We start from the raw sequence: 103,585 nt of genomic DNA on the forward strand, positions 1-103,585 counted from the left end.
TGCCGAGCGCCTTCGAGATGATTTCACCTTCCTCGTTGCCGACCGGCACGCCGGGCCAGTCCTTCAGGAACGCGCAATCGTCGTACAGCGGGCAGGTGTCCATATGCGACACGACGAGCGGCTGCTCGAGCATCGACAGCGCGGCGACATGCGCCGGATGCGTATGGATGATGCAGTTCACGTCCGGGCGCTCGCGATAGATCCACGTGTGGAACCGGTTGGCCGGGTTCGGAATGCCTTCGCCGTCGACGACGTCGAGATCCTCGTTGACGCGCAGCAGGTTCGCGGCCGAGATCTCGTCGAAACCCAGCCCGAGCCGCTGCGTGTAGTACGTGCCGGCGTCGCCCGCGCGACACGTGATCTGCCCGGCCAGGCCGGAATCGTGGCCGGCGTCGAACAGGATCCGGCACGTGAGCGCGAGCTTCTGTCGCGCGGACCAGCCGCTGTCGCCCACCTCGTTTTCAAGACGCCGCTCCGCCAGCGCGACCAGCGCCTCCTTCGTCAAACTCAGCGTTTCCGCCATGTTCACCTCCTGAATGGGTCGGATGTGTCGCGTCGCCCGAAGCCGCTTCCCCGGGATTCGTGACACATGATCCATTATATGACACATAGTGTCATGCGTTACAATCGGTTTTTTGAAGGACATCTGGCGCCCCATGACGATTCGCCTGAAGCTGCTCAGAAAACAGAAGGGCTGGACGCTCGATGTGCTGGCCGACGAGACCGGCCTCACCAAGAGCTACCTGTCGAAAGTCGAGCGTGGCCTGAGCGTGCCGTCGATCGCGGTCGCGCTCAAGCTGTCGAAAGCGCTGAATGTCGACGTCGAGCAACTGTTCTCGGAAAGCCGCAATCGCGAGCTGATCACGGTCACGCGCGCCGGCGAGCGCACGGCGATGGGCGCGGCGGCCGACAGCCACGCGCACCGCTTCGAAAGCATCGCGGCCGGCGTCGCGCCGAAAAAGATGCTGCCGTTCGTCGTGCATCCGCCGCACGAATTCGTCGCATCGACGTTCCGCGAGCACGAAGGCGAGGAATTCCTGTTCGTGCACAAGGGGCGCGTCGAAATCGAATTTCCGAACGAGACGGTGCAACTCAAGACCGGCGACTCAGTCTATTTCAACGCACTCATCCCGCACCGCACGCGCAGCCTCGGCGCCGCGCAGGCGGAGATCCTGGTCATCGTCAGTCACGACGACTAGACTCGTCACTTCTTCGCGCAAGGATCCCCCGATGGTCACAAAGGCCACCGCACCGTTCCAGCAGATCAAGACGCTCGTTCGCCAGAACGTCGATTCGGGCGACTGGCGCCCGGGGGACCGCATTCCGTCCGAACTCGATCTCGCCGCGCAATTCGGCGTCGCGCGCATGACGGTCAACCGCGCGCTGCGCGAGCTGACCGAGGAAGGCGTGCTGAAGCGCATCGCGGGCGTCGGCACCTTCGTCGCCGAAGTGAAGCCGCAGTCGAACCTGCTGATGATCGCGCACATCCGCGACGAGATCCGCGCGCGCGGGCACGAATACCGCTGCCGCGTGCTCAGCCGGTCGCGCGAGCCCGCGTCGTTCGAGGTCGCGGCCGCATTCGGGCTGGCGGTCAACACGCCGGTCTTTCACGTGGTGTGCGTGCACGAGGAAAACGGCCGCCCGATCCAGCTCGAGGATCGCTACGTGAACCCGGCCGCCGCGCCCGAATTCATCGATCAGGATTTCCAGACCGAGCCGCCGTCCGAATACCTGTTCAACAACGTGTCGCACTACGAACTGGAAATCGAGCACGTCGTCGACGCGTCGCTGCCGACCGGCGAACAGGCGCGGCTGCTCGACATGCGCGCCGACGAGCCGTGCCTCACGCTCACGCGCCGCACCTGGACGAACGGGCTGCCCGTCACGTTCGTGCACTTCCTGCATCCGGGCAACCGCTACCGGCTCGGCTCGCGCTTCAAGCCGGGCGCCGGGCGGCACCCGACCTGAACCTTCTTCGACACCTGAATACGACCACCCGCGGCGGCCGCTTCATCGCGAAACGGCCACCGCGCGGGTGATGTCGCGTGATGTCGTCGCTGTCCGCCGCTCAGATCGCACCGACCTGCCCTGCGCCGCGCGACCACACGACCGGAAACAGCGCATGCTCGAGCGGCGCGCCGTCCGGCAGTTGGTCCGCCAGCCCCGGGAAATCGGGCGACGTCTTCCAGCGGCGCGGCGCGTGACGGATATCGTCGCCGACGAAGCGGATCGAGAACGCGCGCCGCCGGTTCTGCGTCCCGCCCGACGCATGCAGCGTCAGCATCCGGAAGCACACCATGTCGCCCGGCTCGAGCGCCCAGTGGCGAATCGGGAACGCGGAACGGTCGGCTTCGATGTCGGGCAGGTCGGCGAGGCTGCCTTCCGGGAACCACTTCGCCTCCTTGTCCATGAACGTGCGCGGCATCAGCCACGGCCCCTGGTGCGAACCCGCGACGAATTCCAGCGTCGACTCGAGCGGCACCGGATCGACCGGAATCCACATGCTGACGTTGTCGTCGCCTTCGATGTTGTAGTACGGCTGGTCCTGGTGCCACGGCGTGCGCTGCCGCGTGCCGGGCTCCTTCACGAGCAGGTGGTCGTGATGCAGCCGCACGGTCTGCGTGCCCATCAGCGCCGCGGCCACCGACGGCGCGGGCGAACGCACGATGAAGTCGCGATACGCGTCGTTGTGCTGCCAGTTGCAGAAGTCCTCGAAGAACCAGCCCGGATCGTCGGGCCGGCTCGCGACCTTCGCGCGCGCGCTCGGCTGCGCGAGGTTCGCGTCGATGCCGGCACGCAGCGCGGCCACTTCGTCGGGCGAGAAGATGCCCTTGATGCATACCGCGCCTTCGTCGCGGAAGGCGGCGATCAGTTCGGGCGTCACGGCTTTCGCGACGCGGTCCTGGATACTCGTCATGGCTTGCCTGTCGATTGAATGAATCACGGGGTCGTGGGTGGGGTTCACGGGTTCACGGCGCGGCGGTCAACTGCTGCTTCGCGCCGTAGATGTCGAAGTCGAAGTATTTCGCGGCGATCTTCTGGTACGTGCCGTTCGCGCGGATCGCGACGATCGCGTCGTTCAGCCGCTTCTTCATGTCGGCGTCGCCCTTGCGCACGCCCATCGCGACGCCGTAGCCGGTGATGCGCACGTCGGTCACGTCGGGGCCTGCGAACGCGTAGCCCTTGCCGCGCGGCGTCTTCAGGAACGAATAGCCGGCCTGCGTCTTGTCCTGGAAAGTCGCGTCGAGACGGCCGTTCACCAGATCCTGATACACCTGGTCCTGGTTCTGGTACGACACGATCGTCACGCCCTTGGTCGCCCATTCGGCCTTCGCGTACGCCTCCTGAGTCGTGCCCTGGTCGATCCCGATGCGCTTGCCGGCGAGCGACGCCGCGGTCGGCAGCAGCTTCGAGCCGGCCGGCGCGACGAGCGCGCCCGGCGACGCATACAGCTTGTTCGAGAAGTCGATCTGCTTGAGCCGCTCGTCGGTGGCCGTCATCGCGGACATGATCACGTCGAACTTGCGCGCGCGCAGCGCCGGGATCATCCCGTCGAAGCCCTGCTCGACCCACACGCATTTCGCGCGCAGCTGTTCGCAAATCGCATTGCGCAGGTCGATGTCGAAGCCGGCGAGCGAACCGTCGGGCTGCTTCGCCTCGAACGGCGGATAGGTGGGATCGATGCCCCAGCGGATCGTCGCCGTGTCCTGCGCGAATGCGACGAGCGGCGCGAACGCCAGCGCGGAAACGACGAGCTTTGCAGTGCGGTTCATGGTGTGTCCTTGTGGTCTCGACGTGGCGGGAAAGCGCCGGGCGTCCGTTGGGGAGCGTCGTGCCGGCAGGCCCGGCGCGATACGCGAAAGACTGGGACTTCGATGAAACTGCGATGCAGTCTAGACTGCTCAATTTTCGAGCGCAAGCGGGGGAGGCGGGGGTGGAGCGGATTGGAAGGAGTTGGGCGGAGAGATCGCGCAGAAAGAGCGAAGTAACGCAAAAAACACGACAACCTAAGATACTTTTTCTGACGTTCAGGCGTTTACCCGGTAATGCACACAGTCGGCGGAGAGTCTGTTCGAGTGGATATCCACAAGCCGGGATGGTCTGGATATCACGGCGGATCAGACCGCCAATCGTCGTTGGTTGGCGGAAACGGGCTTCCCGACCTATACCACCTCGATGCTACCGCCCTCCCGCCGCCACGAGGCCGCGCCGCGCCGCCCCTCGAGCGCGCCGCTGTCGGCTGCCGCGACGGCCGACGTGAGCGTCGTCAACGCAAACGCGCCGACGATCGCCATCCGTTTGAAAAACATCCGGTGTCCTCCCTGCATATCCGCCCGCGCAGCCGTGCCGGGTCCGGCGAAACCGCGATTGCCCGCGGGCCCGGGCCATGTTAAAAATCGTCGCACGCATTTGGAAATGAAATGTTCGAATCCATAAAAGTGCAGAAATGAATCGACCTTTGTTCGACCTCGACCTGTTGCGCGCGCTCGTGATGGTCGCCGACTGCGGCAGCTTCACGACCGCGTCCGCGCGCCTGCATTCGACGCAGTCGACGGTCAGCCAGAAGGTGCGGCGGCTGGAGGAGATCGCCGGGCATCGCCTGCTCGACCGCGGCACGCGCGACGTGCGGCCGACCGACGCCGGCGTGACGGTGCTCAGCTACGCGCGGCGCATGATCGCGCTGAACGACGAGATGCTGGAGGCGCTGTCGGGCGCGACCGTCGCGCTGACGATCCGGCTCGGCGTGCCCGACGATTTCGCGGCGGGCCGCACGACCCACGCGCTCGCGGCATTCAAGCGCGATCATCCGCAGGTGAAGCTCGAAGTGATGTGCGGGTTGAGCCGCGACATCTGCGCGGCCTACGATCGCGGCGAACTCGATCTCGTGCTGATCAAGCAGCGGCGCGACAGCCGCGAGGCGGTGGCGCGCTGGCCGGAGAAGCTGCGCTGGATCGACAGCGCGCAGCATCCGACGATCGAGCTCGATCCGGTGCCGATCGTCGTGTTTCCGCCGCGCGGGCTCTATCGCGACGACATGATCAAGGCGATCGAGGAGCGCGGCCGGCGCTGGCGGATCAGCTTCACGACGTCGAGCCTGAGCGGCATCCAGGCGGCCGTCGCGGACGGGCTCGGCATCAGCGTGCTGCCCGCGCGCGTGGTGACCGACGACCACGTGGTGCTGACCGAGGCGCACGGCGGCTTCGCGCCGATCGAGAACATGGACATCGCGATCCTGCACCGGCCGACGGCCGATCCGATGGTCAGCGAACTGACGAAGGCGCTCGCGGCGATGCTGGAACACGAGCAGGAATGAGCGCGGCGATGCGGTTCGGCTTCGACCGGACGGCGGCGCAACCCGGGAAAACCGACTTCCGTCAGAACATCGTGTTCCCGTTCGCCGCCTGCTCGGGCACCGGCTGGTTCACGTCCCAGTGCTCGACGATCTTGCCGTGCTCGAGCCGGAAGATGTCCATGATCGCGCTGCCGCGCGTGCCGGGTTCGCGCACCGCATGCACGTGCAGGATCACGTAGTCGCCGTCGACGAACGCACGCTTGATCTCGCTGTGCGACTGCGGATATTTGTCGCGCAGGAACGCGACGAACTTGCGGAAGCCGTCACGGCCGTCGGCCGCGTTCGGGTTGTGCTGCACGTATTGGTCGCCGACATACGCGAGCGCGGCATCCGCATCCTTCTCGTTCAGGCCTTTCTCGTAGAACGCGAGCACCGTGCGGCGATTCGCTTCCTGCCGCGCGATGTCCGGGCCCGCCGCCAACGCATGCGCGGCCGTCACCGCGAACGTCGCCGCGGCGATCCATCTTGCGGCCCGTGCCGCCATCGTGCGTGTGCGTCGCATCGTCGTCTCCCGGGAGATCAGGCTTCAAGAAAGCCCGATCATACCCGGCGCGATGCGGCGCTCAGACCAGCACCCCGTCGCGCGCGACGATCGTCCCCGACGACACGACGAGCCGCCGCGTCGGCCGCGCGACGACGGCCTCGGCGAACGTCAGCGCATCGACGAGCACGACGTCCGCGCGCTTGCCCGCTTCCAGGCCGTAGTCGGCGAAGCCGCAACCGCGTGCCGCGCCGTGCGTCACGCAGTCGAGCGCGACTTCGAGCGCGTCGTCGCGGCGGAAATCGTTGCGCATGCCGATCAGCATCGCGCGTTCGAGCATGTCGGGCGAACCGTACGGCGTCCACGTATCGCGCACGCCGTCGTTGCCGCCGATCACGGTCACGCCGGCCGCGCGGCACGCGGCAACCGGCGGCACCGGCACGGCTGCCGGCGCGGTCGTGACGATCGCGACGCCGAGTTCGGCCATCCGCGCGAGCAGCGCGTCGCGCTCGCGCTCGGCGATGTCGCCGAGGCAGAAGCCGTGGCTGATCGTGACCTTGCCGTGCATGCCGAGCGCGGCCGTGCGCTGCAAGACGAGATCGAGCGAGTACGCGCCCATCGATCCGCGCTCGTGCAGATGCAGGTCGAGCCCGCGGCCATGACGCTCTGCGATCCCGAACAGCACATCCACCGCCTCGACCGGATCGCCTTCGATCGCGCACGGGTCGAGCCCGCCGAGCAGGTCGGCGCCCGCGCCCAGCGCGTCGGACAGCAGCGCGGCGGTGCCGGGCCGCTTGAGCACGCCCGATTGCGGAAACGCGACGATCTGGATGTCGACCTGGCCGCGCAGCGTCTCGCGCGTCGCGAGCACGCCGTGCAGATGCCGCAACCCGGCCTCGGTGTCGACGTCGACGTGCGTGCGGATGCGCGTCGTGCCGGCCGCGAGGAATGCGCGCGACAGCGCGAGCGACGCGGCGCCCGCATCGTGGCCGCTCGTCGCGCGGTAGTGGCGCTCGTTCTCGATGCGGTCGACGAGGCGCGGCCCCACCGCGTTGCGATACCACGGCATCCCCCAGTGGGTCTTGTCGAGATGCGTGTGGCCTTCGACGAGGCCGGGCAGCGCGAGCGCGCCCGCGCCGTCCTCGATCGCGCAGCCGGCGGGCGCGTCGAGCGACGGGCCGACGCGCGCGATGCGCTCGCCTTCGATCAGGATGTCGAGCGCCTGGTCGGCGTGCGTGCGGACGTTGCGGATCAGCAGGTTCGTCATGTCGGTTCCGGTATGGTCGGTCAGTCGGTCAGTCGGTCAGTGCAAGGCCGTCGCGATGCGCGCACCGCGACGGCGGTCAGGTCGTTATCGCGTGAAACGCAGTGCCGGTGCGAACGGCGCGCCGGTATCGCTTTCGCCGCGGCGGAACACCCAGCGTTCGGCCGGCACGCCGGCGACGGCCGCCGCCGCATTCGGCGCGCGCACCGCGACGAAGCTCGCGTCGCAGCCGGCCGCGATGCCGTAGTTGGCCTTGCCGAGCGCGCGCGCGCCGGCGTGCGTCGCCATGTCGAGCGCGATGCCGAGCGCTTCGTCGGTATAGAAGCCCGAGCGATAGCCGACCATCATCGCGCGCTGCAGCATGTCGCCGTTGCCGTACGGCCACCACGCATCGCGAATGTTGTCGTTGCCGGCGAACACGTGCACGCCCGCATCGCGCAGCGGCCGCACCGGCGGGAACGCGCAGTCGCCCGGCGCGTTGGTCAGGATCGACACGCCGGCGTCCGCGAGTGCGGCGGCCGCACGCTCGACGTCGCCCTGATCGACCTGGCCGAGCGCATACGCATGGCTCACGTTCACGCGGCCGCCGAGGCCCGCCGCGCGCGTGCGCGCCGCGATCCGCAGCAGTTGCGCGATGCCGGTCTCGCCCGGTTCGTGCAGGTGGATGTCGATCTTCGCGCCGCGCTTCTCGGCGATGCCGAACACGATGTCGAGCTGGCCGTCCGCGTCGCCGTCGAGCGTCGTCGGGTCGATCCCGCCGACCACGTCCGCGCCTTCGCGCACGGCCGCGTCGAGGATCGCGGCGGTGCCCGGGCACGTCACCACGCCGGCCTGCGGGAACGCGACCAGTTCGATGTCGACGATCCCGCGCCATTGTTCGCGCGCGGCCATCACGGCCTGCAGGTTCGACAGGCCCGTCGTCGCGTCGACGTCGACGTGGCTGCGCATCGCGATCGTGCCGAACGCGGCGGCCTGCGCGATCAGCGCATTCGCGCGCTCGACGATCGGCGGCGCGGCCGCGAGCTGGCGCTTCTCGACCGCGAGCCGCTCGCGCAGCGAGCCGACCGATTCGTGCGGCACCCAGCGGTCGCCGACGAAGCTCTTGTCGAGATGGATATGGCCGTCGACGAAGCCGGGCAGCACGACCCGCCCGCCGAGGTCGATCGTTTCCGCGCCGGGCGCGGCGGTGCAATCGGCACCGATCGCGACGAAGCGGCCGTCATGGACGACGAGGTTGATGGGCTGGCCGCCGGCATCGACGGCGTTGGTGAAGAAGCGATCGGTCATGACTCGGAATGGGTGTGGGGCGGTCGCTGCGCGACGCCGACGCGGACAGGAGGAGGCGCCGCGGCCGGCCAAGCGGGACCGTTGGCAGGGAATGGGGCCACGATATCGGACGAGGCGGCCAGTGACCAATTAAATGTCGCGATGCCGCGCATTCGATTTCGCGATGCGCGGGCGGGCCGCCCGCCGGGCCTGGCGGGGCGGCGGGGCACGATCACCGCGTGGGTGTCCGCATTGCCGATAACGGCGCTTCGGCACGGTCGCCGTCGGGGGTGCCGCGCCGCCGCGCCCGACCGCGATTTGCGCGGCAACAGACTTTACACGTTGTTACCCGGCCGCACCGGACGCGCATCGGCCCTTTCCTTATACTCACGCCGAGTTCGCCACCCGTCCCGGAATTCGTCGGCGAACACGTTGCCGATGCAGGAAACATCATGATGCGCATGCCTTCCACGAAGACCGTTCTGTTCGCCACGCTCGTCGCCGTGGCGGCGCTTCCGCTCACCGCCTGTGTCGCGCCGGGCTACTACGGCGCGCAACCGGGCTATCCGCAGCAGCAATACGCGACACCCGGCTACGCGCAGCCCGCGTATTCGCAACCCGGCTACGTGCAGCAGCAGCAGCCGGCGTATCCGAGCCAGGCGCCGCAGTACGACCAATACGGCAACCCGCAGCCGTACGGCGGCCAGTACGGCAACGGCTACGGCACGCAATACGGCACCGTCGCGAACATCCAGCCGGTCAGCGGCTCGATCGGCACGTCGGGTGTCGCCGGCACCGTCGTCGGTGCGCTGGTCGGCGGCCTGGTGGGCAACCAGTTCGGCCGCGGCCACGGCCGCGATGCGGCCACCGTGATCGGCGCGCTGGGCGGCGCCGTCGCCGGCAACCAGATCGGCCAGCAGATGGGCGCGGCCCAACCGCCGAGCAGCTACCGGATCGACGTGCAGGTCAGCGACGGCTCGACGCGTTCGTTCGACGTGCAGTCGCCGGGCGACCTGCGCCCGGGCGATCGCGTGCAGATCAACGGCAATCAGTTGTCGCGGTATTGATTTGATGTCTCCGGCCTGCGCTTGCCTGCCGGCCAAGCGCAGCGCCCCAATTGCCCGAATCGCGCGGGTTACGTCGCGCCCGACTCGTCTCACCGCGCTTTCCTCCCCACGGCGCCCCGTCGTCGCACCACGCGCACGATCCGGCCGGTTCGCCGGTGCCGCGCGGCCTCCCGTCGCCCGCTCGTTCCTCCATCGCTCACCGCGCCCGATACGCGCGCCGCATCGCATCCGCGCGCGCAACGCCAGGCGCCAAATCGTCAGACAAAATCTTGGGTGAACGGGCGAATTCACGGGCCAGTCAGTCTCCGCCCCACCGCGCGAACGCCCGCCCTTTCGTTGCCGCACGGGCCACACGCTTGACGAAGAAGCCATAGCCAGCTCGATGCGGCGCGTTGGCCGCGACAATCGCGCCGCTCAATTTAGGACTTGTCTGATACCTTTCGCGGGCTTGCTCGCGCATACTCGGCTCTACGGCTTACGCGCACTCCCGATTTCCCACCGAGTCGCGTCGAGATCGAGAAATTCCGCTTGCTTGCCGGAACACTGACGCCCCTCGCGCCCAGCCACCGTCGAGACCGACCGTACCGCGTGCAGTCACGGATACTGCCCGTCGAGTTTCACGTCGCGCATCACACCTGATCTTCGCAAGGCCGATGGCCTTGGCGCCTGCGGTTCGAGCATGGCCGCGGTCTCGTCCCTGCTCGGCCCGGCCGGGAATCGGACCTCGTCCGGCCATGCGACGCACACATCTGTGGGCCGCGTCAGACAGCAAGCAGGATTGATTTGCTGCGATGCCCGCCCTACCCCCAACCACGCCGATGTCTCGGGCGCAGTTCGCCATGAGACTGACTGTCGATTCGGCCGCCCCCGATGGAAATGATATGGATACCTTATTTAACTGCCTGATGCGATCCCGTAGGATGAAAATCATGGCCGTTTCGTTGCTTCCGGCGCTGCTGGTCGCATGCGGCGGGGGCGGGGGCGGTGACGACGGCGGAAACACCGGCAATGCCATCGGCGCGACCGACGATCCCGCCATTCACGAACCGTCCGTCCCCGGCGACAAGCCGGACGAACACGCCGACGACGATACGTGGCATCGACAGTGTTACGCCGACGACACATCGATGGTGGCAGCGGAGGGGCCTGCGTTGACCCTGTCCACGAACCAGCTGGTCGTCAGGATGCGGTCGCCGTCGTCGGCCAGCGCCGCCGCCTTCGGGCGCGGCTCGCACCCGGTCGACGTGGCCGCGCTGACGCGTGTCGTCGATCGCATCAATGCACGCGACGACGGGAACACCGCGCGCGGCCTGCCGGCGCGGATTGCCGTCAAGCGACTGATGTCCGGTGGCAGTGCGGTCCTGACCGTCACCGGCACGAACACCTCCACCGACGCGCTCGTCGCCGAACTGATGCGCGAGCCGGAAGTCGAGTACGCCGAGCCCGACGTCCGGGTACATGCCCGTGCCGAGCCGCGCGATCCTCATTTCCGCGACGCGTGGCATCTGCAGGACGGCGACGTGTCGATTCGCATGCCCGGCGCGTGGGACCTCACGCAGGGCACCCGGGAGATCGTCACGGCGGTGCTCGACACCGGCATGACGCCGCATCCCGATCTGGCCGCGAACCTGCTGCCGGGCTACAGCTTCGTCAGCGACGCGCGCTCGGCCAACGGCGTGCCGCGCGGGCCTGGCGCCGATGACCCGGGTGACTGGATCTCGGCCGACGAAGCAGCCCCCGGAGAGCCGTTTTACGGACTGCCCGCTCACGACAGCAGCTGGCACGGCACCCGCGTCGCGGGCATCGTCGGCGCCACGGCCAACAACGGGATCGGCATCGCCGGCGTCAACTGGTACGGCGGGATCCTGCCCGTTCGCGTGCTCGGCAAGGGCGGCGGATCCACGAGCGACATCGTCGACGGCATGCGCTGGTCTGCGGGCCTGCCCGTCGCGGGCGCGCCAATGAATCCGCACCCCGCACGGGTCGTGAATCTCAGCCTCGGTTCGATCGGTCAGTGCAGCCGTGCCTTTCAGGATGCGGTCGACGACTTGAACGCCAAGGGCGTGACCGTCGTCGCGGCCGCCGGCAACGACGGCAGCAATACGATCGACATGCCGGCCAACTGCCGCGGCGTGATTTCGGTCGGATCGAGCGACCGTACCGGGCGACGTACGTTCGACAGCAATACGCATCCGCGCGTGACGCTGAGTGCGCCGGGGGACGGAATTCTTTCGCTGTCCAACGACGGCACGCGCGCGCCGGGCGCCGCCACTTACGGGGCGACGAGCGGCACGAGTCTCGCGGCGCCGCAGGTGTCCGGGGTCGTGTCACTCATGCTGGCGGCCAACCCGAATCTGTCGCCGCGCGATATCGCGGACATTCTGAAGCGGACTGCCCGTTTTCCGGCGATCGCCAGGACCACGCGTTCGTGTCGTGTGATTCCGGCCGGACGCGGGATACTCGATGCACGGGCCGCGATCGACGCGGCGGTCGGCGCGCGAACCGGCAGCGGTTCGTAAGCCGCTCGGTCCCGCTGTGACAAGGGCCGACACACAAGGGTCGACACGTCGAACTACGCATGCGGGAGGTTCACGAACGACCTGCCCGGCAAGCGGATGGTGCCGCTGCGCGGGCGCAAGCATGCACGCAAATCCCGATCCTGCGGATGAAGCGACGCATTCGATATTCGACTGACAAACCCTTGTGATTCAGGACATACGGCTCGAGCCATTCCAAAATGGAATTGGCGCCGCGTTAATTTCGTTTGTGCGGCGAATGGATCTGATGCACCTTGTCGACCATCAAATTTCGGAGGCTACCGTGCTCAAGATCGAGAAATTTCCTCAGGTCGACGGCGAACTGGGCTGGCTGGAAACCGCCCCGGCGTTCACCGCGCCGCTGGGCCAGCGGGTCAAGGGAACGCAATCGTTCGACGTCGTGGTGATCGGCGCCGGGTTTGCCGGCCTGTCGTTCGCGCTGCGCTTCGCCGAGCTGCAGCCGTCGGCGCGCATCGCCGTCGTCGATGCGCTGCGGGTCGGTGAAGGCACGTCGGGCCGCAACGCCGGCTTCCTGATCGATCTGCCCCACAACCTCGACGGGGGCAAGACCGACGTGGACTACGCGCGCGCCCTGTACAAGCTGAACGTCTTCGCCATCGAGCGCCTGCGCCAGTTCAAGGACCGCTTCGACATCCCGTTCTGGGACGATGCCGGCAAATACATGTCCGCCCACGAGGAAGACAACGAGGCCGGCCTCGCGAGCTTTGCCGCGATGCTCGGCGAGGCAGGCTTCGAATTCGAGATGCTGACCGGCCGCGACCTCGAGAATCGGCTCGGGACGCCCTACTATCGGTCGGCCGTCTATACCCCGGGAAACGTGCTGGTCAACCCGGCCGCACTCGTGCGCGGGCTCACGAAGGCGTTGCCGAACAACGTCACGCTGTTCGAGAACAGCCCGGTGACGGCGATCGAATACGGCGCCCTGCATCGCTTGCGCTTCCTGGGCGGCAGCCTCTCCGCACCGATTGTTGTGCAGGCAACCAACTCGTTCTCGGAAGAGTTCGGGAAACTGTCGCGCCGCCTGGCGCCCGTGTTCACCTATGCGAGCCTGACACCCCGGCTCACGGACGAACAGATCGGGCAGCACTTCAACGGCGTCAGGTCGTGGGGCACCACGTCCGCGCATCCGGCCGGCAGCACCGTGCGCTTCACGGTGGACAAGCGCATCTTCGTTCGCAACACGCTCGACTTCCTGCCCGATCTCCGCAGCACGCGCGAAGGGCTCGACACCGCATGGAAGCAGCACCGCCGCTCGTTCGAAGCCCGCTTCCCGTTCCTGACGGACATGCCGTTCGAATTCACGTGGGGCGGCATGATCGCGATGACGCTGAATCACGAACCCGTGTTCGCCGATGCCGGCGACGGTGTCTACGTGATGGGCGGGTGCAACGGCGTCGGTGTCGTCAAGGGCACCTATCTCGGCTACTACATGGCGGACCGCATCAACACGCTGAAGAGCGACAACCTCGCGTTCATCGAACGGCATTCGAGCCCGTCGTGGGTGCCGCCCGACCCGCTGCGCAGCGTCGGCGCGCGGATGCGTCTCGCCCGCGAAGCGGCCGCCGCGGGCGGAGACGTCTAGCCGGCCGCACAGCCGGCAGAAGGTGTACGCTCGTGCGACCCCATCCCTTCCTGTGCGAAGCCGCTTGTCGATGAAGCCCCAGAACCTCCGCCTGTTGAATACGCTGCCGACGCTCGAGGCCTTGATCTGTTTCGAGGCCGTCGCGCGTTGCGGCAGCTTCACGCGTGCGTCGCGCGAGCTGCTGCTGTCGCAAAGCGCGGTGAGCAAGCAGATCCGCTCGCTCGAGGAGGTGCTGCGCTGCGGGCTCCTCGACCGGCATGCGCGCGGGGTCCACCTGACCCGCGCGGGCGCGGCCTTTCTCGAGGAAATCGAGCCGTTGCTCTACACGCTGCAGCGAGCGGTGTTGCGCGCGCGGGATGACCAGAACAGCCAGGCCGTGACGATTGCCTGCACGCAGGCGGTCGCGCACTTCTGGCTGTTTCCGCGCATCGTGCGATTCAATCAGCAGTATCCGGCGATCGCCGTCAACATCGTCTCCGCGAACACCATCAACGAACGCAGTTGCGGCGACAGCGACTTCGGCATCCTCTACGGCGACGGCGACTGGCCGACGCTCGACAGCACGCCGCTGTTTCCGGAGATCATCTATCCGATCGCCAGTGCCGCCCTCGACGTGCCGACGCCCGCGCAACCCGAGGATCTGGCCGCACTGCCGCTGATCCAGCTCGATTCGACGCAATGGGACTGCCTGGACTGGCAGGACTGGTTCGCGCATTTCGACGTGCCGTATCGGATCCCGCGCAACGCCACGACGTTCAACCAGGTCACGCTGTCGTTCAACGCGGCACTGGAGGGGCTCGGCGTCACGTTGGGCTGGGATTTCATGGCCCGTCGATTCGTCGAGTCCGGCATGCTGAAGCGCGTCGGCGAATTCGCCTACGACACGGGGCGCCGGGATTTCCTGGTGCACGCGAAGTACCGCCCGCTTTCCGCGCATGCGCGCACGTTCCGCGACTGGTTGCTGGCGGCCGTCTGATCGCATGGTCGTGGCCGCGCGAAACCCGGCAGCGGACGATGCCGAATCCGATTAGCATGGTCGATGCCCTGCCGCGCACCGCGCCGCAGATTCCGACCTCCCGGCACACCAACGACAACACCGACCGATGATCACGATCCGCCTGCTCGACGCCGCCGACGCGGCGCAATTCCAGTCCGTCCGCCTGCGCGCGGTCGACACGTCGCCGACCTCGTTCCTGCCGACCCGCGACGAAGAAGCCGGCGTCACGGTCGACGAATTCGCGACGCGCATCACCTCCACCGCCGAGCGCGCCGTGTTCGGCGCATTCGACGACGCATCGCTCGTCGGCATCACCGGCGTGCGCCGCGATGCGCGCGCCAAGGTCGCGCACAAGGCGACGATCTGGGGCGTGTTCGTCGACCCCGCATATCGTGGCCGCGGCATTGCGCAATCGCTGCTCGACAGCGCGAGCGCGCACGCGGCGCAGGCGTGGGCATGCAGGCAACTGATGCTGAGCGTCAACGAGATCAACGGCACCGCGGAACGGCTGTACGCGTCGCAAGGGTTCGTCCGGTTCGGCACGGAACCGCGTTCGCTGTTGGTCGACGGCCGCTTCTACGACGAACACCACATGGTCAAGACGCTCGCATGACGCGTCGCGATCGCGTGGGGCGGCCGCACACGATCGCCCCTCCACGCCGTTACATCACCGCTTGTCGGTGATCGTCGTGTTGATCGGCTGCCCGGTGATCGTCACGTTCGTCAGCGTCATCGCGCTCACGTTGAACGCATGGATCGCCCCGGCGGCGTGACCGACGCGACCGGCGCACCGAACTCGCAGTTGCCGATCGTCACGCCGGAGATCGGCTGCACGGCGCCGCCGGCGAGCGCGCCGGTCCAGCCGATGAAGTCGCGGCGCGATACCCGCTTCGGCGAAGGCGAGCGGACGGACGAGGACGAGCGGCGGCAGTTTGCGGCCATGGGTACTCCTTCAGTGGCGGGGTATCGACGTGCCGAACGGCGGGCCTCCACTCATACGTCGTCGCACCACATCGCGAAGTCTAGAGCCGATCGCAGCCAAGGACACGTCTGCCGTCTACCCAACCTTCACCTAAATATCGCCCAGTATGTGTGCACACACTCACTTCATGATCGCCGCCTAAAGACATAAGTTATCGTATCTTTATGCGCAGAAACTTCGTGTCTGACGGATACACGGTCGAGTCCGAATCGACCGCGCACAAGGAATATGACAAGCTCGCGGAGGCCTCACCCGTCCATTCAAACCCGTCACAGGAGTTTCAATTGCAGACCCGCCACGGAGTCGACCTCATCCGCGCCCGCGCGCTGTTCGATCGCGAGCGCCGTGCATTCACCGAAGCCATGCCGATCTCCCGCGCGTTGTCCGCGGAAGCGTCCGAGCATTTGCTGTTCGGCGTGCCGTTGCACTGGATGCAGGACTGGTCGACGCCGTTCTCGCTGGTCGTGAAGGAAGCGCGCGGCGCGACGTTCACCGACGTCGACGGTCATCGCTACGCCGACTTCTGCCTCGGCGACACGGGCGCGATGTTCGGCCACGCGCCCGAGCCGGTTGCACGCGCGCTCGCCGAGCAGGCGACGCGCGGCTACACGACGATGCTGCCGAGCGAGGACGCCGCGTGGGTGTCGCGCGAACTCGCGCGCCGCTTCCGGCTGCCGGTCTGGCAGTTCGCGCTGAGCGCGAGCGACGCGAACCGCTTCGTGCTGCGCTGGGCGCGCGCGGCCACCGGCCGCAACACGATCGTCGTGTTCAACGGCTGCTATCACGGCACGGTCGACGACGTGTTCGTCGATCTCGTCGACGGCCGCCCGGTGCAGCGCGACAGCCTGCTCGGACAGTCCTACGACCTGCTCGCGAACACACGCGTGGTCGAGTTCAACGATCTGGCCGCGCTCGAAGCGGCGCTGAAGGACGGCGACGTCGCGTGCGTGCTCGCCGAACCGGCGATGACGAACATCGGGATGGTGCTGCCCGAGCCGGGCTTCTGGGCGGCCGCGCGCGAACTGACGCGCCGCTACGGCACGCTGCTCGTGATCGACGAAACGCATACGATCAGCAGCGGCCCCGGCGGCTACGCGGCCGCGCACGGTCTCGAACCGGACGCGCTGGTGGTCGGCAAGCCGATCGCGGGCGGCGTGCCGTGCGCGGTGTACGGGTTCAGCGCCGAATTCGCGGAACGCGCGAAAGAGGCGAAGCTGACCGCGCCGCCCGGCCATTCCGGGATCGGCACGACGCTGACCGCGAACATGCTCGCGATGCATGCAATGCGCGCGACGCTTGCCGAAGTCGCGACCGATGCCGCGTATGCGCACATGTTCGAGCTGGCTGCGCGGCTCGCGACCGGGCTCGAACGGGCGATCGCGAAACACGGGCTGCCATGGTGCGTGACGCGCATCGGCGCGCGTACCGAGTTCCAGTTCACGCCCGTGCCGCCGCGCAACGGCACGCTCGCCGGCGAACAGCTCGACAGCGAGCTCGAGCACATCGTGCATCTGTACCTGCTGAACCGCGGCGTGCTGATCACGCCGTTCCACAACATGATGCTCGTGTGTCCGCAGACGACGGCCGACGACGTCGACACGCTCGTCGCGCAGTTCGACGCGTGCCTGGGCGAACTGGTGTAACGGGATGCGGCGGCCGCCCGGCTCGCCCGCAGGGGCGGGCCGGACGCACGCTCATCGCGACTTCGGCAGAGCGGTCGGATCGGCCCGCGTACCCGGCACACGTCAGGCGCGAGCATCATCACGGGCACCGGATTGCACTTCGGCGCTACCGTGACGACGCCCGCTACGCGGCCGTCAACGCGCGCCGCGCCACTTCCGCGAAATAACGCGCGCCGACCGGCAAGATCTCGTCGTTGAAATCGTAGGTCGCGTTGTGCAGCGGCACGCCGCCGCGCCCGGCCGCTTCGCCGTTGCCGATGAACACGAAGTTGCCCGGCACCGCCTGCAGGAACGCGCCGAAGTCTTCCGAGATCATCATCGGCTGCACGTCGGCGTTCACCGCGTCGGCGCCCGCGACGTGCGCCGCGGCCTGCACGGCCGTATCGACCCATTCCGGAGCATTCACCGTCGGCGCGAACTCGTGCGTGTACTCGAACGTGCAGGTCGCGCCGTGCGTGCGGCAGATCCCTTCGCTGATCTCGCGCATCCGCGTTTCCAGCAGCGCCTGCACGTCGCGCGAATAGCTGCGCGTGTCACCCTTGATCGTCACCGTCGACGGCAGCACGTTGCGCAGCCCGTCGGTGATGAACTCCGTGCACGAAATCACGGCCTGCAGGCCCGGATCGAGATTGCGCGACACGATCGTCTGCAGCGCGAGCACGATCTGCGAACCGATCACGATCGGATCGATGCCCATGTGCGGGCGCGCCGCATGCGTGCCGCGCCCGTCGATCCGGATCACGAAGTTGTCCTCGCTCGCCATGATGCCGCCCGCGCGCGTCGAGAACGTGCCGGCGCGCATGCCCGGCATGTTGTGCGCGCCGAAGATCGCGTCGACCGGAAAGCGCTCGAACAGGCCATCGGCCATCATCGCCTTCGCGCCGCGGCCATGCTCCTCGGCCGGCTGGAAAATGAAGCGCACGGTGCCGTCGAAGTCCTTGCGCTCGGCCAGCAGTTGCGCGGCGCCGAGCACCATCGACATGTGGCCGTCGTGCCCGCACGCATGCATCTTGCCCGGCGTGCGCGACGCATGTTCGCGGTCCGGCGCGCGCTCGGCGATGTTCAGCGCGTCCATGTCCGCGCGGATGCCGATCGCGCGCGTGCCGGTGCCGACCGTCAGGTTCGCGACGAGCCCGGTGCCGCCGATCCCGCGATGCACGTCGAGCCCGAGCGTCGTCAGGATCCGCGCGACGTAGTCCGACGTGTTCACTTCCTCGAAACCCGTTTCCGGGTACTGGTGCAGATGCCGGCGCCAGGTCTTCAGTTGCCCCTGCAGCGTGCTTTCTGCCGTTGCGTCCAATGCGTCCATCGTGCCTGCCTCGTCGGTCGTGAAGTCGTTCGGTTCGCTCAGGCCATCGCGGCCGCGCGGTTCAGCCAGTCGCGCTGACGCGCGAGCACCGCGTCGGCCGTCTCGCCGACGCACCGCCGGTAGACGGACGGCGCGGTCGCGCCTTCCGTGTTGATCGCCAGCACGCGCGCGTTCGCATCGAGTCCGGCCTGCCGCGCCAGCGCCGGGTCGCGCATCAGCACGGTCAGCCCCGCGATGCCCGCCGCGCCCGATTCGCCGGACACGAACGGCACGTCGCGTTCGCTGCCGGCCGCAAGGCCGCGCATCGCCCGCACCGCGTCGTCGTCGTCGATCAGCATGAAGTGGTCGACGCTCGGCTCGAGGAAATCCCATGCGAGCGGCGACGCCTCGCCGCACGCAAGCCCGGCCATCACCGAATCGACGCTGCCGGTCGCCTTCGTCGCGCGCCCGGCGAGCGCGCTCTGGTACAGGCAATCGGCCTGGCGCGGCTCGACGACGATGAAATGCGGCCGCCGTGCGCCCGCCTGCTCCCACAGATAGCTCGCGACACCGGCCGCAAGGCCGCCGACGCCGCCCTGCAGGAACACGTGCGTGAACCGCCGGCCGGCCGACACGCCGCACCGCTTCATGAACATGGCCGCGGCCGACGAGGACGGCGAGTGGCTGTCGCAGGGGCCGCCATCGACGTCATCATCCGCCGCCTGCTGCGCGAGCGCCTCGGCCGCGATCACGCCGTAGCCCTGCATCACGTCGCGCGGAATCGCCTCGTAGCCGTCGTACGACGTATCCGACACGACGTGCCAGCCGTTCGCGTCCGCGAGTTGCGCCGCGTGCACGACCGATTCGTCGTAGTTGCCGGCGATCCGCACGATCCGCGCGCCGTGCGCGGCGATCGCCTGCTCTCGCTCGGCGTCGACATGCGCATGCAGCACGATCACGCAGCGGCAGCCGATCGCGCGCGCGGCGGCGGCCAGCGCGCGGCCGTGGTTGCCGTCGGTCGCGCTGATCACCGTCAGCTCGGCCAGCGCCGCCGCGTAACGGCCCATGACGAGCCCCCGCGGATCGAGATCCTCGTTGCGCCGCAGCCGCTTCACGAGCCGCAGCAGCGCGATCGGCGCGCCGAGCGCCTTGAAGCTGCCGAGCGGCGAGCGGCATGCCTCGTCCTTCACGCTGACACTCGCGACGCCGAGCCGCGCGGCCAGGTCGGGCAGCGCGCGCAACGGCGTGCGCGCGGCGCCGACGAGCGGCCAGTGCGACAGCCACGCGCCGCTCTCGTCGGCCGCGGCGATGTTCATGACGCGGCGCAGCGGGTCGGGATAGTCGGTGCGCGACGCGCGGGGGTTGGCGATCAGCATGACGGGAAAGGCTCCGGAAAAGGGCCGCGCGGGCGGCCCGTCGGTGGATGCGGTGCGGGCGCATACGGGTTGCGCCCGCCGTCGGTCCGAAAAATAATATTGCGCATGCCGGTCAATAAAATCGCCAAATCGGCGTTCCGGACGCAAAAATTTCTCATTCTTTCGAGGCTGCTGCACCATCATGCCCACCCCACTCGATGCGTTCGATCGCAAGCTGCTGATGGAAGTCCAGCGCGACGCGAACACGCCGCAGAACGAACTCGGCGCCCGCGTGAACCTGTCGACCGCCGCCGTGAACCGCCGCCTGCGGCGTCTCGCGGAAGACGGCGTGATCGAGCGCTATACCGCCGTCGTCGCGCCGGAGAAGGTCGATCATCCGCTGACGATCGTCGTGAACGTCGAGGTCGAGAGCGAGCAGATCGACCAGCTCGACGCGATGAAGCGGACCTTCGAGCGCTGCCCGCAGATCCAGCAGTGCTACTACGTGACCGGGGAATGGGATTTCGTGCTGATCCTGGCCGTGCGCAACATGGATCAGTACAACGCGCTCACGCGCGCGCTGTTCTTCGCGAACAACAACGTGAAGCGGTTCAAGACGCTGGTGAGCATGAGCCGCGTGAAGGTCGGGCTCGAGGTGCCGGTGGATCCCGGCGAATGACGTCAGCGCCGGTCGGCGGCCAGCGACCCGAAAAACGTCGCGACCTTGGCCTTGCTCGTCGTCTGCAAGCGCGCCATGAGCCCGTGATCGACATGCCGCAGCCCGTAAGTCTGGCCGATGTCGTGCTGCAACCGGCACCACAGATGGCTCGCGATCTCCGCATCGACCATCGCGCGGTGGGCACGGCCGGTCTGCGGCAAGCGCAGCATGTCGGCCAGGCTCGACAGACGGTGGCTTTGCGCGTGCGGGTAGATGCGCCGCGCCACGAGCATCGTGCAGGCGAACGCATGCTCGGCCGCCATGCCGAGCATCCCGAGCTCGGCCTGCCAGAACCGCTTGTCGAAGCCAGCGTTGTGCGCGACGACGGGGTGGCTGCCGACGAACGCGGCGGCTTCCTTCATGACCTTCGACACCGGCGGCGCCGATGCAATCATCTCGTTCGTGATGCCGGTGAGCGCGACGACGTCGGACGGAATGCGGCGGCCCGCGTTCATCAGGCTCTGGTAGCGGTCGACGATCTCGCCGTCGCGGAGCAGGATCACGGCGATCTCGGTCGCCCTGTCCCCCATGTTCGGAGAAAGCCCGGTTGTTTCGAAGTCGAGTACCGCAACGGTTTGCATGGTCGAATCAGAGGAAAGATACCTGGCGAGGCACGTCGGTCAGGACGCGTCGCACCGACAGAAAGGCGCCATAGTATCCCCGGTTGCCGCGTCTGACGGCAAACTTCATCGTCGTGCGCGGCTCGCCGCCGTTTCCGTCCGGACCGGCAAGCTCCTCACCTCCCCTGCAGAATCACGGTGAATGGACCGATGCCCCCTCGCATCGGTCCATTCGTCCCCCGCTACGTCAGCGACAACTGAAGCTCGCCGCCGAATTCACGTCGCCCGAGCCGTTGTAGCGCGCGACCTGCGGATACGGGCACAGCGGCCGCGTGCGTCCCGCCCCCCACGACGGCGGCACGTCCGCATTCGGCAGCGCGCTCGTCGTGTCGCGCGCGGTGGCCACGACCGCCGTCGGCGCCTGCCCCTGCTCGACCCACGCGACGAGCGGCGTCAGCATGTCGAACTGGTCGGCCGCCGGCCCGCCCGAGCAGTGGTTCATCCCCGGCACCGGATAGAAGCGCGCGAAGCCCGACGCGTCGCCGCCGTTCGCCTGCGCGAGCCGCCCGTACCAGTCGCGCGTGTCGTTGAACGAGAACACCGGGTCGCCGGTGCCGTGATAGACGAACAGCTTGGCACCGCGCGACTTCAGCGCGGACAGGTCGGTCTCGTCGGGCGGCGTCATGAACGACCACGACGATTGCGTATACACGCCGTTCGTCGCGAAGATCGCCGGCGCGTCGTTGTCCATGTCGAAGCCGAGCGCGAAGCCGGCGAGGTTCGCGAGCGTCGCGGCGGTCTTCGGCGGCGTCATGAACGTGAACGCCATCGCGGCCGGGTCGAGCGTGACCGAATTCGACTGCTTCCACGCGGCCCAGCCGCTGCCGGCCATGCCCGGATCGTACGGAAAGCTCGCATAGAGCGCCGTGCCCGCGCTGTTGCGCGCGCCCGCGAACACGTTCTCGAGCGCACTCTTCTGCGCCGTCGTCAGGCACGCGCCGGTGCGTGTGCCGTTCGCGCAGGTCGGGATGTCCGTCTCGACGCTGAAATGCGCCTGGCACGCGGCGACGTCCTGCACCATCCCGTCGGCCGAGCCGTCGAGCGCATCGCACTTGTCGAGAATCGTCGCGCCGACGAACCGGCGCTCCGCGTCGGTGAAGCCGCTGCGGAGGTCCGGCAGCCCGTTCGTCCCGGTCGCCGACGCGATCTTCGCGAACTGCTGCGCGCCGTACATCTCGCCGATCGCCGCCTTCGGCAGGTGGAAGCCCGGGTCGCCCGCGATGATCCCGTCGTAATCGCCCGCGTTGCGCACGGCCGTGACCATCGCGTGCCGGCCGCCGTTCGAGCAGCCGCCGAAATAGCTGCGGTCGGGCGCCTTCCCGTATGCGAGCCGGATCACCTGCTTCGCCATCGGCGTGAGCGCGTCGACGGCGCCGTAGCCGTAGTCGAGCCGCGCCTGCGGATCGAGGCCGAACAGCGGGTTCTGCGCGGCGCCGTGCCCGGAATCCGAGCTGATCACCGCGAAGCCCAGGTTCAGCGCGTCGGTCAGCGGCCCGCCGCCGCCGATCTCGCCGGTCGCGGTCACGATGTTGCCGTCGAGCCCGCCGTTCGCCTGGTAGAAGAAGCGGCCGTTCCACGCCTTCGGCAAGCGCATCTCGAAGCCGATCGCGTAGGTCTTGCCATCCACCGCGCTCACGCGCTCGTTCATCTTCCCTGCGATCACGCAGTGCTCGGCGATCGGCTTGCCGGCCACCGTCAGCGCGCCGGCGGCCGCGGTCGTCACCGACGTGAACGACGTGTTCGCATACGACAGCTTCGCGGCGAGCGCGTCGCAGGTCTGCGCCATCGCGGCCGGTGTCGCGGCGCTCAGGTGCGTCGGCGTGGCGCTGATCGAATCGTCGCCACCGCCGCAACCGGCGAGCATGGCCGCGGACAACGGCGCAATACAGAGGAATGCAGATTTCATGTTCAAGATGTCTCCCGTTCGTCAGGCTGCCGGATCAGAACATGTGCCGGACGCCGACCATCGCGCCGAGCTGCCCCATCCCTGCGCCGGGCGTCGTGCCGGCCCCGCCGCCGCTGACCGCGTAGCGCGCGTGCGCGCTGTTCCACAGATACGACGATTGCGCGTAGACGGCCGTGCGCTTGGTCAGCAGATAGGTCGCGCGCAGCGTGGCCATCGTCGCGCGCGTGTCGTGCGCGCTGTTGACGATCCGGTAGCCTTCGCCGTCGACGACGAAATCGGGCTTTACCGCATACGACGCGCCGACGAAGAACAGGTCCGAATGCGCGCCGGCCGCGGCTGGCGAACCGGTCGACACGCGCCGCCCGATCCAGCCCGCGCCGATCCGCGCGCCGGCCGCCTGCGCATACGCGCTCACGTGCGTGCGCGCGTCCTTGCCGCCGCTGCTCGTGAAGGCGACCGGCGCGATGCCGTCGAAGAAGTTCGCGGCCGCGCCGGTGCCGCCGCGCTGCTCCTCGTACGACGCCGCCGCACCGAAATACGCGCTGTCGTACTTGAGCATCACCGACCAGTTGCGGCACTGGACGGCATCGCCCGGCACCTGCCCCGCGCACGTGCCCTGCCCCGGCGAGTTGCCGGTGCCCGCGCCGTCGCGGCCGAACGAATACGCGGCGCCGAGCGTCACGCCGCGATACGTGCCGACGTAGGTCACCGCGTTGTCGGCGCGACCGTTCGGCACGTACGCGTCGAGCGAGCCGAGCCCGTAGATGTCGGGGCCGATGATGTCGGCGCCCTGCAGCGCGAGATAGGTCATCGTGTACTGGCGCCCGAACGCGAGCGTGCCGAAGCCGCTCTTCAGCCCGACGAACGCCTGCCGCCCGAACAGCCGGCCGCCCTGGCCGAGATCGCCGCCGCGCACGTTGAAGCCGCTTTCGAGCGTGAACACCGCCTGGTAGCCGCCGCCGAGATCCTCGGTGCCGCGCAGTCCCCAGCGCGACGGCAGTTCGCCCGTCACGCCCGGCATGCGCACGACGTGGTCGCCGGCCGCGTTCGCGTGCGACACGAACTCGACGCCCGTATCGATGATCCCGTATAACGTCACGCTCGACTGCGCGTGCGCGCCGGTCGCGGCGAGCGCGCATGCGCCGGCCGCCAGCAAAGCTTTGGTGTACTTCATGTCGATCGTCTCCAGACCTGCGTCGAAATCGCGCTCTACCGGCGCTCGTGGTTGAAAGAGGAAAAAGTCAGTCGTGCGCCTGCGGGCGCCGAATCAGCACCAGCGCGGCGACGGCGGCGACGAGCGTGACCGGGATGCTCGCGCCGATCACGACCGACGCGCTGCGGCCCATCGCGAGCAATTCGGCGGCGGCGAGCGGCCCGACCACCGAGCCGAGCCGGCCGACGGCGACGGCGGAGCCGACGCCGGTACCGCGCATCGCGGTCGGGTAGTAGATCGCCGCCAGCGCATACAGCACCGACTGGCCGCCGACCACGAACATCCCCGCCGCGAACGCCGCGGCCGACAGCCACACGAGTCCGGGCGCAACCGCCAGCGCCGCGAGCGACAGCACGATCCCCGCATACATGCCGCCGACCACACGCGACGGGCGCAAGCGGTCCATCGACATCCCGATGCCGAGCACGCCGAGGCCGCTGCCGATGTTGAAGAAGATCTGCACGATCCCGGCCTGGCTGCGTGCGAGCCCCTTCGCGGCCATCAGCGACGGCAGCCAGTTCAGCAGGAAATACAGCACGATCAGCGTGCAGAAGTAGCTGAGCCACAGCGCGAGCGTCGTGCCGGTGCGCGAGCCGCCGAACAGCGTCTGCGCGACACCCGGGCGCGCCGCGCCCGACGCGCTGACGTCGAGGAACGCACGCGATTCCGGCAGCAGCGCGAGCAGCACCGGCGCGAGCAGCAGCGGCCCGACGCCGCCGACGTAGAAGATGTGCCGCCATTCGGCGTCGCCGGCCAGCAGCACGCCGAGCAGCGACGCGATCACGCCGCCGAACGGGATCCCGCAGTACATCACGGCCACCGCGCTGCTGCGCGAGCGTGCGTCGACCGCTTCGGACGACAACGCAATGAGGTTCGGCATCGCACCGCCAAGGCCGAGGCCGGTCAGTGCGCGAACGGCGACCAGCATCGCGAAGCTCGATACCTGCGCGGTCGCGATCGACAGCAGCCCGAACAGGCAGACCGACGCGATCAGCACGTGCTTGCGGCCGATCCGGTCGGCCAGCCAGCCGCCGAGCATCGCGCCCGGCAGCAGGCCGAACGTGCCCGCGCTGAACGCGAGCCCCATCTGCGACACGCTCAACCCGAATTCGCGCGCCATGCGCGGCGCGGCGACGCCGACCGACTGCAGGTCGAGCCCCTCGAGCAATGCGATCGCGAAACACAGCGCGAGCGTGGTCGCAACCGCGGGTTTTTCGGCAACGTAAGTGTTCATCCTGTCTCCAGTCCCATGTCTTGTAGTCGGCGGCCCTGCAACGGCCGCCGCGCGCCGCCGCCGGCCAGCGGCGGCGCGCGAGGTGTCGTCTGAACGGCCGTTATTATCAGGAAGCCTGATTCAATGGCCGCAAGAATGCCTGCCGGTCACGTGGCCGGCCGGTCGTTACGCCTGCTGCTACCTGCCTGCTTCCGGTTACGCGTAAATCACGTCGGGATCGCGCCGCGCCGGGTCGTAGAGCGCGTCGATCGTCGCCGCGCGATGCTTCTGCACGGCAGCCTGGTTCAGCGAACCCTTGTCGGTCACTTCGCCGAGATCGAGCGACGGCGGCGTGTCCATCAACCGGATGCGCGCGACGAACGTCGAGCCGCCGCTCGCATGCCGGTTCAGCGCGACGAGCCACGCCGAGAACGCCGCGCGCACGGCCGGCACGCGCAGCACGTCGGGCACGGACGCGTCGGCAGCGAGCCCTGCCAGCGCACGGCACGCGTCGACGCGCGGAAACACCAGCAAACCGATGTCGTCGCGATTGATCCCGGTGACGACCACGTCCTGCACGTATGGCGCGCCGCTCGACACCGCGTTCGCGCGCAGCGGCCCGACGCTGACGAAGGTACCGCTGCTCAGCTTGAAATCCTCGGTGAGCCGGCCGTCGAACAGCAGCCCGAGTTCCGGCCGCGCCGGATCGGCAAAGACGCCCGCGTCCCCGCTGCGGTAATAGCCTTCGTCGTCGAACACGTCGCGCGAATCGACGTCCGCGTGCCAGTAGCCGCGCATCACGTTCGGCCCCTTGAAGCGCAGTTCGAGCTTGCCGCCGCACGGCACGAGCTTCGCGTCGCAGCCGGGGGCGGGCAGACCGATGTAGCCGGCACACATCAGCGGCCCCGTCGTGAACAGGCACGACGGCGACGCCTCCGTCATCCCGAGGCCGGCCATGATCCGGATGCGCTCGCCGCAATGCGCGTCGGTCACGCGGTCGAGCCGGTCCCACGCGGCCTGCGACAGCCCCGCGCCGCCGAAGAAATACAGCTTCACGCGCGAGAAGAACGTGGCGCGCAGTTCGGCATCGCGTTCGAGCGCGGCGGTCAGCTCTTCCCAGCCCTTCGGCACGTTGAAGTAGATCGTCGGCGCGATCTCGCGCAGGTTGCGCACGGTTTCGTCGAAGCGGCCCGGCACCGGGCGGCCGTCGTCGATGTACAGCGTGCCGCCGTTGTACAGCGCGATGCCGAGGTTGTGACTGCCGCCGAACGTGTGATTCCACGGCAGCCAGTCGACCAGCACCGGCGGCTCGCGCGTCAGCTCGGGCATCGTCTGGCGCAGCATCTGCTGGTTGCTGCACAGCATCCGGTGCGTGGTCGGCACGGCCTTCGGCAGCTTCGTCGAGCCGGAGGTGAACAGGATCTTCGCGAGATGGTCGGGGCCGACCGCCGCATGGATGTCGTCGATCGTGCGCGGGACGGTGGCGAGGAGGCGCGACAGCGGCACCGTGCGGCCCTTTGCGTCCGCGTTCGAGCCTGCGTCCGCATCGGCATCGTTCGCGACGATCAGCGCCGCATCGGCCGGCAGCGTCGCGTCGAGCGCGCGCGCGAACGGCGCGCGTTCCGCGACGAACACCGCGCCCGGCCGCAGCACGCCGAGCGTGTGACGCAGCTTGCCGTAGTCGGTCGACACCAGCGAATACGCGGGCGAGATCGGCGAGTACGGCACGCCGGCCAGCATCGCCGCGAACATCAGCTGCAGATGCTCGAGATCGTTGCCGGACAGCACCGCGAGCGGACGCTCGACCGACAGTCCGAGATCGACGAGGCCCTGGCCGAGCGCGCGGGCGCGTTCGAGCATCTGCGCGTAGGTGAGCTCGATCCAGCGGCCGTCCGCGCCGCGCCGCGCGGCCAGCACGCGGTCGGGATGCGCGTGCGCGCCGCGCACGAGGCAATCGGTCAGGCGCGTCGGGTAATCGCCGAGCGGTTCGCGTGAGCGCAGATACCACGCGCCGTTCTCCGCGCGACGGATCTCGGCCGCACCGACCGCGACGGCCGCCGCGCGATAGCGTACGGCGCCCGTGTCGTGTGCGTTTTCGCCCGGAGGTTTCGCTACATTCATCCGTGTCTCCGAATAGTCTCGCCGTTTCCCTCAAGGGGGGGGCCTTCGGGGGATATTGCTTGGAAGAAAGGCATACCGTTGACAGACAGCTTCTTCCTCGGGTTAGGATCACCGGTATGGTTCTTGTCTACCGCTACCGGGTGAAGTCGCTCAACGGACTGCTCAACAAGCAGAGCCGTGCGGTGAACTACGTCTGGAACTTCTGCAATGACACGCAGAAGCACGCGCTCAAGTGGAGCAAGAAGTGGCCGACAGGCTTCGATCTGAACGTGCTGACGACAGGGAGCAGCAAGGCGCTTGGCATCCACTCCGGCACGGTCAACGCTACGTGCGAGCAATACGCGAAGTCGCGTAGTCAGCACCGGCGACATTACTTGCGCTATCGGGGCAAAAAGTCTCTTGGCTGGGTGCCGCTGAAGGGCCGGGACCTGAAGCGCGAAGGCGACGCGTTTCGTTTCTCCGGCAACACGTTTCGCGTGTTCAACAGCCGCCCGCTTCCCGAAGGCAAGATCAAGGACGGAACCAACTTTGCACAGGATGCGCGTGGCAACTGGTTTCTCAACATCGTGATCGAAATGCACGATGTTCAGGCTCGCCCGATTCGTTCCGGCGTCGGCATCGATCTCGGCCTGAACGACTTCGCTACACTTTCGACCGGCGAGAAGCTGCTCAATGACCAGTTCGGTCGACGAGCGGCGGAAAGGCTGGCGAAAGCGCAGCGGGCGCGAAAGCACAAGCGGCATATCGCGAAGCTGCACGCCAAGGTCGCGAATGCCCGTGCCGATTTCCAGCATAAGCTCGCGCTCGATCTGGTGCGGCGTTTCGATTACATCGCGGTCGGCAACGTATCTGCCGTCAAACTTGCCAGAACCAGGATGGCGAAGAGCGTCTACGACGCATCCTGGTCGTCCTTCCGGAGCAGGCTTCGTTACAAAGCGATCGCGCACGGAGCCACGTTCGAGGAAGTCGACGAAAGCGGTTCTACCCAGTCCTGTTCGTCTTGCGGGTCGAAAGACAGCACGACGCGGCCGAAAGGTATCGCGGGGCTGAGAATAAGAGAGTGGGCTTGCAGTGACTGCGGTGTCGTGCATGATCGTGATATCAACGCTGCGCTGAACATTCTCCGATGCGGACGTGCATCGCCAGGTGTGGGAATCCTCTGCCGTTAGGCAGCGGAGGACGTCAAATCGGGTAGTGACGCGGTGTGGTCTGCACGGTGATCCAGCGCAACTCGGTGAATTCCGCGATCGACGCACGGCTGCCGAAGCGGCCGTAGCCGCTCGCCTTCGTGCCGCCGAACGGCATCTGCGCCTCGTCGTGCACGGTCGGTCCGTTGATGTGGCAGATCCCCGATTCGATCCGGCGCGCGACCGCCATCGCGCGCGCGATATCGCGACTGAACACGCTCGCCGACAGCCCGAACTCGCTGTCGTTCGCAAGCGCAACCGCTTCGTCGTCGCTGTCAGCGCGCAGAATCGCCACCACCGGCGCGAACGATTCCTCGCGATAGAGCCGCATGTCGCACGTGACGCCGTCGACGATCGCGGGCTGCATCGTCGCGCCCTCGATCCGGCAGCCGAGCGGCAGGCGTGCGCCGTGCGCGCGCGCATCCTCCACGAGCGACGCGGCACGCGCGGCGGCCGCCGCATCGACCATCGTGCCGAGCGCGTGGCCGGCCAGCGGATCGCCGGCGACCAGCGCGCGCGCCTTTGCGGTCAGCCGTTCGACGAGCGCATCGGCGATTGGCCGCGCGGCGATCACGCGCTCGGTCGACATGCAGATCTGCCCCTGGTTGAAGAACGCGCCGAACGCGATCGCGTCGACGGCCGCATCGAGATCGGCATCGTCGAGCACGAGCACCGGCGCCTTGCCGCCCAACTCGAGCAGCACGGGTTTCAGGTGTGCGGCCGCGTGGCGCGCGATGATGCGCCCGACGTGCGTCGACCCGGTGAAGTTGATCCGCTTCACGTGCGGATGCGCGATCATCCGCTCGACGAGTTCGGGGGCGTCGGCGGCCGCGTGCGTGATCACGTTGACAACGCCGGCGCCAAGCCCCGCATCATCCAGCACGCCGCCGATCAGCGCGTGCACGCCCGGGCAGGCTTCGGATGCCTTCAGCACGACCGTGTTGCCGCACGCGAGCGGCATCGCGAGCGCACGCGTGCCGAGGATCACCGGCGCGTTCCACGGCGCGATGCCGAGCACCACGCCGCACGGCACGCGCATCGCGAGCGCGAGATTGCCGGGCACGTCGGACGGGATCACGTCGCCGTCGATCTGCGTCGTCATCGACGCGGCCTCGCGCAGCATGTTCGCCGCGAGCGTCACGTTGAAGCCGAGCCAGCCGGGCGTCGCGCCGGTTTCCGCGACGCCGGCCGCGATGAACTCGTCGATGCGCGCGTCCATCAGGTCCGCCGCCTTCAGCAGCCGGCGGCGCCGCTCGGTCGGCGCGAGCGCCGCCCACGCGGGGAACGCGCGGTGCGCGGCGTCGATCGCCGCGTCGGCGTCGGCCACGCCGGCGGCCGGCGCGCGCGACGCGAGCGCGCCGGTCGCGGGGTTGAATCGGTCGAAGGTTCTGCCGTCGCGGGCGGCGCACCACTCGCCGGCGATCAGCATCCGTCTGTCGGTCATGTCGTCTCCTGCCTTGCCTGTCTCTTGCGGTTGCGTGGGCGGTTCGTCGGCGCTCGTATCAGCGCTTGTATGCCTGCAGGCCCGGCTTGATCGTCTTGTCGTCGAGGAACTGCTTCAACCCCTGCTCGCGGCCGCGCTCCGGATCGCGCAACTGCGCCTGGTCGAGCTTCGCATACAGGTAATCCTCGCACTGCTCCCACGTGAGCTCACGCGAACGCTTGAAGCCGTGCTTCGCCGCGCGCAGCACGACCGGGTTCTTGTCCATCAGCCGCGCGGCGAGCGCGATCGTCGCATCGCGCAGGCCGGCCAGCGGCACGCTGCTGTTCACGAGGCCCATCTCCGCCGCGTCCACGCCGGTGAACGTGTCGCCGGTCATGATGTAGTGCAGCGCACGACGATGCCCGACCGTGTCGGCCATCGCCTTGCTGACGAGGTTGCCCGGCGGGATGCCCCAGTTGATCTCCGACAGCCCGAACACCGCTTCGTCCGCGGCGATCGCGAGGTCGCACGCGACGAGCGGCGAGAACCCGCCGCCGAAGCACCAGCCGTTCACCATCGCGATCGTCGGCTTGTTGTACATCCGCAGGCGGCGCCACTGCCATTCCGATGCGTCGCGGCGCACCTTTTCCTGCAGCGCGTCGGAGCCGCCGTCGATCTCGCGGAAATATTCCTTCAGATCCATGCCGGCCGTCCACGCGGCGCCCGCGCCGGTCAGCACCAGCACGCTCGCCTCGTCGTCGAATTCGACCGCGTCGAGGACCTCCAGCATCTCCCGGTTCAGCGTCGGGCTCATCGCATTGCGCTTCTCGGGGCGGTTCAGCGTGACCCACGCGATGCCGGCCTCCACGTTCACTTTCACGGTCTGCCAGCGATTGTCGTACTTGCTCATGTCGGTTCCTGTCGTTCGTTCCGGTGCGATTCGGTGCGCAGCATTCCTGCTGCGGACGGCTTCATTTAATATCAGGCTACCTGATATTGCAAGCGCGACGGGTGCCGGTGTAAACCCGGAGCGGAAAGCGGGGAAACCACGGAAGAATCGGGGAACGGTCGGGCGACCGTCGAGGGCGCTTGCGAAGCGAACGCGGGCGGAACGGCCCGGACCCGCGTCGCGGGAAGATCGTGGAACGAGGTCAGCCGCGCAGGTTGCGCGAGAACAGTTCGAGCGCGCGCTGCACGTGCGCGACGTCGTCGGCGGAGATGTCGCCGAGCATGCGTGCCTCGAGCGGGCGCAGCACGGCTTCGCATTCGCGCAGCATCGCTGCGCCTTCGTCGGTCAGCGTCAGCAGGATGATGCGGCCGTGCGACGGGTCGGCTTCGCGCGTGACGAAACCACGCGCGGCCATCACGCTCATCACCTCGTTCGCCGATTGCGGCGTGATCCACGAACGCTCGGCCAGTTGCGCGTTGGACGACGCGCCGCGCGCCTCGAGCACCGACAGCGCGGTGTATTGCGCGAGCGTGATGCCGAGCGGCGCGAGCGCGTCGGTCATGTGACGGCGCAGCAGCCGGTCGAGACCGCCGATCACGTAGGTCAGGCGCTGTTGCACGCGCGCCTTCGGCTTGTCGCCCGTCGCACGGGCGGCGTTCTTCGCGGCGTTTTTCGCGGCGTTCTTCGGATTCGCGGGCTTGGTCGGTGCGGAACTCATGGTGCGGGCGGGATGGAATTGCGGGCCATCTTACCAGCAGGGCGGGGGGTGAACAGGATGGGAGGGGATCGAGCGGTTGAGGGGCTGAGTGCCTGCACGGCCTGCGCGCTCGCACACTTGCGTGCTTGCGGCCGAATGCGAACCGCAGCGCGACGCCCGCCGCGTCGGCGGCGAGCGATCGATGTCGTCCGGTCCGCGATCAGTCGCGCGATACGCCCGCACCAGCGAATCGCGCGGTCGGCAACCCCGCATACCGCGTCTGCACGACAAACACACCGCCGGCGCCGGCATCGCTCGCCAGCGCATCATCGCTCAACCCGACACGCGCGCTCGTCACGTACAGCCGGCCTTCGCCATCGAGCGCGACGCAGCTCGGCTGCGCGGTCGGCACCTCGACGCGATCCGTCTCGCCCCCGTCCGGCCCATAACGCACCACGCGCCGGCCGCCCCACTGCGCGTTCCACAGCCCGCCGTCGCGATCCATCGTCGAGCCGTCCGGGTCGCCGTCCGCATCGGTCAGCCGCGCGAATGCGCGCACGTTGGCCACGTCGCCGCCGGCGCGGTAGTCGCAGACGAGAATCTCGCGCACCATCGAATCGCAGAAGGTCATCTTCGCGCCGTCCGGCGAGAACGCGATACTGTTCGCGATCGCGGCCGCCGGCAGCGCAAGCCGTTCGAGCGTGAGGTCCGGATTGAGCCGGTAGAACCCGCCGACCGCGCGCGGCGGGTCACCGCCTTCGTCCTTCATCCCGAACACGAACGCGCCGAACGGATCGCAGCGGCCGTCGTTCAGCCGCGTCGGCAGATCGGGTTCGACGTCGACGATCCGCGTGAACCTGCCGCTGCGCAGATCGAAGAACGCGAGATGCGTCGCGAGCCCGACCAGCAGCACGTCGGGATCGTGCGTGAGCGCGAAGCACGCGAGCCGTTCCGGCATCGGCCACTGCGCGAGGTCCGAGCCGTCCGCGCGGCAGCGCCACAGCCGCGCGCCTTCGATGTCCGTCCAGTACAGCGCGTGCGCCGCGTCGCACCACGTCGCGCCTTCGCCGAGCATGTTGCGGCTGTCCACGAGCAGCGCCGCCGCGCCCGGATGAATCTGTTGCATGCCGTCTCCCGATATTCGTCGCATTCGCAGGCGGCCGCGCGTCCGTCAGGGTCAGATCTTCATCGCGCGCCGCTGGTTGCGACGATACTGGTCGAACAGCACCGCGAGCAACAGAATTCCGCCGCGTATCAGATATTGGTAAAAGGTCGGCACGTTCAGCAGGCTCATCGCGTCCTGCACGGAACCCATGATCAGCACGCCGACCAGCACGCCGGAGATCGTCGCGACGCCGCCCGTCAGCGACACGCCGCCGAGCACGCACGCGGAAATCACGCCGAGCTCGAGGCCGACCGACGTCTTCGGGTCGCCGAGGCTCATCCGCGACGCGAGCATCACGCCGGCGAAGCCGGTCACGAGGCCCTGCAGCACGAACACCGTGATCTTGATGCGCATCACGGGCAGCCCCGCGAGCAGCGCGGCCTCGCCGTTGCCGCCGACCGCCAGCACGTTCTTGCCGAACACAGTCTTGCGCAGCAGGAAGCCGAACACGACGAAGCCGACGATGTTGCTCCAGATCGGATACGAGATGCCGAGGAACGAGCCGCCGCCGAGATCGAAGAAGCGCTCCTCGGAGATCATCACCGCGTCGCCGTTCGACGTGATGAACGCGAGCCCGCGCACGACTTCCATCATCGCGAGCGTGACGATCAGCGAGTTGATCCGCCAGCGCGCGATCAGCACGCCGTTCACGAGCCCGACCGCACCGCCCGCGAGCACGCCGGCCGCGATGCCGAGCACGACGCTGTGCGTCGCGGTGATCAGCGTCGACGCGACGACGCCCGAGAACGCGACGATCGACGCGACCGACAGGTCGACTTCGCCGAGCGCGAGCACGAACATCATCGTCACCGCGATCGAGCCGATCAGCGTGACGGACAGCAGCAGGCCCTGGATGTTGCGCGGCGTGAGGAAGTCCGGCACGGTCAGCGACAGCGTCGCGAACAGCACGAGAAATACCATCACGATGCCGGAGCGGTTGATCAGTTGCCACACGCCGCCGCGCGCTCGCGCGGGCGCGGCCGTGGCATCCGGGGACGGGGAAGTGCGTTGGGGTTGCATTGCCTGGCTCATAACGTTTGCTTTCCGGTTGACTGCGGGCCGCTAGCGCGGCAGCGCGAGCTTGATCAGCGCGTCGGGCGTCGCCTGCGCCTTCGTCACCTCGCCCGCGATCCGTCCTTCCTTCATCACGATGATGCGGTCCGACACGCCGATCACCTCGGCCAGATCGCTCGATACGATGATCACCGTGCGGCCCGCTTCCGCGAGTTCGTAGAACAGGTTGTAGATTTCCGCGCGCGCGCCGACGTCGATGCCGCGGGTCGGCTCGTCCATCAGGAACACGTCGATGCGCTCGGCCAGCCAGCGCGCGAGCACGACCTTCTGCTGGTTGCCGCCCGACAGCGCGCCGATCGGCGTGTCGCCGTCGCGGGTCTTGATCGCGAGCCGCTCGATGTAGCGTTGCGCGAGTTCGCGTTCGCGCCGCGCGTCGAGCAGCATGCGCGCCGGGCTGAAATGACGGCGCGCGCTGATGTTCAGGTTGTCGGCCACCGACGCGATCGCGACGATGCCTTCCTGCTTGCGGTCTTCCGGGCACAGCGCGATGCCCGCGCGCACCGCCTGGCGCGGGCTCGCGAACGCCACGCGCTTGCCGCCCAGCTCCACGTGCCCGCCGCTCGGGCGCGCCGCGCCGTACAGCAGCTTCATCAGCTCCGAGCGGCCCGCGCCGACCAGCCCGAAGAAGCCGACGATCTCGCCGCGCCGCGCGGCGAACGACACCGGTTCGGACAGGCCGGGCCCGATGAGCCCCTTCGCCTCGATCAGCACGTCGCCGGCCGCGCGCGGCCGGTAGCCGTACACGTCCTCGATCGAGCGACCGACCATGCAGCCGATCAGCCGGTCGCGGTCGAGCTCGGCGACCGAATCGAACGTCTCGATCCGGCGGCCGTCGCGGAACACCGTCACGCGATCGCACAGCGCGTCGACTTCCTCCATCCGGTGCGTGACGTAGATGATCGCGCGGCCCTCGGCGCGCAGCGCACGGATGATGCGGAACAGCTGCGTCGTCTCGCGCGCGGACAGCGAACTCGTCGGCTCGTCGAACGCGATCACGCGCGCGTCGCGCATCAGCGCCTTGCCGATCTCGATCATCTGGCGCTGGCCGATCGACAGGTACTTCACCGGGATGTCCGGATCGATGTGCTCGCCGAGCCGCTCCAGCGCATCGAGCGCGCGCACGGCAAGCGCGCGCTCGTCGACCACGCCGAGCCGGCTCGGCAACTGCCCGAGCATCAGGTTCTCCGCGACCGTCAGCTCGGGTACCAGGTGCAGCTCCTGGTAGATGATCGCGATGCCGGCCTCGAGCGCGGCGCGCGTCGACGCGAAGCGCTGCACCGTGCCGTTCAGCGTCAGCGTGCCGGCCTGCGGCTGATTCACGCCGGACAGCACCTTCAGCAGCGTCGACTTGCCCGCGCCGTTCTCGCCCATCAGCCCGTGTACTTCGCCCGCGCGCACCGACAGCGACACGGCGTCGAGCGCGCGCACGCCCGGGAACGTCACCGTGATGCCGTCGAGCGCGAGCAGCGCGTCGCCGGGCGGCGGCGCAGTGGCGCCGCGCGTGGCCGCGTCGTTGCCGGACACCGCCGTGATCGTCTGCATCGTCTGCATCGTCATCGCGTCGTCGCCCCGCACGCTCAGATGCCCAGCTCGGCGCGCACGGCCTGCCAGTTCGCGCGCGTCATCAGCTTGCCGCTCGTCTGCGTGTCGGCCGGCGGCGTCTTGCCGTTGCGGATCCAGTCGACGAGGTTCTGCGTGCTGTCCTTGCCGTGGTTCGTCGAGCTGACCGCAATCGTCCCGTAGAAGCCGGTCGGCTCCTTCTTCTGGAATTCGGCGAACGCCTCGCCCGCGCCGTTGATGCCGACGCCGATCACGTCCGCGGCCGGGATGTGCAGCTGTTCGGTCGCGCGTACCGCGCCCAGCACGGTTTCCTCGTTCAGCGCGTAGACCACCCACTTCTTGATGTTCGGATGACGCGCGAGCACGGGCGCGGCCGCGCTGAAGCCGCCTTCGTCATCGGTCGTCTTCTGCGGCGCGTCGAAGATGTTGTCCTGGCGGAAGCCGTTCGCGAGCAGCGCCTGCGTCGCGCCGTCGGTGCGCAGCTTCGCGGTCGGCAGCTCGTAGTTGGTGACGCGCAGCGCGCCGACTTCCTCCGGCTTCCAGCCGCGCCGCTTCATCTCGTCGGAAATCGCCTGGCCGACCTGGTTGCCGATCTTGGTCGCCGACATCCCGAGGTGCGGCACGTTCGTGAGCGGCTTGCCGGTCGAGTCGACGAGCTGGTCGTCGACCGTCACGAACTTCATGTTGTAGCGCTTCGCGCGCGACGCGATCGCCGGCCCGAGGCGCACGTCGGGTGCGCAGATCACGAATCCCTGCGCGCCTTGCGAGCCGAGGTTGTCGATCGCGGCGAGCACCTTCTCGCCGTCCGGCGTGCCGATCTTCACGACCGAGAAGTTCTCCTTCTGGCCGAGCGCGGACGCCGCGTTCTGTTCGTTGATGAACCATGCCTGCTCGGGCATCTTCACCAGGAAGCCGATCTTCAGCGGCGCGTCGGCGTGCGCGGCGCCCTGCATCCCGAGCGGCGCGATGCAGAGCGCGGCCAGCAGCGCGCGCAGGGTGTGTCGGCGAATCGTGTGAGTCGTGCGGTTCATGCGGTGTCTCCTTGTATTGGCTTGGGTCTTCAACATCCGTCGGGCCCGGTCGCGCGCGCGGTGGCGCGCGCCGGCACGGCGTCAGCGGCCGAACGCGTCGGTCCCGACGCGCCGCCCGAACAGGAATGCGTCGGCGACGAGCCGCAACGGCCGCACGTCGACGTCGCTTTCGCCACGCGCGATCAGCGCGCGGAAGTGCGCATACAGCGCCGGATACTCGCGCTGCGGCCCGATCTCGACCGGCGCGCCGCCGATCGACAACTGCGCGCCGCCGCGGCTGATCGCGAGCACGCCGTCCGACGTGTCGACCGCGATCTCCCATTGCTCGACGGGGCCGTGCCGCCAGTCGAATTCCGCCCGCACCGGCACGCCGTCCGTATCGGCGCAATCGAGTTCGGCCGCGATCGGCATTTGCGCGTCGCTCGGCACGTAGAGCGTCGCCTCGCGCAGCACGAGCTCGCGCGGCAGGATCCGCGTGACGATCGACAGGGCGTTGATGCCGGGATCGAACACGCCGAGGCCGCCCGGCTCCCAGATCCACTGCTGCCCCGGATGCCAGCGCCGCACGTCTTCCTTCCAGCGCACCTGCACCGCGCGGATCGTGCGTGTCGCGAGCCACGCGCGCGCCGGTTCCACCGCGCTCGCGCAGCGCGAATGCCAGGTCGCGAACAGCGTGAGGCCGCGTTCGCGCGCGAGCGCGTCCAGCGCGGCCACCTCGCCGAGCGTCGCGCCCGGCGGCTTCTCGAGCATCACGTGCTTGCCGGCTTCGAGCGCGGCGCGGGCCTGCGCGTAGCGCACCTGCGGCGGCGCGCACAGCGACACCGCGTCGAGCTCGGGCTCGGCGGCCAGCAGCGCGCCCAGGTCCGGGTAGTTGCGCACGCCGCTGACTTCCGCATGACGGCTCGCGCACGCGGTCAGCACGAAGCCCGGTTCGGCGGCGATCGCCGGCAAATGCTGGTCGCGCGCGATCTTGCCGATCCCGATCACGCCCAGCGAAATCTCCTTGCTCATCTGCGTTCCTCCTTCGCCACGCGCTCAGCGCGCCCAGCGCAGCACGAGCGGATCGAGCCGGCGCGCGATCGCGATCAGCTCCGCGCGCGTGTCCGGATGCAGTTCCGGCATCGGATGCCGCGGCCGCTCGCACGCGATCACGCCGCCTTCGCGCATCAGCGCCTTCGCGGTGAGGATCCCGGACTGGCGGTTCTCGTGATTGATCAGCGGCAGCCAGGTCTGATAGCGCGCGAACGCGTCGTCGTGCCGCCCTGCGCGGAACGCTTCGAGGATCGGCCGGATGCCGTCCGGAAAGCCGCCGCCCGTCATCGCGCCGGTCGCGCCGGCATGCAGGTCGGCGAGCAGCGTGATCGCCTCCTCGCCGTCCCACGGCCCTTCGATCGCGTCGCCGCCAAGCCGGATCAGCTCGCGCAGCTTGTTCGCCGCACCCGGCGTCTCGATCTTGAAGTACGCGACCTGCTCGATCTCGCGCGCCATTCGCGCGAGGAACGGCGCGGACAGCACGGTGCCGCTCGCGGGCGCATCCTGGATCATGATCGGGATGTCGATCGCATCCGACACGCGCGCATAGAAATCGAAGATCCGTGCTTCGGGCACGCGGAACGTCGCGCCGTGATACGGCGGCATCGCCATCACCATCGCCGCGCCGAGCTGCTGCGCACGCAGGCTGCGCGCCGCGCATACCTGCGTGCCGTAGTGCGACGTCGTGACGATCACCGGCACGCGGCCGGCGACGTGTTCGAGGATCGTGCGCGTGAGCACGTCGCGTTCGTCGTCGGTGATCGCGAACTGCTCGGAGAAGTTCGCGAGGATGCACAGCCCGTTCGAGCCCGCGTCGATCATGAAGTCGACCGCGCGCTTCTGGCTCGCGAGGTCGAGCTCGCCGGTCTCGGAAAACGTCGTCGGGACGACGGGGAAGATGCCGCGATAACGCGGCGTGCTGCTCGATGTCATGGTCGGGTCCTGCATCGGCCTCGAGGCGAGGCCCTCAAGCGTTCACGGTTTCACATCACCACTTCGCGTGGCGCGGGCCGTTGCCCGCGCCACGCCTGCCTGCCGCTCAATGCGAATGGCTCGGCACGTCCGCGCCGCGCGTGCCGACCAGGAAGTCGAGATCGCACCCCTCGTCCGCCTGCAGCACGTGATCGATATACAGCCGCGCATAGCCGCCCTTGCCGAGCTGCCCGGCCACGCCCGGCGCCGCGGTCGGATCGACGTCCGACAGGCGGCGCTGCAGTTCGTCATCCGGAATGTCCAGATGCAGCGTGCCGGCCTCGCAGTCGAGCTCGATCCAGTCGCCGTTGCGCACGGCGGCCAGCGGCCCGCCCGCGGCCGCTTCCGGCGCGACGTGCAGCACGACCGTGCCGTACGCGGTGCCGCTCATCCGCGCGTCCGAGATTCGCACCATGTCCTTCACGCCCTGGCGCAGCAGCTTCGGCGGCAACCCCATGTTGCCGACCTCGGCCATCCCCGGATAACCGCGCGGCCCGCAGTTCTTCAGCACCAGCACCGAGCTGGCATCGACGTCGAGCGCTTCGTCGCCGATCGTCGCCTTGTAGTGATCGAGGTTCTCGAACACCACCGCGCGGCCGCGATGCTTCAGCAGCTCGGGGCTCGCCGCCGACGGCTTCAGCACCGCGCCGCGCGGCGCCAGATTGCCGCGCAGGATGCAGATCCCGCCGTCCGCGATCAGCGGCCGGTCGAGCGGGCGGATCACCTCGTCGTCGTAGTTCGGCGCTTCGCGCACGTTGTCCCACAGCGACTTGCCGTTCACCGTCAGCGCGTCCGGGTGCGGCAGCAGCCCGCCTTCGCCGAGCCGGCGCAGCACGGCCGGCAGGCCGCCCGCGTAATAGAACTCCTCCATCAGGAAGCGCCCGGACGGCATCAGGTCGACGATCGTCGGCGTGTCGCGGCCGACGCGCATCCAGTCCTCGAGTTCGAGCGGTACGCCGATGCGGCCCGCGATCGCCTTCAGGTGGATCACCGCATTGGTCGAGCCGCCGATCGCCGCGTTCGCGCGGATCGCGTTCTCGAACGCGGCGCGCGTCAGGATCTTCGACAGCACGAGCCCGTCGAGCGCCATCTCGACGATGCGGATGCCGGACATGTGCGCGAGCACGTAGCGGCGCGAATCGACCGCCGGAATCGCCGCGTTGTGCGGCAGCGCGACGCCGAGCGCCTCGGCCATGCACGCCATCGTCGACGCGGTGCCCATCGTGTTGCAGGTGCCTGCCGAGCGCGACATGCCGGCTTCGGCCGACAGGAAGTGATGCAGGTCGATCTCGCCGGCCTTCAGCGCTTCGTGCAGTTGCCAGACGGCCGTGCCCGAGCCGATGTTCCTGCCTTCGAGCTTGCCGTTCAGCATCGGCCCGCCCGACACGACGATCGCCGGCACGTCGCAGCTCGCCGCGCCCATCAGCAGCGCGGGGGTCGTCTTGTCGCAGCCGGCGAGCAGCACGACCGCGTCGATCGGGTTGCCGCGGATCGCTTCCTCGACGTCCATCGACGCGAGGTTGCGCGTGAGCATCGCCGACGGCCGCAGGTTCGATTCGCCGTTCGAGAACACCGGGAACTCGACCGGGAACCCGCCGGCTTCGGAGATCCCGCGCTTCACGTGCTCGGCGAGCTTGCGGAAGTGCGCGTTGCACGGCGTGAGTTCGGACCACGTGTTGCAGATGCCGATGATCGGCCGGCCGTCGAACTCGTGATCGGGGATGCCCTGGTTCTTCATCCAGCTCCGGTACATGAAGCCGTTCTTGTCGTTCGTGCCGAACCATTGGGTGGAGCGCAGCCTGGGTTTCGTTGCCGACATCGTCAGTCCTGTGGTGACGGGATACCGGCGCAGTCTAGGCAGAATTTTGATAACTCGCTAATGACGTTTTAGGCGATTACGATATCGATTCCGATATCGATATAAACCCGTACGATGCCCGAAGCCAGCCCGTGGGGAAACCGCAGCCGCCTGAAGACCCGCCAGCTCCTGCTGGTCGTCGCGCTTGCCGACGAAGGCAGCATTCACCGCGCGGCGGCCGCGCTGAACATGACGCAGCCGGCCGCGTCGAAGCTGCTGCGCGAGCTCGAGGAATCGATCGGCGCGGTGCTGTTCGAGCGGCTGCCGCGCGGCATGCGGCCGACGCTGTACGGCGACGCGCTGATCCGCCACGCGCGCGCGGCGCTCGGCAGCCTCGACCAGGCACGCGAGGAGCTGGCCGCGCTGAAGGCCGGCCAGCTCGGGCATGTGGCGGTGGGCGCGATCACGTCGCCGGGGCTGCGGCTCGTGCCGCCGGCCGTCGCCGCGGTGAAGGGCACGCATGCGAACGTGCGGGTGTCCGTCGAGATCGACACGAGCAACGCGCTGCTCGAGCACCTCGCGCAGGACAAGCTCGATATCGTGCTCGGCCGGCTGTCCGCCGAACACGACAAGCTGCACCTGCGCTACGAGCCGCTGACCGGCGAGCCGGTCGCCGCGGTCGTGCGGCCCGGCCATCCGCTGCTCGCACAGGCGCCGCTGTCGCTCGCCGACGTGCAGCGCGCCGCGTGGGTCATGCCGCCGGCCGGCAGCGTGCTGCGTCATCGCTTCGAACTCGTGTTCCAGCGCGCGAGCCTCGCGCCGCCCGCGAACGTGGTCGAGACGGCCGCGCTGCTGTTCATCACGCAGTTGATCGAGCAGAGCGACATGATCGCGGTGCTCGCGGAGGACGTCGCGCTGTACTACGCGCGCCACGGGATCGTGTCGGTGCTGCCGCTGGAGATGGATTGCCGGATGGACGATTTCGGGATCATCACGCGCACCGACCGGCTGCCTTCGCCGGCTGTCGAGGTGATGGCGGATGCGATTCGTGCGGCGGCAAGGGAGGTTTACGGGGTCGTGCTGTGAGGCGGGGGGCGGCGTCCGTGCGGACGACCGCGATCGTGGGTTGGCCCGGGGCGCCGCCCGCCGTGCGGTTCCGGGCGCCCGCGGCATGCATCACGCGTCGGCGAACTCGATCACCGGCTCGCACCGGATCGGGAAATTCACCGAGTTCGCCACATAGCACTTCGCATGCGCGTCATGATGCAGCCGCTCGGCCAGCTCGCGATCGTCGCCCGCGCGGATCGTCACGCGCGGATGCAGCACGATTTCGGTGAAGCGCCCCGGCTCGGGGCTGTCGAGCATCGTTCCTTCGGCGTCGTCGACATACGCGAGCACGCGGATACCCGCATCGGAACACAGATGCAGATACCAGAGCTTGTGGCACGCCGATGCCGACGCCAGCAGCAGGTCCTCCGGATTCCAGCGCGCCGCGTCGCCGCGAAACGCCGCGTCCGACGAGCCCGGAATGTCCGGCTTCGAACCGGCGCGGATCACGTGATCGCGGCCGTATTCGCGATACCCCGACGTGCCGGTTCCGCGGTTGCCGGTCCACTCCACTGCCACGCGGTACTTGTGTTCGCCATGCGCCATCTCGCTCTCCTTCGATATCGGAACGTGAGGCCGTCATTGTGGCATCGGAATGCCATTTGGTATACCATTATTCCAAAATGAGGAGCCCAACGGCATGGAAGCCAGACTCGATTCCACGGCGGACGCAATAGCCACATCGCTGCGGGAAATGATCATCAACGGCGAGTTGCAGGCAGGCGAGCGGCTCGTCGAGCGCGACCTCGCCGAGCGCTTCGGCATCAGCCGGATTCCGATGCGCGAGGCGATCCAGCGTCTGGAACGCGAAGGGCTGCTGGATATCTTCCGCAATCGCGGCGCGGTCGTGCGGATGCTGAGCGCATCCGACGTGCGGGAAATCTACGACATGCGCGCGCTGCTCGAAGGCGACGCGATCTACCGCAGCGTGAAGCGGCTCGACGACGAAACCCTCGCGCGCGCCGAACTCGTGCACCGGCTGCTCGGCGAATCGAGCGTGTCGCGCCGGCAAGGCGAACTGAATCGCGAATTCCATGCGCTGCTGTATTCGTGCTGCGGCAACGCGCGGCAGTTGAAGGCGATCGCGGAACTGCGCAGCCAGGTCGAGCGGTACGAGCGGCTGCAGGCGACGTTGCTCGCCGATACGCCGTCGTTCCAGGTCGAGCACGAAGAGATCCTCCAGGCGTGCCGCGAACGCAATGCGCGCGGTGCCCGCGCGATGACCGTCGCGCATCTCGATTCGGCGCGACGCATCGTCTTGCGGCTCGTCGAAGGCGGGTGAACGCAGGTGAAGGCGGGGGTGGCCGGCCGACGGTCGGACACGGTCTTGTGCGTGCCCGGCCGCCTTCACGCGGCTCGCGACGCGATCGCCCCCCTGTCGACCGGGTATTCGTACTTCCCATGCATCGTCTGGCGGCCGCGGCACGCAGAGGCTTGTCCGATAAGGGCTGATCGTTTCCTGACGTCGCGCGCCAGCCAGGACCTGCACGGTTCGAACAGTGATTGCCGCGTCACACCCGGCAATCGAAAAATCACCCCGCAGGCCCTCCGGACATAGCCCGGCGCCCCCGTTCTCCCCGCTGACCTTTGCCCCGAACGCAACAAGGTCAACTTACGATTGCAAATAAATCTCATTTGCATTAGATTTCGCCGCGCAAATGTACTGTTTGGAACACGGATGCCGGCGCAAGACGGCCCGCGGTGCCCGAACGCGGACCAATCTCTGAAGGACGGGGTATGAGCAGGAAAAACTGGGCGGCCGCACCGATGGCCATCGTCGTCGGCACGGCCGGGCTGAGCGCGGCCGAGGCTCAGGAACTGTCGCTGCCCGCGATCGAAATCTCGGGGCAGCGCACGACGGCGCCGTTTCGCGCGCCCGAATCGACGAGCGCGACGCGCACCGAGACCGACGTGATGGAGATTCCGTTCGCGGTCAGCAGCGTCGATGCGAAACTGATTCGGACCGTGGCCGCCACACGCGGCGAAGACCTGTACGACTGGGTAGCAGGCGTCTCCCGGCAGAACAACTTCGGCGGGCTGTGGGACAACTACGCGGTGCGCGGCTTTGCCGGCGACGGCAACACGTCCGGCACCGATTACCTCGTCAACGGCTTCTCGTGGAATCGCGGAATCAGCGTGCCGCGCGACACCGCCACGCTCGAACGCATGGAAGTCCTCAAGGGGCCCGCCTCCGCGCTGTACGGCCGCGGCGATCCCGGCGGGCTCATCAGCTATACGACAAAACAGCCGCAGTTCGCGCGTGCGAACACGATCGGCGTGTCGGCCGGCAGCTACGGCGCGTTGCGCGAAACGCTCGATTCGACTGGCCCCGTCACGAAGTCGCTCGCATACCGCTTCGTCGCGATGAACGAGGACAACGGCAGCTTCCGCGACACGGTGTCGAGCAAGCGCTACCTGTTCGCGCCGTCGTTCACGTGGGATATCGGCGCAGACACGACGCTCCACTACGAATTCGAGGCCGCACGCCAGCGCGCGCCGCTCGATCGCGGCGTGGTCGCGGTCAACGGGCAGCTCGGCGCGGTGCCGGCGTCGAGGTTCATGGGCGAGCCGCGCGACGGCGACTACGACGTGCGCAACACGGGCCACCAGTTCACGCTCGAGCATCGCTTCAATGCCGACTGGTCGGTCAACGCCGGCTTCGCGCAGCGCGACACCGACCTGTCCGGCCGCTCGTCCGAAGCGTTCGCGCTGCAACCGGACGGGCGCACGCTATGGCGCCGCTACCGGCAGGTCGCGTTTCACTCGAACGAGGTGCAAGGGCGCGTCGAGGTGGCCGGCAAGGCCCGCACCGCCGGCATCGGCCATACGTTCGTGATGGGCGTCGATGCGTATCGCTTCAACTACGACCAGTTCGTCGCGCGCTCGACGCCGACGGCCGCCGCGCCGTATGCGATCGACATCTTCGATCCGGTCTACGGTCAGCCGGCGCCCGTGCCGCGCACCGCGACGAACCTGCTCGAACGCGACGACGGCCAGGGCCTTTACGCGCAGGACACGCTGGCGTTCGGGCCGCACTGGAAAGTGCTCGCCGGGCTGCGCTGGGACCGCTTCCATCAGTCGGTCGAGAATCGCCTGAAGGGCGTGACGACGAGCCAGTTGCAAACCGCAATGAGCCCGCGGCTCGGCATCGTGTACGAAGCCAGCCCCGCGCTGTCGCTGTATGCGAACACCGCGTATTCGTTCCGGCCGAACAACGGCGCCGACGCGAACGGCCGCGCGTTCGATCCGGAGAAGGCGCACGGCTACGAAGCCGGCGTGAAATGGGCCGACACGCGCTGGCTCGCGACCGTCGCCGCGTTCTACGTGAACAAGCGCAACGTGCTGACCGCCGATCCGGCGAATGCCGGATTCTCGCGGGCGGCCGGCGAAGTGCGCAGCCGCGGCGTCGAATTCGAATGGAACGGCGAACTCGGCCACGGCTTGCGCGGCATCGTCAACCTCGCATACGTCGATGCACAGGTCACGCACGACAGCGTGCTGACGGCGGGCGCACGGCTCGTCGACATTCCGCGGCTGAGCGGCAGCGCGCTGCTGATGTACGAAACCGCGCTGCCGCTCGTCGACAAGGCCGGCGCGGGCGCGGGCGTGATCTACGTCGGCCGCCGCGCGGGCAACACCGCGAACACGCAGGACGGTTTCGACCTGCCGGCTTACGCGACCGTGCAGCTCAACGGCTACGTGCAGATCAACAAGCAGTTGCGCGCGTCGGTCGTGCTGAACAACCTGTTCAACCGCACGTACTACGTCAGCTCGTACAACAGTCTGTGGGTCACGCCGGGCGCGCCGCGCAGCATGTTCGCGTCGCTCGCCTACTCGTTCTAGCACACCCTCCGCGCGGCGCGCGCAAGCAGCGACGCCGGCAACGCACCGGGCATTTCATTCGTCACCCGAAAAGTGAAGGGGATGTGTGGGTCGACCGTCGCTACGCCATCGTGCGCTGCCCCGGCGCCGCGCCGGTCGTCCCGCGCACCACCAGCCGCGGCACCGGCGCCGTGCGCACCCGCGACGCATCGTCGACCTGACCGCCCGCCTCGCGCAACGCGTTGAGCAGTTCGACCGCGAGCCCGGCCGCCTCGGCAGTCGGGATCGCGACGGTGGTCAACGTCGGACGCGTATCGCTCGCCAGATGAATGTCGGTAATGCCGACGATCGACAGGTCGTCGGGCACGCGCCGGCCGCGATCGGCTGCCGCGTGCAGCGCGCCGATCGCCGGCAGGTCGTTGGTTGCAACCAGCGCGGTCAGCCCGGGATACGCGTCGAGCAGCCGGCCCGCCGCACGCACGCCGCCTTCGATCGAATCGGGCTCGGCCGCGACGATCGACGCGTCGAGCCCCGCTTCGCGCATCACGTCGACGAAGCCGTCGTAGCGCGGCGCCTGCACGCCGGTCGTCGACCCGCCGACGATCACGCCAATCGACTTGTGCCCGAGTTCGACCAGATGCCGCGTCGCGATCCGCCCCGCCTCGCGGAAATCCACCGCGACGCACGGCAACCCTGCGGGCGGCGCATCGGGCCGCTCCCACAGACACAGCACGACCGGCACGCCGCGCCGCGCGACATCGACCAGATCCGGCAGGTGCAGATTCGCGTTGGTCACGAGAATCCCCTCGGATATCGTGCCGGCGATCTGGTCGAGATACGCGCGCCCCTGCAACGGATCTTCGTTCGTATTGCAGACGATCAGGAATTGCCCGTTGCGCCGTACCGCGCGTTCGACCGCGAGCGCGAACTCCGGATAGAACGGGTTCGCGATGCTCGACACCATCAGCGCGACCGTCGGCGCGCGCCCTTCCGCCAGCGCCCGCGCGGCCAGATGCGGCCGGTAGCCGAGCGCCTGCACGGCGTCGAGCACCCGCGCGCGGGTGGCTTCGCCGACCCGGCCGCGATTGCGCAGCACGTTCGAGACCGTCGCGGCCGTCACGCCGGCGCGGCGGGCCACTTCATCGAGTGTCGCCATGTTTTACCCACTATATGAGATGCCGATCCAGTATTTGCTTCGCTCACCGAAGCGGCGCACTATCGCCGCACACCCTGCCGCCCGAACGACGGGCGCGACTCGGCCGCGATCCCGATCGGCTCTTTTTTTGATCGCGATGATTAAGCGCTTAAGCATCGACGAAAGCGCATTAGAACATGGAGCGGAGACAATGGCGAGCATCTCGATGCGGCGCGTGCAGAAAGCCTATGGCGAGCACGCGCCGGTCATTCGCGACGTCGATCTGGAGATCGGCGCGCACGAGTTCTGCGTGTTCCTCGGTCCGTCCGGCTGCGGCAAGTCGACCCTGCTGCGGATGATCGCGGGCCTCGAGGACCTGAGCGACGGCGAGCTGTCGATCGACGGCCGCCGCGTCGACGACGTGCCGGCCGCCGAACGCGGCGTCGCGATGGTGTTCCAGAGCTACGCGCTGTTTCCGCACATGACGGTCTACGAGAACATGGCGTTCGGCCTGAAGCTCGCGCGCGTGCCGAAGGCCGAGATCGACCGGAAGGTGCGCGACGCCGCGCGGATCCTGCAGCTCGACACGCTGCTCGAGCGCAAGCCGAAGGCGCTGTCCGGCGGCCAGCGGCAGCGTGTCGCGATCGGCCGCGCGATCGTGCGCGAGCCCGGCGTGTTCCTGTTCGACGAACCGCTGTCGAACCTCGACGCGGCCTTGCGCGGCCAGACCCGCATCGAGATCGCGAAACTGCACCGGCAGTTCGAACGCGCGAGCGTCGTCTACGTGACGCACGACCAGACCGAGGCGATGACGCTCGCCGACAAGATCGTGCTGCTGCACGCCGGTGCCGACACCGCGCGGCACGGCAGCATCGCGCAGGTCGGCGCGCCGCTCGACCTCTATCACCATCCGGCCAGCCGCTTCGTCGCCGGCTTCATCGGCTCGCCGCGGATGAACTTCCTGCCGGCCGTCGTCACCGCCTGCGACGCGCAGCGCACGACCGTCACCGTCGTGCCGTCCGGCGAAACCTTCACGGTGCCGCGCGACGGTTCCGCGCTCGCGGTCGGCGCGGCCGTCACGCTCGGCATCCGCCCCGAACACCTGACGCTCGGCGCCGCGCACGACGCGACGACGCTCGCGCGCGACGTCGCGCTCGTCGAACGCCTCGGCGAGCAGACCTACGTGCACCTCGACCAGCCCGACGGCACGCCGCTGATCGCGAAGGTGCCCGGCGACGCGGCCGTGCGCAGCGGCGAGCGCGTGCATGCGCATGCGCCGGCTGCGGCCTGCCACCTCTTCACCGAAGACGGCCGCGCGGTGCCCGCGCGCGCCGACGTTCACGTCCACCACTACGCATAAGGATCGGCATGCGCCTCGGAGTCTGCTACTACCCGGAACACTGGCCGGAATCGATGTGGGCGGACGACGCCCGCCGGATGAAGGCACTCGGCATCGCGCAGGTGCGGATCGCCGAATTCGCCTGGAGCCGCATCGAGCCGACGCCGGGCGAATACGACTGGGGCTGGCTCGACCGCGCGGTCGACGTGCTCGGCACGGCCGGCCTCGAGATCGTGATGTGCACGCCGACCGCGACGCCGCCGAAATGGCTCGTCGACCGTCACCCCGACATCCTCGCGATCGGCGCGGACGGCCGGCCGCGCAAGTTCGGTTCGCGCCGCCACTACGACTTCTCGTCGCCGACCTACCTGGAAGCGTCGCGCCGCATCTGCACGGCGGTCGCCGAACGCTACGGCCGCCATCCGGCCGTGCGCTACTGGCAGACCGACAACGAGCTCGGCTGCCACCAGACGGTCGTCAGCTACTCGCCCGCCGCGCTCGTGCGTTTTCGCGAATGGCTGAAGGCGCGCTACGGCACGATCGACGCGCTGAACCGCGCGTGGGGCACCGTGTTCTGGAGCATGGAATACCGGCATTTCGACGAAGTCGACGCGCCGGTCGGCACCGTGACCGAAGCGCATCCGTCGCACCGCCTCGACTACCGGCGCTTCGCGTCGGACGAAGTCGCGCGCTATCACCGGATGCAGGTCGACGTGATCCGCGCGCATTCGCCGGGCCGCCCCGTCGCGCACAACTTCATGCAGCTCTTCACCGAGTTCGATCACTATGAAGTGGCGCGCGACCTCGACATCGCGACGTGGGACAGCTATCCGCTCGGCGCGCTCGAGGAGCAATGGTTCGGCTCGGACGTGAAGGCGCGCTGGCTGCGCACCGGCCATCCGGATTTCGCGTCGTTCAATCACGACCTCTATCGCGGGATGTCGAAGCTGCCGTTCTGGGTCATGGAGCAGCAGCCGGGGCCGGTGAACTGGGCGCAATGGAACCCCGCGCCGCTGCCGGGCATGGTGCGCCTGTGGAGCTGGGAAGCGTTCGCGCACGGCGCCGGCTGCGTGTCGTATTTCCGCTGGCGCCAGGCACCGTTCGCGCAGGAGCAGATGCACGCGGGCCTGCACACGCCGGACGATCGGCTCGACGATGGCGGTCGCGAGGCGCAGCGCGTCGCGCAGGAGATCGCCGCCGTGCTCGACGCAGGTGCCGATGCCGATGCGAACGGCGCGGTGCGCGCGCCCGTCGCGCTCGTGTTCGACTATGAAGCGAAGTGGCTGTTCGAAGTGCAGCCGCAAGGCGCCGATTTCCACTACCCGCGCTTCGCGTTCGAGTACTACTCGGCGCTGCGCTCGCTCGGCCTCGACGTCGACATCGTTTCCGCGCACGCGCCGCTCGACGGCTACCGGCTCGTCGTCGTGCCGCCGTTGCCGGTCGTGCCCGACGACTTCGCGGCACGGCTCGCCGCATCCGGCGCGCATGCGGTGTTCGGCCCGCGCACCGGTTCGAAGACCGTGGACCTGCAGATTCCGCCGACGCTGCCGCCCGGCCCGCTCGCGTCGATCCTGCCGGTGCGCGTGTGGCGCGTCGAATCGCTGCGGCCGAACGTGACCGAGCGGATCGCCGGCACGCTACGCGACGGCGCGTCGCTCACCGGCGACGCGCGTCACTGGCGCGACCTCGTCGAGCTGCACGACGACGCACGCAGCGTCGTGCGTGCGCGCTTCGCCGACGGTCATCCGGCCTGCGTGTCGCACGGCGCGCTGCACTACTGGGCCGCGCTGTTCGACGATGCGACCACCGCGCGCCTGTTCGCCGACATCGCGGCCGAAGCCGGCCTGACACCGTCGCCGCTCGGCGACGGCGTGCGCGTGAGCCGGCGCGGCGGCCTGACCTACGTATTCAACTACGGCGGCACGCCGCACACGATCGATGCGGTGCCGCCGTCCGCGTTCGTGATCGGCACCGCGCAGGTCGAGCCGCAAGGCGTCGCCGTGTATCGAAGCCGTTCGTAGCAACCGCCCCCGGCGCCGCGATGCGCCGGTCACGCACAACGACACACAGGAATGGAGACACCCATGACACATCGCCCCCTTCGCGTCGCCGCCCGGCTTGCGACCGCCGCCGCCATCGCGTTCGCTTCGTTCGGCGCCGCGGCGCCGGCCGACGCGGGCACGCTGACCATCAACATCGCGTTCAAGGGCGCGAGCCAGCGGGCGGTCTGGCAGTCGACGCTCGACGCGTTCCACAAGGCCCATCCCGACATCGACGTGAAGCCCACCTTCGTCGACGAGGAAGCGTACAAGGTGCAGCTTCCCGCGTGGCTCACGACCGTCGCGCCCGACGTGGTGAACTGGCACGCCGGCGAGCGGATGGCCTACTACGCGAAACGCGGGCTGTTCGAGGACCTGAGCGGCGACTGGACGAAGAACGGCTGGGACGCGATGTACGCGTCGACGCGCAGCGCATCGTCCTATAACGGCAAGCAGTATGCGGCGCCGACCGTCTATTACTCGTGGGGGCTGTTCTACCGCAAGGACCTGTTCAGCAAGGTCGGCATCGCCGACGAGCCGAAGACCTGGGACCAGTTTCTCGATGCATGCAAGAAGCTGAAGGCGGCCGGCATCACGCCGATCGCGATCGGCGGCCGCGACGCGTGGACGCTCGCCGGCTGGTTCGACTATCTCGACCTGCGCCTGAACGGCAATGCGTTCCACCAGCAGCTGATGGCCGGCGACGTGCCGTACACCGACCCGCGCGTGAAGAAGGTCTATACGACGTGGAAATCGCTGATCGACTCGGGCTACTTCATCGACAACGCGCTGTCCTACGATCTCGACGGTGCGCAGCCGTTCCTGTTCCAGGGCAAGGCCGCGATGATGCTGATGGGCACCTTCATCGCCGCGGGCTTTCCGCCGAACGTGAAGCAGGAAATGGGCTATTACCGCTTCCCGATCATCGATCCGAAGGTGCCGACCGCCGAGGACGGCCCGGTCGAATCGCTGCACATTCCGACCAAGGCCAAGAACAAGGCCGACGCGCACACGTTCCTCGCGTTCGTCGAAACGCCCGAGATGGGCGCGAAGCTCGCGGAAGGGCTCGGTTCGCTGTCGGCCAACAGCAAGTCGCCGGAGCCGGCCGATCCGATCTCGCGGATCGGCTTCCGGATCCTCGCCGACACCAAGGGCGGCGTCGCGCAGTTCTACGACCGCGACATGACGAAGGAAATGGCCGACGAGGGGATGAAGGGGATGCAGCAGTTCCTCGCGAATCCCGCGCAGCTCGATACCGTGCTCGCGCAACTCGAGCAGACCCGCAAGCGGATCTACAAGAAGTAACCGCGTGACCCCTGCGGCGGCCCTGTGCCGCCGCGTCCGCCCAGGAGGCTTGCCGTGTCCAGTCCGATCACGTCCAGACCCGTCGAAACGCCTGACGCCCCGGCCGCCGCACCGCCGGGGCGCGGGTCGCCCGCCGCGCCGTCCGCACGCCGCCCGTCGCCGGCCGTGCGGCGGCAACAGCGCGCCGCGTGGCTCTTTCTCGCGCCAGCGTGCGCCATGGTTGCCGTCTATGTGATCTGGCCGATCCTGTCGACGCTGTGGTTGAGCCTCTGCAACTGGGACGGGATGACCGAGCGCACGTTCGTCGGTCTCGCGAACTACGCCGAGCTGCTGCACGCGCCGACCTTCTACACCGCGCTGCGCAACAACGTGATCTGGCTCGCGCTGTTCATGCTCGCGCCGCCGCTCGGCCTCGCGCTCGCGCTGTACCTGAATCAGGCGGTCGCCGGCATCCGGCTCGTGAAGTCGCTGTTCTTCGCGCCGTTCGTGTTGTCGGGTGTGGTCGTCGGTTTGATCTTCTCGTGGTTCTACGATCCGACCTTCGGGCTGCTCGCGCTGATCGCCGGACACGGGATCCCGGTGCTCGGCGATGCGCGCTACGCGACCTTCGGCATCGTGTTCGCCGCGCTGTGGCCGCAGACCGCGTACTGCATGATCCTGTACCTCACCGGCCTCACGTCGGTGAACCCGGAGCAGATCGAGGCGGCGCGGATGGAAGGCGCGCGCGGCTTCGCGCTGCTGTGGCACGTCGTGCTGCCGCAGTTGCGGCCGACCACGTTCATGGCGATCGTCGTCACGGTGATCGGCGCGCTGCGCAGCTTCGACCTGATTTCGGTGATGACCGGCGGCGGCCCGTTCGAGAGCTCGACCGTGCTCGCGTATTACATGTACGACCAGGCGATCAAGTATTACCGGCTCGGCTATTCCGCGTCGATCGCGGTCGTGCTGTTCGCGATCATGCTCGTCTACATCGTGTTCCAGTTGCGCCGCATGCTGCGCAACGAGCAGTGACCTGACCTTCCGGGGATCCATTCACATCATGTTTCCGACACCCGTTGCCCACTGGAAGCCGGTATCGCGCCGGCTGTACAAGCTGTCGCTGCCCGTCGCGCTCGTGATCTGGCTGCTGCCGATGATCGCGGTGTTCGTCACGTCGGTGCGCTCGACCGAGGAGCTGGTCGAAGGTCACTACTGGGGCTGGCCGCGACACTTCTCGATGATCGAGAACTATCGCGATGCGCTGACCACGTCGCCGATGCTGCATTACTTCTGGAACAGCGTGCAGATCACGGTGCCTTCCGTTATTGGGTCGATCGCGTTGGCGGCGATGGCCGGGTTCGCGCTGGCGACTTATCGGTTTCGCGGGAATGCCGCGTTGTTCGGGACGTTCGTCGCGGGGAACTTCGTGCCGGTGCAGGTGTTGATGATTCCCGTTCGCGACTTGTCGCTCAGGCTTGGCGTGTTCAATACGGTCGAAGCGCTGATTCTGTTTCACGTCGCGTTTCAGACGGGGTTCTGTACGCTGTTTCTGCGGAATTTCATCAAGCAGCTGCCGTTCGAGTTGATCGAGGCGGCGCGGATCGAGGGCGCGGGGGAGTGGACGGTGTTCTGGCGGATCGTGTTGCCGTTGATTCGGCCGGCGTTGGCTGCGCTGGCGATTCTCGTGTTTACGTTCGTGTGGAATGACTACTTCTGGGCACTGTGTCTTACGCAAGGGGATGAGGCTGCGCCGATTACGGCGGGTGTGGCGGCGCTGAAGGGGCAATGGACCACGTCCTGGAACCTCGTTTCGGCCGGGTCGATTCTTGCGGCACTGCCGTCGGTCGCGATGTTCTTCGCGATGCAGAAGCATTTCGTGGCGGGGCTGACGTTCGGGGCGACGAAAGGTTGAACGCGCCCTGACCGCCGATCGCGGATTCGGATCTCCCCCTCTTCTTCGAGAGGTTGCCCGCTTCGGCGGGCTTTTTTGTTCGGTGAGTTTGATGCGGTATCGCTTACATCCCAAAGCGAAGATTGCCGGCAGCGCACCGGTTCACTCGTACGAGTGGGGTTAGTTCACCTTGGACGCCTGCCCCTAATACGTAGTTGTTCTGTATTTAAAAAATGGCTGACTTTCGCACAATACAGGAATCGTATGAAGCACTGTAGTAAGCTGGTGCGAAATTGGACGTCGAGCGTGCGGAGGAAAATGTAACAGTCGTTTAAAACGACGTCGCTCACATGAGTGCAAAGAGCGGTTCTCCGCTGGCCCCACAAGCCAAGGGATTCGATTGAAAACGATCATAAAACGAATTTGCGAACTTCAGCCAATGTATTCTTCATCGAATACACTGGAAATGCAGGAGCGCGGCAATCTTATTCGCTCCGATCTGACGCAAGAGCTACGTAACCAACTTCCCGATCTGAGTCGAGCGTTCGATCCGCTGTTCGATGATTTGGCCGTGGATGGTTCCGACGGCATCGGCAGAAAAACTGAAGCGCCATGGGTTCGCCTCTACTCAAAAGCAATGTCTCCGACCCCGCGCGAGGGTTTCTATGTCGTCATCCACTTTTCCGCTGATGGGTCGGCTTGTTTTTTCACTGTGGGTTGCGGCAGTACGGTTTGGAACGGCGGCGATCTTCGACCAATATCTGATGTCGAGCTGAAAGCAAAGACGTCGTGGGCACGCGCCGTTATTGAACAGCGTTGGGAAACGCTGGCGCCATTTGCGGACGCTATCGCTCTTGGAGCACGAGCGCCTCTTCCCAGGACATTTGAAAAAGCAACGGCAGTGGCCCGACGCATACCTGTTGCAAGCATCGATTCCTACGATTTGAACGGACTGCTCTTTGCTGCCGCCGAAAGGCTCTCCGCGATTTATCTTGCGCAACTCGATCAACGAGACGTAGCGCCCGGTGACCAAGACGCTCGTGATCTAGCGACAATCGTAAAACCGCTACGCCAGCGAACGCGTGCCCAAGGTATTGGACTCACGGCATCCGAACGAAAGGCCGTCGAACTGCGTGCAATGCTTTTAGCAACCCAATTTCTTCAATCCGAGGGCTTCGTTTGCGATGACACATCCGCCGTTGAACCGTTTGACATTCTGGCTCGGCGAGACGGCCAAGCATTGAAGATTGAAGTCAAGGGGACGACCAGCGAACTATGCGACTCGATTCTGATGACCCGAAACGAAGTCGAACTCCATAGGCGAGAAAAAGGTACAACGGGACTTCTGATCGTTTCTCGAATTCGGCTCAACCGAAGTGGCGCTGCGCCGAGCGCCTCCGGCGGAGTAGTGGAGGCCCTGATGCAATGGGACATTGACCAATGGACGCTTGAATCCATCGCCTTTCAAGTACGCCGCCCCGTGTAACTTACTGACTGATCGCTCGTGGCCGCACGCATCCATGCGATACACATTCCTAAAAGAGCGCTCCCCGTCCGCTCTCCCTAAGCGCTCCCCGCCCCCTTCTCCCTCAACCGCACATCCACCGCCCCGATATTCTTCTCATGCGCGACCAGCATCAACGACAGCGCGTGATGCATATCCGGGTCCGTGAGCGTGGGCAGCAGTGCCTGCAACTTGCGCACGACCCACCGCTGTCCGCGGTTCAGAAACGCCATCCGCTCCGCCAGATCGTCGATCGCCATTGCCTTCTCGTAGAACGCGCCGGTCGCGTGCGTCGGTACCGCATCGAGCGACCGGATCGCGTCGACGAGCACGCTGCACCAGTGCGCCTCTTCCTGGCGAATATGGGCGATCAGCCGATGCAGTTCGGGATCGTCGCTCACCTCGACTGCTATTTCGGAAGCGACACGCGCGCCTGCACGCTCGGCCTCCAGCAGCTCGTCGAGCATCGCCAACAACACGGCGCGGTCTTCATGCGGAGTCAGGTCGGCGCGGGCGTCAGGCCCGTCGCCATGCGTCGGAATCGACATGCAGCATCCTCCTGTCAGGATCGATGGCGTAATACGTGCAACGGTACACGGTGCGTGTTGCACGAACGCGCAAATTAGAGCGTGCCCCGCACCAAATACATCACATTATGATGCAACAGCCATTCAAACCGCATCGTCAACGCACTTCGCTTGATTGATGTCATGGCACGAACGCACCGGCGCCTGCTCAAGTCCACCCTTCGAGCCGCAACGTCGACCGCACGAGCCGCTGCTCCTCCTGCTCGATCTCGCGCAGATACTCGACACACTGCCGGATATGCTCGCTCGCGGCTTTGCGCGCCTGGTCGGGCAGCCGCCCGGTCACCGCGTTGTAGAGCCGCGCGTGCTGGCGGTCGATCTGCTTCTTCAGCGGCTCGCGGTGATAGAGGTTGTTCACCGACGCGAACACGGAACTGAGCAGCAGATCGGTCAGCGACTGCAGTGTGTTGACAAGCACCGGATTGTGCGACGCCTCGCAGATCGCGAGATGAAACGCGTGATCGAGCTTCGCGCGCGCGGCCGGATCGAGATCCTGCGCATCGGCCGCCGTCATTTCCTCGTAGCGGCGCTTGATCAGGATGAAATCGGCGGGCGTGCCGCGCAGCGCGGCGAGCCGCGCGGCTTCGGTCTCGAGCATCCCGCGCACTTCGAACAGGTCGTACAGCGTGCGCGGCTGCGAGCCGAGCAGATGCATCATCGGCGAGACTTCGCGCTGCGGGGTCAGGCTCGCGACGAACGAGCCCTTGCCGTGCGTCGTGTCGATGATCCCGCGCGCACGCAGCAGCTTCATCCCTTCACGCACGGCCGTGCGCGACACGCCGAGCTTCTCGGTGAGCCGCCGCTCGGACGGCAGCGCCTGCCCGGCCTTCAGCACGCCGTCGACGATCAGTTGCTCGATCCGCTCGGCGACGACATCGGCGACATTGCGCGCCGGCCCTTGTCGATCCTGCATTTCCATACTGGTATGACCACTTTGGACGAATATCGCCGATTTTCGCACAAACCCTTGTGCTGATTGGTTTTTACGCCACATCCAACCCCACCTCAAAGGCACGTCGAGAAAAACTGGTATGACCACATCGGCGACGTCTGGACACACACCCGGCCACCGGCCAAGAATGCCGTCCATCCGGCGCTCCGCGCATCCCGCGGGCGCCTGCATGGTGGAAATGGTGGAGACGGAGACACACGATGAGTTTCACCTACGACGAACGGATCGACGGCCCGCTGGCGACCGTCGACCGCGACACGCTCGTCGCCGCGCTCGACGCGGCGGCGCCCGGCCTCGACGTGCTGCACGAGCGCGAGGCGCTGAAGCCGTTCGAATGCGACGGCCTCGCCGCGTACCGCACGGTGCCGCTCGCGGTCGTGCTGCCCGACACGGTCGAGCAGGTGCGCGCGGTGCTGCGCGTCGCGGCCGCGCACGGCGTGCCGGTCGTCGCGCGCGGCGCGGGCACCGGGCTGTCGGGCGGCGCGATGCCGCTCGAAAAGGGCATCCTGCTCGTGATGTCGAAGTTCAACCGGATTCTCGACATCGACGCCGATGCCGGCATCGCGCGCGTGCAGCCCGGCGTGCGCAACCTCGCGATCTCGCAGGCCGCGGCACCCTGCGGCCTCTACTACGCGCCCGATCCGTCGTCGCAGATCGCATGCTCGATCGGCGGCAACGTCGCCGAAAACGCGGGCGGCGTGCACTGCCTCAAATACGGGCTGACGGTGCACAACATCCTGAAGGTCGAGATCCTGACGATCGACGGCGACACGCTGACGCTCGGCGCCGATGCACTCGATGCGCCCGGCCTCGACCTGCTCGCGCTGTTCACCGGCTCCGAGGGGATGCTCGGCATCGTCACCGAAGTAACCGTGAAACTGCTGCCCAAACCGCCGAGCGTGACGGTGCTGATGGCGAGCTTCGACGACGTGGCCGAAGCCGGTGCGGCGGTCGCACGGATCATCGGCGCGGGCGTGATCCCCGGCGGGCTCGAGATGATGGACAACCTCGCGATCCGCGCGGCCGAGGACTTCATCCACGCCGGCTACCCGGTCGACGCGCAGGCGATCCTGCTGTGCGAACTCGACGGCGCGGCGACCGATGTCGAGGAAGACGCCGAACGCGTCGCCGCGCTGCTTCGCGACGCCGGCGCGTCGGAGATCCGCGTCGCGCGCGACGAAGCGGAGCGGCAGCGCTTCTGGGCCGGCCGCAAGAACGCGTTCCCGGCGGTCGGCCGCATGTCGCCCGACTACTACTGCATGGACGGCACGATCCCGCGCCGCGCGCTGCCGCGCGTGCTCGAAGGGATCGCCGCGCTGTCGGCCGAATACGCACTGCCGGTCGCGAACGTGTTCCATGCGGGCGACGGCAACATGCATCCGCTGATCCTGTTCGACGCGAACCGTCCCGGTGAGCTCGACCGCGCGGAAGCGCTCGGCGGCAAGATCCTCGAGCTGTGCGTCGCGGTGGGCGGGAGCATCACCGGCGAACACGGCGTCGGACGCGAGAAGATCAACCAGATGTGCGTGCAGTTCAACGCCGACGAAATCACGTTCTTCCACGCGGTGAAGGCCGCATTCGATCCGCGGCGCCTGCTCAATCCCGGCAAGAACATCCCGACGCTGCACCGCTGCGCCGAGTTCGGCGCGATGCACGTCCATCACGGCAAGCTGCCGTTTCCCGAACTGGAGCGTTTCTGATGCGACGCGAACGCGAAATCGAATCGATCGACGACAGCGCGGCGCTCGTCGCGCAGGTCGACGCCGCGATCCACGATCGCCAGCCGCTGCACATCCGCGGCGCGGGCACGAAGGCGTTCGTCGGCCGCGCGGTGGAAGGCCGCACGCTCGACGTGCGCACGCACCGCGGCATCGTCGCGTACGACCCGACCGAGCTCGTCATCACCGCGCGCGCGGGCACGCCGCTCGCCGAACTGGAAGCGATGCTCGACGCGGCCGGCCAGATGCTGCCGTGCGAGCCGCCCACGTTCGGCGGCACGGCGACGGTCGGCGGCATGTTCGCGGCGGCGCTGTCCGGGCCGCGCCGCCCGTGGGCCGGCGCGGTGCGCGACTTCGTGCTCGGCTGCCGCGTGATCACCGGCCACGCGAAACACCTGCGCTTCGGCGGCGAGGTAATGAAGAACGTCGCGGGCTACGACGTGTCGCGGCTGCTCGCGGGCAGCTTCGGCTGCCTCGGCGTCGTGACCGAGGTGTCGCTGAAGGTGCTGCCGAAGCCGCGCGCGACCGGCGATCTCGCGTTGCCGCTCACTGCGGAAGACGCCGTGCAGCGCGTCGCCGGATGGCGTCGCGCGGGGCTGCCGCTCGCGGGCGCCTGCCACGCGGACGGCGTGCTGCGCGTGCGGCTCGAAGGCGGCGAGGGCTCGGTGAAGGCCGCGCGCGCCATGATCGGCGGCGAGCGGATGGACGATCGCGACGACGGGTTCTGGGCGCGGCTGCGCGACCTGTCGCTGCCGTTCTTCGACGATCCGCGCCCGCTGTGGCGCGTATCGGTGCCGGCCGCCGCGCCGCTCGATGCGCTGGCCGGCGCGCAACGCGTCGACTGGGGCGGCGCGCAGCGCTGGCTGAAAACCGACGCCGCACCGGCCGACGTGCAGCGCTTCGCCGCGCAGTGGGGCGGCCACGCGACCTGCTTCACGCCCGGCACCACGCCCGAGCCGTTCCAGCCGCTGCCGCCCGCGCTGCTGCGCGTGCATCGGCAACTGAAGGCGCAGCTCGATCCGCATGCAATTTTCAATCCCGGCCGCCTGTACGCGGACGTCTGACGCCAACCTTCGAACCGCCGATGCAAACCAATCTCAGCGAAGCCAGCCAGGCCCTCGACCGGGCCGACGAAGCGGAAGCGATCCTGCGCGCATGCGTGCACTGCGGCTTCTGCAATGCGACCTGCCCGACCTACCAGGTGCTCGGCAACGAGCTCGACGGGCCGCGCGGGCGCATCTACCTGATCAAGCAGATGCTCGAAGGCGAGCCGTGCGGCGAGCGCACGCAGCAGCATCTCGACCGCTGCCTGAGCTGCCGCAACTGCGAGACGACCTGCCCGTCCGGCGTGCGTTATCACACGCTGCTCGACATCGGCCGCGCGGAAGCCGAGAAGCGCGCGCGGCGTCCGGCGCGCGAGCGCCTGTTGCGCGCGGGCCTGCGTCACGTCGTGCCGCGTCCGGCGACCTTCGCCGCGCTGCTGAAGGCCGGCCGCGCGCTGCGCCCGTTGCTGCCCGGCACGTTGCAGGACAAGATCCCGGCCGCCGTGCCCGCCGCCACGCCGCGCCCGCCCGTGCGCCATGCCCGGCGCGTGCTGATGCTGGAAGGCTGCGTGCAGCCTTCGCTGTCGCCGAACACCAACGCGGCCGCCGCACGGGTGCTCGACCGGCTCGGCATCGGCGTGACGCCCGCGCGCGAAGCCGGCTGCTGCGGCGCGACCGAATATCACCTGAACGCGCAGGATGCCGGGCTCGCGCGCGCACGCCGCAACATCGATGCGTGGTGGCCGGCGATCGAGGCGGGCGCGGAAGCGATCGTGCTGACGGCGAGCGGCTGCGGCGCGTTCGTGAAGGAATACGGCGACCTGCTGCGCGCCGACCCCGTCTATGCGGACAAGGCGCGGCGCGTGAGCGCGCTCGCGCGCGACCTCGCCGAAGTGATCGCGGCCGAGCCGCTCGACGCGCTGGCCGCATCGACGCCACGCCGCGTCGCGGTCCACTGCCCATGCACGCTGCAGCACGCGCAGCGGCTCGGCGGCGCGGTGGAAAGCATCCTGACGCGGCTCGGCTTCGATCTGACGAATGTCGCGGACGGCCACCTGTGCTGCGGCTCGGCCGGCACCTATTCGCTGACGCAGCCCGAACTCGCCACCCAATTGCGCGACCACAAGCTCGACGCGCTCGAAGCCGCACGGCCGGACCTGATTGTCACGGCCAACATCGGCTGCCAGACTCACCTGAACGGCGCGGGCCGTACGTCCGTGCGCCACTGGATCGAGCTCGTCGACAACCGACTCGTCAACTGACCGCTGATTCCGGAGGAACCCCATGAAAGCGAAACCCGAACTCGAACTCGCCGACGTCGAACGCATGCTCGCCGCCGCCCGCGCGGAAGCCGAGCGTCACGGCTGGGCCGTGTCGATCGCCATCGTCGACGACGGCGGCCACCTGCTCGCGTTCGCGCGCCTCGACGGCGCGTCGGCGGCCAGCGCCTACATCGCGCAGGACAAGGCGCGCGCGGCGGCGCTCGGCCGTCGCGAGACGAAGGCGTATGAGGATATGATCAACGGTGGCCGCACGGCGTTTCTGAGCGTGCCGCTGACGGGGTTGCTCGAAGGCGGCGTGCCGGTCACGGTGGACGGCCGCATTGCGGGCGCGATCGGTGTGTCTGGCGTAAAGTCCGAACAGGATGCGCAGATCGCCCGCGCCGGCACACAAAGCGTCGCGGCCTGATCCGCGCGCGTTTTTCATTCCCCGGGAGGAATCACGATGATCGACCAAGCAGGACTGCAAGTCGCGCCAGCGCTGAGCCAGTTCATTGAAAACGAAGCACTGCCGGGCACCGGTATCGACAAGGCCGCGTTCTGGAACGGTTTCTCGGCCCTGGTGCACGACCTCGCGCCGCGCAACCGCGAACTGCTCGCGGAACGCGACCGCCTGCAGCAGGAACTCGACACGTGGCATCGCGCGCACCCCGGCCCGGTGCGCGACCATGCCGCGTATCGCGCGTTCCTCGAACAAATCGGCTACCTCGTGCCGGTCCCGTCGAACGTCGCGGCAGCCACCGCGAACGTCGACAGCGAGATCGCGACGCAGGCCGGCCCGCAGCTCGTCGTGCCGCTGTCGAACGCGCGCTATGCGCTGAACGCCGCGAACGCACGCTGGGGCAGCCTGTACGACGCGCTGTACGGCACCGATGCGCTGCCCGAGGACGGCGGCGCCGAACGCACCACGGCCTACAACCCGACGCGCGGCCAGCGCGTGATCGACTACGCGCGCGACGTGCTCGACAACGCGGCGCCGCTCGCGAGCGGCTCGCACCGCGACGCGCTGCGCTACCGCGTGCAGGACGGCCAGCTCGCCGTCGAAACCGGCAAGGGCGTCGTGCACCTCGCGCAGCCGGCGCAGTTCGTCGGCTACCAGGGCGCGGCGGATGCCCCGTCCGCGATCCTGCTGAAGCACAACGGCCTGCACCTCGAGATCCAGATCGACGCGTCGACCCCCATCGGCCGCGCCGATCTCGCGAACGTGAAGGACGTCGTGCTCGAAGCCGCGGTCAGCACGATCATCGACTGCGAGGATTCGGTCGCGGCGGTCGACGCCGACGACAAGGTCCAGCTCTACCGCAACTGGCTCGGCCTGATGCAGGGCACGCTGGTCGAGGAAGTCGCGAAGGGCGGCAAGACCTTCACGCGCCGCCTGAATGCCGATCGCGACTACACGACGCCGGCCGGCGGCACGCTGTCGCTGCATGGCCGCTCGCTGCTGTTCGTGCGCAACGTCGGCCACCTGATGACCAATGGCGCGGTGCTCGACCGTGACGGCAACGAGATTCCGGAAGGCATCCTCGACGGCGTCGTCACGACGCTGTGCTCGCTGCACGACCTGAAGGCGAAGCGCAACTCGCGCACCGGCTCGATCTACATCGTGAAGCCGAAGATGCACGGCCCGGTCGAAGTCGCGTTCGCCGACACGCTGTTCGCGCGCATCGAGGACCTGTACGGCCTGCCGCGCAACACGCTGAAGATGGGCATCATGGACGAGGAGCGCCGCACCAGCGTGAACCTCGCGGCCTGTATCGCGGCGGCCGCCGCGCGCGTCGCGTTCATCAACACCGGCTTCCTCGACCGCACCGGCGACGAGATGCACACCGCGATGGAAGCGGGCCCGATGATCCGCAAGGGCGACATGAAGTCGTCGGCGTGGATCCAGTCGTACGAGCGCAACAACGTGCTCGCGGGCCTGTCGGCCGGCCTGCGCGGCCGCGCCCAGATCGGCAAGGGCATGTGGGCGATGCCGGACCTGATGCACGCGATGCTCGAGCAGAAGATCGCGCATCCGCGCGCCGGCGCGAACACCGCGTGGGTGCCGTCGCCGACCGCCGCGACGCTGCACGCGCTGCACTACCACCTCGTCGACGTGCAGGCCGTCCAGCAGGAACTCGAGAAGACGCCGTACGCGAGCGAGCGCGACGCGCTGCTCGAAGGTCTGCTGACCGTGCCGGTCGTCGAGCGCGCCGGGTGGAGCGAGGCCGAGATCCTGAGCGAGGTCGAGAACAACGCGCAGGGCATTCTCGGCTACGTCGTGCGCTGGGTCGAACAGGGCGTCGGCTGCTCGAAGGTGCCGGACATCCACGACGTCGGCCTGATGGAAGACCGCGCGACGCTGCGCATCTCGAGCCAGCACATCGCGAACTGGCTGCGCCACGGCGTGATCACCGAGGCGTTCGTGCTCGACGTGTTCAAGCGGATGGCGCGCGTCGTCGACCAGCAGAACGCCGGCGACCCGAACTATCGCCCGATGGCGCCCGGCTACGACCAGTCGACCGCGTTCAAGGCCGCGTGCGCGCTGGCGCTGCAGGGCACGTCGCAGCCGAGCGGTTATACCGAGCCGCTGCTGCATCGGTTCCGGCTCGCGTACAAGGCGCAACAGCACGGCGCGTAGCGTTCGCATGCGGGCTTTCCCGCATGCGGTTTCATGAAACGGGCGGCCATCACGGCCGCCCGTTTTCATCTGCGAATTCATGCGGACGCTGAAAACGGATAATCGATCCGTATCGCATGACTTCAGGTTCCGGGTGCGCCTGCCGTCAAAGCATGTAAATCGGCGACGGTGAAATGCGCGCCGCTCCCGCTCCTGGCACAGCGCCTTGCGCTGCAACGTTCTGCCCGCGACTGGCAAGGTCGGCTACGACGACAATTTGATCCGGATCAACGGTCCGCAACATTTTCCGCGTATACGAATGCGCGCGTTATACTCGGACCAATCCGCGCCGCCCGATTCGTCGGATCATCGAATCGCGGCAAATCTTGCCGGTGAATGGGTGATATTGCGGTTTATCCGGCCGCAAGCAGCGATAATCGGCACCCGTTTTCCCGGTCGGGCGGACGGCATGCGCACAGGGGACGCAAACCGGATAGCTGCCGGCAAATCATACGAACAATCGCATCGGCCCGCCGCCCGGCGGCGATGCCCATCGATCCACGGACCATGGCAGAAACCGACTACGCAATGCCCAGCGAATCCGGCCTGACGGGCCGCGTCGCCGCTCAATTGCGCCGGTTCCTGCTGCCGCACCTGATCTTCTATTCAGGGCTGCTGATCGCACTGCTCCTTTTGCTGCTGTGCGGCATCGTGCTGTACGAAGGCCGTATCGACGCACGCGATCGCGCGCGCACCACCCAGCAGAACATCGCGCTGATGGCATCGTGGGACATCGAGCGCAACATCGAGATCTATGCGCTGTCGCTGCAGGCGGTCGTCGATGGCGTGAACGAGCCCGACGTCGTCCGGCTGCCCATGGCGCTGCGCCGCCAGGTGCTGTTCGATCGCGCGACGACGGCCAAGTACCTTGGCGGCATCTACGTGCTCGATGCGAACGGCGACATCGCGGTCGACGGCATGAGCGACGTGCCGCGCCAGGCGAATTTCAGCAACGAATCGTACTTCACCGTGCATCGCGACCATCCGGACGTCGGCCTGTACGTCAGCGACCCGTACCATTCGCGGCTGCGCGGCGGCTCCCCGAGCATCGCGCTCAGCCGACGGATCACGCGACCCGACGGGTCGTTCGGCGGCGTCGCCGTGATGTCGATCCGGCTCGAATATTTCCAGAACCTGTTCTCGCGCCTCGCGCTCGGCGATCGCGGCTCCGTCGCGCTGATCAAGACCAACGGCCGGATGGTCGCGCGCCAACCGTACGATCCGAAGATCGTCGGCCGCGACATCAGCCGCGCCAGCACGTTCCGGCAGTTCATGACCGCGAACGAGGGCAGCTTCGCCGACACCGCGTCGATCGACGGCGTGCGGCGCCTGTACGTGTTCCGGCACCTCGAGAATCTCCCGCTGATCATCATGGTCGCGCGCTCGGAAGCCGACACCTACGCCGCGTGGTACGACCGCGCGATCCCGATCGGCTCGGCGATGGCCTTGCTCGCGCTCGGCTTCGTCGGCCTGTCGCTGCTGCTCGACGTGCAACTGCGCAAGCGTCACCGCGCGGAAACCGAACTGCAGGCGCTCGCGCGCACCGACGGCCTCACCGGCCTCGACAACCGCCGGATGCTCGACGTCACGCTCGCGCGCGAATGGCGCCGCGCGGCGCGCTCGCAGCACACGCTGTCGCTGCTGTTCGTCGATGTCGATCACTTCAAGCGCTACAACGACACGCAAGGCCACCAGGCCGGCGACGACGCGCTCGCCGCGGTCGGCCGCTGCATCGCCGGGTGCCTGCGGCGTCCGGCCGACTATGCGGCCCGCTACGGCGGCGAGGAGTTCGTCGTCGTGCTGCCGGACGTCGACACGCACGGCGCCGTGACGATCGCCGAAGCGATCCGCACCGGCATCCTCGATCTCGGCATCCGGCACGACACGGCCTCGTCCGACCGCCTGACCGCGAGCATCGGCGTGACGACCTGCTATCCGGATCGCGACGACAGCATCCAGGCCGCGCTGAAGCTCGCCGACGACGCGTTGTACCGCGCGAAGGAACGCGGGCGCAACCAGGTCTTCGTGCAGACGGCCCCGTCGGTCGATCGCACGCCGCGGCGCGCGTGACCTGCGCGACGGCCGTCCGGCCGCCGCATCGCCGCACCGCCGCCCGCGGGCGAAATCGCCGACAATGTCGGCTCGCCGCGCCGCCGCGCGACACACGCGCCCGCCGGCCCGCGCCCGCTTCACACCACCATGAGACTCAAGGCAAAGATCTTCCTTCTGGCCATCGTGCCGTTCCTGCTCGCGATCGCCGGCATCGGCTTCGGCGTGCGCCAGCAGGCGACGTCGCTCGCGCGCACGCAGCACGCGACGATCCAGGCCGCCTACCTGTCGAGCAAGGAAGTCGAGCTGAAGCATTACGTCGAACTCGCGACGAGCGCGATCATGCCGCTGTACGACGCGAGCGGCCGCAATGCGCGCGACGACGGGATGCTGCGCACGCAGGCGCTCGCGATGCTGCAGAAGATGGATTTCGGCCCCGACGGCTATTTCTTCGTGTACGACCTGCACGGCAATGCGCTGATGCACCCGCGCGAGCCCGAGCGCGTCGGCCACAACTACTGGTCGATGCGCGACCCGCAGGGTGCGCTGACGATCCAGCAGCTGATCGGCGCCGCGTCGCACGGCGGCGGCTACGTGCGCTACACGTGGCAGCGGCCGTCGACCGGCAAGCCCGCGCCGAAGCTCGGCTACGTCGTCGCGCTCGAACGCTGGGGCTGGATGGTCGGCACCGGCATCTATCTCGACGACGTCGACACCGCGCTGCAGCGCATCGACGCGCGCGCGTCCGCGAACATCGAGCGCACGATGAGCTGGCTCACCGCGATCGCGCTGACCGGCGCGGCGGCGATCGCCGTCTGCGCGCTGGTGCTGAACGTCAGCGAGTCGCGCAGCGCCGACGCGAAGCTCAAGCAGCTCGCGCAGCGTGTCGTCGAATCGCAGGAGCAGGAGCGCGAGCGGCTGTCGCGCGAGCTGCATGACGGGATCAGCCAGATGATGGTGTCCGCGAAGCTGATGCTCGAATCCGCGCTCGCGCGTTTCGAGCGCGGCGCCGCGCGCATGCCCGAAGCCGAGCAGGCGCTGGCGTCGGGCGTCGGGCGGCTCGGCGACACGCTGCGCGAAGTGCGCCGCATCTCGCACGCGCTGCGCCCGGCGATGCTCGACGATCTCGGCCTCGCGGCCGCGCTCGAGCAGCTCGTGCGCGAGCTCGGCGCGGAAAGCGGCATCGACATCGGCTATACGCAGGTCGCGCACAGCGGCGCGCGGCCGCTGCCCGCAGCGGTCAATACGGCGCTGTTCCGGATCGCGCAGGAGGCGCTCAGCAACATCGTGCATCATGCACAGGCGTCGCGCGCGGCCGTCACGCTCGACGTCGGCGCGCATGCCGTCACGCTGACCATCGCCGACAACGGCTGCGGCTTCGATGCCGAGCGTTCGCAGACCGATGCGCGCCGCGGCATCGGGCTGCGCAACATGCGCGAGCGCCTCGACGCGCTCGGCGGCACGCTGACGATCACGTCGCAGGTCGGCCACACCGTCGTGGCCGCGCGCGTGCCGCTGCGCGCCGCCTGACGGCGTGCCCCCCATAACCGGAGACCTTTGCCCATGAGTGCCCCCGACACCGCCCGGCCCGCCGCCCGACTGCTGCTCGTCGACGATCACCCGCTGGTGCGCGACGGCCTGCGGATGCGGCTCGAGGCAGCCGACCTGTCCGTGGTCGGCGAAGCCGGCAACGCGGACGAGGCGCTCGCGCTCGCCGCGTCGCTCGAGCCCGATCTCGCGCTGATGGACGTCGGCATGAACGGGATGAACGGCATCACGCTCGCCGGCGTGTTCCACGAGCGCTTCCCGGGGATTCGCGTGCTGATGCTGTCGATGCACGACAACATCGAATACGTGACGCAGGCCGTGCGCGCCGGCGCGAGCGGCTATCTGCTGAAGGATTCGCCCGCGAGCGAGATCATGCGCGCGATCGGCGCGGTGCTCACCGGGCAGACGTTCTTCAGCGAAGGGCTCGCCGCGCGGATGATCCAGGCGAGCGCGGCCGCGTCGCCGCTCGACCGGTTGACGCCGCGCGAGCGCGACATCCTCGACGCGCTGGCCGAGGGGCTGTCGAGCAAGCAGATCGCGCAGCAGACGGGGCTGTCGGTACGCACGGTGGAAACGCATCGGCTCAATCTGAAGCGCAAGCTCGAGATCGAAGGGCAGGCGGAGCTGATCAAGTTCGCGGTCGAGCATCGGCGGCGGTAGGGCCTCCGACACCGGTGCTGCGTCAATCCGGACATGACGCCGCCGCCGCGAGCGCGAAACAAAAAGGGCGCCCGAGGGCGCCCGTCACGCATGCCGAACAACGGACCGCGCAGCGGCGATCAGTTCGTCCGCGAGTTGTGCTTCTGCAGATATGCGATCAGGCCGTCGATGCCGCCCGACGCGAGCTGGCCCTTGAACTGGCCCTGGTAGACCTGGATCAGCCACGCGCCCGACATGTCGATGTCGTAGATCTTCCAGTCGTTGCCGACCTTGCCGAGCCGGTAGCCGACCGACTGGCTGTCGCCCGGCGTCGTGACCGTCGACTGCACCAGCGCATCGGCACCCGACGCGCCGCCGGCCTTGAACGAGAACTTCGCGTCCTGGCCGCCGAGCTGCGCGAGCGACGCGGCATAGGTGCGGGTCATCAGCAGCTTGAACTGCTTGTACAGCTCCTGCTGCTGTTGCGGCGTCGCCTGCTTCCAGGCATCGCCGACCGCGATGCGGGTCGTGCGCTCGAAGTTTGTCGCGGGCAGGAAGCGCTGCTCGACGACTTGCGTGACTTTCGTCATGTCGCCGCCGCGCGCACCCGGATCGGCCTTCATCGCGTTGACGGTACCTTCGACCGCATTGCGGACGATGTCGACCGGCGCGCTCTGCGCGAAAGCGGAAACCGACACGGCGGCCGCCGCGACGAAAGCAAACAGATGACGTTTCATACGGATATTCGCACTCGGTGAAAAAAACGGCCGGCGGATGGCATCGAGCGCATCGGCCGGTGGGTCGAAGTATAACGGTCCGGAAGCTGGCCTGCCGCGCGGTGACCGACTGTTACCTTTGAGCCCCTTTTGTCACAGAGGCCGCCGCAACCCGATTTCGGACGATTATGTAAATATCCCCATACAAATTCCCGAACCCTTCGCGCCGATTCGTGCGCTGTGGCGAAAATATCCTTCCCGCCCCTTTACGCGCCAACGTCACGACCGACGCCACGTTGCGCCGGTATACTCGTTGCCTTGTCCTTGCCAGCCCCTTCCCACCGCCACATGGTGACTTCTCTCATCGTCCGACTCGTCGCATGGTCGGTGCGCCGCCCCGTCTGGGTCGTCGTGCTGTCGCTCGTCATCGCCGTCTTCAGCGGCGTCTACGTCGCGCAGCATTTCAAGATCAACACGGACATCAGCAAGCTCGTCGACGCGGAACCGCAGTGGGCCGCGCTCGGCCAGGCCGTCGACAAGGCCTTCCCGCAACGCAACGGCACGATCCTCGCGGTGGTCGAGGCGCCGGCCCCCGAATTCGCGACGGCCGCCGCGCACGCGCTCACCGAAGCCCTGCAGAAGCAGGCCGACGCCGGCCGCATCGGCCAGGTCGCCGAACCCGGCGGCGGCCCGTTCTTCGAGCACAACGGGCTGCTGTTCCTGTCGCCGCAGGAAGTGTCGGATACGACGTCGCAGCTCGCGAGCGCGCGCCCGCTCGTCAATGAACTCGCGAAGAACCCGAGCCTGACCGGGCTCGCGACCACGCTGTCCACCACGCTCGGCCAGCCGCTCCTGACCGGCCAGGTGAAACTGCCCGCGATGGCGAAGCTGCTCGCGCGCAGCGCCGCGACGGTCGACGACGTACTGGCCGGCAAGCCGGCCGCGTTCTCGTGGCGCGGGCTGGTCGACAGCGATGCCGCGCGCCAACCGGCACGCGCGTTCGTCACGGTGCAGCCGGTCGTCGACTACGGCGCGCTGAAGGCCGGTGCCGAAACGACCCAGGTGATCCGCGACACCGCGAAAGCGCTCGGCCTCGAGCAACGCTACGGCGCGGTCGTGCGCCTGACCGGCGAACAGCCGCTCGCCGACGACGAATTCGCATCGGTGGAAGACGGCGCGGCGCTCAACGGCGCGCTCACGCTGCTCGCCGTGCTCGTCATCCTGTGGCTCGCGCTGCGCTCGAAGCGGATGATCGGCTCGGTGCTCGTCACGCTGTTCGTCGGCCTCGTCGTGACGGCCGCGCTCGGCCTTGCGATGGTCGGTTCGCTGAACATGATCTCGGTCGCGTTCATGGTGCTGTTCGTCGGCCTCGGCGTCGACTTCTCGATCCAGTACGGCGTGAAATACCGCGAGGAACGCTTCCGCGATCCGCGCATCGATCACGCGCTGATCGGCGCCGCGCACTCGATGGGCATGCCGCTCGCGCTCGCCACCGCGGCGGTCGCGGCGAGCTTCTTCTCGTTCATCCCCACGGCCTATCGCGGCGTGTCCGAGCTCGGCCTGATCGCGGGCGTCGGAATGTTCGTCGCGCTGCTGACCACGCTCACGCTGTTGCCCGCATTGCTGCGCCTGTTCGCGCCGCCGGGCGAATCGAAGACGCCGGGCTTTCCGTGGCTCGCACCGGTTGACGACTTCCTCGATCGCCATCGCAAGCCGATCCTGATCGGCACGCTCGCGGTCGTGATCGGCGCGCTGCCGCTGCTTGCGTTCCTGCACTTCGACTTCAACCCGCTGCACCTGAAGGATCCGAACAGCGAATCGATGGCCACGCTGCTCGCGCTGAAGGATTCGCCCGAAGCGGCCGTCAACGACGTCACGCTGCTCGCGCCGTCGCTCGCCGAGGCCGACGCGGCCGCGAAGCGCCTCGACGCGCTGCCGGAAGTCGGCCGCACGACGACGCTCACGACCTTCGTCCCGGCCGACCAGCCGGCCAAGCGCGCGGCGATCGCCGCGGCCGCGAGCGACCTGCTGCCCGCGTTGACGCAGCCGGCCGCGCCGGCCGCGACCGATGCGCAGCGCGTCGCCGCGCTCAAGCGCGTGTCGGACCTGCTCGGCTACGCGGCGGAAGATCACCCGGGCCCGGGTGCCGCCGCCGCGCAGCACCTGTCGGCATCGCTCGCGAAGCTCGCCGCCGCCGACAGCGCGACGCGCGACCGCGCCGAACGCGCGTTCTCCGACACGCTGCGCATCGCGCTCAACCAGCTCGCGACGCTGCTGCAGCCGCAGGACGTCACGCGCGCATCGCTGCCGCCGCAGCTCGTGCGCGACTGGATCGCGCCGGACGGCCACGCGCTCGTGCAGATTTCGCCGAAGGTGCCGAAGGGCGTCGACCCGAACGACGACACGATGCTGCGCCGCTTCGCGAAGACGGTGAAGGCGGCGGAACCCGGCGCGACCGGCGGCCCGATCTCGATCCTGCATTCGGCCGACACGATCATCGACGCGTTCCTGCACGCGGCGCTGTGGTCGATCCTCTCGATCACGATCCTGCTGTGGATCACGCTGCGCCGCTTCGGCGACGTGCTGCGCACGCTGGTGCCGCTGCTCGTGTCGGGCCTCGTGACGCTCGAGATGTGCGTCGTGCTCGGCATGTCGCTGAACTTCGCGAACATCATCGCGCTGCCGCTGATGCTCGGCGTCGGCGTCGCGTTCAAGGTGTACTTCGTGATGGCGTGGCGCGCGGGCCAGACGGGCCTGCTGCATTCGAGCCTCACGCACGCGGTGCTGTTCAGCGCCGCGACGACCGCAACCGCCTTCGGCAGCCTGTGGCTGTCGCATCATCCGGGCACGTCGAGCATGGGCAAGCTGCTCGCGCTGGCGTTGACCTGCACCCTGATCGGCGCCGTGGTGTTTCAGCCCGTCCTGATGGGCAAACCGCGCGTCAAACGCGCCAAGAACCAAATGCAAGGAAACAATGAATAAGGTGCGAATCATTGCGGCGACCGTCGCTGCCAGCGCAGTGCTGAGCGGCTGCGCGACGGGCCCGAACCGCAACCCCAACGACCCGCTCGAGCCGATGAACCGGGCGATGTACAAGTTCAACGACACGGTCGACACGAACATCGCCGTGCCGATCGCGAAGGGTTACCAGAAGATCACGCCCACACCGGTGCGTACCGCGATCAGCAACTTCTTCTCGAACCTCGGCGATCTCGGCAACATGGCGAACAACCTGTTGCAGCTGCGCATCACCGATGCGACGCAGGATCTGATGCGCGTGGCGATGAACTCGGTGTTCGGCGTCGGCGGCCTGATCGACATCGCGACGCCGGCCGGCCTGCCGAAGCACCACCAGGATTTCGGGCTGACGATGGCGCGCTGGGGCATGCCGTCCGGCCCGTACCTCGTGCTGCCGGTGTTCGGGCCGAGCACGATCCGCGACGGCGTCGGCCGCGCGGTGGACGTCCGCTTCAACCTGCTCAACTACATCGAGCCGGCCGCGCGCAATCCGATGTACATCGCGCAGTTCATCAGCGCGCGTTCGGACCTGCTCGGCGCGACCGACCTGCTGAAGCAGGCGGCGCTCGATCCGTACTCGTTCGTCCGCGATGCGTATCTGCAACAGCGCAAGTCGCTGACGTATCACGGCGAGTCGGCATCGGCCACGGCGCCGAACTACGCGGAGCCGGGTGAAGCCGGTGCGGTGCCGGCGGCTACGCCGACCATGCCGGGCGGCCTGCCGAACTACGAGGATCCGGGCGAGTCGGGCGGCGCGTCGGGCACGGCGCCGAACAACGCGCCGGCCGCGCCGGGGTTGCCGCAGTACGACGATCCGGGTGCGGCTAATGCGATGCCGGCGAGTGCGCCTGCTGCGGCACCGGTCGCTGCGTCGGCTGCCGCACCGGATGCTGCGTCGGCCGGGACGACGACAGCGCCGGCCGCCAACGGCGCGCCAATCGCGCCGGCGATGCCGACCGTGCCGGCGAGCAGTCCGGCCGCGCAGTAACGCGACACCGGGCCCGCTGGAAACGCCAGGAGCGCTGCATCATGCAGCGCTCTTTTTTTGCGCGTACGCGAAACGAAAAAAGGAAAGGGGAGAGGAGAAGCGAAACGCGGCGAACGCCGCTCAGACGATCCGCATCGCGCCCGCACGCTCGAATGCGTGCCGCGCCTGGATCAGCGTCGTGCGCGCCGCGCGTGCGTCGCCCGCGACCTGCAGCAGCGGGCCGAGCTGCGACGGCTGCTTCAGCAGTTCACGCAGGATCGGCAGGATGGCGGTGCTGCCGTCATCGCGCAGGCCGGCCGTCGCCGCGCGCGGCAGCGTGCGCCACGCCGGGTCGACGATCGCGCGGCACACCGCGAACGGCACGCCGCGCGATGCCGCGAAGGCCGCGGCGATATGCGATTCCATGTCGACGGCGAGCGCGCCCTTCGCGCGATGCAGCGACGTCTTTTCCTGTTCGCTGACCACCGGCGCGCCGACCGCCGCCATCGTGCCGCGCGTGACGCGCGCCCACACCGGCGTGTCGTGCAGCGCGGCGACGAGGCGTGCGCTCCAGGCCGGATCGGTCTGCACGCGGCCGAACGGTCCGTCGATCGCGTCCGCGATCACGAGCGCGCCGGGCGCGAGATCGGACGCAAGGCCGCCCGCCGTGCCGAAGCTCACGATGCCCGCGCAACCGCGCGCGGTCGCCTCGGCCAGCGCGCGCTCGAGGCGGTCGGCCCGCGCGGCGAACACGGTCTCGACGCCCTGACCGCGCGCGATGCGTGCCTCGAACGCCATCCCCGTGACGGCGATGACGGGCAACGTGTCGTGGTGCTGCGTCGGCGCCACGCGTTACATCCCGACCGTCACGCGCGTCGCGTTGGCGCGCTTCAGGTTGCGATAGCGCGCGAGCGCCCACAGCGGGAAGAACTTGCGATAGCCGTGATAGCGCAGGTAGAACACGCGCGGGAAGCCGGTCGCCGTGAAGCGCGTCTCGTCCCACAGGCCTTCTGCGTTCTGCTGCGCGATCAGGTAGTCGACGCCGCGTGCAACGGCCGGGTTGTTCACCTCGCCGGCCGCCATCAGGCCGAGCAGCGCCCAGGCCGTCTGCGACGCCGTGCTCGGCGCCTGCTCGAAGCCGCGGTAGTTGAGCTTGTAGCTGTCGCCGTCCTCGCCCCAGCCGCCGTCCTTGTTCTGGATCGACAGCAGCCACTGCGCGCCGCGCTTCACGCGCGGATCGTCCGGCGTCAAGCCGGCCGCGTTCAGCGAGGACAGGGCCGTCCACGTGCCGTACACGTAGTTCATCCCCCAGCGGCCATACCAGCTGCCGTCCGGTTCCTGTTCCTTCAGCATGTAGTCGAGCGCGCGACGGGCCGGCTCGCTGTTCAACGCACTCTCGCCGAGCTGCGACAGCATCGACAGGCAGCGGCCCGACACGTCGGACGTCGGCGGATCGAGCAGCGCGCCGTGATCCGAGAACGGGATGTTGTTCAGGTAGTACTGCGTGTTTTCCGGTTCGAACGCGCCCCAGCCGCCGTCGCTGCTCTGCATGCCGACGACCCATTCGCGCGCGCGCGCCATCGATTCGCGATACGTGTCCGTCTGCTTGAGCTTCTGCGCACGATCCATCGCCATCACGACCACGGCCGTGTCGTCGACGTCCGGATAGTGCGCGTTCGCGTACTGGAACGCCCAGCCGCCCGGCCGCACGTTCGGGCGGCGCGATATCCAGTCGCCGCGCACGTCGAGGATCTGCAGCGGGCGCAGCCAGTCGAGGCCGCGCAGCACGGCTTCCTCGGCACGCGCGTCACCGGTTTCGAGCAGCGCGTGCGCGGCGAGCGACGTGTCCCACACCGGCGACAGGCACGGCTGGCAATACGCTTCGTCTTCCTGCACGACGAGCAGTTTCTCGAGCGCCTTGCGCGCGATCGCGCGATTCGGATGATCTTCCGCATAGCCGAGCACGTCGTACATCATCACCGCGTTGGCCATCGCCGGATAGATCGCGCCGAGGCCGTCCTCGCCGTTCAGGCGCTCGTCGACGAACGACACGGCCTGGCGGATCGCGCGTTCGCGCGTGTAGTTCGGGAACAGGCCGTCGACCGCGCGCAGCGCATCGTCGACGACGCGGAAGAACGCGAACCAGCCGGGGCTCTGGTGGCCCTGGCGCGGCAGCAGGCCGGCGTTGACGGGCGGGTCGATGAACAGCTCGTCGATGCGCACGCCGCGCGGGTTCTTCGCGATCGGGCGCTTCGCGTTCAGCACCAGCAACGGCACGATCACGGTCCGCGCCCAGTACGACACCTTCGACAGGTGGAACGGGAACCACTGCGGCAGCAGCATGATCTCGACCGGCATCATCGGCACCGCGCGCCACGGAATCGCACCGTACAGCGCGAGCTGGATGCGCGTGAACACGTTCGACATCTCGGCGCCGCCCATCGCGTGGATCGCACGGCGCGCGCGCTGCATGTGCTCGGCGTTCTCGTCGTCGCCGATCACCTTCAGCGCGAAATACGCCTTCACGCTCGCGCTGATGTTCGGCGCGCCGTCGGTGAACAGCGGCCAGCCGCCGTCGGCCTGCTGGATACGGCGCAGATAGCGGCCGATCTTCTGTTCGAGCTCGAGGTTCGGCGTCTCGCCGAGATAGTGGACCAGCAGCACGTATTCGGCGGGAATCGTCGAATCGGCCTCGAGTTCGTAGACCCAGTGTCCGTCCGCGTTCTGCGCGGCCAGCAGCGCGTCGGTCGCGCTGGCGACGGCCGCGTCGAGCCCGGCCGGCGCGGTGCCGGCGGACAGGGTAGCCATATCGGTGAGATCGTTCATCGGTCCCTCTCTTATTGTGTCTGGAGCACGTCCGCGGCCAGCTGGCCGGAACGGATCGCGCCCTCGATCGTGGCGGGCAAGCCGGTGGCAATCCAGTCGCCCGCCAGTACAAGATTGGTCCAGCGCGTACGCACGGCCGGACGTTTCATTTCCTGCGACGGCACCGCCGCAAACCCCGCACGCGGCTCGACGACGAACTGCCACGCGGGGATGGTTTCCGGGTTCGCGCCGGTCACGCGCGCGACGTCTTCCCAGATGCGCCGCGCGAGCGCATCGCGCGGCATGTCGAGCCAGCGGCCCGCGTCGCGGATCGTCGCCGCGAGCGGACCGCCGCCGGTGCGCACCGCGTCGACCACGCCGTTGACGACGGTTGTCTGCAGCGGGCTGCCGGCCGGTGTATCGACCGCGAAATACGCGGTCACGACCGCACTGAACGTGTCGGGCGCGGTGAGATCCGGGACGAGCGGCTGCGCGACCTCGGGCGGCACGGCCAGCACGACCGCGTCGCCCGACGCGAGATCGACGCGCTCGCCGCCGATCGCGACCGCATCGACCGCATTGCCGTGCGCGCCGAATTCGAACGCATCGAGCCGCGAATTCAGCCGGATCTGCGCGCCGCCGTGCTGCAGCATCCGCAGCGCCGGTTCGACGAATGCACTGCCGAGCCCGTGGCGCGCGACGAGCGGGCGCCATCCGGGGCCGCCCGCGGCAAACGTGCCGCACAGCGCCGCACGTGCGAGCTCGGCGCTCGCGTGGCGCGGCTCGACGTTCAGCACCCCGATGAAATAGGGCCGCAGCCAACGATCCCACAGCACGCCGTCGCAGCGCATCGTCTGTGCGAGTGAGCGGCCGGTGCGCGCGAACGCGAGCGCGGCCAGCGCGAGGTAGTCGAGCGGCGTGGTGCCCGGCGCGCGCGACGCGGCGTCGAACAACCACGACGGCCAGCGCCCGTTGCCGAAACGCAGCGTCCAGCGCTGCTGCGACGCGACGTCGACCACCGGGCATTCAGGCAGCGCGGGGCCCGTGAGCCGATCGGCCGCGCCGATCGCGCGCAGGTAGCGCTGCGTCGCGGGCTGCCCCGCGAAAACCTGATGCAGCCCGCTGTCGAGCGTCGTGTTCAGCACGCCGTCGAACCACGAGCGGCAGCGGCCGCCCGCATGCGCATGCGCGTCGTGCAGCACGATGCGCCGCCCGCGGCGTTGCAGCTCGACGGCGGCCGACAGGCCCGCGAGTCCTGCACCGATCACGTGGACGGTTCTGGGCATCGGCTCAGAACAGCGCGTAGCGCGCGGCGATCATCAGCATGCGCGCCTTCGGCTTGCGCAGCGGCGCGCGCGGGGCGGCAAAGCCGCGCGCGATCGCGGCTTCCAGAATGCAGCGATACGCGCCCGACATGATGCGCGGCGCCTTCACCTGCGCGCGCGTGCAGGCGTCCATCACGGCGTCCGCCGCGCGGAAGTGCTCGAGCGCGCGTTCGACCAGCGTCGCGCACACGCACGGCAGCGCCGGGTCGCGCACGATCGTCGCCGGATCGGTGATCGCGATGCCTTCGCGCGCGAGCAGCTCGCGCGGCAGGTAGCAGCGGTTGATCGCCGCGTCGTCGTCGATGTCGCGCAGGATGTTCGTCAGCTGCAGCGCGCGGCCGAGGTGGTGCGACAGCGTGATGCCTTCCGCTTCCGGGATCCCGAAAATCCTCACCGACAGACGGCCGGCCGCGCTCGCCACGCGATCGCAGAACAGGTCGAGCGTGGGCTCGTCCGGCGCGCAGATGTCCTCGGCGGCGTCCATCGCCATCCCGTCGATCATCGCGTGGAAATCCTCGCGCTTCAGGTCGAACGCGCGGATCTCGCGCTCGAGCGCGGCCAGATGGCGCGGCGGCTGGCCGGCGAAGCACGCGTCGATGTCCGCGCGCCAGCGATCGAGGCCCGCGTTGCGCTCGGCGCGCGGCAGGTCGCTGTCGGCGATGTCGTCGACCGCGCGGCAGAACGCGTAGACCTGGAACATCGCGTCGCGCTGCACCGCCGGCAGGATGCGCATTGCCAAATAGAAAGAACTGCCCGATGTGACGGCAGCGGCGTCGGTTTCTTGTTCGTCCACGACGAGATTGGAAACGGCCAAGACGAGCTCCACGGAGACACCCACGCGGGGCGATTGAAGAAGCCATGCCCGGCTGGGTTGGTCAGGGCGTCAAATGCGTGCGAGATATGCGAACGATCGACGCAGACAGGCACAAATTACCGGCCGGAAGCCGGAATTGGGCGAAAGTATAGCAATCTTTGAAGTTCGATGGCGGACACGCGCCGCGCCCGGCGGGCCGCCCGAGGGCTGGCGGGCCGGCGCGGCCGGCCGCGGCGGGGAACGGCGTCGCGCCGCCCGTCAGCCGTAGACGATGTCGCGCTGCAGATCGAGCGCGATGAGCCCCATTTCGCGGGTCAGCTGCAGCATCGAGCGGCGTTCGAGCCGCGAGCCCATGAAGCTCGTCACGCGCCCGTCGGGCTCCGCCGTGAACTGGAACGACGGGCCGCCGGTGCCGAACCACGCGCCCGGCACGTCGGGCGACTCCTGCCAGTCGATCTGCTCGAACACGCGCGCGATCCCCGCGCGCACCACGTCGCTCGGGCCGATCGGCGGCGCGATCTCGCCCAGGTCGTCGAGCGAATAGGGGCCAGGCTTGTCCGGCCGCCGGTAGAAGAGGTAGTCGACGTTCATGGGGCGCAATCTGGAGCAAAGCGTCAAATTAGCGCGCTTCGGCGCAAATTCAAATCAGATCAGGACGAAATGTGGCCTGTACGAGACAAAAGGGTCGCATCGCGACAGCCGGTGCGAGCCCGCGCACGGTCGGGCCGCGGGTTCATGCTTGGACGCGCGCGGCTTCGTCTAAGATGAACACCTTTCTCGAAAAAACACGGACACCATGGAGACGAACGTAACCGCCGCCGCGCCATCCGACCATCCCGTTTTCGTGCTGGTGCACGGCGCGTGGCACGGTGCGTGGTGCTACGCGCATGTCGCGGCCGCGCTGGCCGCGCGCGGCTATCTGTCGATCGCGCGCGACCTGCCCGCGCACGGCATCAACGCCCGCTTTCCCGCGTCCTATCTCGAACGGCCGCTCGACCAGGACGCGTTCGGCGCCGAACCGTCGCCGGTCGCGAATACCACGCTCGACGATTACGCGACGCAGGTGATGCAGGCCGTCGACGATGCGTATGCGCTCGGCCGCGGCAAGGTCGTGCTCGTCGGGCACAGCATGGGCGGCCTCGCGATCACGGCCGCGGCGGAACGCGCGCCTGAGAAGATCGCGAAGATCGTCTATCTCGCGGCGTTCATGCCTGCGTCGGGCGTGCCGGGCCTCGACTACGTGCGCGCGCCCGAGAACACCGGCGAAATGCTGGGCCCGCTGATGCTCGCGAGCCCGCGCGTCGCGGGCGCGCTGCGGATCGATCCGCGCAGCGGCGACGCCGCGTATCGCGAACTCGCGAAGCGCGCACTGTACGACGACGTGCCGCAGGCCGATTTCGAAGCGGTGGCGAACCTGATGACCTGCGACGTGCCGGCCGCGCCGTTCGCGACCGCGATCCCGACGACCGCCGCGCGCTGGGGCGCGCTCGACCGTCACTACATCAAGTGCCTGGCGGATCGCGTGATCCTGCCTGCGCTGCAGCAGCGCTTCATCGACGAAGCCGACGCGTTCGTGCCCGGCAACCCGACGCACGTGCACCAGCTCGACAGCAGCCATTCGCCGTTCGTGTCGCAGCCGGCCGTGCTGGCGGGCGTGCTGGCGGATATCGCGAAAAGCTGAACGGCGCGCATCGTCCGCGCGGAGCGGCGACGCAACGGCGCGGCGGTCATGCGTACGCGATCGACCGATCGCGGCCGAGCCGCTTCGCGCGATAGAGCGCGGTGTCGGCCTCGTTGACGAGCGCGTCGCACGCCGGCGCGCCGGCCGTCGCGCACGCGCCGCCGACGCTCGCCGTCACCGGCACGCTGACGCCTTCCGCGTCGACCGGCGTGCCGCCGATCGCGTCGCGCACCTTGTCCGCCACCCGCATCGCCTCGTCGAGATTCGTGCACGGCAGCAGCAGCGCGAATTCCTCGCCGCCGAAGCGGCCGAAGGTATCCTGCGCGCGCACGATCGACGCGACGCGGCGCGCCGTCTCGCGCAATACCGCATCGCCGGCCGCATGCCCGAACCGGTCGTTGATCGTCTTGAAGTGGTCGAGGTCGAACAGCAACACCGACAGGTCGCCGCCGTAACGCTGCCAGCGCGCGAATTCGTCGCCGAGCCGCGCCTCGAAGAAGCGCCGGTTCGCGATGCCGGTGAGGCCGTCGCGATTCGCGTGCTCGCGCAGCTTCGCGACCGCCTCCTCGCGCTCGCGCTGCATCACGCTCACGTGCGTGACGTCCGAGATCGTCACGCACACCGCCTCGACTTCGCGGCCGCGCGTGAGCGGCATGAACGTGCAGTCCTGCTGCATGTAGTCGACGCCGCCCGTGATCGGCCGGTCGTGCTCGAAGCGAAACAGGTAGGGCCGCTGCTCCCATGAGCTGAACGCGAAGCTGCCGAGCTGGAACACGCTCTCGAGCTTGCGTTCGAGCCACGCGCGCGGCAACGCCGGAAAGCAGTCGAACAGGTTGCGGCCGATCACGTCGGCAGCCGGGATGCCGCTGTGGTCCTGCATGAAGCGGTTCCACATCAGCACGGTCATCGTGCGGTCGAGCACGAACAGGCCGAAGCCCACCCGTTCGATCACGAGCTCGCTCAGCGACGCGGCGGTGGCGGCGGGGGTAGCGTTCATAGCGCGGACAGCAACGCGTCGAGCGCGTCGCCCATCAGCCGGATCGAGTCCTCGGCCATCAGCATCACGAAATGTGCGCGGAACGCGTGATCCTCGAGGCCGAAGTTCACTTCGAGCAGCAGCGCGACGCTCCAGGCGAGCGCGGTCGGCTGGAACACGTCGTCGAACGACACGTTCGCGCCGAGCAGCCCCGGCGGGAAGAACACCGGCTTGCGGCCGAGCTCGTCGAGGATCGACGCGACGCACGCGCTCATCAGCACGTTCGCGACATCGAACACGAGTTCGTCCTGCGTGGCCATGCCGGCATACACGCCGTCGCCGAACGTGCGGTCCATCAGCGACATGAGCCGCGCGACGCCCGCACTGCGGCACAGCACGATCGCCTCGCCCTTGATGTCGGAACGGAAGCCCTGGCGCACGGCCGTCACGTTCTCGTGGATGCCCGTCATCTCGCGCAGCGCGTCGCCCGCATCGGCGGCCTTCACGACGCGCACACGCGGTACCGACAGCTCGATGAAGTGCCCGAGCAGCAACGCGAGCCGTGCGGCGGCACGGCCCATCGCGAGGTTGGCGATCTCCTGCAACGCGTCGCGTTGCTCCGCCGTGAACACCGATTCAGGCATACAACCCATACTCCTTGAGAATGGGCAGCAACGCCTCCGACGTCACGGGCTTGGCAACGAATGCGATCGCGCCCAGCTCGCGCACGCGGGCTTGCGCCTGCGGCTGGATATCGGCGGATACCACGATCACGAACGTGTTCAGATCTTCGTGGCGCAGTGTCTCCAGCACCTGATAGCCGTTCATGTCGGGCATCGTCAGGTCCAGAAACATCACGGAAGCTTTGCCGTCACGATAGAGCGCCAGGGCCTCACGACCATTCGCCGCATACGCGACATCGACGTCCCAGTCCACCGGCAGCGCCTTTGTCAGAAGTTTGCGAGCGAGCAAGGAGTCGTCGGCGATCACGATCGGCAAAGGCATGGCGGCGAAGCGGTATACGGAATGGTCTCTCTCGCGTTAACGACCGCGCGGCGCGCTTCTTGAGGCGCCATGCAATCGCGCGCGGGCAACCACCGTGCGGCCGCGCGCGGGCGCCGCGGCGCGAGGCACGCGACACACCGCGCCGCAAACGCCGGCGGGCGCATATATCTGTCATAGGGAAAGCAAGGCGCGATTCTCTGAGTAAACCGAAGGCGGTGCAACTCGCCATTTTCACCATTTCGAACAGAATTGATCCGATCGCCCGGCATTCCGAAAACAGCTTCGACCATTTTCGAGATAAGCACGCAAAATTTTTCTTTGTGTACGTTTGCGCTGCCGGATTCATAGCGTTTTCAAACTTTCATTTTCCCCTGTCGGAATCATCAGGTTGCACATCCGTGCCGCGGTACGGCGGGCGAGCGCAACTCGTTTATGATGGAACACCTCCGCTTCACCCGCCTTCTTCAATGACGTCCGAACGTCCCGCCGACTCCCGCACGCCCGCCTCCACGCCCGCCGACGACTGGCAGGACGACGGCAGCTACGCGTCCGGCGCACCCGAGCACGATTTCGCGGTCCGGCGCGTGACGCTGATCGTGCTGCTGATCGCGGCGATCGTGCTGCCGTGCATCTACGTGTCGGTCATGGCGTACAACGACCTGAAGGCACGCGAAGCCGCGGCGAGCGACGTGACGATGCGCACCGTGCGCGTCGCCGAGGAGCATGCGCTGAAGGTGTTCGACCTGAGCGAGACGCTCGATGCGCGCATCGTCGACCTCGTGCAGGACATGGACGACGCCACCGTGCGCCGCCGCGAGTCCGACATCCACGAAGCGCTGAACACGATCGGCGGCGGCTATCCGCAGGTGGCCGCGGTGTCGATCTTCGGCGCGAGCGGGATGCTGCTCGCGAACAGCCTCTACTTTCCGGCGCCCTATGCGTCGATCGCGTACCGCGACGACTTCGCCGGCATCCGCGACGGCAAGGTCATCGAACACATCTCGCGGCTGATGATGGGGCCGCTCAAGCTCGAGAACATCCCCGTGTTCAACACCGGCGTCGCGCGACGCCATAGCGACGGTTCGTTCGCCGGCATGGTGTCGATCGCGCTGAAGTCGTCGTATTTCAATGCGTTCTACCGCGACCTGCTCGGCGGCGCGGCCACGCCGATGACGATGGCGCTCGCGCGCTCCGACGGCGCGGTGATCGCGTCGTATCCGCCGCCGCCGTCGCTCACGCATACCGATCGCACGGCCACGTTCGGCAACACCCGCAACGATCCGCGCGCGGGCGTCGTGCGGGTGCGCCACGACGGCACCGGCGGCGAGATCGTCGCGTACCGCCAGGTCGGCAGCTATCCCGTGTACGTGACCTGCGCGTATCGCACCGCCGCGATCTGGCATGAATGGTACGAACACCTGAGCGTGCTGTTCATCTCGATGTTCGCGCCGTCGATCGCGCTGTGGTCGGTGATCTGGCTGTCGCTGAAGCGGCTGAAGGCGGAAGAGGAGGCTTGGGACCGCTGGCAGGCCGAAGCGTCGATGCGGCGCTCGATCGAATCGGCGTACCGGCAGTCGCGCAAGATGCAGGCGCTCGGCAACCTGGTCGGCAGCGTCGCGCACGACTTCAACAACCTGCTGATGATCATCTCGAGCAACGTGCAGATCGCGCGGCGACGCGGCGTCCAGCATCTCGACAAGGAACTCGGCGCGATCGAACGCGCGCTGAAGAACGGCCAGTCGCTCACGCGCCAGCTGCTCGGCGTCGCGCGCAAGCAGCCGCTGCACAACGAGACGATCGACGTCGGCCAATGGGTCGGCACGTGCCGCGAACTGCTGAAGACGTCGCTCGGGTCGAAATCGTTGCTGGTCGTCGCGATCGAACCCGGCGTATGGCCGATCCGGGTCGATGTCGCGGAGCTCGAGCTCGCGGTGATCAATCTCGCCGTCAATGCGCGCGATGCGATGACGGTCGGCGGCCGCTTCACGGTCGGTGCGCGCAACGTGACGCTGCGCCGCGAGGACGGCTTTCCGCTGACCGGCGACTTCGTGCAGATCTCGCTCGACGATACGGGTTCGGGCATGGCGCCCGACGTGCTCGCGCGCGCGTTCGAGCCGCTGTTCACGACGAAGGCGCAGGGGATGGGAACGGGGCTCGGGCTGCCGCAGGTGTTCGCGTTCTGCGAGCGCTCGGGCGGCCTCGCGACGATCGACAGCGCGGTCGGCGCCGGGACGTCGGTGCGCCTCTACCTGCCGCGCGCACGCGCCGAGGACATCGTCGCACGACCGCAGGCCGCCGCGCACGACGCAGGCGTGCTTGCGGGCCTGCACGTGCTGCTGGTCGAGGACAACAGCGAGGTCGCGGCCGGCACCGAGGCGCTCATCACGCTGCTCGGGCACCGTGTCACCTATGCGCCCAGCGCCGACGACGCGTTGCGCCTGATCGAGGGTGCGGCCGCGAACGACGCATTCGACCTGGTGATCTCGGATATCCACATGCCGGGCCGCCTGAACGGCATCGATCTCGCCGAAGCGATCGACCAGCGGCCGGGGAAGCTGCCCGTGATCCTGGTCACGGGTTACGCGGAGGAGCTCGACCGCACGCGTACCGTCAACGTGCGCGTGCTGTCGAAGCCGTTCGACATCGCGCTGCTCGACGAGATCCTGCTCGGCATCCGCGAAGCGCGCGATGCGCGGCACGCCGGCGCCTGACCCGCGGCATGCGGGCCGGTGCCGGCGGCGGGAAGGGGACGGCGATCAGGCCGCCTTCAGCACGCGCACCCAGTCGACGTAGCGGTCGACGAAGCCCTGCAGGAACTTGCGGGTGTCCTCGCTGACGATCTGGCCCTGGTCGTCGATGCGCGCCGGGTCATGCTTGATGAACATTTCCGGCTGGCCGAGCGTCTTCACATCGAGATACGCGAGCACGTTGCGCAGGTGCTGCTGCGCGAGCGCGGTTCCGGTCGCCCCCGGCGACGTGCCGAGCACCGCGCCCGGCTTGCCGGACCATGCGTTGTGCCCCCACGGGCGCGAGCCCCAGTCGAGCGCGTTCTTCAGCACGCCCGGGATCGAGCGGTTGTACTCGGGCGTGACGAACAGCAGCGCGTCGGCCGCTTCGATCGACTGCTTGAAGCGCTTCGCGACTTCCGGAAAATCCGCGTCGTAGTCCTGGCTGTACAGCGGCAGCTCGCCGATCTCGACGAATTCGAACGAGAAATCGGCGGGGGCAAGCGAGATCACGGCGTGCGCGAGCGCGCGGTTCCAGGAACCGCGACGCAGGCTGCCGACGACGACTGCAACACGATAGGACATGGCTTTCTCCTTCCGGTGAGTGAGGAATCGATTCGATTGATTCTGGACAGGCGACAAAGGTCTGTTTATAGGCAGGCCAGCCCGCGAGCCGTCCCACGGGGCCGACCGGCCGACTTTCCACAAGGTTTTCCACAGAAATTGTGGATAACTTGGCCGTTATGGTCTGAGGTTACACACCGCCCGCGTCGTGATTTCGCGCCGCGGGGTTCCGGCAAGCATAGCGCAGCGCCCCGGCCGGCTTCGTGAATTCGTGACCGAACATGCGTTGCAGCGCGGCGACGTGACCAGTAAGCTGCTCGCACACCGCGATGCGCCCGCCCGATGGCGCGCACGTGATCGCTCCCGCTTTGCAAGGCTTCCGACCCGCCATGCCGTCCGCGTACGACGACCCTGCCTATCTCGCGCAACTGCGGCGCGACCTGCTGCGCTTCGCGCGACTCCAGCTCCGCGATGCCGATGCGGCCGAGGACGCCGTGCAGGAAGCGCTGACCGCCGCGTGGTCGCATGCGGGCGAGTTCGCGGGACGGTCTGCCCACAGGACCTGGGTGTTCGGCATCCTGCGCAACAAGCTGATCGACATCCTGCGCGCGCGGCAGCGGACGGTGAGCCTGTCCGCACTCGACGCGGAGCTCGACGGCGAATCCGCGCTCGATCGCGAGTTGTTCAAGGAAAACGGACACTGGGCCGCGCACACGAAACCGCGACCGTGGCCGCGCCCCGAGACGCTGTTGCAGCAACGGCAGTTCTGGACGCTGTTCCAGGCCTGCCTCGACCACCTGCCGGTACACATCGGGCGCGTGTTCATGATGCGCGAATTCCTCGACGTCGAGATTGCCGACATCTGCAGCGAACTGACGTTGACGACGAATCATTGCAGCGTGCTGCTGTATCGGGCGCGCACGCGCCTGCGCACCTGCCTCAGCGAAAAAGGACTGACGACCGAAGATGCTGCCGGGGAAATGTAGGGACGTGACGCGACTGCTGTCGGATGCGCTCGACCGGTCCTTGACGCTTCATGAGCGCATGCAGGTGCATGTGCATCTGCCGACTTGCAGCGGATGCCGGGCGTATCGCGGGCAGATCGCGCTGCTGCGGACGGCGGCGCATGCGGCGGCGGCGGGGCGGGGGGCGGGGGATGACGCGGGCGGCGATCGGGATCAGTCGTCGGGTGACGGGCAGGGGTGAGTTGAGTTGCTGGTGTCGTTGGGCGGTTACGCGTTGCGGCTGGTGATGTCGTTGTTGACGTCGAACGGGTGACGCTGGAGGTGGCTCGCGGGCATCGAGTACGGGCTGCTCGCTGGGTGGCGTCGGAGGTCGTCGTTGGCGGTGTGCGAATTCGGTTGGTCGATCCGGCGCGGCTTGGGATTGCCGCTACGAGTGGCTTCATTTGATGACTGCTGGCAGTGCAGCTACGGGGGGCGGTTGTGGTACTCGAATTCAGCCGGTCGATCCGGCGCGGCTTGTGATTGCCGCTGCGAGTGGCTCATTTGATGACTGCTGGCAGCGCAGCTACGGGGGGCAGTCGCAGTACTCGAGCTCAACCGGTCGATCCGGCGCGGCTTGTGATTGCCGCTACGAGTGGCTTCATTTGATGACTGCTGGCAGTGCAGCTACTGTGGACAGTCGCGGTACTCGAATTCAACCGGTCGGTCCGGCGCCTTGATTGTCGGTGCGAGCGTCCGACGGTTATCGCGGCCGTAGTAGTCGGTTGCGGCTCGCGACTTCAGCCGCTCATTCCCGGCGCGCTCGCGCCGGGATGATGCGATAAGAAAAATACGCCTAACAACAATTATTCGAACAGTGCACGCACCGACTCGGGCGGGCGGCCGATGGCTGCCTTGCCTCGATACACGACGATCGGACGCTGCAGCAAAATCGGATGAGCCGCGATCGCTTCGTAGGCCTCCGCGTCGGTCAGGTTCGCACGGGCCAGATCCAGCGTCTTGTACGGCTCCTCGCCGTCACGAAGCATGTCGCGCACCGGGCGCCCAAGTTGACGATGCAGCGCTTCCAGTTCCTCAACCGTCGGCGGCGTCTTCAAATACTCGACGACCTTCACCGGCGTGCCGGTGGTGTTCAGCGTCTCGACCAGCGCGAGCGTCTCGCGGGACTTCGAGCAGCGGGGGTTGTGGTAGATCGTGATCATCATTCGGGCCTGGATGGGAAAGGCACGTATTGTAGCCAGTCTGGTTGCGGGCGTTTCAGCGGGGCGCCGGCGCGCGGGCGGAAGGGGAGTTGGAGTCTCGGTGTGGCGTGAGGGGAGGGTCGGTCTTGCCGACGAGCGCGCAGGTCGCTCGATGCGTTTATGCGCATAAAGTGCGTTGCATGGGCGATTGCCGAGGCAGTCTACGTTGGCGAATAAGCGCGGGTGAATAACGGCGCATCGCGACGGCGCACGTCAGGCGACGACGCGGGGGCCACCGTATGGTTTATCCGCCTCTGGGTTTATGCGCATAAAGCCGTCGTTTCCCGGGGTGGGCGGGTCCATGGATATCGCGGCCAGCCCGGGCAATTCGAAGCCTCGAATGATCAGCGGGGCGATACGTGATGGCGTCCGCAGCATCGTCGCGGGGTTCTCGTTACGCACGCTTGCCGACGCGCGACCGCTAATCGCTGCCGAGCCTCTCCATGGTTTATGCGCATAAACGCAGGGAGAACGGCCGTTGCTTCGCCACTGAACACGGAGCGTATCGCGTCGGCCCGAGCCCCGCGAGGCTCGTCATCGGGTCTCGTCATCGGGTCTCGTCATCGGGTCTCGGCTCGAGCGAGGACTTCAACTCGTGGACGCGCTCCGGCGCCGCGGAAGTTTATGCGCACAAACTCACCCTCCAACAAGACGGCGCCCGCCCTCAACAAGTGGAAGGGCAGGTCCTGACAGATCGCAACGACTGGTATCTCGAACACGATCCTGAATCGTCCACCACCACGAAGATCCAGCGCTCATCATCCACCGCAGCAATCTCGTCGCCACCCGACGTCCCCCATTCGTTTATGCGCATACCGAATGGCTAACGCGTAGTTGGCGAACGACAATTTCATTGAAATATAAATATCGTCCTGTAGAATTCCAACGACCAAAAACAGGAGTGAAAATTGGCCGCGGAAATCATTGCAGTCACTCAACAAAAAGGTGGCGTCGGCAAAAGCACGATTGCCATGCACCTCGGCGCGGCCTTCCATGAGAAAGGGAAGCGCGTCCTCGTCATCGACGCAGACGGTCAAAACACACTGGTCCACTGGTCGAGCGCATCCGGCGACAGCGACGCCGGCATTCCTTTCCCGGTCGTCAACCTCGCCGAAGCCGGCGGCCAGATCCATCGCGAGATCAAGAAGTTCATCAACGACTACGACATCATCGTCGTCGACTGCCCGCCGTCGATCACCGAGAAGGTCTCCGGCGTCGTGCTACTGGCCGCGTCGATCGCCGTGATCCCGACTTCGTCGTCGCCGGCCGATTACTGGTCGAGCGTCGGGCTGGTCAAGCTGATCCAGCAGGCGCAGGTGATGAATGAAGACCTCCGCGCCGTCTTCCTGCTGAACAAGACCGAAGAGAAGCGCATGCTGACCCGCGAGCTCAAGCGCGCGCTCGAGGAACTCGGCTTCCCGTTGCTGAAGACGCAAATCCCGACGCGGGAAGCGTACAAGCAGGCGATGGCGCTCGGTCAGACCGTGCTGCAGATGAACGATCGCGGAGCCAAGCTGGCCGCCGCGGAAATCCGCGCATGTGCCGACGAAATCGTCGCCATGCTGCCCTGACTTTATGCGCATAAAGGAGTCACATGAAACCCTCCCAATTTGCAAAAGGATTCCAAGCGCGCCCGGATATCACGACGAGCGAGAAGCGCACGGCGCTTGATCGGCTGAATGCCATCGACGGCATCGTCAAATCCGAGACTGCCACGCCGGCCCCGACGAAGTCGGCCAAGAAAGACATCACGCCGCCGCCGGCTCCGGACGTCCTGCTCGATCCGTCGACCGACGAGTCGCCGCAATATCGCGCGTGGCGCCTCGAGAACCGCTATGCGCCCGGCCAGGTGATCGAGCTGTCGCTGAAGGCGATCAAGCATAGCCCGTTCAACCCGCGGCACTTCTATCTGAAGTCGTCGATTGCCGAACTCGCGGTCAACCTCGCGAAGCAGGGGCAGCAGCAGGCGATCCACGTGATTCCGGACTACGACAATCCGGGTTCGTATTTCGTCAGCGACGGCGGCCGCCGTGTGCGCGCGCTGAAGGAAGCGAACAAGGAGTCGGTGAAGGCGATCGTGATCGACGTGCCGATCGGGATTCAGAGCTACAAGCTCGGCTACGACCTGAACGTGCAGCGCGATTCGCAGACGGTGTTCGACAACGCGGTCGTGTGGCGCCGCTTCCTCGACGACAAGCACTTCCAGAGTCAGAAGGAACTGTCCGAGCATCTCGGCCTTGACGAGTCCACAGTCGCGGTTGCGCTGTCGATCGGCAAGCTGCCGGAAAGCGTGATGCAGGAGATGGTCGCGCGCACCGATCGCTTCGGTTCGAACATGGCGTATCAGGTCGGCCGCTATCACAATGCGCGCGGCACCGAGGCGACGCTTCGGCTGATCAACAAGATCGTGTCCGACGATCTCAGCACGCGCCAGGTGTCGGACATCGTCAAGGGCCGCGTCGCGGCGCAGGAAACGCCGAAGCCGGCGGGCCGCCAGCGCTATGCGCAGCGTCTCGAGATCAAGCTCGGCGGCAAGTCGGTCGGCGACCTGAAATCGTACGGCGAAGACCGCATCGAACTGCGCCTGCGCGGCCTCCCGAAGGACAAGCGCGACGCGATCCTCGAGCAGCTCGAGCGGATGCTGTTGTCGGAGTGATGGAAACGGCCGGCCGGCAGGGCCTGGCGAGACGCCGGGCCCGCCGGATGGGCCGGCGGCCGGCGGCGGCCCGTCACAGGGGCCTGAACGGGCCTCAGGCGGCCCGCGATTGATTCAGGGTGAACGACAGCAGGTCGCCGTCGGTCGGCTCGCCCCAGGTCTTCTGGGCCAGCCAGTCGAAAAACGCCGTCTCTGCCAGTTTCGAATCGAGACCGCGCTTGCGCCAGTCGTCACGCAGGTGTGAGCCCATCGTCGGCAACACTTCCGACTCGAACGACTCGCGCGCCACTTCGCGCTCCGCGTCGCCCTGCTCCTCGTAGAGCACCTTCGCTTCCTTGCGGCGGAACGCCGCGAATTCGCTCAACAGACGCGCCTTCAGATCGTCCGGCTGCGCCGCGACCACCTTCGCGGCAGGCGTGCCGGAAGGCAGCGCGTCGACGGACTCGACCGGCGGCGCATAGCCCTTCTTCAGCGCATCCTTGAACAACGCGGGCGCACTGCGCACCGGCGGCAGCGTCGTGCTGCGCATCCGCTGTTCGGTCATCTGCAGCGCGGCGCGAATCCGGTTTTCCTCGCTGTCCGCGTAGAGCGTCTGCGCTTCCTTGAGCGGAATCCCGAGCTTCACCATCCGGTCGACCAGCGTGCTGTCGAACACGTTCGGATGCTCGTCGAGCGCGAGCATCGGCTGCTTGCGCTCGGTCACGCGGAACTGGATCTCCGCGACCCGCCGCCCTTCACGATGCTCGATCAGTTCGACGAAGATGTTGGTGACCGCATTGACCTCGGCGATCGCCGGACGCAGATAGTCGCGCTTGAAGTACTTGTACTCGCGCTTCGCCTCGTCCCCGGCTTCCGTATCGGGCGTGCCCGACAGGATCGGCCGCCACCATTCCCACGGCTCGCGCATCGTCAGGTGGCTCGGGTTCGTCAGGTAGCGCACGCAGATTTCGTAGAGCGCGAGGCCGGCGCTGCTGCGCAGCTGGCTCTGGAACTGCAGGCTCAGACGCGCGTACTGGACCGGGTCGAGCAGTTTCTTCTTGATCTTCGGTGCGAACGAGAATTCGACCCACACGCGGCGGGTGGCCGGATCCTCGAGAATTTCGGCATCGGCGATCAGCGTCGAGATCCCCCACTTGCGGCCCGGCTTCTGGCTGGACGTCCCCGTGCTCCATTCGACCTGGACCGACACCATGCGACGCAGGTGTTCCTTCACCAGAGCGGTGTCGTTCGAATCGAAGGCGGAGTTGGCGACGATATCCGACAGCAGCGCGCGATACGTATCGCCCGAGTCGTCGGCCTGCTGCGCGACGGCGAGCAGGACGTTGAACAGCTTGCGGGTCAGGAGCGTGATCTTGCCGCTCTTCGGCTGAATTGCGATCGCCTCGACGGCCTTACGCAACTCGGCTGAACTGGCACTCACCACATCCACATCGGTTTTCTTGGCGCGCTTCGTGGCCATGCGTCGGGTCGGAGGAGAAGTTTCACGGAAGGATAGCGCCTGTGGTGATGTGCGTCCAGAACGACATGCTCACCATAGCCGGTGAAGTGCGCGTGCAAAACGGCACTCACCCCAACCCTCTCCCGAAAACCCTCACCGGTCCGGATTTACAGCGTTTCGGACTCGTCCAGACGTGTCGCGGGATGCGCGGATTCACAGATTTTTGCCTGTGCTCGACACGTGCGAAACTTGCTCCCGTATCGGCTCACCTTTCGATTTGTCGTAATTTTACGACTGGGCATTCGGGTTCTCGTCACAGGGTCGCCACTGGATGTCGCGACCTCGCGCGAACCGGCCCGTACCAGCCTGTATGCATGTACAGGCGCGGCTGACCGGGATCCGGAAACCCGCGCCGAAAAGGTGCCCGGTGAGTCGATCGAAGCCGTTTCACAGGCCCGGGCGCGCATTGTACAGCGCACCGAAACCGTTCGGTCCCGAAAATTCTCACCTCAACGGCTCGGAATTCTGTGACCCGGATCCGGACGAATCCCCGGCACACGCGGGATCGGCCGCCCGGACCTCCCGAAAAACCTCACCTTATTGAAAAAAGCGGCGTTCCAACGGACGCGGACGCAACTCCCGAAAAGTCTCACCGTAACCGCCGCGGTATCAAAAATGTCAATGACATCCGATACTTATGTGCAGCAGGCGTTCTGCTGTGTCGGGCGGCAATCCCCCGAAAAGCCTCACCTTTGCCGCATGGGAGCGTATGCGACAGCTGTGTGTCGACTCCTGAAAAATCTCACCTGTGCCAAAAAGTGGCACAGCAAAAATCAGATTTCTGCCAGTCCAGGCGGGCTTTTCAGCGAATTCACCCCGTCTTTGGTCCCGAAAAACCTCACCTTTAACCAATTTTCGAGCAAATAACGCTCCCGAAAAGCCTCACCTCTGAAGTGGACGGCAGCCTGTGATTGACGCCCCGAAAAAGCTCACCTCAACGGGATCCGGGCAGGAAAACCCGGATTTCGCTCCCGAAAAGCCTCACCTTTCGGGCTTCACAGGTGCCACAGGGTGCTTTTGCTGTGCAAAATAGCGGTCGTTTCCCGGAAATCCTCACAGCAAATCCCTGTGGAGTCCCGTGAAACCTCACCTTTCACGAAAACTGCCCAAAAGATGGGCAGAATGGGGGCGCGAAGAAGGTCCCGCAAATTCTCACCTATGTCTGCACAGGCAGAAAACTGTGCGTGCAGGCACGGCGCGGGTTCCGTGGCTGTGTGGCCCCGAAAAACCTCACCTTTGGGAAATCTCGTGTTTCACTGTGATCCCGAATCCGCTCACGACCTTTCCTGCATCGGCTCACGCAGCTCCCTGAACCCCATCACTTCAGCTCCCGCAGAAGATCACCTTGGTTCCCGTAAAACTTCACCTTGTCGGCCGGAAAGCCTTGCCACATAAGGCTGTGCCGTGGCGTTAACGTTTTTAACTAAGGGTTCAAGGGTGTTTACTTCTAATACTCTCAAGACATCGGTCGTCGAGTTTTCCACAGACACCCCAACCCCTGAACACCGACAGGCTACGATGACGCCCGTCATGTGAAACAAATGCACATTTTCGGGGCCTCCTCAAAAATGCTTTCGGCACAAGGACTTGGCTCGCTTTCTTCGCTTTGTTTCACGAAATCGAGACGCTGGTTCATCCAGATCGGCTCACAGCTCCGATTTCTGTGCACAGCGACGCAAATTCACCACGGTCGACGAAAAAAGTATCAAAAGATACGTATTTCGTTATGATCGCAACATATCAATGTCTGTGAGTCCTGCCATGACGCTGGATGAAATGCGTGAAGTCATCCGAGAAGAACTGGAATCGCTGCGCGCAAGCGGCGCACGTCGCCAGGAGTTGTCGCTGCATGCCTGCAAGCGCCTGTTCTTCGATCTCGGCATCCGGCCGTCGGCCGCCAACGTCCGCGATCTGACCCAGACCGGCAGTGCCAGCGACATTCCGAAGGACATCGATCATTTCTGGGAACGGATCCGTTCCGCATCGAAAATCCGGCTCGACGGTGCGGCGATTCCAAAAGCGGTCGAGGAAAAGGCCGGCGCATTGCTCGGCGCGCTGTATGAAGAGGCGTTGAAAGCGGCCAGGGAAAGTCTCGACATCGACCGCGAACAGGTTCGCGCCGGCGTGACCGATGCAGAACAGCGGCTGCGCGACGCCACGGTTCGCCAGGAAACCCTCGAAGGCGCGCTGACGCGCAGTGAAACCCGCAACGAGCAGTTGCAGGCGCGCGTGACCGAACTCGAGGTGCTGCTGGCCTCTCAATCGACGCACGGTTCGGCAAACGAGGCGACGCTGCTCACCACAGTCGCCCGGCTTGAAAAGGAACTGGCCGCCATGGCCGGCCGCGTCGACGCCGAACAGACGCAGAACGCCGGGCTGCGCGATCGCATCGATACGCTGCAAGCCGAATTGCAGCAGCGCACCGAACACTATGCGCAGCAGATCAAGGATGCGGTGGCCGAAGCCGAGCGTCGCGTCAAACCGATGCTGGTCGAGCTGGACTCGCTGCGCAGCATGGCGTCGACCTACCAGAGCGGTCTGCGCGATGTGCAGCGCAAGGAATTCGATTTCCTTCAGCAACTGAGTTCGGCCAAGTCCCGCGCGGACCGGCTCGAGGAACAGCTGCGTACCCAGAGCGACGAGTTGGATCGTGCGACGCGCGACGTGAATACGCTGCGCGCGAGCCGCGGGATGAATCCGGAGATTTCCGCGCTGATCCGGCGCCTGGCCGATGCGGGTCAGCTGGATGCGGACGCGTTTTCCGCGATCGGAACGTCGCTCGATCACGACATTCCTGTGCCGACCCAGTGTCCGCATTGCGACGGCGAACCGGAGCTGTCGCATGGCGATGCCGGGTTCGAAGTATCGTGCCCCGAATGTGAGCATGCGTCGGGGCCCTGGCCTTCGCGATTCGAAGCGGTCGCACGCTTTGCACGCGATTGACACGTCGGCCGGCACAGCGATCGCACAGGTGAGGCGATTCGGGACGCGTGAGGTGAGGTTTTTCGGGGGCTGTGAAACGGTGAGGCTATACCGCACAAGGCTGCTCACGGATCATGTCGCGTGAGCAGCCGGTTCGGCATCAGTGAGTTTCGTCCTGGTCGGACGCGTCACCATTCGCGAGATCGTCGCGCCAGTTTTTCCACGCGCGGTGCAGGCGGTTCGACGAGATTGGCCGCATGAAGCCGAGCCATTTGCCGACCCGCTCGGGCGGCACGTCGTGTTCGAACAGTTCGGCTGCATAGGTGTTGCGCAGCGTTTGCGGGCTCGCGCGCGCGGTGCGTGACGACGTGAGCCCCGCGGATTCGACGATCGCATCGATCGCGCGCAGCATCGTCGCCTTGTGCATCGGCCGCCCGGCGTGCGAGGCGGGAAACACGAGCTCGCCGGGAATCTCCTGGCGCTTGCGCTCCACGAGCCATGCTTCGAGCAACGCGATCGCAAACGACGCCAGATGGGTTTCGCGCGCGAAATCGGGATGCGTCGACGGGATCTGCAGCGACGTGCCGCTCGTGTTGATGCAACTAATCGTGAGCGCGCGTGCTTCGCCGGTTTTCACGCCGGCGCCGAGAAACGCGGCGACGAGTGCGCGGTCGCGCCGCTCTTTCCAGTATGCGGAGCCGGAGACGCCAATTGGCGAAAACAGGTAGGCCAGCAACTTCGCGCGTTCGGCTGGCGTCAGGAAACCGGTCGGTTCGTTGTCGCGTGCCTGGCGCCAGTTCGCTTCGCCATCCTGAGCAATGAAGCGGGCCGGGTTGGTGGACGCGAGTTCGGTGCGACGGATGTGATCGAGCACGCGTTCGATCAGCCGCAAATAGCGCATTCGTTGCGTTTTTCGGATCGGAAGCTCGCCGACGAAATTCGCGATCGTCGGGGTATCGACCGTGGCCAGGTTTTTCTGGTGAGCACGCATCCAGGCGAGAAACGCACCCCATTGTGCGCGGTAGACGTCGGCCGACGAACGGCGGTAGTCCTGCATGGCAAGCCATGCGTCGAACGCGGCTTCGGGCGAGACGATCCAGTCGGACGCGCCGCGGTCGAACAGATCCTTTTCTTCCGGGCGTGCAGGGGTGTCGGAGGGGGTAGGAAGGGACATGTTATTTATTCCGTTAGTTGCGTATATGGTAGCCCTTTCCGCAACGTCGCGGACAGCAGGATGCGGGAGCCGCCCGCCGTGTCGGACGGCCCGGGCGTGGCGTCAGTCGCCCCACGCCTTCGACGGGCGATGAACGCGCTCGTGAGGGGCCGCTTCCTGCGACCTGGCCGCGGCTTCATACGCGAGGACCGCGAACGAGAAGACGGCGGGCAGCGCATTCGATCGGCCGAAGTCGATCGGATCGTCCGTTTCGGGAAAGGTCATGTCCGACGGCCGTTCGAACAGTTGACGCATGCCGGCCTCGTGCCGGCTGGCAAAGCCGAGATCGGCGAGCGCTTCGGCTTCGATGGCGTGCAGCAGGCGCCACGACAGCGGGACGCGCTGACGGATGTAGCGCCCGGCTATATGGCGAACGATCAGCTCGAGGTCGTGCGCGGCAGCCTTGAAGCTGAGCGCGGCCAAATCTTGTTCTTCTGTCATCGCAGGCTCCTGTCGACCGGAGCGGGCGCCTCGGTGCGCCGACCCCGGCCCATGCATGGCGGAATGTCCGTATACTGTACAAACATACAGTATTTTCCGCAACTGGCCTTTAGGCCAGCTATTCGCATCGTCAGCGATGAATCACGATCAGTAGTGCGCGCGCTTCGGCCTTGCCGGGGTTGCGGATCGCGTGCGGCGTGTCGGCCGGGTAGCGCGCGGTGTCGCCCGCCTTCAGGCGCCGGGTTGCCGCCGCAGCTTCGATTTCCATCGCGCCTTGCAGCACGGTGAGGTGCTCGCGCGTGCCGGGTTCGTGCGCGTTCGACACGAGCGCGCCGCCGCCCGGCAGCGTCAGTTCGTACCACTCGAACTTGCCGGCCAGGTCGATCGGGCCCCATACGCGCAATTGATAGCGGCCGTCGTGGCCGGCGAGCGTCGGGATGTCGTGCGGGCCGTCCACGCGGATCGTCTCCGGCGCTTTCGGCTGCGAGAACAGCTCGTCGAGCGTGATGCCGAGCGCATTCGTGAGCCGCCATGCGACCGCGATCGTCGGGTTGGCCTTGTCGCGCTCGATCTCGGAGAGCATCGACTTCGACACGCCGGCCGCGCGCGACAGGTCGTCGAGCGTCAGCTTGCGCTCGTTGCGCAGGCGCTGGATTTGCTCGCCGACGCGCGGCGGCGTCACGCCCGACGGCTGCGGTGCGGCGCCGGCAGGCGTGCGCCGCGCTGAGGAACTTGCCATTTGGTTTCCGTTCGCTTAGAGTTGTTCGGTATTTCGAATTCTAGTTCGGAATATCGGATAAATGCGGTCAACCGAACGACCGACTATAACAGTAGCAGGCCGTTGCGCTGCCGCCACGAGCGGCGCGCGACGGAATGCGAATCCCTGTCAGGAGCTTTGCGATGCGTGATGCCTTTCTCGCCCAGGTGCGCGGGACGCTCGACCAGATCCGCGCGGACGGTTTTTACAAGACCGAGCGCGAGATCGCGAGTCCCCAGGCGGCGGCCGTGCGGCTCGCCGGCGGTGCCGGCGTGCTGAATTTCTGCGCGAACAACTATCTCGGTCTGGCGAACGATCCGCGCCTGATCGCGGCGGCGCAGGCCGGTCTCGACCAGGACGGCTTCGGCATGGCGTCGGTGCGCTTCATCTGCGGCACGCAAACCGTGCACAAGCAGCTCGAAAGCGCGCTGGCGTCGTTTCTCGGCACCGAGGACAGCATCCTCTATTCGAGCTGCTTCGATGCGAACGGCGGCCTGTTCGAGACGCTGCTCGACGAGAACGACGCGGTGATCAGCGACGAGCTGAACCACGCGAGCATCATCGACGGCATCCGCCTCTGCAAGGCGAAGCGTTTCCGCTACAAGAACAACGACCTGTCCGACCTCGAGGCGAAGCTGAAGGAGGCCGACGCAGCGGGCGCGCGCCACAAGCTGATCGCGACCGACGGGGTGTTCTCGATGGACGGCATCATCGCCGACCTGAAGGGCATCTGCGATCTGGCCGATCGTTACGGTGCGCTCGTGATGGTCGACGATTCGCACGCGGTCGGCTTCATCGGCGCGCATGGCCGCGGCACGCCCGAGCACTGCGGCGTCGACGGTCGCGTCGACATCATTACCGGCACGCTCGGCAAGGCACTGGGCGGCGCATCGGGCGGCTATGTCGCGGCCCGCCGCGAGATCGTCGAACTGCTGCGCCAGCGTTCGCGTCCGTACCTGTTCTCGAACACGCTGACACCGAGCATCGCCGCGGCGTCGCTGAAGGTGCTGGAACTGCTCGGCAGCGACGAAGGGGCCAAGCTGCGCGAGCGCGTGCGCGAGAACGGCGTGCGTTTCCGCGAGCAGATGACCGCCGCGGGCTTCACGCTCGTGCCGGGCGCGCACCCGATCATCCCGGTGATGCTCGGCGACGCGCAACTCGCGACCAACATGGCCGACAAGTTGCTGGCCGAAGGCGTCTACGTGATCGGTTTCTCGTTCCCGGTCGTGCCGCGCGGTCGCGCGCGCATCCGTACGCAGATGAGCGCCGCGCATACACCCGAACAGATCGATCAGACGGTCGCCGCGTTCGTGCGCGTCGGCAAGTCGCTCGGCATCGTCTGACGGAGGCGCGACCATGAAAGCACTGGCAAAGCTGGAACGCGGCCCGGGCCTCACGCTCACGCGCGTGAAGCGCCCCGAAGTCGGACACAACGACGTGCTGATCAAGATTCGCCGCACGGCGATCTGCGGCACCGACATCCATATCTGGAAGTGGGACGACTGGGCGCAGAAGACGATTCCCGTGCCGATGCACGTCGGTCACGAATACGTCGGCGAGATCGTCGAGATGGGGCAGGAAGTGCGCGGCTTCGCGATCGGCGATCGCGTGTCCGGCGAAGGCCACATCACGTGCGGCTTCTGTCGCAACTGTCGCGCGGGGCGCCGGCATCTGTGCCGCAACACCGTCGGCGTCGGCGTGAACCGCGAGGGTGCGTTCGCCGAGTATCTGGCGATTCCCGCGTTCAACGCGTTCAAGATTCCGCCCGAGATCTCCGATGATCTCGCATCGATCTTCGATCCGTTCGGCAACGCGACCCACACGGCGCTGTCGTTCAACCTCGTCGGCGAGGACGTGCTGATCACCGGCGCGGGCCCGATCGGCATCATGGCCGTCGCGATCGCGAAGCATGTCGGCGCGCGCAACGTCGTGATTACCGACATCAACGACTACCGGCTCGAGCTCGCGCGCAAGATGGGCGCGACGCGCGCGGTCAACGTCGCGCGCGAGTCGCTGCGCGACGTGATGGCCGACCTGCGCATGACGGAAGGCTTCGACGTTGGCCTCGAGATGTCGGGGGTGCCGAGCGCGTTCACGAGCATGCTCGAGGCGATGAATCACGGCGGCAAGGTCGCGCTGCTCGGCATTCCGCCCGCGCAGACGGCGATCGACTGGAACCAGGTGATCTTCAAGGGGCTCGAGATCAAGGGCATCTACGGTCGCGAGATGTTCGAGACCTGGTACAAGATGGTCGCGATGCTGCAGAGCGGCCTCGATCTGTCGCCGATCATCACGCACCGCTTTGCCGCCGACGACTACGAGAAAGGCTTCGCCGCGATGCTGTCCGGCGAAAGCGGCAAGGTGATTCTCGACTGGACGGTCTGAGTGCCGGCGGGGCGGATCGGCGCGTTTGCCGACTGCCCCGCGCGTGTCCGCATGAGCGTTTGTCGAGGCTTGGCGGCTTCGACAAACGCGTAAGGTGAGAATATTCGGGAGCTGTGTTGGCGTACCGAATGGCGGCTCGATCATGCTTCATGTGGCGCGTAGGCGAGGAATTCAACGGCCGCACGTCGTTTCTCGTTAGCGATACGAGCACGACCGCGCTTCGATTCCGCAGCACACATCGGTGACATGCAATTGCGCATGCACCTCACCCATCAGCGCCGCGCCCATGTCCGCTCGGTCGCATCGTCTGGCGCGTGTCTTTCTTCTTGCCCTTCCGTATTTGCTTGTCGCGCTCGAATGGCGGGCCCTTGCCGCATCACCTGCTTGCCACGGTCTTGCCTGCTTCCGCGACAACACATCCCCACACTACGCAGTCACACCGCAGCCTCGATGCGTGAGCCGATCAATCACTTGCGAACTCACCCGTCAGCCTGCCGGTCGGCATCGATCGGTGCGCTGCCTGCTATTTGATCCGCTCACCGTTCAACCATCGCGGTTCGAGTTGCAGACTCAACACCACGAGCCATCGTTTCGGGCAATGCGGTGCGATTTCAATCAGATCGCCATGCGCACCGGACACCGTCACGAGCCCTTGTTGCGCTGCATGCCGATACGCGCGTGATGCGTCCGCCTGAAGCCAGAAGCTGACGAGCGCGCAGGTGACGAAGCGGAACAGCAGCAACGTTGCAGCGTCCGGCTCGAAGCCCAGTAAAACGAGCAGACCGTCGAACACGAGCGTCAGTATTTGCGTGACCGCGACCGTGATGACCGTCAGCTTCACCAGCCCGCGCATGCGCAGTGCTGCCCGCGTGCGGGCCTGCCGCAGGGCGAGCCGCGCGCGATCGTCGTCGGCATCGTGTCTCATGACGCCGCCCCTGCATGCCGCGCGACGTGGATCGACGTCATGTCGGATTCAGGCATCGGTTCGCCCGGTACCCCAACGGCTTTGCACAGGATCGCGCTGTCGTAGCTGTGTCCTGGAAACCGCATCACGTCGATCAACTGAAACCCCTCGCGACGATAGAAGTCGACGAGCCGGACAGCCGCATGCGGTGCATCGAGCGCGAGGTGCGTCGCGCCACGCGCGGCAGCCCGCCGTTGCGCGAACGCGAGCAGTGCGCGGCCGATGCCGCGGTCCTGCCAGACCGGATCGACGGCCAACTGGCCGAGCGTCGCGACGCGTCGGCTGCGGTACGGATCGCAACGCGAATCGGGATCGTGCGGCTGCATCGTGATCGTCGCGACCAGATGCGCGTTGCCGAGCGCGACGAAGCACTCGTTGGTGAGCATGCGTTCGCGCGTCGCCGACGCCGGCTGGTCGACCCCCGGGCAGTTGAAGCCCGCGGCGCCGAGATGCGCGTAGGCACGATGCAGCAACGCGGTCAGCGATTCATACGAATCGCTGCGCGGATCGAAACGCCGTACGACGATGCGGCCATCGAGCCGCTTCGCATAAGCCGCATAGGCACGCGCGGAGCGTGCGGATTCCGGTCGCTGCATGATGTCCTTTCGGCCAGACAGGGTGACCGAAGTGTAGTGAGCAGCGTGCGCCGGCTTCAAGAAAAAATGTCGCAAACGCCGCCTGCAATGTGCCGCCCGCCAGCGGAACCGTGCGGCGTTCGGCCCTTCCGGCGACAGGGCCTTTTCACGCGCGTGTTGACGAGGGAGAACGATCGTTCTACCTTAAACCCATGAACACACATGATGACCTCTCCGGCGAACCGGCTGTTCGCGACCGGCTGCTCGACGCGGCCGAAGCGCTGATCTACTCGGGCGGCATCCACGCCACCGGTGTCGACGCGATCGTGAAGCGATCGGGTGCCGCGCGAAAGAGCTTTTATTCGCATTTCGAATCGAAGGAAGCGCTGGTCGTCGCGGCGCTCGAGCGCCGCGACGAACGCTGGATGCGCTGGTTCGTCGACGCAACGCTGGCGCGCGGCAAGTCGCCGCGTGCCCAGTTGCTCGGCATGTTCGATGTGCTGCGTGACTGGTTCGCGCAAGCCGATTTTCACGGCTGCGCGTTCTTGAACGCGTCCGGTGAAATTGCCGACGCCGACGATCCGGTGCGCGTCGTCGCGCGTCTGCACAAGGCGCGCTTGCTGGCGTTCGTGCGCGAGCGGTTCGACGCGTATGCCGACGAAGCCGGGATCGAGCGCCGCGGGCTGGCCCGCGTCGCGCGTCAATGGCTGGTGCTGATCGACGGCGCGATCGGCGTGGCGCTCGTCAGCGGCGATGCCGTCGCCGCGCGCGATGCGCGCGCAACCGCCGAACTCTTGCTCGATACGGTGTCTCGAGCGTCGAAGTAACGTGTCCCAACCGGCTGCGTTCGCGCGCGGCCCACACCTTCAACAGGAGCATCCCATGTCCGCTTCCCCCGAAATTCGTCCGCCCGTTCCGCCCTTCACGCTCGACACGGCGCGCCAGAAAGTGCGCGCCGCGGAGGATGCGTGGAACACGCGCGACCCGCAGCGCGTGTCGCTCGCCTATACGCCGCAGAGCCGGTGGCGCAATCGCGCGGAGTTCGTGACGGGCCGCGACGAGATCGTCGGCCTGCTGCAGCGGAAATGGACGCGCGAGCTCGACTACCGGCTGATCAAGGAGCTGTGGGCGTTCGGCGGCAATCGCATCGCGGTGCGATTCGCGTACGAATGGCATGACGACGCCGGCAACTGGTTCCGCTCATACGGGAACGAAAACTGGGAGTTCGATGAAAACGGCTTGATGGCGCATCGCCACGCGAGCATCAACGATATGCCGATTCGCGAAGCCGATCGCCTGTATCACTGGCCGCTCGGCCGCCGTCCGGACGATCATCCCGGCCTGTCCGATCTCGGGCTGTGACGCAGCACGAGGACGACGCGTGGACGCGCTCGATCGTGCGTCGAGCGCGTCGCCTGTGCTCAACGGTGAGGAAATACGGGAGCCGCGTGTTGAGGTGAGTGTTTTCGGGAGAAGGGGCATTCCGTGCGGGACGGTGTGATTCTTCGCACCCTGCATCTCACCGATCAATCTTCGCAGGAAACCGCGCGATTGCGCTGACGGAAGCGCCGCACGCATCGCCGTGCATGCGCTTTCGTTGCCCGCATGCGAATCGAATGCGGCATCGGCAGTGGTGAGAATCGATCGGTGTGTATCGACGCGCAATGCAACTCACCGCTCGACTTCAACGTGATGCCGGTTACGGCGATGGATCGACACGTTACCGTGCGTGTCACCGAATCGCGTTGCTCACCGTTCGACAGCGGGATCGACATCGATACCGACCCGCACGCATCCAGGTGTGTGCATCGGAATCGACAAGGGTGCGCGCCAGCCAGTCGTGTTGCTCACCGCTGAACACGACATTCATCGACCACCCGGCAACCGCGCACCGTTCACATCGTTCCGTCAGCCGGCGATCCGCGCCGCGATCGCCTCGCCCACTTCCTGCGTCCCCGCTTGGCCGCCGAGATCGCGCGTGCGCGGCCCGGTGCGCAACACGTCCTCGATCGCCGAGACGATCGTGTCGTGCGCTTCCCGTTCGCGGCCCGCACCGTTGCCGAGGAAGTCGAGCATCATCGCCGCCGACCAGATCATCGCGATCGGATTCGCGATGTACTGGCCCGCGATATCCGGCGCGGAGCCGTGCACCGGTTCGAACAACGACGGAAACGTACGATCCGGGTTGAGGTTCGCCGACGGCGCGATGCCGATCGTGCCCGTGCAGGCCGGCCCGAGGTCGGACAGGATGTCGCCGAACAGGTTCGACGCGACGACGACGTCGAAGCGGTCGGGTTGCAGCACGAAGCGCGCGCACAGGATGTCGATATGCTGCTTGTCGACGGCGATCTCGGGATAGCGTTCGCCCATTTCGGCCGCGCGCGCATCCCACCACGGCATGCTGATCGCGATGCCGTTGCTCTTGGTCGCGACGGTCAGGCGCTTCGCGCGGCGCTGCGCGAGCTCGAACGCGAACTTCAGCACGCGTTCGGTGCCGTGACGCGTGAAGATCGACTGCTGCATGACCACTTCGCGCTCGGTGCCTTCGAACATCGTGCCGCCGACCGACGAATATTCGCCCTCGGTGTTTTCGCGCACGATCATGAAGTCGATGTCGCCTGCGTTGCGGCCGGCGAGCGGCGACGGCACGCCGTCGAACAGGCGCGCGGGCCGCAGGTTGATGTACTGGTCGAACTCGCGGCGGAATTTCAGCAGCGAACCCCACAGCGAAATGTGGTCGGGCACCGTCGCGGGCCAGCCGACCGCACCGAACAGGATCGCGTCCATGCCTGACAGCTGCGCCTTCCAGTCGTCCGGCATCATCTTGCCGTGCTGCGCGTAGTAGTCGCAGCTCGCCCAGTCGATCTGCTCGAACTGGAAACGGATGCCGAAGCGCGCCGTCACGGCGTCGAGCGCGCGCAGGCCCTCGGGCATCACTTCACGGCCGATGCCGTCACCGGGGATGACGGCAATCTTGTACGTCTTGTCGCTCATGCAAGCCTCCTTGGCTGGTCGGGCCGCCGGCAGCGTGCGCAGCGGAACACGACGCCATTTTATTTATTTCCATTCAGATTAAAATCGTGCGAAAGGTTAATCGACTTTCCACGAATCGTGAACAAATCGCCGAATCTTGACGACCTGCGCGTCTTCAGCCTGGTCGTCCGCCTGACGAGCTTCAGCGCGGCCGCCGAGCAGCTCGCGGTGTCGCCCGCGTATGTGAGCAAGCGCATCGCGCTGCTCGAGGCGCAGCTCGGCACGCGGCTGCTGCATCGCTCGACGCGCCGCGTGACGGTCACGGAGGCCGGCGAACGCGTGTTCGCGCGCGCCGAGAAGATTCTCGACGACGTCGATCATCTCGTCGAGGACGTATCGACCACGCGCACGGTGCCGCGCGGCACGCTGCGCATTTCGAGCAGCTTCGGCTTCGGCCGCCATGTCGTCGCGCCGGCGCTGCTCGACTTCTCCGCGCGCTATCCGCAGCTGAACGTGCGGCTCGATCTGTTCGACCGGCTCGTCGACGTCGCGGGCGAAGGCTACGACCTCGACGTGCGCATCGGCGACGAGATCGCCGATCACCTGATCGCGCGGCGCCTGGCCGCGAACTATCGCGTGCTGTGCGCGTCGCCCGACTATCTCGCACGGCGCGGCACGCCGCGCACGCTCGCGGATCTCGCGTCGCACGACTGTCTCGCGATCAAGGAGCGCGACCATCCGTTCGGTGTGTGGCGGTTGAACCTGCGCGGAGAGACGGCAACGGTGAAGGTCGGCGGCGCGCTGTCGACGAACCACGGCGAGGTGGCCGTGCAATGGGCGCTGGCCGGGCGCGGGATCGTGCTGCGCTCGATCTGGGAGGCGGGGCCGCTGATCGAGCGCGGCGCGCTTCGTCGCGTGCTGCCGGACGTGATCCAGCCGGCGAACATCTGGGCGGTGTATCCGGAACGCGTCGCGGCGTCGGCGAAGGTGCGCGTGTGCGTCGATTTTCTGGCGGAGGCGCTTGCCGGTTTGAACGCCGCGGCGAGTGACGATGCGGGCTGAAATCGGCCAAAGGTGAGTTTTTACGGGAGCACGTGCGGAGCGTCGGCAGACGCCCGTTTTACGGCTCTCGACCGCGTCGCGAGCCGGCAGCGTGCACCGACGCAGCGGCGACCGCGCTCCACCGGGCCGGCCGACAATGCTGCCCGCTCACCGCTCACCGCTCACCGCTCACCGCTCACCGCTCAC

88 protein-coding genes and 2 pseudogenes (1 of these 90 cut by a window edge) are annotated in these 103,585 nt (G+C 67.4%); 43 read left to right on the forward strand and 47 right to left on the reverse strand.

Annotated elements, in window-relative coordinates:
- Window positions 1-523, reverse strand: partial view of an aldolase gene (locus U5771_RS04490; RefSeq protein WP_322022853.1) — the 5' portion only. It extends 260 nt beyond the left edge of the window; the window shows 523 of its 783 coding nt (coding positions 1-523); the start codon lies at window positions 521-523; its stop codon lies off the left edge, out of view.
- A 133-nt stretch (window positions 524-656) separates the two neighbouring features.
- Here U5771_RS04490 and U5771_RS04495 point away from each other — a divergent pair, with 133 nt between their 5' ends.
- Together U5771_RS04495 and hutC are read left to right on the forward strand one after the other, a co-directional pair.
- On the forward strand, window positions 657-1,199 hold the full coding sequence (locus tag U5771_RS04495) for a helix-turn-helix domain-containing protein (RefSeq protein WP_021158662.1): 543 nt from the start codon (window positions 657-659) through the stop codon (window positions 1,197-1,199).
- A 31-nt stretch (window positions 1,200-1,230) separates the two neighbouring features.
- Window positions 1,231-1,968 carry a histidine utilization repressor gene (gene hutC / locus U5771_RS04500; RefSeq protein ID WP_322022854.1) on the forward strand — a complete coding sequence of 246 codons (738 nt, stop codon included), beginning with the start codon at window positions 1,231-1,233 and terminating at the stop codon, window positions 1,966-1,968.
- Between the two features lie 100 nt (window positions 1,969-2,068).
- On the opposite strand, the gene U5771_RS04505 is transcribed toward hutC, so the two are convergent.
- The 3 genes from U5771_RS04505 to U5771_RS04515 all read right to left on the reverse strand — a co-directional run bounded on the left by U5771_RS04505 (window position 2,069) and on the right by U5771_RS04515 (window position 4,310).
- Window positions 2,069-2,917: a phytanoyl-CoA dioxygenase family protein gene (locus U5771_RS04505; protein ID WP_322022855.1), complete on the reverse strand. Its 849-nt coding sequence runs from the start codon at window positions 2,915-2,917 to the stop codon at window positions 2,069-2,071.
- 52 nt (window positions 2,918-2,969) lie between these two features.
- Window positions 2,970-3,773 (reverse strand): ABC transporter substrate-binding protein, encoded by an 804-nt coding sequence (locus U5771_RS04510; protein WP_322022856.1) that lies wholly within the window; start codon window positions 3,771-3,773, stop codon window positions 2,970-2,972.
- 390 nt (window positions 3,774-4,163) lie between these two features.
- Window positions 4,164-4,310 (reverse strand): hypothetical protein, encoded by a 147-nt coding sequence (locus tag U5771_RS04515; RefSeq protein WP_322022857.1) that lies wholly within the window; start codon window positions 4,308-4,310, stop codon window positions 4,164-4,166.
- Window positions 4,311-4,447: 137 nt separating this feature from the next.
- On the opposite strand from U5771_RS04515, the gene U5771_RS04520 reads away from it, so the two are divergent.
- Entirely contained in the window at window positions 4,448-5,314 is an 867-nt protein-coding gene (locus U5771_RS04520; protein WP_322022858.1) for a LysR family transcriptional regulator, read from the forward strand.
- A 61-nt stretch (window positions 5,315-5,375) separates the two neighbouring features.
- Here U5771_RS04520 and U5771_RS04525 read toward each other — a convergent pair whose 3' ends face one another.
- The 3 genes from U5771_RS04525 to U5771_RS04535 form a co-directional block, all read right to left on the reverse strand.
- Window positions 5,376-5,855: a nuclear transport factor 2 family protein gene (locus U5771_RS04525; RefSeq protein ID WP_322022859.1), complete on the reverse strand. Its 480-nt coding sequence runs from the start codon at window positions 5,853-5,855 to the stop codon at window positions 5,376-5,378.
- Window positions 5,856-5,916: 61 nt separating this feature from the next.
- Window positions 5,917-7,101 (reverse strand): amidohydrolase family protein, encoded by a 1,185-nt coding sequence (locus U5771_RS04530; RefSeq protein ID WP_322022860.1) that lies wholly within the window; start codon window positions 7,099-7,101, stop codon window positions 5,917-5,919.
- An 84-nt stretch (window positions 7,102-7,185) separates the two neighbouring features.
- Window positions 7,186-8,385: an amidohydrolase family protein gene (locus U5771_RS04535; RefSeq protein ID WP_322022861.1), complete on the reverse strand. Its 1,200-nt coding sequence runs from the start codon at window positions 8,383-8,385 to the stop codon at window positions 7,186-7,188.
- A gap of 431 nt (window positions 8,386-8,816) precedes the next feature.
- Here U5771_RS04535 and U5771_RS04540 point away from each other — a divergent pair, with 431 nt between their 5' ends.
- The 5 genes from U5771_RS04540 to U5771_RS04560 all read left to right on the forward strand — a co-directional run bounded on the left by U5771_RS04540 (window position 8,817) and on the right by U5771_RS04560 (window position 15,181).
- Window positions 8,817-9,431 (forward strand): glycine zipper 2TM domain-containing protein, encoded by a 615-nt coding sequence (locus U5771_RS04540; RefSeq protein WP_322022862.1) that lies wholly within the window; start codon window positions 8,817-8,819, stop codon window positions 9,429-9,431.
- Window positions 9,432-10,312: 881 nt separating this feature from the next.
- On the forward strand, window positions 10,313-11,950 hold the full coding sequence (locus U5771_RS04545; protein WP_322022863.1) for a S8 family peptidase: 1,638 nt from the start codon (window positions 10,313-10,315) through the stop codon (window positions 11,948-11,950).
- Between the two features lie 301 nt (window positions 11,951-12,251).
- Window positions 12,252-13,571 carry an FAD-binding oxidoreductase gene (locus U5771_RS04550; RefSeq protein ID WP_322022864.1) on the forward strand — a complete coding sequence of 440 codons (1,320 nt, stop codon included), beginning with the start codon at window positions 12,252-12,254 and terminating at the stop codon, window positions 13,569-13,571.
- A 70-nt stretch (window positions 13,572-13,641) separates the two neighbouring features.
- Window positions 13,642-14,547: a LysR substrate-binding domain-containing protein gene (locus U5771_RS04555; protein ID WP_322022865.1), complete on the forward strand. Its 906-nt coding sequence runs from the start codon at window positions 13,642-13,644 to the stop codon at window positions 14,545-14,547.
- Between the two features lie 127 nt (window positions 14,548-14,674).
- Window positions 14,675-15,181, forward strand: coding sequence for a GNAT family N-acetyltransferase (locus tag U5771_RS04560; protein WP_322022866.1), 507 nt, complete (start codon window positions 14,675-14,677; stop codon window positions 15,179-15,181).
- 54 nt (window positions 15,182-15,235) lie between these two features.
- Here U5771_RS04560 and U5771_RS04565 read toward each other — a convergent pair.
- A pseudogene (locus U5771_RS04565) lies at window positions 15,236-15,510 on the reverse strand (hypothetical protein).
- 324 nt (window positions 15,511-15,834) lie between these two features.
- Here U5771_RS04565 and U5771_RS04570 point away from each other — a divergent pair.
- Complete coding sequence (locus U5771_RS04570; RefSeq protein ID WP_322022867.1) at window positions 15,835-17,193, forward strand: aspartate aminotransferase family protein; 1,359 nt, start codon at window positions 15,835-15,837, stop codon at window positions 17,191-17,193.
- Between the two features lie 163 nt (window positions 17,194-17,356).
- Here the strand turns inward: U5771_RS04570 and U5771_RS04575 are convergent, their stop codons facing one another.
- Window positions 17,357-18,541 (reverse strand): M20 aminoacylase family protein, encoded by a 1,185-nt coding sequence (locus U5771_RS04575; RefSeq protein WP_322022868.1) that lies wholly within the window; start codon window positions 18,539-18,541, stop codon window positions 17,357-17,359.
- Between the two features lie 38 nt (window positions 18,542-18,579).
- Window positions 18,580-19,896, reverse strand: coding sequence for a pyridoxal-phosphate dependent enzyme (locus U5771_RS04580; RefSeq protein ID WP_322022869.1), 1,317 nt, complete (start codon window positions 19,894-19,896; stop codon window positions 18,580-18,582).
- 181 nt (window positions 19,897-20,077) lie between these two features.
- On the opposite strand from U5771_RS04580, the gene U5771_RS04585 reads away from it, so the two are divergent.
- Window positions 20,078-20,554 (forward strand): Lrp/AsnC family transcriptional regulator, encoded by a 477-nt coding sequence (locus tag U5771_RS04585; protein WP_322022870.1) that lies wholly within the window; start codon window positions 20,078-20,080, stop codon window positions 20,552-20,554.
- Between the two features lie 2 nt (window positions 20,555-20,556).
- Here the strand turns inward: U5771_RS04585 and U5771_RS04590 are convergent, their stop codons facing one another.
- The 5 genes from U5771_RS04590 to U5771_RS04610 form a co-directional block, all read right to left on the reverse strand.
- Entirely contained in the window at window positions 20,557-21,174 is a 618-nt protein-coding gene (locus U5771_RS04590) for a 3'-5' exonuclease (RefSeq protein WP_322022871.1), read from the reverse strand.
- Between the two features lie 226 nt (window positions 21,175-21,400).
- The gene (locus U5771_RS04595) at window positions 21,401-23,125 is read right to left on the reverse strand and encodes a tannase/feruloyl esterase family alpha/beta hydrolase (RefSeq protein ID WP_322022872.1); all 1,725 of its coding nucleotides are present in this window, start codon (window positions 23,123-23,125) and stop codon (window positions 21,401-21,403) included.
- Window positions 23,126-23,153: 28 nt separating this feature from the next.
- Complete coding sequence (locus U5771_RS04600) at window positions 23,154-24,293, reverse strand: porin (RefSeq protein ID WP_322022873.1); 1,140 nt, start codon at window positions 24,291-24,293, stop codon at window positions 23,154-23,156.
- 67 nt (window positions 24,294-24,360) lie between these two features.
- The gene (gene mhpT, locus U5771_RS04605; RefSeq protein WP_322022874.1) at window positions 24,361-25,566 is read right to left on the reverse strand and encodes a 3-(3-hydroxy-phenyl)propionate transporter MhpT; all 1,206 of its coding nucleotides are present in this window, start codon (window positions 25,564-25,566) and stop codon (window positions 24,361-24,363) included.
- Between the two features lie 195 nt (window positions 25,567-25,761).
- Complete coding sequence (locus U5771_RS04610; protein WP_322022875.1) at window positions 25,762-27,666, reverse strand: feruloyl-CoA synthase; 1,905 nt, start codon at window positions 27,664-27,666, stop codon at window positions 25,762-25,764.
- Window positions 27,667-27,782: 116 nt separating this feature from the next.
- On the opposite strand from U5771_RS04610, the gene U5771_RS04615 reads away from it, so the two are divergent.
- A complete protein-coding gene (locus U5771_RS04615; RefSeq protein ID WP_322022876.1) occupies window positions 27,783-28,835 on the forward strand; it encodes a transposase in 1,053 nt (350 codons plus the stop codon).
- Window positions 28,836-28,848: 13 nt separating this feature from the next.
- Here U5771_RS04615 and U5771_RS04620 read toward each other — a convergent pair whose 3' ends face one another.
- The 10 genes from U5771_RS04620 to U5771_RS04665 all read right to left on the reverse strand — a co-directional run bounded on the left by U5771_RS04620 (window position 28,849) and on the right by U5771_RS04665 (window position 40,575).
- Window positions 28,849-30,297 carry an aldehyde dehydrogenase gene (locus U5771_RS04620; RefSeq protein WP_322022877.1) on the reverse strand — a complete coding sequence of 483 codons (1,449 nt, stop codon included), beginning with the start codon at window positions 30,295-30,297 and terminating at the stop codon, window positions 28,849-28,851.
- Window positions 30,298-30,355: 58 nt separating this feature from the next.
- Window positions 30,356-31,186 carry a p-hydroxycinnamoyl CoA hydratase/lyase gene (locus tag U5771_RS04625; RefSeq protein WP_322022878.1) on the reverse strand — a complete coding sequence of 277 codons (831 nt, stop codon included), beginning with the start codon at window positions 31,184-31,186 and terminating at the stop codon, window positions 30,356-30,358.
- Window positions 31,187-31,427: 241 nt separating this feature from the next.
- On the reverse strand, window positions 31,428-31,943 hold the full coding sequence (locus tag U5771_RS04630; protein WP_322022879.1) for a MarR family winged helix-turn-helix transcriptional regulator: 516 nt from the start codon (window positions 31,941-31,943) through the stop codon (window positions 31,428-31,430).
- Window positions 31,944-32,142: 199 nt separating this feature from the next.
- Window positions 32,143-33,048 carry an SMP-30/gluconolactonase/LRE family protein gene (locus U5771_RS04635; protein ID WP_322022880.1) on the reverse strand — a complete coding sequence of 302 codons (906 nt, stop codon included), beginning with the start codon at window positions 33,046-33,048 and terminating at the stop codon, window positions 32,143-32,145.
- Window positions 33,049-33,099: 51 nt separating this feature from the next.
- On the reverse strand, window positions 33,100-34,119 hold the full coding sequence (araH, locus tag U5771_RS04640) for an L-arabinose ABC transporter permease AraH (RefSeq protein ID WP_322022881.1): 1,020 nt from the start codon (window positions 34,117-34,119) through the stop codon (window positions 33,100-33,102).
- A gap of 30 nt (window positions 34,120-34,149) precedes the next feature.
- Complete coding sequence (gene araG / locus U5771_RS04645) at window positions 34,150-35,712, reverse strand: L-arabinose ABC transporter ATP-binding protein AraG (RefSeq protein WP_415859386.1); 1,563 nt, start codon at window positions 35,710-35,712, stop codon at window positions 34,150-34,152.
- Between the two features lie 26 nt (window positions 35,713-35,738).
- Complete coding sequence (locus tag U5771_RS04650; protein WP_322022883.1) at window positions 35,739-36,752, reverse strand: arabinose ABC transporter substrate-binding protein; 1,014 nt, start codon at window positions 36,750-36,752, stop codon at window positions 35,739-35,741.
- Window positions 36,753-36,833: 81 nt separating this feature from the next.
- Window positions 36,834-37,763 (reverse strand): Gfo/Idh/MocA family oxidoreductase, encoded by a 930-nt coding sequence (locus U5771_RS04655; RefSeq protein ID WP_322022884.1) that lies wholly within the window; start codon window positions 37,761-37,763, stop codon window positions 36,834-36,836.
- A gap of 24 nt (window positions 37,764-37,787) precedes the next feature.
- Window positions 37,788-38,717 (reverse strand): dihydrodipicolinate synthase family protein, encoded by a 930-nt coding sequence (locus tag U5771_RS04660; RefSeq protein ID WP_322022885.1) that lies wholly within the window; start codon window positions 38,715-38,717, stop codon window positions 37,788-37,790.
- Window positions 38,718-38,823: 106 nt separating this feature from the next.
- Complete coding sequence (locus tag U5771_RS04665) at window positions 38,824-40,575, reverse strand: IlvD/Edd family dehydratase (RefSeq protein ID WP_322022886.1); 1,752 nt, start codon at window positions 40,573-40,575, stop codon at window positions 38,824-38,826.
- A 114-nt stretch (window positions 40,576-40,689) separates the two neighbouring features.
- Here U5771_RS04665 and U5771_RS04670 point away from each other — a divergent pair, with 114 nt between their 5' ends.
- Window positions 40,690-41,640: a LysR substrate-binding domain-containing protein gene (locus tag U5771_RS04670; RefSeq protein WP_322022887.1), complete on the forward strand. Its 951-nt coding sequence runs from the start codon at window positions 40,690-40,692 to the stop codon at window positions 41,638-41,640.
- A gap of 90 nt (window positions 41,641-41,730) precedes the next feature.
- Here U5771_RS04670 and U5771_RS04675 read toward each other — a convergent pair whose 3' ends face one another.
- Complete coding sequence (locus tag U5771_RS04675) at window positions 41,731-42,207, reverse strand: OsmC family protein (RefSeq protein ID WP_322022888.1); 477 nt, start codon at window positions 42,205-42,207, stop codon at window positions 41,731-41,733.
- A gap of 94 nt (window positions 42,208-42,301) precedes the next feature.
- Here U5771_RS04675 and U5771_RS04680 point away from each other — a divergent pair, with 94 nt between their 5' ends.
- Entirely contained in the window at window positions 42,302-42,943 is a 642-nt protein-coding gene (locus tag U5771_RS04680; protein ID WP_322022889.1) for a GntR family transcriptional regulator, read from the forward strand.
- Window positions 42,944-43,398: 455 nt separating this feature from the next.
- Window positions 43,399-45,504, forward strand: a complete 2,106-nt coding sequence (locus U5771_RS04685) for a TonB-dependent receptor (RefSeq protein ID WP_322022890.1) — start codon at window positions 43,399-43,401, stop codon at window positions 45,502-45,504.
- A 100-nt stretch (window positions 45,505-45,604) separates the two neighbouring features.
- Here the strand turns inward: U5771_RS04685 and U5771_RS04690 are convergent, their stop codons facing one another.
- Window positions 45,605-46,639 carry a LacI family DNA-binding transcriptional regulator gene (locus tag U5771_RS04690; protein ID WP_322022891.1) on the reverse strand — a complete coding sequence of 345 codons (1,035 nt, stop codon included), beginning with the start codon at window positions 46,637-46,639 and terminating at the stop codon, window positions 45,605-45,607.
- 190 nt (window positions 46,640-46,829) lie between these two features.
- On the opposite strand from U5771_RS04690, the gene U5771_RS04695 reads away from it, so the two are divergent.
- The 6 genes from U5771_RS04695 (at window position 46,830) to U5771_RS04720 (ending at window position 54,657) form a co-directional block, all read left to right on the forward strand.
- Window positions 46,830-47,978 (forward strand): sn-glycerol-3-phosphate ABC transporter ATP-binding protein UgpC, encoded by a 1,149-nt coding sequence (locus tag U5771_RS04695; RefSeq protein WP_322022892.1) that lies wholly within the window; start codon window positions 46,830-46,832, stop codon window positions 47,976-47,978.
- An 8-nt stretch (window positions 47,979-47,986) separates the two neighbouring features.
- Entirely contained in the window at window positions 47,987-49,978 is a 1,992-nt protein-coding gene (locus U5771_RS04700) for a beta-galactosidase (RefSeq protein ID WP_322022893.1), read from the forward strand.
- Window positions 49,979-50,041: 63 nt separating this feature from the next.
- Window positions 50,042-51,301 carry an ABC transporter substrate-binding protein gene (locus U5771_RS04705; RefSeq protein WP_322022894.1) on the forward strand — a complete coding sequence of 420 codons (1,260 nt, stop codon included), beginning with the start codon at window positions 50,042-50,044 and terminating at the stop codon, window positions 51,299-51,301.
- A 54-nt stretch (window positions 51,302-51,355) separates the two neighbouring features.
- On the forward strand, window positions 51,356-52,312 hold the full coding sequence (locus tag U5771_RS04710; protein ID WP_322022895.1) for a sugar ABC transporter permease: 957 nt from the start codon (window positions 51,356-51,358) through the stop codon (window positions 52,310-52,312).
- 28 nt (window positions 52,313-52,340) lie between these two features.
- Window positions 52,341-53,192 (forward strand): carbohydrate ABC transporter permease, encoded by an 852-nt coding sequence (locus tag U5771_RS04715; protein ID WP_124663995.1) that lies wholly within the window; start codon window positions 52,341-52,343, stop codon window positions 53,190-53,192.
- 379 nt (window positions 53,193-53,571) lie between these two features.
- A complete protein-coding gene (locus tag U5771_RS04720; RefSeq protein WP_322022896.1) occupies window positions 53,572-54,657 on the forward strand; it encodes an MrcB family domain-containing protein in 1,086 nt (361 codons plus the stop codon).
- A 77-nt stretch (window positions 54,658-54,734) separates the two neighbouring features.
- On the opposite strand, the pseudogene U5771_RS04725 reads toward U5771_RS04720, so the two are convergent.
- Together U5771_RS04725 and glcC are read right to left on the reverse strand one after the other, a co-directional pair.
- Window positions 54,735-55,160 (reverse strand): annotated as a pseudogene (locus tag U5771_RS04725) (DUF6306 domain-containing protein); the annotation flags it as partial.
- Between the two features lie 250 nt (window positions 55,161-55,410).
- Entirely contained in the window at window positions 55,411-56,181 is a 771-nt protein-coding gene (gene glcC / locus U5771_RS04730; protein WP_322022897.1) for a transcriptional regulator GlcC, read from the reverse strand.
- Between the two features lie 233 nt (window positions 56,182-56,414).
- Between glcC and glcD the strand changes: the two genes are divergently transcribed.
- The 8 genes from glcD to U5771_RS04770 all read left to right on the forward strand — a co-directional run bounded on the left by glcD (window position 56,415) and on the right by U5771_RS04770 (window position 67,171).
- Window positions 56,415-57,914, forward strand: a complete 1,500-nt coding sequence (gene glcD, locus U5771_RS04735) for a glycolate oxidase subunit GlcD (protein ID WP_322022898.1) — start codon at window positions 56,415-56,417, stop codon at window positions 57,912-57,914.
- Complete coding sequence (gene glcE / locus U5771_RS04740; protein WP_322022899.1) at window positions 57,914-58,996, forward strand: glycolate oxidase subunit GlcE; 1,083 nt, start codon at window positions 57,914-57,916, stop codon at window positions 58,994-58,996. Before glcD ends, glcE begins: the two co-directional genes overlap by 1 nt.
- A gap of 20 nt (window positions 58,997-59,016) precedes the next feature.
- The gene (gene glcF / locus U5771_RS04745; RefSeq protein ID WP_322022900.1) at window positions 59,017-60,237 is read left to right on the forward strand and encodes a glycolate oxidase subunit GlcF; all 1,221 of its coding nucleotides are present in this window, start codon (window positions 59,017-59,019) and stop codon (window positions 60,235-60,237) included.
- 22 nt (window positions 60,238-60,259) lie between these two features.
- Window positions 60,260-60,664 (forward strand): GlcG/HbpS family heme-binding protein, encoded by a 405-nt coding sequence (locus tag U5771_RS04750; protein WP_322022901.1) that lies wholly within the window; start codon window positions 60,260-60,262, stop codon window positions 60,662-60,664.
- 36 nt (window positions 60,665-60,700) lie between these two features.
- Window positions 60,701-62,875: a malate synthase G gene (locus tag U5771_RS04755; RefSeq protein ID WP_322022902.1), complete on the forward strand. Its 2,175-nt coding sequence runs from the start codon at window positions 60,701-60,703 to the stop codon at window positions 62,873-62,875.
- A 546-nt stretch (window positions 62,876-63,421) separates the two neighbouring features.
- Window positions 63,422-64,984, forward strand: a complete 1,563-nt coding sequence (locus U5771_RS04760; RefSeq protein ID WP_322022903.1) for a sensor domain-containing diguanylate cyclase — start codon at window positions 63,422-63,424, stop codon at window positions 64,982-64,984.
- Between the two features lie 129 nt (window positions 64,985-65,113).
- On the forward strand, window positions 65,114-66,493 hold the full coding sequence (locus U5771_RS04765) for a cache domain-containing protein (protein ID WP_322022904.1): 1,380 nt from the start codon (window positions 65,114-65,116) through the stop codon (window positions 66,491-66,493).
- 33 nt (window positions 66,494-66,526) lie between these two features.
- On the forward strand, window positions 66,527-67,171 hold the full coding sequence (locus U5771_RS04770; RefSeq protein WP_322022905.1) for a response regulator transcription factor: 645 nt from the start codon (window positions 66,527-66,529) through the stop codon (window positions 67,169-67,171).
- A 119-nt stretch (window positions 67,172-67,290) separates the two neighbouring features.
- Here the strand turns inward: U5771_RS04770 and U5771_RS04775 are convergent, their stop codons facing one another.
- Window positions 67,291-67,887 carry an ABC transporter substrate-binding protein gene (locus U5771_RS04775; protein ID WP_322022906.1) on the reverse strand — a complete coding sequence of 199 codons (597 nt, stop codon included), beginning with the start codon at window positions 67,885-67,887 and terminating at the stop codon, window positions 67,291-67,293.
- A gap of 327 nt (window positions 67,888-68,214) precedes the next feature.
- On the opposite strand from U5771_RS04775, the gene U5771_RS04780 reads away from it, so the two are divergent.
- On the forward strand, window positions 68,215-70,848 hold the full coding sequence (locus tag U5771_RS04780) for an MMPL family transporter (protein WP_322022907.1): 2,634 nt from the start codon (window positions 68,215-68,217) through the stop codon (window positions 70,846-70,848).
- On the forward strand, window positions 70,841-71,872 hold the full coding sequence (locus U5771_RS04785) for a VacJ family lipoprotein (protein WP_322022908.1): 1,032 nt from the start codon (window positions 70,841-70,843) through the stop codon (window positions 71,870-71,872). Before U5771_RS04780 ends, U5771_RS04785 begins: the two co-directional genes overlap by 8 nt.
- 120 nt (window positions 71,873-71,992) lie before the next feature.
- Here U5771_RS04785 and U5771_RS04790 read toward each other — a convergent pair whose 3' ends face one another.
- The 5 genes from U5771_RS04790 to U5771_RS04810 all read right to left on the reverse strand — a co-directional run bounded on the left by U5771_RS04790 (window position 71,993) and on the right by U5771_RS04810 (window position 77,386).
- The gene (locus tag U5771_RS04790; protein ID WP_322022909.1) at window positions 71,993-72,700 is read right to left on the reverse strand and encodes a phosphorylase; all 708 of its coding nucleotides are present in this window, start codon (window positions 72,698-72,700) and stop codon (window positions 71,993-71,995) included.
- Window positions 72,701-72,703: 3 nt separating this feature from the next.
- Window positions 72,704-74,677, reverse strand: coding sequence for a squalene--hopene cyclase (shc, locus tag U5771_RS04795; protein ID WP_322022910.1), 1,974 nt, complete (start codon window positions 74,675-74,677; stop codon window positions 72,704-72,706).
- Window positions 74,678-74,688: 11 nt separating this feature from the next.
- The gene (hpnE, locus tag U5771_RS04800) at window positions 74,689-75,942 is read right to left on the reverse strand and encodes a hydroxysqualene dehydroxylase HpnE (RefSeq protein ID WP_322022911.1); all 1,254 of its coding nucleotides are present in this window, start codon (window positions 75,940-75,942) and stop codon (window positions 74,689-74,691) included.
- A gap of 4 nt (window positions 75,943-75,946) precedes the next feature.
- Window positions 75,947-76,795: a presqualene diphosphate synthase HpnD gene (hpnD, locus tag U5771_RS04805; protein ID WP_322022912.1), complete on the reverse strand. Its 849-nt coding sequence runs from the start codon at window positions 76,793-76,795 to the stop codon at window positions 75,947-75,949.
- Window positions 76,796-77,053: 258 nt separating this feature from the next.
- Window positions 77,054-77,386 (reverse strand): hypothetical protein, encoded by a 333-nt coding sequence (locus tag U5771_RS04810; RefSeq protein WP_059538785.1) that lies wholly within the window; start codon window positions 77,384-77,386, stop codon window positions 77,054-77,056.
- A gap of 205 nt (window positions 77,387-77,591) precedes the next feature.
- Between U5771_RS04810 and U5771_RS04815 the strand changes: the two genes are divergently transcribed.
- Window positions 77,592-78,476 (forward strand): alpha/beta fold hydrolase, encoded by an 885-nt coding sequence (locus tag U5771_RS04815; RefSeq protein ID WP_322022913.1) that lies wholly within the window; start codon window positions 77,592-77,594, stop codon window positions 78,474-78,476.
- Window positions 78,477-78,522: 46 nt separating this feature from the next.
- Here the strand turns inward: U5771_RS04815 and U5771_RS04820 are convergent, their stop codons facing one another.
- From U5771_RS04820 to U5771_RS04830, 3 genes are read right to left on the reverse strand one after another with little or no spacing between them, the layout of a single operon-like run.
- Complete coding sequence (locus U5771_RS04820; RefSeq protein WP_322022914.1) at window positions 78,523-79,473, reverse strand: diguanylate cyclase; 951 nt, start codon at window positions 79,471-79,473, stop codon at window positions 78,523-78,525.
- Entirely contained in the window at window positions 79,470-80,096 is a 627-nt protein-coding gene (locus U5771_RS04825; protein ID WP_059604625.1) for a chemotaxis protein CheC, read from the reverse strand. Before U5771_RS04825 ends, U5771_RS04820 begins: the two co-directional genes overlap by 4 nt.
- Complete coding sequence (locus U5771_RS04830; RefSeq protein ID WP_322022915.1) at window positions 80,089-80,457, reverse strand: response regulator; 369 nt, start codon at window positions 80,455-80,457, stop codon at window positions 80,089-80,091. Before U5771_RS04830 ends, U5771_RS04825 begins: the two co-directional genes overlap by 8 nt.
- A 467-nt stretch (window positions 80,458-80,924) precedes the next feature.
- Between U5771_RS04830 and U5771_RS04835 the strand changes: the two genes are divergently transcribed.
- Window positions 80,925-83,168 carry a hybrid sensor histidine kinase/response regulator gene (locus U5771_RS04835; protein ID WP_322022916.1) on the forward strand — a complete coding sequence of 748 codons (2,244 nt, stop codon included), beginning with the start codon at window positions 80,925-80,927 and terminating at the stop codon, window positions 83,166-83,168.
- A 45-nt stretch (window positions 83,169-83,213) separates the two neighbouring features.
- On the opposite strand, the gene U5771_RS04840 is transcribed toward U5771_RS04835, so the two are convergent.
- A complete protein-coding gene (locus U5771_RS04840) occupies window positions 83,214-83,768 on the reverse strand; it encodes an NAD(P)H-dependent oxidoreductase (RefSeq protein WP_322022917.1) in 555 nt (184 codons plus the stop codon).
- Window positions 83,769-84,136: 368 nt separating this feature from the next.
- Between U5771_RS04840 and U5771_RS04845 the strand changes: the two genes are divergently transcribed.
- The gene (locus U5771_RS04845; protein WP_322022918.1) at window positions 84,137-84,733 is read left to right on the forward strand and encodes an RNA polymerase factor sigma-70; all 597 of its coding nucleotides are present in this window, start codon (window positions 84,137-84,139) and stop codon (window positions 84,731-84,733) included.
- Window positions 84,714-84,953 (forward strand): zf-HC2 domain-containing protein, encoded by a 240-nt coding sequence (locus tag U5771_RS04850; protein ID WP_322022919.1) that lies wholly within the window; start codon window positions 84,714-84,716, stop codon window positions 84,951-84,953. The genes U5771_RS04845 and U5771_RS04850 overlap by 20 nt, the downstream gene beginning before the upstream one ends.
- A gap of 604 nt (window positions 84,954-85,557) precedes the next feature.
- On the opposite strand, the gene arsC is transcribed toward U5771_RS04850, so the two are convergent.
- Window positions 85,558-85,914: an arsenate reductase (glutaredoxin) gene (gene arsC / locus U5771_RS04855; protein ID WP_322022938.1), complete on the reverse strand. Its 357-nt coding sequence runs from the start codon at window positions 85,912-85,914 to the stop codon at window positions 85,558-85,560.
- A 482-nt stretch (window positions 85,915-86,396) separates the two neighbouring features.
- On the opposite strand from arsC, the gene U5771_RS04860 reads away from it, so the two are divergent.
- From U5771_RS04860 to U5771_RS04870, 3 genes are all read left to right on the forward strand, one after another.
- Window positions 86,397-86,780, forward strand: coding sequence for a hypothetical protein (locus U5771_RS04860; RefSeq protein ID WP_322022920.1), 384 nt, complete (start codon window positions 86,397-86,399; stop codon window positions 86,778-86,780).
- 81 nt (window positions 86,781-86,861) lie between these two features.
- Window positions 86,862-87,524, forward strand: a complete 663-nt coding sequence (gene parA, locus U5771_RS04865) for a ParA family partition ATPase (RefSeq protein ID WP_040138954.1) — start codon at window positions 86,862-86,864, stop codon at window positions 87,522-87,524.
- Window positions 87,525-87,547: 23 nt separating this feature from the next.
- A complete protein-coding gene (locus U5771_RS04870; RefSeq protein WP_322022921.1) occupies window positions 87,548-88,609 on the forward strand; it encodes a ParB/RepB/Spo0J family partition protein in 1,062 nt (353 codons plus the stop codon).
- Between the two features lie 94 nt (window positions 88,610-88,703).
- Here the strand turns inward: U5771_RS04870 and U5771_RS04875 are convergent, their stop codons facing one another.
- Window positions 88,704-90,068 (reverse strand): replication initiation protein, encoded by a 1,365-nt coding sequence (locus U5771_RS04875; protein ID WP_057925458.1) that lies wholly within the window; start codon window positions 90,066-90,068, stop codon window positions 88,704-88,706.
- A 1,800-nt stretch (window positions 90,069-91,868) separates the two neighbouring features.
- On the opposite strand from U5771_RS04875, the gene U5771_RS04880 reads away from it, so the two are divergent.
- Window positions 91,869-93,050 carry a DNA-binding protein gene (locus tag U5771_RS04880; protein ID WP_322022922.1) on the forward strand — a complete coding sequence of 394 codons (1,182 nt, stop codon included), beginning with the start codon at window positions 91,869-91,871 and terminating at the stop codon, window positions 93,048-93,050.
- Between the two features lie 139 nt (window positions 93,051-93,189).
- Here U5771_RS04880 and U5771_RS04885 read toward each other — a convergent pair whose 3' ends face one another.
- The 3 genes from U5771_RS04885 to U5771_RS04895 form a co-directional block, all read right to left on the reverse strand.
- Entirely contained in the window at window positions 93,190-94,203 is a 1,014-nt protein-coding gene (locus tag U5771_RS04885) for a tyrosine-type recombinase/integrase (protein WP_322022923.1), read from the reverse strand.
- A 102-nt stretch (window positions 94,204-94,305) separates the two neighbouring features.
- A complete protein-coding gene (locus tag U5771_RS04890; RefSeq protein WP_322022924.1) occupies window positions 94,306-94,683 on the reverse strand; it encodes a DUF2471 family protein in 378 nt (125 codons plus the stop codon).
- Window positions 94,684-94,813: 130 nt separating this feature from the next.
- Window positions 94,814-95,422, reverse strand: coding sequence for an XRE family transcriptional regulator (locus U5771_RS04895; RefSeq protein ID WP_322022925.1), 609 nt, complete (start codon window positions 95,420-95,422; stop codon window positions 94,814-94,816).
- 161 nt (window positions 95,423-95,583) lie between these two features.
- Between U5771_RS04895 and U5771_RS04900 the strand changes: the two genes are divergently transcribed.
- Both U5771_RS04900 and tdh read left to right on the forward strand, forming a co-directional pair.
- Window positions 95,584-96,783, forward strand: a complete 1,200-nt coding sequence (locus tag U5771_RS04900; protein ID WP_322022926.1) for a glycine C-acetyltransferase — start codon at window positions 95,584-95,586, stop codon at window positions 96,781-96,783.
- 13 nt (window positions 96,784-96,796) lie between these two features.
- Window positions 96,797-97,825, forward strand: coding sequence for an L-threonine 3-dehydrogenase (tdh, locus tag U5771_RS04905; protein ID WP_014900698.1), 1,029 nt, complete (start codon window positions 96,797-96,799; stop codon window positions 97,823-97,825).
- Window positions 97,826-98,348: 523 nt separating this feature from the next.
- Here tdh and U5771_RS04910 read toward each other — a convergent pair.
- Window positions 98,349-98,678: a hypothetical protein gene (locus U5771_RS04910; protein WP_322022927.1), complete on the reverse strand. Its 330-nt coding sequence runs from the start codon at window positions 98,676-98,678 to the stop codon at window positions 98,349-98,351.
- Window positions 98,679-98,746: 68 nt separating this feature from the next.
- The gene (locus U5771_RS04915; RefSeq protein WP_322022928.1) at window positions 98,747-99,385 is read right to left on the reverse strand and encodes a GNAT family N-acetyltransferase; all 639 of its coding nucleotides are present in this window, start codon (window positions 99,383-99,385) and stop codon (window positions 98,747-98,749) included.
- 191 nt (window positions 99,386-99,576) lie between these two features.
- Here U5771_RS04915 and U5771_RS04920 point away from each other — a divergent pair, with 191 nt between their 5' ends.
- Together U5771_RS04920 and U5771_RS04925 are read left to right on the forward strand one after the other, a co-directional pair.
- Entirely contained in the window at window positions 99,577-100,191 is a 615-nt protein-coding gene (locus U5771_RS04920) for a TetR/AcrR family transcriptional regulator (RefSeq protein WP_322022929.1), read from the forward strand.
- Between the two features lie 55 nt (window positions 100,192-100,246).
- Complete coding sequence (locus U5771_RS04925; RefSeq protein WP_322022930.1) at window positions 100,247-100,726, forward strand: nuclear transport factor 2 family protein; 480 nt, start codon at window positions 100,247-100,249, stop codon at window positions 100,724-100,726.
- Window positions 100,727-101,272: 546 nt separating this feature from the next.
- Here the strand turns inward: U5771_RS04925 and U5771_RS04930 are convergent.
- Entirely contained in the window at window positions 101,273-102,358 is a 1,086-nt protein-coding gene (locus U5771_RS04930) for a tartrate dehydrogenase (RefSeq protein WP_322022931.1), read from the reverse strand.
- 117 nt (window positions 102,359-102,475) lie between these two features.
- On the opposite strand from U5771_RS04930, the gene U5771_RS04935 reads away from it, so the two are divergent.
- Window positions 102,476-103,399 carry a LysR substrate-binding domain-containing protein gene (locus U5771_RS04935; protein WP_124666271.1) on the forward strand — a complete coding sequence of 308 codons (924 nt, stop codon included), beginning with the start codon at window positions 102,476-102,478 and terminating at the stop codon, window positions 103,397-103,399.
- Window positions 103,400-103,585 lie beyond the last annotated feature (186 nt).

Source organism: Burkholderia sp. BCC1977, assembly GCF_905339595.1.
Classification (GTDB): domain Bacteria; phylum Pseudomonadota; class Gammaproteobacteria; order Burkholderiales; family Burkholderiaceae; genus Burkholderia.

Coding starts and splice junctions, on each gene's coding strand:
- U5771_RS04775 (WP_322022906.1), bottom strand. CDS start 67,887: ATGAAACGTCATCTGTTTGCTTTCGTCGCGGCGGCCGCCGTGTCGGTT.
- U5771_RS04665 (WP_322022886.1), bottom strand. CDS start 40,575: ATGTCGGCAACGAAACCCAGGCTGCGCTCCACCCAATGGTTCGGCACG.
- U5771_RS04880 (WP_322022922.1), top strand. CDS start 91,869: ATGACGCTGGATGAAATGCGTGAAGTCATCCGAGAAGAACTGGAATCG.
- glcE (WP_322022899.1), top strand. CDS start 57,914: ATGCGACGCGAACGCGAAATCGAATCGATCGACGACAGCGCGGCGCTC.
- U5771_RS04560 (WP_322022866.1), top strand. CDS start 14,675: ATGATCACGATCCGCCTGCTCGACGCCGCCGACGCGGCGCAATTCCAG.
- U5771_RS04670 (WP_322022887.1), top strand. CDS start 40,690: ATGCCCGAAGCCAGCCCGTGGGGAAACCGCAGCCGCCTGAAGACCCGC.
- U5771_RS04690 (WP_322022891.1), bottom strand. CDS start 46,639: ATGGCGACACTCGATGAAGTGGCCCGCCGCGCCGGCGTGACGGCCGCG.
- U5771_RS04760 (WP_322022903.1), top strand. CDS start 63,422: ATGGCAGAAACCGACTACGCAATGCCCAGCGAATCCGGCCTGACGGGC.
- U5771_RS04650 (WP_322022883.1), bottom strand. CDS start 36,752: ATGAACCGCACGACTCACACGATTCGCCGACACACCCTGCGCGCGCTG.
- U5771_RS04675 (WP_322022888.1), bottom strand. CDS start 42,207: ATGGCGCATGGCGAACACAAGTACCGCGTGGCAGTGGAGTGGACCGGC.
- U5771_RS04770 (WP_322022905.1), top strand. CDS start 66,527: ATGAGTGCCCCCGACACCGCCCGGCCCGCCGCCCGACTGCTGCTCGTC.
- U5771_RS04910 (WP_322022927.1), bottom strand. CDS start 98,678: ATGCGCGGGCTGGTGAAGCTGACGGTCATCACGGTCGCGGTCACGCAA.
- U5771_RS04830 (WP_322022915.1), bottom strand. CDS start 80,457: ATGCCTTTGCCGATCGTGATCGCCGACGACTCCTTGCTCGCTCGCAAA.
- U5771_RS04780 (WP_322022907.1), top strand. CDS start 68,215: ATGGTGACTTCTCTCATCGTCCGACTCGTCGCATGGTCGGTGCGCCGC.
- U5771_RS04860 (WP_322022920.1), top strand. CDS start 86,397: ATGGTTTATGCGCATAAACGCAGGGAGAACGGCCGTTGCTTCGCCACT.
- U5771_RS04585 (WP_322022870.1), top strand. CDS start 20,078: ATGCCCACCCCACTCGATGCGTTCGATCGCAAGCTGCTGATGGAAGTC.
- U5771_RS04900 (WP_322022926.1), top strand. CDS start 95,584: ATGCGTGATGCCTTTCTCGCCCAGGTGCGCGGGACGCTCGACCAGATC.
- U5771_RS04815 (WP_322022913.1), top strand. CDS start 77,592: ATGGAGACGAACGTAACCGCCGCCGCGCCATCCGACCATCCCGTTTTC.
- U5771_RS04915 (WP_322022928.1), bottom strand. CDS start 99,385: ATGCAGCGACCGGAATCCGCACGCTCCGCGCGTGCCTATGCGGCTTAT.
- hpnE (WP_322022911.1), bottom strand. CDS start 75,942: ATGCCCAGAACCGTCCACGTGATCGGTGCAGGACTCGCGGGCCTGTCG.
- U5771_RS04635 (WP_322022880.1), bottom strand. CDS start 33,048: ATGCAACAGATTCATCCGGGCGCGGCGGCGCTGCTCGTGGACAGCCGC.
- glcF (WP_322022900.1), top strand. CDS start 59,017: ATGCAAACCAATCTCAGCGAAGCCAGCCAGGCCCTCGACCGGGCCGAC.
- hutC (WP_322022854.1), top strand. CDS start 1,231: ATGGTCACAAAGGCCACCGCACCGTTCCAGCAGATCAAGACGCTCGTT.
- U5771_RS04870 (WP_322022921.1), top strand. CDS start 87,548: ATGAAACCCTCCCAATTTGCAAAAGGATTCCAAGCGCGCCCGGATATC.
- U5771_RS04680 (WP_322022889.1), top strand. CDS start 42,302: ATGGAAGCCAGACTCGATTCCACGGCGGACGCAATAGCCACATCGCTG.
- U5771_RS04845 (WP_322022918.1), top strand. CDS start 84,137: ATGCCGTCCGCGTACGACGACCCTGCCTATCTCGCGCAACTGCGGCGC.
- glcC (WP_322022897.1), bottom strand. CDS start 56,181: ATGGAAATGCAGGATCGACAAGGGCCGGCGCGCAATGTCGCCGATGTC.
- U5771_RS04810 (WP_059538785.1), bottom strand. CDS start 77,386: ATGAACGTCGACTACCTCTTCTACCGGCGGCCGGACAAGCCTGGCCCC.
- U5771_RS04660 (WP_322022885.1), bottom strand. CDS start 38,717: ATGACATCGAGCAGCACGCCGCGTTATCGCGGCATCTTCCCCGTCGTC.
- U5771_RS04685 (WP_322022890.1), top strand. CDS start 43,399: ATGAGCAGGAAAAACTGGGCGGCCGCACCGATGGCCATCGTCGTCGGC.
- U5771_RS04505 (WP_322022855.1), bottom strand. CDS start 2,917: ATGACGAGTATCCAGGACCGCGTCGCGAAAGCCGTGACGCCCGAACTG.
- U5771_RS04895 (WP_322022925.1), bottom strand. CDS start 95,422: ATGGCAAGTTCCTCAGCGCGGCGCACGCCTGCCGGCGCCGCACCGCAG.
- U5771_RS04615 (WP_322022876.1), top strand. CDS start 27,783: ATGGTTCTTGTCTACCGCTACCGGGTGAAGTCGCTCAACGGACTGCTC.
- U5771_RS04750 (WP_322022901.1), top strand. CDS start 60,260: ATGAAAGCGAAACCCGAACTCGAACTCGCCGACGTCGAACGCATGCTC.
- U5771_RS04575 (WP_322022868.1), bottom strand. CDS start 18,541: ATGGACGCATTGGACGCAACGGCAGAAAGCACGCTGCAGGGGCAACTG.
- U5771_RS04705 (WP_322022894.1), top strand. CDS start 50,042: ATGACACATCGCCCCCTTCGCGTCGCCGCCCGGCTTGCGACCGCCGCC.
- U5771_RS04590 (WP_322022871.1), bottom strand. CDS start 21,174: ATGCAAACCGTTGCGGTACTCGACTTCGAAACAACCGGGCTTTCTCCG.
- araH (WP_322022881.1), bottom strand. CDS start 34,119: ATGAGCCAGGCAATGCAACCCCAACGCACTTCCCCGTCCCCGGATGCC.
- shc (WP_322022910.1), bottom strand. CDS start 74,677: ATGAACGATCTCACCGATATGGCTACCCTGTCCGCCGGCACCGCGCCG.
- U5771_RS04715 (WP_124663995.1), top strand. CDS start 52,341: ATGTTTCCGACACCCGTTGCCCACTGGAAGCCGGTATCGCGCCGGCTG.
- U5771_RS04885 (WP_322022923.1), bottom strand. CDS start 94,203: ATGTCCCTTCCTACCCCCTCCGACACCCCTGCACGCCCGGAAGAAAAG.
- U5771_RS04785 (WP_322022908.1), top strand. CDS start 70,841: ATGAATAAGGTGCGAATCATTGCGGCGACCGTCGCTGCCAGCGCAGTG.
- U5771_RS04530 (WP_322022860.1), bottom strand. CDS start 7,101: ATGACGAACCTGCTGATCCGCAACGTCCGCACGCACGCCGACCAGGCG.
- U5771_RS04495 (WP_021158662.1), top strand. CDS start 657: ATGACGATTCGCCTGAAGCTGCTCAGAAAACAGAAGGGCTGGACGCTC.
- U5771_RS04825 (WP_059604625.1), bottom strand. CDS start 80,096: ATGCCTGAATCGGTGTTCACGGCGGAGCAACGCGACGCGTTGCAGGAG.
- U5771_RS04835 (WP_322022916.1), top strand. CDS start 80,925: ATGACGTCCGAACGTCCCGCCGACTCCCGCACGCCCGCCTCCACGCCC.
- glcD (WP_322022898.1), top strand. CDS start 56,415: ATGAGTTTCACCTACGACGAACGGATCGACGGCCCGCTGGCGACCGTC.
- U5771_RS04840 (WP_322022917.1), bottom strand. CDS start 83,768: ATGTCCTATCGTGTTGCAGTCGTCGTCGGCAGCCTGCGTCGCGGTTCC.
- U5771_RS04755 (WP_322022902.1), top strand. CDS start 60,701: ATGATCGACCAAGCAGGACTGCAAGTCGCGCCAGCGCTGAGCCAGTTC.
- U5771_RS04520 (WP_322022858.1), top strand. CDS start 4,448: ATGAATCGACCTTTGTTCGACCTCGACCTGTTGCGCGCGCTCGTGATG.
- U5771_RS04545 (WP_322022863.1), top strand. CDS start 10,313: ATGGATACCTTATTTAACTGCCTGATGCGATCCCGTAGGATGAAAATC.
- U5771_RS04850 (WP_322022919.1), top strand. CDS start 84,714: ATGCTGCCGGGGAAATGTAGGGACGTGACGCGACTGCTGTCGGATGCG.
- U5771_RS04700 (WP_322022893.1), top strand. CDS start 47,987: ATGCGCCTCGGAGTCTGCTACTACCCGGAACACTGGCCGGAATCGATG.
- U5771_RS04620 (WP_322022877.1), bottom strand. CDS start 30,297: ATGACCGACAGACGGATGCTGATCGCCGGCGAGTGGTGCGCCGCCCGC.
- tdh (WP_014900698.1), top strand. CDS start 96,797: ATGAAAGCACTGGCAAAGCTGGAACGCGGCCCGGGCCTCACGCTCACG.
- U5771_RS04820 (WP_322022914.1), bottom strand. CDS start 79,473: ATGAACGCTACCCCCGCCGCCACCGCCGCGTCGCTGAGCGAGCTCGTG.
- U5771_RS04875 (WP_057925458.1), bottom strand. CDS start 90,068: ATGGCCACGAAGCGCGCCAAGAAAACCGATGTGGATGTGGTGAGTGCC.
- U5771_RS04625 (WP_322022878.1), bottom strand. CDS start 31,186: ATGAGCAAGTACGACAATCGCTGGCAGACCGTGAAAGTGAACGTGGAG.
- U5771_RS04555 (WP_322022865.1), top strand. CDS start 13,642: ATGAAGCCCCAGAACCTCCGCCTGTTGAATACGCTGCCGACGCTCGAG.
- U5771_RS04610 (WP_322022875.1), bottom strand. CDS start 27,666: ATGAATGTAGCGAAACCTCCGGGCGAAAACGCACACGACACGGGCGCC.
- arsC (WP_322022938.1), bottom strand. CDS start 85,914: ATGATCACGATCTACCACAACCCCCGCTGCTCGAAGTCCCGCGAGACG.
- U5771_RS04600 (WP_322022873.1), bottom strand. CDS start 24,293: ATGAAGTACACCAAAGCTTTGCTGGCGGCCGGCGCATGCGCGCTCGCC.
- U5771_RS04630 (WP_322022879.1), bottom strand. CDS start 31,943: ATGAGTTCCGCACCGACCAAGCCCGCGAATCCGAAGAACGCCGCGAAA.
- U5771_RS04535 (WP_322022861.1), bottom strand. CDS start 8,385: ATGACCGATCGCTTCTTCACCAACGCCGTCGATGCCGGCGGCCAGCCC.
- araG (WP_415859386.1), bottom strand. CDS start 35,712: ATGCAGACGATGCAGACGATCACGGCGGTGTCCGGCAACGACGCGGCC.
- U5771_RS04515 (WP_322022857.1), bottom strand. CDS start 4,310: ATGTTTTTCAAACGGATGGCGATCGTCGGCGCGTTTGCGTTGACGACG.
- U5771_RS04890 (WP_322022924.1), bottom strand. CDS start 94,683: ATGACAGAAGAACAAGATTTGGCCGCGCTCAGCTTCAAGGCTGCCGCG.
- U5771_RS04655 (WP_322022884.1), bottom strand. CDS start 37,763: ATGAGCAAGGAGATTTCGCTGGGCGTGATCGGGATCGGCAAGATCGCG.
- U5771_RS04930 (WP_322022931.1), bottom strand. CDS start 102,358: ATGAGCGACAAGACGTACAAGATTGCCGTCATCCCCGGTGACGGCATC.
- U5771_RS04765 (WP_322022904.1), top strand. CDS start 65,114: ATGAGACTCAAGGCAAAGATCTTCCTTCTGGCCATCGTGCCGTTCCTG.
- U5771_RS04580 (WP_322022869.1), bottom strand. CDS start 19,896: ATGCTGATCGCCAACCCCCGCGCGTCGCGCACCGACTATCCCGACCCG.
- mhpT (WP_322022874.1), bottom strand. CDS start 25,566: ATGAACACTTACGTTGCCGAAAAACCCGCGGTTGCGACCACGCTCGCG.
- U5771_RS04525 (WP_322022859.1), bottom strand. CDS start 5,855: ATGCGACGCACACGCACGATGGCGGCACGGGCCGCAAGATGGATCGCC.
- U5771_RS04925 (WP_322022930.1), top strand. CDS start 100,247: ATGTCCGCTTCCCCCGAAATTCGTCCGCCCGTTCCGCCCTTCACGCTC.
- U5771_RS04695 (WP_322022892.1), top strand. CDS start 46,830: ATGGCGAGCATCTCGATGCGGCGCGTGCAGAAAGCCTATGGCGAGCAC.
- U5771_RS04540 (WP_322022862.1), top strand. CDS start 8,817: ATGATGCGCATGCCTTCCACGAAGACCGTTCTGTTCGCCACGCTCGTC.
- U5771_RS04510 (WP_322022856.1), bottom strand. CDS start 3,773: ATGAACCGCACTGCAAAGCTCGTCGTTTCCGCGCTGGCGTTCGCGCCG.
- U5771_RS04920 (WP_322022929.1), top strand. CDS start 99,577: ATGAACACACATGATGACCTCTCCGGCGAACCGGCTGTTCGCGACCGG.